Origin of the sequence: Stappia sp. BW2 (assembly GCF_008107695.1) — a bacterium.
Classification (GTDB): Bacteria; Pseudomonadota; Alphaproteobacteria; order Rhizobiales; family Stappiaceae; genus Roseibium.
The window spans coordinates 1,430,013-1,513,938 of sequence record NZ_VIRG01000066.1 but is presented as its reverse complement, the minus strand read 5'-3'; the positions used below and the strand labels follow the sequence as shown (position 1 = coordinate 1,513,938).

Below are 83,926 nucleotides of genomic sequence, written 5' to 3'. Positions count from 1 at the left end.
TCAAGAGGAGGACCATGAAACAGCGGCGCTTGCAGCACGCCAAATCCGCTGCTTAACTGAAACCCAGATGTGCCAGACCCTCCTTTAGTCAGGCCGCTTGATGTCTCAATTTACCTGACGACGGACACACAAGGACGCTTTCAGTTTTCCCTCTATACGCTGCACGCATGAAAGCGGTAAAACCATTGTTATCTTTGATTTCAAGTTTGGCATCTGCGTTCAGTAATTGGACGATCAGTTCGGGTGATGCATTCGCAGCTGCTATCATGAGGGCAGAGCCACCATGTTTATCTTGAATTTCCACATCCGCTTGCTGGGCCAACAGAGCTTTCGCAGCAGGAACATTGTCCTCAAAAGCAGCTTCCATCAACGGTGTTGCTCCATCTTCGTCACGGGCATTCACATCCGCTCCGTTGGCAATCAGCAGCATGACCATCTCCAGGCTCGCATCGCGTATGGCATGTGAGAGCAATGGTGTGTCATAGGCGCCTTGGGCCGATATATCCGCGCCCGCGCCAATCAACGCAATGACGGAACCAAGATCATTGTTCAAAACGGCCCACAAAAGTGGTGTGAAGTCGTTTTCAGTCTCTCGCGCATTGGGGTCCGCACCTGCGGCCAGCAGGTCAGGCACGATTTCTGGAACCCGATCATACGCAAGCACATCCATCAGGACTGTTTCGCCGGATTCTCGCTGTACGTTTGGATCAGCGCCGGCATTTAGAAGCAGGCGCATGATTTCCGCATTTTTCTCCTCGACGGCATACATGAGCGGGGTATAGCCTCGATAAAACCTGGTGTTGACGTTGACCCCTGCAGCAAGCAGCGCTTTCACGGCACGCAGGTCCTCATTCCCCAACGCAGTCAAAAGGGCAGTGTCCCCATTTTCGTCGGTCGCCTCCAGGTCCGATACGTTCAGCTTTTGTTGTACTTCCGAGTCGGTGGCCTTTGACCACCATTCTGGGTCGCACAACTCGGTGCATGATTGGCTCAATGCCGGGGTTGACAGAATTGCAACCCAGACGACAAGGCTGAGACAGAGCTTTGCGGGCATTTTTGCGTGAATTCCGATTGTGTTAGGCGACGTTCAATTTGCCGGTTGATTAATAGTAGCTCCAGACTATCGCAACTGTGTTGTGCGGAAAGACAAAGTCATGGGCAAGCACGATGGAGAGCCCGACAATGTGTATTCAACCGACTCGCCCGAAATCCAGACATTCAAACTCGCGAGCCTGAGGTCCGGTTTGTCCGCAGTGCCGGCATCTGGCAGCCACGCGTCTTCGCGGATGCAATGAATGGCGGCTTTGGTAGACCGCACCGCAACAACTTACCAGCGCGTAAATGTCAGCTAAACCCGATGAGAGCAAGCGGGCTGTACTACCCGTCTTGAGCTCGTTCCAGGTGGACAGAGCGGCGGAGCGGGGAACCTGGCCGACGGTCGGCAATGCGCCTGCAAGCCGGCACTCAGGGGCCTCGATACGACTTCTGCTCAACGGCGTTCAGTCCAGAATGTCCGTCGCAAGCTTGGTATCGAGAAGTTCATCTTCAGCCAGAATGTAGATTTCCTTGGGGGGCGTGTTGAGAGAATGCACCATCAGGCCTGGGTCGATACCCATCTCGATGAGGTATTTCATGGTATCCCCCTGGCCGTACTGAATCTCTTCCACCGCCAGGAAAACAGGCATGTAGCCGGGGGCATCATAGAAATGCTGATGCATGCCGATGGCTGACGTTTTGGACGCTGAACGCTTCACGCCGGCCGCAAAGATGTAAGGACACGAAGACAGGCAGACCAGACCGGGCTGCAGCGCGGTCTCCAGGTCGGCTGCGCGCAGGCTCCGGCCTATTGCCAATGCCTCACTCACATTTCCGCCGGGGCTATGGAGCGTAACCACCTTGGGGACGTCCTCCAGGCTGGCCAGGAAGCTTTCAAAGCGTTGAGCGTCTCCGGATGAGATCCGGCCATTCATGAAAATTGCGTCATCCTGTTCGCCCCCGTCGACCACCTTGAACTGGAGCCTGGGAGGCATCTCACCAGGAATTTCGATGGTCGACGGCGTAGGTGGTTGAGTAAAGTCGGGAAAGGTTCGGGTTGGTTCGTAACGTCTTACCTGATCGCCGGGAGTCGTCGGGCCGGTCGGCAGGGCATCGTTCCCGCCGAGCCGCGGCATCCATTGAGTTGGCAAATCCAGAAGAACCAGAACGACCGCCAGAAGCGCCTGTGCGATCAGGACCCATTTCAAGCTGCGCTGGATGGTTATCCGCGAGGTATCAAAGCGCTCGGAAAACACGTCGTGCTACTCCGCGGCATTCAGATTTGCAGGCTCGGACGTTTCCGCATCTGCGACACGGCGCAAGACTTCCTTGTCTGCCGCACCCATCGAAGCCTCAACATCTTTCATCGCGTTGATCGCCGCCTTCAGGTCTGCGAGCGTGAGCGTTTCCTCGATGCTCAGTCCATCTCGGCCGCTGCGGATGGCTGATTGGGTGATCGCCAGGATAAAGACCAGAACGGCCGGCAGAAGGTCAATCGCGATGGCTCCAGCCCAAGAGGGGACAAAATTGCCTGCGTATCTGATCACGGCGTCAGCGCTTGAGATCGGATTATAGGCCGTCTCCTGCGGTGGCTCCAACGCCAGCACCTCGTCAGCGGCGCGCCTCAGGGTTTGGCTACGTTGGTCGAGTGCGTTCAACACGGATGTGATGGTGCTTGATTGCGCGTCTCGCACGCTGCTGTTTCGGCCATCAAGTTCGGGAAGCACGACAGATGCCGGCAGGTCCTCGGCAGCGCGCGCGACGAGCGGCGCAACGGAGTACTGGTTCAGGCTGGCAATGACACCGGCAAGACGCACGCTTTCCTCCGAAAACGCGACCGACCTTTGCTCAACCGGGCCGGGGGCAACTGTCAGGGCTCGCATGCGTCCAAGGATCTGGTTGCCCTGGTCAAAGGCAGAGTCGATCAGTGGCTGCTGTTCCGCTATTTGTGCCTCAAGGTTCTGGAGCTCTTCTGTTTTTTGCGTCAGAACGCGAAAGACAGCACCTTCGCCTGCTGCGCCAGAGAGCTCGCCGGAGCGTTCCTGTTGGGCCAGTGCTTCGAATGTTTCCTTGGCACGTTGAACCTCGCGTCCGAGAGCCTGGCCCGAGAGGGCGATTTCATGTGCCTGTTCCAAAGCCGCCTGGTAGTCACGCACTGTCGTGTCCAGGTGTTGTTCGACAGCCGCCGATCCCGCAAGGGCGGCGGCGTTGAGCCAGCTCGACATGGCAATGATCGCCGCTGATCCCACGAGCATCGAAATCGAAAGCCCCATGAACCCCGCTGCGCTGCGCATCGCAGGCATGAGCCGAAGCATGTAACTCCAGAACACGAATATGCCGACCGACACGGCGACCGAATAGGCCACGGCCGCGAAGAAACTCATCGCCCCCGTATCCTCCAGCAAGGAAGACACTCCCAGGTAGGTGTAGATGCCCGAAGCGATGGCGAGAACTCCGAGCGCCGCAGGTGTGAAGGTTTCAAGCCATGAAAGATGAGCCTCAAGCTCCTTGGCGGTGCGAAGGCCTTTTGCTTCCGCGGCAGTCAATTTCGTCTGGCTTTCGTTCATGGCATTTCCTCACACGCTTGCAGCCAGCTTCGTTGGGCCAACGGATATAGGTCAAGTTCCAGGAGCAACCTCAATCACGAGGGCACCCTTTGTTCAGGCGTCTTGTCTTTGTCTTCCCATATAGTGCTTGAAGTGTGCCTTGCCTCCCATCCTTCAATCAACAGTCAGGCACGCGGACAAACTTCTGCGCGAGCCGGGGCTGCTGCCGCTTGCTGATCCGGCAAGGCCGGCAGCGACGGGTGGATGGTGTACCGAAAGTGTGGCGCAATTCACACGTGTGCACCTGTCTATCGCTCCCCCTCACATTTTCAACTTGATCTGCCCAAAACTGTCGCTAGGGTTGCAATGTCGGACGGTGTGCACTTTTTGCACGGGCGCCGGCCTTCGTGTTCAACAGCAATCACAACTCAAGAGATCCCTATGCGAACCCTCGGTCAAAACTAGACCGGCACGCAGACCAATTTCGGTTCCCGTGTCGGTATCAGCATTTCATCCGTACCGTCCGCGACCCGAATCTCTCACGAGCATCTCCGTCCCGGTACGATTTTTTCGAAAGTCTCTACCTTTGAACGGAGCACCTGACCGATGAACACGGTCTTCACTTACCTTGAAAACATTGTTTCCCCTTTCAAGCACCACGACGGAACCCCGCCCCCTTCCGATCTGAGCGCGTTTTACTGGCATTTCATCCGCCAGATCTGGAAACCGCTGGCATGGCTCATGGCGTTTGGTTTCGTGGTTTCCATCATCGAGGTTGCGCTCTTCGATTACCTGGGGCGGATCGTCGACTATCTGAACACGACCGGCCCCGATCGGCTGCTTTCCGAGCATGGCAGCGAACTGGTCTGGATGCTGGTGGTGGTTGTCTTCCTGCGTCCGCTGTTCGGTGCAGGCCACACCATGATCAAGTTCCAGATCATCGAGCCGGCCATGACAAACCTCGTGCGCTGGCAGACGCATAAACACGTTCTGGGACAGTCGTTGTCCTACTTCAACAACGATTTTGCCGGGCGGATTGCGAACAAGATCATTCAGACGGGACCGTCTTTGCGCGGCTCCGTCGTGTCATTGATCGATGCGATCTGGTTTGTGCTGATCTACGTCGTGTCCGCCATCTATCTGTTTGCCGGTGTCGATGCCTGGCTGATCCTGCCGCTTGCCGGCTGGCTGATCATATACGTGGGTCTGCTGAGCCACTTCGTTCCCAAGATCAAGGAGCGCTCGGCGGTCATGTCCGAAGCGCGCTCGAGCCTGACAGGGCGGATCGTCGACAGCTACACCAATATTCTGACCGTCAAACTGTTCGCCGCGGGCCGGAATGAGGAAGCCTATACCCGCGAGGCGCTGGAGGATCACACCAGGAAATTCTACGATATCCTTCGGCCGCTGACGCAGATGGTCATCCTGCTGTGGATCGTCAACGGCATCTTCATCGCGTCCCTGAGTGCGCTTGGGATCAGCCTCTGGCAGAGCGGTCTCGTCACGGTCGGGTCGCTGACGCTGGCCATCACCTTGTCGGTGCGCATCGTCAACATGTCTGCCTGGATCATGTGGATCACGACCGACATCTTCGAAAATGTCGGAACGGTTCAGGAAGGCATGTCAACGATCTCCCAGCCGCACACCCTCGTGGATCGGGAAGGTGCCAAGCCGCTGGCAGTCTCCAGGGGCGAGATCGTCTTCGATCGCATCCGCTTCCACTATGGAAAGGACGAAGGCGTCATCGAGGAACTGTCCGTGAAGATCGAACCCGGCGAGAAGGTGGGTCTGGTCGGGCGGTCCGGTGCCGGTAAATCCACGCTTGTCAACTTGCTGATGCGCTTCTACGACCTGGAAGGTGGGCGTATTCTCATCGATGGCCAGGACATCGGCGCAGTCACTCAGGACAGCTTGCGGGCACAGATCGGCATGGTCACCCAGGACACGTCGCTGCTGCATCGCTCGGTGCTGGACAACATCGTCTACGGCCGCTCCGGTGCAACCCGGGAAGAGGCAATCGTGGCAGCCGAAAAGGCCCACGCCATGTCCTTCATTCCTGACCTTCAGGATTTCAGGGGACGGCGCGGACTTGATGCGCATGTCGGCGAGCGTGGCGTCAAGCTCTCAGGCGGGCAGCGTCAGCGGATCGCGATTGCCCGGGTTCTTTTGAAGGATGCGCCGATCCTGATCCTGGACGAGGCGACATCGGCTCTGGATTCGGAAGTCGAGGCCGCAATCCAGGAGAGCCTGTTTGATCTGATGAAGGGCAAAACGGTCATCGCCATTGCCCACCGTCTGTCCACCATCGCGGCGATGGACCGGCTCATCATCATGGATCAGGGCCGGATCATTGAAGAAGGATCCCACAAGCGGCTTCTGGAAAAGGGCGGCGTTTATGCCCAGCTCTGGAACAGACAGTCCGGTGGTTTTCTGGATCCCGCCGAAGTGGCCTAGCACAATTCCCGCAATCTTCGGATTGCGGGAGCTTTCTCTAATCCTTGATTTTCCCTGCCTGCTTCCCGCGAACGTGAACCAGCTTTCCCGGGCGATAATCCGGAGCAAGGGTTCAGCGCCTTTGCTTGCGAGCACCTGAAAGCGCACGCCGCCGCGACTGCGGGATGAGGGCGCATGCGGGTGCTTGGCAGCTGCCACGCAGCCTGGTCGACAGGCGGTGAGTGTCTGGGCCACGTTGCGGCCGGGTCCATTTTGTCGCGGGAACGGACCTTGCCCCCATCCGTTTAAGGACAGACGGCTCAGCCCGTCAGCACGCATCCTTATCGGAGGGAAAGCCGCCTCATGAGGCAACTGGCAGACAATTTCTGGACGTTTCGGGGCGATTTCAAAATCGCCAAGGTCATCAACTTCGGCACCCACATGTCGCTTGTACGGCGGGCAAACGGAAAGTTTCTGCTTCTCGACAGTTATGACCTGGATGAAGACGACCGGAACGCACTTTTGTCTTTGACGGACGAGGGACGTGCCATCGAGGCGATCGTGAACGTCCATCCGTTCCACACGCTCCATTGTGCCGCCGTTCACGCGCTTCTTCCCCATGCCCGCCTCATTGGCACGCGCCGCCATCTTGAGCAGGTGCCGGATCTGCCCTGGGAGGCGGGAAGGATCGAGCAGGAAACGACCTGGCAAGAGTTCGCCGAGGACTTCCAGTTTACCGTGCCCAAGGGTGTCGACTTCGTTTCTCCCCACAAGAACGTGCACGTTGCCTCGGTCCTCGTTCGCCACCGGGAAAGCGGCATTGTCCATGTCGATGACACGCTCAATGTGCTGGCCGCGCCGGGCTTGCTTGGCAAGCTGCTGCCGCAGTCCAAACTGAGGTTCCATCCTCAGCTCGCCAAGGCGTTGCAGAAGCGTGCCGGCGCCGCCGACGACTATGAGCGGTGGGCGCGCGAGCTCGCATACGCATGGTCCGACACCCCCATCGTGTGTGCCGCTCATTCCTCCATCCGCAAACTGCCTCAGGGTGGTTGGCAGAAGGAGGTCATGGGGGCCTTGGCAGACGTCGACAAGACGTTGTCCAGACATCGCTCCGCCCACGGCTGATCGTCTTTTTTCAACGAATAATAGAACCGGAAGGAATACGCCCCATGTCCAAGTCTCTCACGACCATCAATCCCCTGACCGAACAGGAAATCACGTCCTATTCCTATATGTCCGACGCGGAAGCCATGGCTGTCGTGGAGGCCAGTCACAAGGCATTTCTCGACTGGCGTCTGAAAAGCCTTGAGGAGCGTGCCAAGGTCATCGCGGCAATTGGTGAGGAACTGCGCAAGTCGAAGGACGAGTTCGCCACGCTGATGACCGACGAAGTGGGCAAGCTGCTCAAGGACAGCCTCGGTGAGGTGAGCCTTTGCGCGGCCATCTGCGATTACACGGCCAAGGCCGGTCCGCAGGCCCTGGCTGATGAAGAGCGCGAGGTCGACAGTGGCAAGGGCTACGTCACGCATTCGCCCATCGGGGTGGTCTATGGCATTCAGCCTTGGAACTTTCCCGCCTACCAGGCTGTCCGCTATTCCATCGCCAGCCTGATGGCCGGAAACGGCGTTCTGCTGAAACATGCCGAGGCCTGCACCGGCAGCGGTCTGTTCCTGCGCGATCTTTATGAGCGGGCCGGCCTGCCCAAGGGACTGTTCGGCGTGCTGCTGATCTCGCACGACCAGTCGGACAAGATCATTGAAGACGAGCGCGTCCGCGGTGTCACGCTGACCGGCAGCGACAAGGCCGGCCGCGTGGTCGGCGCAAAGGCTGCCGAACTGGTCAAGAAGACGGTCCTCGAACTGGGGTCCAACGACGCCTATCTGGTGCTGGACGATGCCGACCTCGATGTCGCCGTCAAAACCTGCGTGCAGGGACGTCTCTACAATAACGGCCAGACTTGCGTGAACGCCAAGAGGTTCATCGTGACCGAGAAGAACTACGATGCTTTCGTCAAGGCTTATGCAGAGGCCTTCGAAGCTATCAAGCTCGGCGATCCGTCCGACGAAGACACCCAGTTGGGCCCGATGGTGACCAAAAAGCAGCGCGACGAACTGCATGATCAGGTTCAAGAGAGCATCGACAAGGGTGCGCGCCTGGTGGTCGGCGGCAAGATCCCGGACCGTACGGGCTGGTTCTATCCGGCCACGGTGCTGGCGGATGTCGCGCCGGGCCAACCTGCCTACGAGGACGAATTGTTCGGCCCGGCCGCAGCTATCATTCGTGCGAAAGACGACGAAGACGCCATGCGGATCGCCAACAGCAGCCGTTACGGTCTCGGCGGGGGCATCTTCAGCAAGGACACCGAACGTGCCCGCAAACTGGCAGCGGAGCATTTTGACACCGGCATGGTGTTTATCAATACCTTCAACGTTGCCTACCCGACGATGCCCTTTGGAGGTGTGAAGACATCCGGCTACGGCCGTGAACACGGCCCGGAAGGGCTGAAGGAGTTCGTCAACGTCAAGTCGATCCGCATCGGTTGACGGCAGAAGCAACACACGAGGAGGGGCCGGTGTGACCGGCCCCTTTTTGTGTCGGGACACAGAAAAGGATGTCGGGGTCTGCCATTTAGATTAACCCGGTGCAGATACGAGCTGACTGATGGCGCTGGCGACAAGACCAGATGCCAGGCTGGCAATAGATCGGGAAGTGCGGAGGAGAATATGGCGAAGGACCGAGGAGAAGATCCAAACCCGGAGCCAAGCGCTCAAGGTGCCGAAGGCGGCGGCGCAAGGATGGAAATGGCGGACAGAGAGGGATTCGAACCCTCGATACGGTTGCCCGTATACACGCGTTCCAGGCGTGCGCCTTCAACCACTCGGCCACCTGTCCGTCGCAAGCGTCACCCGCTTGAGTGGGGCGCAATATACCCATGGCGCGACCAAGTGCAAGCACCTGAACAAGTTTTTTTTCCGGTGCCCGGCAGATGTTGATTTTCAAGGCATTCAAGGGCGCGATGCAAGGAGGAAAAACGGCTGGAACGTGCCGGGAAAGGCGGCAGGATACGGATCGGAAAATCATGTGTGTTGCCTCGTTGGCAAGGCAGAGGCGGCGGGGTCTTGGGCATGGTTGGGTCAACCGGACTACACAGAATCAGCATTGAAACCTGTGAGGCTGGAGGAGGCTTGCAAAAAGGGCCCTTGCCAGGTTTCGGTACGGCCCTGAAGCAGGCAGAACGGACTTGCGGTCTGCCCCGCTGTCATAGGCAACCAGTCAGACCGGCCTGGATGCAAGGTGTTAAGTCAGTTTTCACGGTACAACCTTTAATTTAGACGGTTTACCATGCAAGCAAGTGAGAGGAAAAACACTTGCGAAACCAGCGAACCAAAGTCACAAGAATGTGTTGAATATCAAATCTTGTTCCTGTGCCGGGTGATATTACCCTAAAGGAATGCTCAACATCCGGCGGCTATTATTTGAAAGCCTCATTGGACCAAGGCGCTCAGTTTGTAAGTGTGTAAGGCTGAAAGCAGAACGATGATCAGTGTTTTGAAGTTTTTATTCCGCATCTTTGGATATGGGTTTGTCGCCGTCGCGATTATCGCCGGTATCTCCGATGCAAGTTCTTCCATTGCTCTTTCCGAAATCCACCTCGCACAGCTCGGCCAGGTTTGGCAGAACCTTTCACCTGCCTCGCTTGAACTGGCGGAAGCCAATATTGTGGCCTCCTTCGACCCGACAGTGTGGCAGACCCTGAAAGAGACTGTCCTGACATGGCCGGTCTGGGCCGTGTTTGCCCCCATCGGTCTGGCGTTGCTCTGGCTTGGAGCAAAGCGCCAGCGCCAGCGCGCGCTCTACGCCTGATCCGGCCAATCGCCGGAAGGTATAACGGGCCCGAAGGCGCACAACCGGACACTCTTGTGTGACAGGCCCCTTGGAAACCAGGTGCTGCTGCGCCACATTATGCTCCTGAGATCAGTCGGCCCGGTCCCGGTCAATTACGGGAAGCGTGCCGGCAAACGCGGGAGAGTGCCATGTCGTTCATGACGATGCTGACAAAGAAATTTTCGCTGCCGGCCAAGGACGAGGCTTTGCCGGGGCGTTCCGAAGCGATCCGGCCAGCAGAGCCGCATTTCGTCAACGGACGGCCGCTGACAGGCCCGTATCCGGACGGCATGAAAACCCTTGTTGTTGGAATGGGCTGCTTCTGGGGGGCCGAACGCATGTTCTGGCAGTTGCCTGGCGTCTATGTCACGGCGGTGGGCTATGCGGGCGGCTACACGCCGAACCCGACCTATCATGAGACCTGCACCGGGCGCACGGGCCACACCGAAGCCGTTCTGGTTGTCTATGACCCGGCGGAGATCTCTCTGGGCGAGCTGCTCAAGGTCTTCTGGGAAAACCACGACCCGACCCAGGGTATGCGCCAGGGCAACGACACCGGCACCCAGTATCGGTCTGCGGTCTATGTGAAGGATGGCGACGATCTTGCGCAGGCCGAGCAGTCCCGGCAGGCCTATCAGGCAGCCCTGAAGGCCGGCGGCGTGACCAGCAGCATCACGACCGAAATCCGGGAACTGGACACTTTCTATTTCGCCGAAGACTACCACCAGCAATATCTGGCCAAGAATCCGGCAGGCTATTGCGGTATCGGCGGCACCGGCGTCGCGTGCCCCGTCGGGTTGGGGCAGACCGCCTGACGGTCACACCGAATTCTGCGTTTTGTTGCAAGGGGCAGCGTCTGCGAGGGCGTTGCCCCTTTTTGCTAACTGTTCCGAGCGGGTCATTATGGAAAGGCCTGACCGCTTTCCTCAGAGGTGCAGGTCTTGCAGCAAAAACAACTTTCCAGGCTGTGTATAGCAAAACGACCGCAAGTAGAGTTTTCAGAGTTTCTTAAAGTCACGCTGCGAACATCGGTCTAACGCAGAAGCGTTGAAGGATCGATTCGGTGAGCCGTTCGGCAAAAACTTCGTGGCGGTGTATTTTCCGGCGAGCTGTCTGCTGATCCTGGTAGGGGCACTGGTATCCGTCAGTGAGGGGCCACGCGCGGTGTTCGTCGGGAACAGAAACCGGGTGACACTCACCGGGACAGGCGAAGGGCAATCCTTCGCAGGTCCTGACACCTCGGGAGCCGGATTCGTGGCGCCTTCCTTTGTTGCGCAAGCCTGCAGACGATTGAGCGGTGTCTCTCTGGAGCAGATGAAATGAACATCGAGGAAATGTCTCAACCGGATCAGCTTTCCGGCCTGGACCGGTTCCGGCAGAAGTTTGCCCGAACGGTGATCCACTTTATCTGGATCAATGTCTTCCTCGTCATGGGTACGGCCTGGTGGGGCGGCAGCGTTTCGGTTGTCACCGTCTGCGGGGCTGCGCTGCTGCTCGGTGTGGCGGCCACCGGCACCTGGGTCAAATTCGGAGCCGGTGTCGAAACGCGCCTTGCCACGGCCATATCCCTTGCCGGTCTGGTTGCCCTGTTCGTGGCCGCGCTGGCGGTGCCGGACGGGCAAGTCTCCTATCAGCTCGATGCGCAGATATATTTCTTTGCTGTGCTGGCGGTCCTGGCAAGCTGGGTCGATTGGCGGGCGCTGGTCGCCTATGCAGCCGTGTTTGCCGTGCATCACCTTGTGCTGAACTTCGCCATGCCCTGGGCCATTTTCCCCGGTGGGGCGGATTTCACTCGCGTGGTGTTTCATGCGCTCATCATGGCTGCCGAAGTCGGCGGGCTGTGGTGGATGGCCAACAATCTGGCACAGGCGTTCGCCGTTTCCGACACGGAGCGCGAAGATGCAGAGGCTGCTCGTGCCGGGTCGATGGCGTTGCAACAGCAGGCTGCCCGGGACGAAGAAGCGGAGCGTGCCAAGCAGCAGGCCGTCAACGAACGCATCAGCGCGTTTGAAGGCGATATCGCTGCCAAGCTCGATGCTGTCGGCATGAAGGTGCGCGAAATGCGCGACGCAGCTTCCGACCTGGGAACGGTGACCGAAAACACCTCTGCGCGGGCCGGATCCGTGTCGGATGCGTCCGAAACGGCCTCGTCCAACGTGCAGATGGTTGCCTCCGCCGCCGAGGAGCTGTCGTCCTCGATTGCCGAAATTTCCCGTCAGGTCGAACAGACCACCAGCATCGTCGACAAGGCGACCGAGAACGCGCAAACCAGCAACCGCAAGGTTGCGGGTCTTGCCGATGCGGCCAGCCGGATCGGCGAGGTTGTCACATTGATCCAGGCGATTGCCGAACAAACCAACCTTCTGGCCCTCAACGCCACCATCGAGGCAGCTCGTGCCGGCGAAGCGGGCAGGGGCTTTGCGGTTGTCGCCGCCGAGGTCAAGGAACTTGCCACACAGACCTCCAAGGCAACGGAAGAGATCGGTGCCCAGATCGCGGCGATCCAGGCGGAAACCAAGGACGCGGTGGACTCCATCGGCATGATTGCCACGACAATGGATGAGGTCAACAGCTACACGGCCGCGATTGCTGCCGCTGTCGGCGAGCAGGGCTCGGCGACGCAGGAGATCTCGCGCAACGTGGCGGAAGCTGCAGACGGAACCGGACGTGTTGCCAACAACATCGAGGGCGTACGGGAAACGGTCGAACACACCAGCCACTCCGTCGGGTCCATGATCGAGGCGGCAGAGACCCTCGATCTGGAAACACAGGACATGCGCCGGGCAATCACTGCCTTCCTGAAGGACGTGGCTGCCTGAAACCGCATTCTTGCCAAGATGTGATTGCCTGAAACCGGCGGCCGGTTCGCCGGTTTTTTCATGCGCCCTGCCGTTTGAGGGCCTGCCGGGTTGACCTGATGCCGCTTGAATGCCATGAGCCGTTGGTAATGGACCAGCGGGCCGGTTGGAAACGTGCCATGCTGGTGGCATTCTTCACCCTTGCGGACACTGACGCCCTTTGACACCTGCCTCTCCCTTCCAGCCCGGATCGGTCCTTCTGCTGGACCTGTTGAAACAGCGGTCGGCGCTTCTGTTTCAGGCGCCGGAAGACGTTATCTCCTGCACACGGCTCAGCGAAGTCAGGGGCTGCCTTGAACGGCTTGAGGCGGCCCAGAACCAGGGGCGCCATGCCGCGGGCTTTCTCGCCTATGAGCTGGGGTTCGCGTTTGAGGAAAAGCTGCGGCAGCGGTTTCAGGAAACCGGCGAGCCCTTGCTGTGGTTCGGGCTTTACGGTGCGCCGGAGGAACTGGACCTTGCCGAAGCAAGAGCCCTGCTGGCAGGCGCTGCGGACGGGGGAAAAGCTGCCATCGGCAAGCCCGAGTTCGACATGGACAGGGCGGCCTACGACACGTCCTTCGCGCGCGTGCGCGACCACCTGGCGAAAGGCGACATCTATCAGGTCAACCTGACCATGCGTGCAAGGTTTCGGCACCAGGGGGCACCGGAGCAGATCTTCCAGGATCTGCTGCGCCGCCAGCCGGTGGAGTTTGCCGCCTTCCTGCGCCTTGAAGACCGGACGATCCTGTCACTCTCGCCGGAACTTTTTCTGGAACGCCAGGGAACACGCCTCAGAACGAAGCCGATGAAAGGCACTGCCCCCCGGGGGCGATACGCTTCGGAGGACTCCGCAATTGCGCGCACGCTTTCCAGCGATCCCAAGCAGCGCTCCGAAAACACCATGATCGTGGATCTGATGCGCAACGACCTGTCGCGCATTGCCGAAACCGGTACGGTGAAGGTGACCCGGTTGTGCGAGGTGGAGCGCTACCAGAGCCTTCACCAGATGACCTCCACGGTCGACGCCGAAGTGCCGAGCCACATCGGCTTTGCGCGCATCACCGAACACCTGTTCCCCTGCGGTTCGATCACCGGCGCACCGAAGCTCAGCGCCATGCAGATTGCCCACGACCTGGAGACAGCCCCGCGCGGCGTCTACACCGGCTCCATCGGTTACCTTGCGCCCGGCGGTGACTTCCGCCTGAACGTTGCCATCAGGACGCTGGTGCTGCGAGATGACGGCAGCGGCGAAGCGGGAACGGGGTCCGGCGTCATCTTCGACAGCGGCGCCTCTCCCGAATACGACGAATGCACCCTGAAGCTGAAGTTCATGAGCGAAGAAACGCCCGGCTTCGACCTGATAGAGACACTGGCTTATCAGCCGGGCGACGGTTACCTGCTTCTGGAACGGCATATGCAGCGCCTGCAGGCATCGGCCGCCTATTTCGGGTTCCGGTTCCAGGAAGAAGAGATCCGCGCGGAACTGCTGCGGCAGAGCCGAAGCTTTGCCGGTTCCAGGCGTGTGCGCCTGTTGCTGTCGGCAGATGGCGGGGTATCTGTCACCTCGGTGGAGCTTCCTGCCCCCGCTCCGGAGGCTGTGTTCAATCTGATCATCGCGCGCGAGACGACGCATTCGGCTGACAGGTTCCTGTTCCACAAGACCACCAACCGCGCCTTTTACGACGAGACGCGCGAGCGGTATCAGGCGGAAACCGGTTGCCAGGAAGTGCTGTTCGTGAACGAAAACGGTTACCTCACTGAGGGAAGCTACACGACCCTTTTCGTGAAGCAGAACGGCAAGTTGCTGACACCGGCCCTGCAACACGGGCTTCTGCCCGGCACGTTCCGCGCAGGCCTTCTGGAATGCGGTCTGGCGAGCGAGGCCGATCTCACGCTGCAGGATCTGCAGGAAGCCGAGGACGTCTACGTCGGCAATTCGGTGCGCGGTCTGATCCGCGGGCGTCTTATCTCAGAACAGGCAGCCGACTTCGGGCACCTGACCGCCGCTCAGCGGAATGAGACCACGCGCAAGACCGGTTGAAAACCGGTACGCAAGACGACCGCCTCACATCTCAGGCCTGTTCCCAGGGAAAAACCGTCAGCTCCGGCCAGAGCGCTTTCATCCGCTCCGCCTTTTCCGCATAGGTTTCCGGATTTGGCTGAGTGTAATTGGGCACCAGACGCATGCCGAACAGGTTGGCGAGGCCAAAAGGCGCATGCATCACCATGCGCCCGTCCTGCGTGAGCCTTGCTGCCACGGAATGGGTGCGCGAAGCATAGGTTGTCAGCGAATCCATCGAACAGTCGAGAGGACGATAAGGCCTGCCGAAACGGCTTTCGTACCACAGGTGGACGCGGGCCTGGTTTCGCACTTCCAGAAGGCGCGCCCAGTCGGGCAGGGCTTTGTTGACCTTGCCGATGACGGCGTCTTCAGCCTCGTAGGAAAGCTCCGATCCGTCGAAATAGATGATGTCGAAATCCTTGATGCCATGCAGCATCGGGCGGTTGGTGAGGACGTTCCAGACGGTCTGGTAGATGCCGCCCGACACCAGCCAGGCGTCCGGCAGAGCAAGATCACGGATTGTGGTCAGCATCTCCATCACGTGTGGCACGGACCTGAGGATCTGTTCCAGCCTTGTCAGCCGCGCCTCTTCACAAGCCGCATAGGGATCGCCCAGCCCTGCATCGCTTTCGTCCATCGGCAAATCGGCGTTCATGTGCGGATCCTCTTTTGTCGAGGAGGCAACCTATCCGATTCTGGAAGGGGCGTGCGCCGGGCAATGTAAAGAACGTGTGCTTGAAGATGCTGTGTAAAGGCATGCAGCCCCACCGCGTGGGGCCCGCTGCCGGCTTGACATGCGCCGTGTCGACGCCATCTGTTTCAGGGGCGCTTTGAGACTTCAGGAATTGCCGATGAATACCTTGTCACGCAAACATGTTATCGCTGCACTGGCCGCTTGCGGAGCGGTGCTTGTGACGGCTCTGCCGTCCGCAGCCCAATCCGGGCGGCCGAATTCCACTGCCATGTCATGTGGCCAGGCACAGTCCCTGATCAATCAGCGCGGCGCCGTCGTGATGAGCACCGGACGCTATACGTTCGACCGCTACGTGGCCAACCGCAGCTTTTGCCAGCACGGCGAAGTTACACGCCGCGCCTATATTCCGACCAAGGACAACGCGAAATGCTACGTGCTTCGCTGCGTCAATCCCCAGCCCTGGCGCTACGATTGAGCCAGGTCAGGGTGAAGGTCATTGCCCGCTACACTGCAAACGGTAACCGTTGCCAATATCAAACAGGGCTTAGTCGCGCCGCTTCCGTTGCCGGGCGGCACAGCCTTTGTTGCGTGCCGGTTCCAGGTGTTTTCCCGTTCGGGCGCAGCGTTTCTCTTGCATGCTCCAAAACAGAATGACGAGGCGGACGTCTTAACTGCCTTGCAGTCTTTTCCTGCTATTTCACATGCAGATGGAGCAATGCCGTGTTGCAATTGATAGCCGGTCTACAGATATGAAATACGGATTGCCGACTGCCGGAAAACCCGGACATTTAATACATGACTTCGCCTGACTACTCAGGAAAGGCCTTGCGATGAACGAGCATAATAAAAGAAAACCGCTTTCAATTGCGAAGTTCGCGCTTCAGGCAGGCCTGTTCATGGGGGCGGCTCTTGTGCCTGTGCTGCAGGCAGAAGCGCAGACCCGGCGTCAGCCGGACACGACACAGCTGACGTGTGTCCAGACCCAGGGTCTGATCAAGAAATTCGGTGCCATCAACCTGAAGTCCGGCCCTTACAAGTTCGACCGCTTCGTGGTCGACCGGAACCGGTGCTTTTCGGGACAGACCGTGCGCCCGACGTTCGTGCCGACAAAGGACGATCCGAAGTGTGCCGTTCTGGTCTGCGCCGAGTTGGGACAGACCCGCCAGTAAAAAAGGCCGCGCGATGATGTTTCGCGCAGCCTTCTTGCAGTGTTTTAAAAAACCGATCAGCTTCTCAGCGTGCCGCCGGTTGCCTTTTCGACATTGGCGATGATCTTCTTCGCAACGGCGTCGATTTCCTCATCGGTCAGAGTTTTCTGGCGCGGCTGCAGCGTCACGTCGATTGCAACGGACTTCTGCCCTTCCGGCACGCCCTGTCCTTCATAGATATCGAACAGCGTGACATCGTTGATCAGGGTCTTGTCCGCACCGCGGGCAGCTTTCAGCAGCGCCTCGGCCGAAACGTCCTTGCCGATTAGGAAGGCGAAATCGCGCTGCACCGGCATCAGTCCGCTCACATCGAGCGCGCCCTTGGAACGGCCACTCTTGCTCTTGGGTTCGGGCAGGGCATCGAGGAAGATCTCGAATGCGACCAGCGGTCCTTCGATATCGAGCGTCTGCAGTGTGCGCGGATGAACTTCACCGAACACCGCCAGGACGTTTTTCGGACCCAGCTTGAGGCAGCCGGACCGGCCCGGATGGAACGTTGCCGGTGCATCTGCCGACACCATCAGCTTGTCCACCGGTGCGCCGATGGCAGCCAGAGCCGCTTCGGCATCCGCCTTGGCGTCGAACACGTCAACGGTCTGGGAAACGCCCGACCAGTGGCGGCCTGCGCCCTGCAGCTTTGCAGAACCGCGGCGCACACCGGTTGCGACCATCTTCTGGCCTTCCGGCGTGTCGTTCTCGAACACCTGACCAATCTCGAACAGGGCAGCATTGCCGTATCCCCGGTCGGCATTGCGCTGGGCCGCCACAAGGAGGCCAGGAAGCAGGCTCGGGCGCATGTCCGACATCTCGGTGGAAATCGGATTGGCCAGCGCCAGCGCGGCACTGCCGCCGCCGAAGAGTTCGGCGTGATCCTTGGCGATGAACGACCATGTGACGGCTTCGTTGAAACCGCGGGCGGCCAGGGCCCGGCGCGCCTTGTTGCGGCGGATCTGGCCGGTGGTCAGCACCTTTTGCCCGACGGTGCCGGTACGTGGCAGCGGCGTGAACGGCACGCGGTCCAGACCGATGATCCGCACCACCTCTTCCACGAGGTCGGCTTTGCCTTCGATATCCGGGCGCCAGCTTGGCGCGGCCACCTTGACCGTGTCGCCGGAGCCTGAAATCCAGAACCCGAGCGATTTCAGCGTGACATTGGCTTCCGCAGGCTGAACATCGACACCAGACAGGCGCTTGATTTCCGAATAGGGGAACTCGATGATCTTGCTGGTTTCCGGCACGGACCCGGCCTGAACCGTTTCCGACGCCTCACCGCCGCACAGGTCCAGGACCATGCGCGTGGCATATTCCAGGCCCGGCATCATGTAGTTCGGGTCGACGCCGCGCTCGAAGCGGTAACGGGCATCCGTGTTGACGCCGAGCTTGCGGCCGGTTGCGGCAATGTCGTCTTCGTCCCACAGAGCGGATTCGATCAGCACATTGACGGTGTCTTCCGTACAGCCCGAAGGCTCACCGCCCAGAATGCCGCCGATGCTTTCCACGCCGTTGTCATCGGAAATGACGCAGATCGTGTCATCAAGCTCATAGGTCTTGCCATTGAGGCCGTCTATGGTTTCGCCAGACTTGCCACGGCGCACGACCAGATTGCCGTGAACCTTGTCGGCATCGAACACATGCAGGGGCCGACCCTGGTCGAAGGTGGCGTAGTTGGTCATGTCGACAAGCGCATTGATCGGCCGCAGACCGATGGCCGTCAAGCGGTCCTGCAGCCACTTCGGAGAAGGGCCGTTCTTCACGCCCTTGACCAGGCGCAGGCCGAAGGCCTTGCACATCGGTTTGGTGTCGCCGAAGTCCAGCGTTACGCCGACCGGGCAGGGGAAGGTGCCGCGAACCTGTTCATTGCTGCGTTCCTTCAGCTTGCCGAGACCGGCAGCGGCCAGGTCGCGGGCAATGCCGTAAACGCCGGTGCAATCCGGGCGGTTCGGGGTCAGGCCAATTTCGATGACCGGCTCGTCAAGCCCGGCCCACTCGGCATAGGTCATGCCCACCGGCGCATCTGCAGGCAGGTCGATGATGCCGTCATGTTCGTTGGAAAGTTCCAGCTCACGCTCCGAGCACATCATGCCGAAGCTTTCCACGTCGCGGATCTTGCCGACCGACAGCGTCACGTCGAGCCCAGGAACATAGTCGCCCGGCTTGCCGAGCACGCCGACAAGACCGGCGCGGGCATTGGGAGCGCCGCAGACGACCTGAACCGGATCGCCTTCGCCAGTGTCGACTTTCAGGACGCGCAGACGGTCCGCATTCGGATGCTGCTCGGCTTCCAGAACCTTCGCGATGCGGAACGGCTTCAGGCGGTCGGCGCGGTTGGTAACTTCCTCGACTTCCAGACCGATCAGGGTGAGACGTTCAACGATCTCCTCCAGGCTGGCGTCGGTCTCCAGATGCTCCTTGAGCCAGGAAAGGGTGAATTTCATCTTTCGATCTCTTCAAACTTGGTGCGGCATCAGAACCGCGAAACGGGATGTGGAGGCGTCAGTTGCCGAGCCGGTCCACTTCGGGGATGATGGTCGCAGCGCCGTAATTCTCGGCAAAACGGCGGCCAATGTCGGAAAAGTCACGGGTCCAGCCGCGCACCATCTCTGGCGTGATCTGCTGATTGGTTGCAATCGCCTGGGCGGCCTCGGTCTCGATCCGGTCACGCAGGATGCCCAGCTCGATCTGGGCTGCGTATTCGGCGCGGTATTTGCCAAGCCAACCCATGGCGACAATGACCACCATCACCAGAAGAGCAGCCGTGCTGGTCAGGCCGGCCCATTTCGCGGTGCCGCGGATACGGCGGTCGCTGGCGATCAGCACGATCGAGGCGATGGTCAGGAAGGCCACGATGTAAATCGCCTGCAGGAAGCTGTGGTACTTCTCGGTCGAGCTTTCCTCGTGACCGGCACGCAGACGCGTGATCCGGTCCCGAAGATACAGCAGCGCATCGGCTTCGGTGCCCAGTTTTTCGCGGAAATAGGTATCGCAGAAACGAAGGCGGCCCCGGTTCTCGATCTTTTCGGCGCAAGCCTCCAGGAACGAGGTCGGCGTCGCAACGCGCGTGTCCTTGTCGGCCGTCTGGGCCGATGCCGGCAACAGGGCGGCAGCGGTCAGCAGGACGGCAAGGACGATGCGGATCAGCAATGACATGGTGGCGCCCCCCAATTCAGGCGGTTAACTGGACAGACCACCGAACAGCGTCGGCAGGTCGAGTGGTCGGAACCCGTAATGCTGGATCCAGCGGACGTCGGCGTCGAAGAAGGCACGCAGGTCCGGCATGCCGTATTTCAGCATCGCGATACGGTCGATCCCCATGCCCCAGGCGAAGCCCTGGTAGACATCCGGGTCGAGACCGCAGTTGCGGATGACGTTCGGATGAACCATGCCGCAGCCAAGGATTTCCAGCCAGTCTTCGCCCTGGCCGATCTTTACTTCGCCGCCGGACCGGTCGCACTGGATGTCGAGTTCCATGGACGGTTCGGTGAACGGGAAGAAGCTCGGGCGGAAGCGCATCTTGATGTCGTCGACTTCGAAGAAGGCCTTGCAGAATTCGCGCAGAATCCATTTCAGGTGTCCGAAATGGCTCTCCTTGTCGATCACGAGACCTTCCACCTGGTGGAACATCGGCGTGTGGGTCTGGTCGCTGTCACAGCGGTAGGTCCGGCCCGGCGTGATGACGCGGATCGGTGGTTCCTGGCTGCGCATGGTCCGGATCTGGACCGGTGAGGTGTGCGTGCGCAGCAGCAGCCGTTCGCCGTCTTCCTTCGGATTGAAGAAGAACGTGTCGTGCATCTCGCGCGCCGGATGGCCTTCGGGAAAGTTCAGCGCGGTGAAGTTCAGTTCATCGGTTTCGATATCCGGGCCTTCCGCAATGGAAAAGCCCATGTCGGCAAAGATCGCCGTCAGTTCGTCGATAACCTGACTGACCGGGTGAATGCGGCCGGTTTCCACGGGTGTGGGACGCAGCGGCAGGGTGATATCCACCCGCTCGCTGGCCAGACGCGCTTCCAGCGCCGCTTCCGCCAGAACGTCCTTGCGGGCGGCGATTGCGTCGGTGATCTTCGCCTTCAGGCCGTTGAGGGCAGGGCCCATCACCTGTCGCTCTTCCGGCGTCATCTTGCCCAGCGTTTTCATCTGCTCGGAGATGGAGCCCTTCTTGCCAAGGGCGGCAACGCGGATGTCTTCCAGGGCGGCTTCGGTCCCGGCGCCTTCGATGGCGGCCAGAAGATCGGTTTCAAGGGTGTCGAGGTTGGACATGCGTACTCGGTCATCGGTTCGCGCGGTGCGCGCGGAGGTGTCGAAACAGAAAGTCGGGGTCTTTTAGCGAATAATCGCAGCGATTGCCACGGCCTCGTGCGCATTATTGCGTGAGGTCCCGAAGAGGAGAAAAGCGCCGGTATTAAAGCGCGTTAGCGCGTAAATCGTCCGCAGGCGGGGCCCTGCAGCTCAATGAGGCGCGCGTCGATCCCGGAAAGAGGCTGGGAGCCACTGGTCAGGCCGGAACGGCAGATATGTGCGGTGCAATCGCTCATGGGGCGCCAATGTAGCGAAAGGCGGAGCGATGGCAAGCGGAAAAGGCGGTCTGCCGCGCACAGGGTAGGGCGAATGCCGCCTGGTGGACGTTACGGAAAGGAACTCTATCCCGGTTAAGGCGTTACTCAATGGAGTTCCCTGCTGTTGACCGACGTCCGTGGACAGCCGGGCGATCGGGTAACGAAGGGGGCATGCATGACACGTGGAAGAGAAGCCGTCAGTCCGGAAGAGATCCCGGCGGCTGGGTGGCTGGACATTGGCTTGCGGGTCTGGAATGCACTCCAGCGCGATCACATCGATCTGATCGCCGCAGGCGTGGCCTTCTACGGCCTCCTGGCGATCTTTCCCGCCATTACCGCTTTCACCGCATTGTCCGGGCTCGTCGTCAAGCCGGCCGAGGTGAGCCGTCAGCTTGAGCTGATCGAGAGCGTTCTCCCAAGTGAAGCGTCCCAGATCATTCTCACGCAGGCGGCCGGCGTTGCCGGCAGCGAAAGCGCAGGGCTCGGTTTCGCGTTCATCATCGGTCTGGGCATTGCGGTCTATTCCACGGCGCGGGGCATGGCCAGCATCATGGAGGGGCTGAACATAGCCTATGACGAGGTCGAAAAGCGCAGCTTCATCGCACTGAAAGCCCGAACTCTGGCCATGACGTTCCTTCTTGTGTTCGCTCTCGTGCTGGGGCTTGTCTCTGCGCTGCTTTTGCCTGTCGTTTTCAGTTTCCTTGCCTTGCCTGACTGGCTTGAGGGGATCCTCTCCTCGGTGCGCTGGCTGATCCTTGGTTTGCTGACGATTACCGGTCTTTCCTTTGTCTACAGGTTCGGGCCCTCCCGAAAGGACGCCAAATGGAAATGGATCACGCCCGGGGCTGTCGTCGCCTGCCTGCTGTGGCTTGCCGCGTCCTACGGTTTTTCCGTCTACGTGGCGAACTTTGCCAGCTACAACAAAACCTTCGGCAGTCTTGCGGGCGTCATCATCCTGCTCATGTGGCTCTGGATTTCGGCCTATATTGTCTTGCTCGGCGCAGAGCTGAATGGCGAGATGGAAGCGCAAACGCGCCGGGACAGCACTGTCGGTCCGGATCGGCCAATGGGGGAGCGCGGCGCGGTGAAGGCCGATGTACTGGGCAAGTCCATTGCAGGTGTGGACACATGACGGAAGGTGAGAGGGCCTACTCCGCCACCGCGTCGGCGCCCTTGGGCCTGCCAATCGAGCCTTGAAGTTCTTCGCGCAGCCAATCGCCGAAGGCTTTCTTGGCCCTGGTCTGAGGGGCGTTCTTGCCGCTGATCAGCCAGTAGGCGCTGCCGGTGGCTGGCCGCTCCGGGAAGGGGGCGATCACCTGACCGGATTTGACCGCATAAACCGCGAGCGTTTCCCAAGCCAGGAACACCCCGTGCCCTGCGATTGCCGCATCAAGGCAAAGCGAACCGTCGGAGAAGGTCGGGCCATCCTGCAGAATGCTTTCATCGAGGCCGAAGAGATCCAGCCAGGTCTTCCAGGTGTACATTTGTCCGGGGTCGCGAATGATCGGCAGCTTGCCGATGTCTTTCGGCTCCCTGATCTGTTCCGCCAATGCCGGGCTGCAGACTGGAAACACCCGCTGGTGCAACAACTGCTCTGCCCTGACGCCCGGATAGGGCCCCTTGCCGACACGGATGCAAAGGTCGACATCGCTCATGTCCGGATCGACCAGATCCACGGTTGCTTCCACCCGAACCCTGACGCCCGGGTGCGCCTTGTTGAAATTCTTGAGATGCCACACCAGCCATTTGCCGGCAAAAACCGGGGCAACTGAGATCGTCAGGGCATCTTCGCGTCCACGCTGGGTGGTGGCGATGGCGGTTGAGAGCGAGGACATGGCGCTGGTCAGATGCGGCTGCATTGCAAGCACATGCGCGGTCGGCAGCAACAGGCGATTCTGCCGCTCGAACAGTTGCACTCCAAGCTGCGCCTCTGTCTTTTGAAGTTGCTGGCTGACGGCACCAACAGTAACCCCCAGTTCCTCGGCAGCCGCCTTGACGGAACCAAGCCGGGCAACGGCTTCAACGGCACGCAGGCCGGACAGATGAATGCGGTTGAGATTTTTCATTTAGAAAAGCTAAACTGAAAATCAGAATAAGTCGATTTTTTTGGTCAGTCGAAGCATCTATAGAAAGAGCATAGCTAAATTCAAAGAAGGAATTTGGCCATGCAAAAAACAATAATAAGGAGACTGAACCTCATGATGAAACTGTTTATGCGCCGCTACATGACGGCCCGCCCGGCATCCGCTTACGACCGTGCCGACCCGCTGTCCCATCCGGCAATCGTGCGTATGTCCCAGCGCGAACTGGCCGACTTGCCGCTCAACCGGCGCTAAGGCGGAAGGCCGGCTGAAAGGCCGGTCTGTGACCCTTCCGATCGACCCTCCGCAAGGAACGGCCGGTTGGACAAGAATTCCCAACCAGAAAACGGCGCCTGGGCGGCAAGCCCGGCGCCGTTTCTGTTTTGGGCGGCAAAGACAGCCAACGGCTGCTGTTATAGGGATCGGATCAAACCGCGACCGGCTGCCTGTCGGCATATTGTGCGACGCCGTGCCCGAACGACCAGTTTTCCAGCCTGGTTTCCACTAGATTGATGAAGATGTCTTCGGACCGGATACCGGCTTCGCGGGCAAGGCCCTTGGCGATCCGGGCAAACAGCGCCTTCTTCTGGTCGGCGCTGCGCGTGTCGCTGACGGTCAGTTGAATGATGATCAGGTCGTCGGACCGGTCGATGTTCATGAAATGACGGCCGAACAGGAAATCCTCGGGCGCATGTTCTGTAATCATCATGAACTTGTCGTCCTGCGGAACGCCGAAGGTCTCGCGCATGGCCTGATAGATTTCGTCCAGGATCACGGCTTTCTGGGCGGCGGTTTTGGAACCCTTCAGCAGGGAAACGTTGGTAAGCGGCATCATGTCCTCCGTCTTTCGGTGATGCCGCCAACCTTATTGCTGTGCTTATGATAACAGAAACAAATCTTTGATATTTCAAAAATCATAAATTAGAATGATTGTATGACCGATCTCGATATGGATCTCTTGCGCGCCTTCGTGCGTGTCGCCGAAACGGGCAGCTTCACGCGGGCAGGTCAGATGACGGGGGCCAGCCAGTCTGCTGTCAGCGTCAAGATCAAGAAACTGGAAGACCGCCTCGGCGACACCCTCCTCAGCCGTTCGCCGCGCTCCGTCCGGCTGACAAGCTTCGGCGCAAGGTTTCTGAGCGACGCGCGCAGCCTGATCGATCTGCATGACAGTGTAACGGCCCGCGTTTCCGGTCCGGCTGTTCAAAAACGACTGCGTTTCGGCATCAGCGATCATGCCGCTGGGGGCCGCCTGCCGGCCATTATCGCCTCGCTCAGCAAGGCGCTGCCGCAGCACCGCCTGCACGTTTCGGTCGGTTATTCCGATACGCTCTATAACGACTTCAAGGCAGGGCTGTTCAGCGCGGTCATGGTGCGTTCCGAGGATGTCGAGGGCACCGGCCGTGTGGCCTTCGAGGAAAACCTTGTCTGGACGGCTTCCCGGGCGTTCAGCTGGAGTGCGGGGACGGCTCTCCCCCTTGTGGCTCTTTCCGAGACATGCGCCCTGCGACGCCTGGCGGAGGGCACACTGAAAGAAGCTGGGATTTCCTATGAAGACGCCTTTACCGGCACCGGTGTTGGCGCCATCCAGGCAGCGGTCAGCGCCGGCCTCGGCATCGCCTGCCTCGACAGGCGCAACATTCCCGAAGGATGCCGGGAAGTTGGAGACCTCTATCGTCTTCCCGTCTTGCCGAAGACGAAGATGACGCTCTTCTGCCGGGAAGGTCCATTGGTCGCTTCTGCTATCCTTGCGGCCTTCCGCGACGCGGCCTGATCAGGCCTTCTTCACGAATTCCGTCAGGATGACGATGCGTTGATCGTTCACACGACCTTCGATCTGGGAAGCGTTGTCCGCAACAAGCGAGATGTTGCGCACGGCGGTGCCGCGTTTGGCGGTGAAGCTGGCGCCTTTGACCTTGAGATCCTTGATCAGGGTCACCGTGTCGCCGGCGGCAAGAACAGCGCCGTGGGTATCCTTGTGGACCACGCCGTCGTCTTCGTCCGTGCTGGCGCCAAGACCGGCCTTTGCCCAGGCGAGCGTGTCCTCTTCCAGATACAGCATGTCCAGAAGATCGCGTGCCCAGCTTTCATCCGGCATTCTGGAGAGCATGCGGTAGGCAACAACCTGAACCGGCGGAACCTGGCTCCAGGCGGCTTCATTCAGGCAAAGCCAATGCTTCGCGTCGATATCCGCAGTGCCCGAAATCTGATCCGCGCAGGTGGTGCAGGCGAGAACAGCCATATCCGCTGTGCCATCGGCATCCGGACCGACATCAAGAGGCTTCAACGCTTCAGTGGCACCACAGAATTCGCAGGCGTTGCCGGCGCGGTCGGAAAGGGTCTGTTCGATACTCATGGCAAAGCCTTGCTTGGGGGCGCTGCAGGCCGGCTGGTTCAGTCGGTCTATAGCCTTTCAATCAGGAGGGACGATGATTTCCGACGTTTGTCACGCCGGTTCGCAGAAGGCAAGTCCTGGACCTGATAAACGCGGGTGTTGATAACTGTTGCCACGCCCTGGCGGGCATGGCAGCGGTGTCTCAGTCGTCCATCTTCAGGGCCTGGATGAAGGCCTCCTGCGGGATTTCGACCTTGCCGAACTGGCGCATCTTCTTCTTGCCCGCCTTCTGCTTTTCCAGCAGCTTGCGTTTACGCGTGGCGTCGCCGCCGTAACACTTGGCGGTCACGTCCTTGCGCAGGGCCGAGATGGTCTCGCGCGCGATCACGCGGCCGCCGATGGCTGCCTGGATCGGGATCTTGAACATGTGACGCGGGATCAGCTCTTTCAGCTTCTCACACATGGCGCGGCCGCGGCGTTCCGCCTGGCTGCGGTGCACGAGAACGGACAGCGCATCGACAGGCTCTTCGTTGACCAGGATCGACATCCTGACGAGATCGCCCGCCCGGTAGTCCGAAATCTGATAGTCGAAAGAGGCATAGCCCTTGGAGATCGACTTCAGACGGTCGTAGAAGTCGAACACGACTTCGTTGAGCGGCAGGTCGTAGGTCACCATCGCGCGGCTACCGACATAGGACAGATCGATCTGAAGTCCGCGCCGTTCCTGACACAGTTTCAGGATGCCGCCCAGATACTCGTCCGGTGTCATGATCGTCGCCCGGATCCAAGGCTCGCGGATTTCGGTAATCTTCACGATATCCGGCATGTCGGCAGGGTTGTGAAGTTCCACTTCCGACTCGTCCGTCAGGGACATCTGGTAGACCACCGACGGCGCGGTGGCGATCAGGTCGAGGTCGAATTCGCGGTAGAGCCGTTCCTGGATGATTTCCAGATGCAACAGGCCAAGGAAACCGCAGCGGAAGCCGAAGCCGAGCGCAGCCGAGGTTTCCATTTCGAAGGAGAACGAGGCATCGTTGAGGCGCAGCTTGCCCATGGCAGCGCGCAGGTCTTCGAAGTCGTTTGCATCAACCGGGAAGAGGCCACAGAACACGACCGGCTGAGCCGGCTTGAAGCCCGGCAGGGCTTGCGTGCAGGGTTTCTTTTCCAGGGTGATGGTATCGCCGACGCGCGTGTCGGCCACTTCCTTGATCGACCCGGTGATGACGCCGATCTCGCCGGCCTTCAACTCGTCCACCTGCAGGAATTTCGGTGTCATGACGCCGACACGGTCAACATCATAGGCAGCGCCCGTGCCCATCATCTTGATCTTGTGACCCCGCTTCAGGGAACCGTCGATCACACGGACGAGCACCATCACGCCGAGGTAGGTGTCGTACCAGCTGTCGACCAGCATCGCCTTCAGCGTGGCGTCCGGATCGCCTTCCGGCGGCGGCAGCTTGGTGACGATCGCTTCCAGCACGTCGTCGACGCCAAGACCCGTCTTGGCCGAGATCATGCAGGCTTCCGACGCATCGATGCCGATCACATCCTCGATCTGTTCCTTGATCCGGTCCGGTTCGGCCGCGGGCAGGTCGATCTTGTTGAGGACGGTGACGATCTCGTGGTCGTTGTCGATGGCCTGATAGACGTTGGCCAGCGTCTGCGCTTCCACACCCTGGGAGGCATCGACCACCAGCAGCGAGCCTTCACAGGCTGCAAGCGAGCGGGACACCTCGTAGGCAAAGTCCACGTGGCCCGGCGTGTCGATCAGGTTCAGCGTATACTGTTCGCCGTCCTTGGCATTGTAGATCAGTCGCACTGTTTGCGCCTTGATCGTGATGCCGCGCTCGCGTTCGATATCCATCGAATCGAGCACCTGCTCGGTCATTTCGCGTTCGGTCAGCGTGCCTGTCATGTGGATCAGGCGGTCGGCCAGCGTCGACTTGCCGTGATCGATATGAGCCACGATGGAAAAGTTGCGGATGTTGGAAAGCTTCTTCGTCGTCATGGCCGCCCCTTTACCACTGCAATTCGATTTCGCCTAGTAGATTGAAGCCTGCGCGCGTTGAATTCCGGTGCTTTTTTGCACCTATCGCCGAATGCGGGTTCTCCGACGGCAGCCGGGATCTGCCGCCCCCGGTAAATGACGCAGTGCATGGGAGGCATTTGTCATGGAAATTCAAACTCAAAGTTTGATGCAGAATGCATCGGCAAAGGCGATTTGAACAACCTGACAAGAGTTATCGATGTTAATCCGCAATGCAGAACCGAGGGACGTTCCGGCAATTCTGGAGCGCTATAACCAGGCCGTGCGCGAGACGACGGCAGCCTGGACCAACCAGGAAGAAACGCTGGACCAGAGACTGAGCTGGTACGAGGGGCGGGTGAAGGAGGGGCTGCCGGTTCTGGTGGCGGTCGATCACCACGATGCTGTGCTTGGTTTCGCCAGTTTCGGGCCCTTCCGCCCGCGCGAGGGCTATCGCCTGACGGCGGAACACTCCGTCTATGTCGACCCGGCGATGCAACGGCGCGGCATTGGCCGCGCGCTTCTGGAACGCCTGATGGAGATTGCCGTCGGCAAGAGCCTACACGTGCTGGTCGGCGTGATCGACGGCAGCAATACGGCCTCCATCGCCTTGCATGAGAAACTCGGCTTTGATGTCGCCGGGCGCTTGCCGGAAGCCGGCACCAAGTTCGGTCGCTGGCTGGATCTCGTCTTCGTGGCCAAGGTCTTGCAGCCGATGCAGCCGCCGGACGCTTAAGGGGACGAGGCCAACCTCAATTTGCCGTCAGCACATTCCGGCAGTCATTCGGCAAGGCGGAGAGCGCCATCGGGCGTTTCTTGACCACCTTCGGAGGCTCACCCGGCTTGGGCGGGTTTTTCGGCACCCAGGGCTCATCCGACAGCCAGTAGGTAAGTTGGGCGCCACAGCCGTCGCCGGGGGGCGGCGGGTTCTGGTTCTTGCAGCCGGCACTGCCTTTCGGGCAGGCCAGGCGCACATGGAAATGATAGTGGTGACCCCACCACGGGCGCACCTTGCGCAGCCACGAGCGGTCGCCGCCCCTCTGAAAATCGCAGAGGGCCTTCTTGATCGCCGGACTGACGAAGATACGGGCCACACGCTTGTCTGACGCAGCGAGCCGGATCAGCTTGGCGTGTGTGTCGGACCATTTCCTCGGGTCCACCCGTCGGTCGGCACCCTTGACGTCCATCGGGCCGATCAGCATCGAAGTGGCGGAGATCTCTTCCCGTTCCTGTGGGGTGAGGCGGCGGTTCGGCATCTCCGTCAACCAGATGTCGGCGTCGAGGCCGATCTGGTGGCTGGCATGGCCGGATGTCATCGGTCCGCCGCGTGGTTGAGCGATATCGCCGACAAGCAATCCGTTCCAGCCGACCTTCGGGGCGTCATTCGCCAGGTCCTCGAGATAGTCGATCAGGACCGGGTGGCCCCAATTGCGGTTTCGCGACAGGCGCATGGCCTGCCAGGTCGGTCCATCCGTCGGCAGCTCCGCGCCGCCTGCCAGGCACCCCTTGGCGTAGGACCCGATCGAGCGGGCTTTCAGATTGGCAGGGCCTGTTGCGGCCCCGAAGTAGTCACGCGCTGGCTGGTTTCCATAAAGCACCAGCTTGGGCTTCTGCGCGACATAGCCTTCCGGAACGTCGCGTTTCTTTTCCGGTATCGGCACACCGGCCACCAGCTCGACAGTGGGCGAATAGGTCTCGGAGACAGGCTCGCTCGGCTTGGCGGTTGGCACGGGTGCGGCTGACGCGACAAGGCAGGAAAACTGCAGGGCTGCCGCAAATGCCATCAGGCCGGACACCGAAAGGGTCCGGCCGCTTCTAATGCCTGTTCTGCCCGCTCTCACGTTGAAACCTCGTGCGCCCGTCTGAGTGTTCAGCCGCCGTCGACCGCCAGCCATTTCAATCCTCAGGCAGCATGCACCAAATCGGGTGTCTCCGCATCCGATTCGCTCTCATGCACATGCGCGGCGATCATGTCGGCAAGGGTATCCAGGAAAACGGTGTTGTCCCGGATCACCCGGTCCGCCGCGCCGTTGAGCGTGATGATGTTGCCTGGCCGGGCGTTGTCGATGTCCTCGGCTTCCGCAGGCAGTTCGCCATCGAGCCGGTGATAGCTCACGTTCGGCAGTTCGGCGAAGAGCTGGCGTGCCTCGTCGGAGGTTGTCTGGCTTTGGGCATCGGCCAGGATCGACATCAGCGGCGCTCCCTTGGAAGGCTGCAGCCAGCCCAGAGCACCCCAGCCGACGGCATCCTTGTAAAGGAAGGACCGGCTCGGCGCCCGGCCGGTGCCGAGCGACAGAATGACGATCTCGTCGTCACCCCAACCCAGATTACGGGCCTCCAGATAAGCTGCGATGGTCGGATCCTTCATGAAGACCGTTCCATCGATCAGCGCTTCCTCTCGCCGGCGGCTGAGGTTCTCAACACGGGCCGGCTCGAAATAGGACGGGGTTGCGGTGGTCGCGCGCACCGCCTGCCAGAAGTAATAGTCATCCGGCCGGCCGCCGCCAGCTTCGAGACCGTTGGTCAGGAACACTGCCTTGCGCTGTTCCAGATCATAGGCGGTCAGCACGAGATGGGTGAGGCCGCTGGCCATGGACGTCCAGCCGAACCGTTCTTTCAGCATCTTTTCCAGCGGGCGCGGATCGTAGGTTTCGTCGAACAGGCCGAGCGAGCTGGTAACGCTGCGCGCCAGCCGTGCCGAGATCGAGGATTTGAAGATCTCCCGCGCATCGCGCTCGAAGAAGCCGCGGAGTTCGGTGATGCTTGCAGCAGGCGCGCCGGCGGAGCCGCCAGGACGAGGCGCGGACAGACCGGCAGCAATCAGGCCGCCGGTGGAAGATCCGGCCATCAGATCGAAAATCTGGTGCAGGGGCGTGTTGACGCCTCGCTGGCTCAATCGGCTTTCGAGGGTTTCAAGCAAGCGGAGCGGAATGAGGCCGCGAATGCCGCCGCCGTCAATGGAAAGAATAAAACGTTTTTTCTGGGCCATGGGGTTCCCCGGGGGTCGTCGCAATGGAAGGCGATACATCTCTCCGGAAAGACGGGAGACGCTTTTTGCTTACCGATAGAATGTTGTCATCAAATGCGACACTGCAATGGCAAAGTGAAAAACAGGTGGACGATTTTTCGAAATTGGCGAGCAAGAAGTTAAACCGGACCGGCGCATCTGCAAAGACTCTGCGCGGATTGCCCGAAACCGGCTTCAGGAAGCATTCGCCAGGAAACCGCAGATGGTATCGACCAGCACCTCCGGACACTCCCTGTGCGGGATGTGGCCCGTATCGGGCAGCACGACCTTTTGTCCGCCGGTGCTCCTGGCGATGTGTTCCGGATGACGTGGTGAGCCGTATTCGTCAAGCGCGCCATGGATGGCAAGGGTGTTACAGCGGACACCGGCAAGCGCATCGTCGAGGGACCAATCGGCAAAGGCTGGCGAGAGCCATGATTCCGTCCAGGCATTCAGAACCCAGCGCGCTTTGGCACCGTGGTAGCGGGTCAGCCTGTCGAATGCGTCCGGATCGGCAAAGGCGGTGCGGGCTTCGCGGACCCCTTCCAGGGTGCGGTGTTCGATCAGGGCCTGGGCTGCAATCGTCACCAGGGCCGTGACCCTGTCCGGGTGCTGCGCGGCCGTATGCGCGGCCATACCACCTCCCACGCTGTGGCCGCAGGCAACGAAGCGGCTGAGCCCCAGTTGCTCGCACAGGACTGGCACCACCGTCCTGCCTTCGTCGGCGATAAAGCTGGCAGGCAGGGTATCGCTAAGTGCCGAGGATTGCCCGAAACCGGGCCTGTCATAGGCAATGACAGTGCGTCCGCTGGCAAGGGCAAGACGTTCTGGAAAATCGCGCCAGAGGGCAATACATCCGAGGGAGTCGTGAAACAGAAGCACCGGTGCCTTGCCGGGCAAATGGTCTTCAGGTGTCCAGATGCGAACATGAACGGTGCTGCTGCCGACCGGGACGGCCTGTGTTTCAACGTGGACAGTGCCGGACAAGAGAGAGGTCAACGTGAATTGCCTTTCCAAAAGAGTGTAGCGCGGTGCCTTTTTCAGGCGGCGGGACGGACCGAGGGGTCTTTTTGAGCGCACGTGCGATGTTCCACCGAGGCTTATCGCAGCCTGTAGGCCCGCAACAAGCCTCTCTTTTCGAACTATTCCGTCTTGGCTCTTTATCCCGTGCGGCCTTTCGGACTAGGATCGAGCCAATTTTCCAACCTTTACAGGAAGTTTCATGAATATCGATCTTCTTCGCCGTCTTTGCGAAACGCCGGGTGTTCCGGGTCACGAACACCGGGTCCGGGACCTGATTCAGGCCGAAATCAAGGGCTTGTTCGACGAGGTTACCGTCGACCCCATGGGCTCGCTGCTCTGCCGCCGGGACAGCCGCAAGTCCTCCAAGAAGGGCACCCCGAAAAAGGTCATGCTCCTGTGCCACATGGATGAGATCGGCTTTCTGGTCTCCCATGTCACGGACAAGGGCTTCGTCCATGTGCAGCCGGTCGGGGGCTTCGATGCCCGCAACCTGTTCTCCCGCCGCGTGCTGGTGTCTACCGACGAAGGTGACTTCAAGGGCGTGATGAACCCGGGTGGCAAGCCGATCCACATTTCTTCGCCGGAAGAGCGCAAGAAGGTGCCGGAACCCAAGGAATTCGTCATCGATATGGGCCTCGGCGAAAAGACCAAGGACATCGTCAAGGTTGGTGACATGGTCACCATGGATGAGCCGCTGATCGAGATCGGCGACAAGGTCGTCTCCAAGGCGCTCGACAACCGCATTGCCTGCTGGCTCGGCATCGAGGCGATCAAGGGCCTGGGCAAGGCCAAGCATGATTGCGAGATTCACGTCGCCTTCACCTGCCAGGAAGAAGTCGGCCTGCGCGGCGCGCGGACAGCGTCTTTCGCCATTGCTCCCGACATCGGATTTGGCATCGACACCACGCTTTCCTGCGACACCCCGGGTGTTCCCGAACAGGATCGCACCACGGTGCAGGGCGAAGGCTTCGGTCTGCACGTGAAGGATTCCAGCTTCATTGCGGACCGGGACCTGGTGAAGGAAATCGAAGCCATTGCGGTCAAGGAAAAGATCCCGTTCCAGCGCACCATGCTGGCCGCTGGCGGTCAGGATGGCGCTGCCGCCCAACAGGCCGCTGCCGGTGCCAAGGCCATCGGCATCGTTGTCGGGACCCGCTACATCCATACGGTCACGGAAATGATCGACAAGGGCGACCTTCAGGCCGCGCTCGACATCATCGTCGCCTACCTGAAAAAGGCATAAGGCACTGAGAAAGGGGAGCTTCGGCTCCCCTTTTTGTCTCTGACCGGGAGGTCGAAGTCCTTGGGTTGGAACCACGGCTGATCCTCCGTGGCGTGTCATCCCGTTTTGTCGCCTCAGGGGGGAGACCGCATTCAGTAAAGGCCTTTACGGCCGTATTTCGAGGCCAATCAGCCCCTCAAGATGCGGGAAAACGCGCGGAAGCGTGTCGCTTCAGGCCACGAGGCCCAGAAGGTTGGAAACCTGGTCGCCGGTGCCTGCGTAAAGCTCGCTGACGGCAGCGCTCTGATAGCTGAAGGAGCCGTTGTCGAAGTTGCCTTCGACAGAAGAGGCGTTCGCCGAGCGGACGGAAAGCCCGGTTTCACTGTCGTAGGACACCCGCTCGAAGGACACGAACTGCGCGGAAACGGTTTCACCGCCAATCTCGGCTTCAATCGTGGTCGTTGAAATGGTCGCGCTTTCATAGGCCACATTGGCCGACGCGCCGCTTTCCTCTTCACCAAGAGCCGCCTTCAGTTTGCCGGCGGTCTTCTGATAGTCCTCGACAGTCGCAAGTGCGCCGTCTTTATCCTCGTCGTCGTCCTTGACGTTGCCCTTGCCTTTTTCAACCGCATCCTGAAGCGCCGCGATCACGACCGCATCTTCCTCGGCCTGTTTGCTGGCAGCTTCCAGAACGCTGACGGCAGGGGATTTGTCATGCCCGTTGCGTTGGCCGATCTCGTGACCATAGGCGTTGCCCTTGGGATCGTTCTTCTGGCCTTCTGCGCCGCCATTCGAAAAGGAAGCCGAAAAAAGGCTTGTGCTTTGCGTGGTGGTTTCGATGGAAATCTGCATGGCTTCGGATCCCGGCTCGTCCGGCCCTTCCTGGTCCGGTACAGTTGCAGAAATCATCCCGCAAAACCGTTAACAGGCCATTAACCAATCCCGGGCCGTCCTTACACCGGCCTGACGGACCCAAACGCCTTTTCCAGAAACCGCCCGCCCAGCACCATGCCGCGTTCATCGATGGAATGACCGAGGCCCGACAGCAGATGCAGGCTGGAAGAAACCCCGGCATCTTCAAGTGCGTGTTGCGCCGCCTCCGCGTGATAGCTGGCAACCACATCGTCCGCCTCGCCATGCACGATCAGCACAGGGCTCTGCGTATTGATCGGATCAAGGCGTCCGGCCCCTGGCAACAAACCGGAATAGCCAATCAGCGCTGCCGGGGGAGACGGGCGGCGCAGGCCGCATTGAAAGGCCATCATGGCCCCCTGGCTGAAGCCAACCAGTGCCAGTGAACTGTCGTTGAGAGAATGACGGGCCAGTTCGTCGTCCAGAAACCGGTCGAGCACCGGCTGGGCGGCTTGCGCGCCAAGGCGGTATTCGTTGATGTCGCGTTCCTCGAGCGCAAACCATTGCCGCCCGCCGAGTGCTTCGAAGGGCAGGTGCTCCGGAGCGTTCGGTGCGACGAAGGCGGCGTCGGGAAGCTGTCCCTGCCAGGCGCGCCCAAGGTCGATGAGGTCCGGGCCATCGGCTCCGTAGCCATGCAGGATCACCACCAGTTGGCGGGCGGCATTGCCCGAAGCCGGCGCCAGACGGGGGCCATCGAGACGGGGAGGGAAAGTGGCTGGCACGATAGGGAACCCTGATTATTGAGCTGGCGTCTTCCGGTCGGCCGTCTCGGAGGGAGACGGCAGTTTTTCCTGAAGACGCATGAAGGGAAGGGCGATCAGCATGGCAACGAGGATCAGTAGACTTGCAAGGGCGAACGGTGCCCCGGGAAAGAAAACTGCCGCGTTGGGTCCTGAAAACGTGGCGAAGGCCTGTGTCATGACCAACGGGCTGACAACCATGGAAAGGCCCGCGGCACTTGCGATCAGACCCTGCAGTTCGCCTTGTGCGTTATCCGGCACGCGAACCGACATCAGACCGGTGAGGGCGGGCGTTGCCATCGCGCCGAGCGCTGCGAAGGAGATCAGCAGATAGGCCATCCAGCCCGCATCGGCGACGGCAAGGCCGGTGAAGGCTATGAGGTTGGCCACCAGGCCGATGAAGAGCGTCCGGCCAGGCCCGAGCCTGGGTTCCAGAACGCGGATCAGATATCCCTGAACGAAGGCAAAGCCGACGCCGACAGCGGCCAGTGACAGGCCGATATCGCCGGGGCTCCAGGCAAAGACTTCCTCCGCATAGTAGCTCCAGACGGAGGGATAGACGTAATGGGCGATGTCGAACAGGAAGACGGCCAGAAGCAGCGTACGCACCGAGGGATACACGGCGATCTGCTTCAACGCGCCGAACGGGTTGGCGCGTCTCCAATCGAACTGCCTCCTGTTTTCGTCCTTCAGTGTTTCGGGCAGCATGAAATAGCCGAACAGGAAGTTGACGAAGGAGAGGCCCGCAGCCGCATAAAACGGTGCGCGAGAGCCGTATTCACCCAGGAACCCGCCGATCATCGGCCCGAGCACGAAGCCGACACCAAAACCAGCGCCAACAAGCCCGAAGTTTTTCGCCCGGTCCTGCTTGGAAGACACATCGGCGATAAAGGCGGAAGCCGCGGAGAAGGTTGCTCCGGAAACACCTGCCAGCGTTCTGCCGACGAACAGAACGGCCAGATGCCAGGACAGCGCCATGATCAGATAGTCGACGGCCATGGCGAACATGGACACCAGAAGGACCGGACGGCGGCCGAAACGGTCTGCCAGATTGCCAAGCGTCGGACCGAAGGCGAATTGCATCAGGGCGTAGACGACACTGAGCGCGCCGCCCCAACGGGCAGCTTCGCTCACGGGCAGCGAAGTGAGTTCGGTCAGAAGCGAGGGCATGACCGGCATCATCAGGCCGATGCCCATGGAGTTGAGAACCAGCGTGACCAGGATGAACCCGAGCGCGCTGCGATTGGAGATACCGGACCGCAAGCCTTTTCCGCCAATTCCGTCAACTGAAGGTGGCTGTGATCTTACCCGATTATTCGGCGGCGACCAGTGACGGCTGTTCCCAGTTGCCCTTTTCGATATCGGCAATCTGCTTGTCGATCTGGCCAACGACGAACCGCGAGAACGGCCCCAGGTGCACATAAAGCGCCAGCATCATCATCACCGGTTTGATGGCCCGGAAGTTGGTGAATGTGGTCTTGATCAGCGTTTTCCAGAACGGTCCGCGGTAGGTGGTTTCCTTGAAGGTCATCGCCAGGATAAGACGGCCGAACAGCTTGATGTCATGGAAAAAACCAGCGCCGAAAATCGAGCCGTTGGCACCGCTCATGTCAAGCATGGAGGCAACCTTCTGGACGCGGCCGAAATAGGCCTCCGGCCCATAGACCTGATCGATGACCTTCTTGAAGTCTTCCAGGATCTGCGCGCGCGGGCGAACGGTGGTGAAGTTGAGACCGGCGGTACACTGGTCGCCATGCTCCGTGTCCGGATCATCGGTGGCAAAGTCGGCATGCAGGCGGCCTTCCTTGGCGAGCCGGCGGGTCAACTGGGTGTTGGGCAGGGCATAGAGCAGCCCGGTCATGGCAACCGGGATCGCGGCCTCCTCGATCAAAGCGGAGATCTCTTCTGCCACCTTGTCGCTTTCCTCATCGAAGCCGACGATGAAGCCCGCCAGCACGAAGATGCCGGCGTCGTAGATCTTGTGGACGCTCTTGGCGATGTCGCGGCGGGTGTTCTGCTTCTTGCGCGTTGCCACCAGAACTTCGGGATCGGGGCTTTCGATGCCGATGAAGACGGAGAAATATCCGGCCTGCTGCATCATCGTCAAAAGGGCTTCGTCGTCGGCAAGGTTCAGGGACGCTTCCGTCGACATTTCGAACGGATATTTGCGCTCCTTCTGCCACTTTGCCAGCTCCGGAAGAAAGCCCTTCACGGCCTTCTTGTTGCCGATCAGGTTGTCGTCAACGAAATCGACATGGCCCCGGTACCCAAGCTCGTACAGACGGTCGAGTTCGGCCAGCATCTGGTCATTGGTCTTGGTGCGCGGCACCCGGCCATAAAGCTCGATGATGTCGCAGAATTCGCAGGTGAACGGGCAGCCGCGAGAATATTGCACGCCGATCTGCACATAATCGTCGAACTTCAGCAGGTCGAACCGCGGAATAGGGCTGGAGGCGACGTCGGCCTTGAATTTCTCGGCTGAGAAGCGGCCGTTGCGCGCGCCTTCCTTCCAGGCGTCGATAAAGGTGCTGAGAATGCCCTCGGCTTCTCCAAGCACAAGGAAATCCGCCCCTTCGTAGACTTCGGGAGAGGAAGTCGCATCCGGCCCGCCGACAACAACGGGAACGTTGTTTTCCTGTGAACGCCGGATAACGCCGAGGCAATCGGCCTGCTGGGGCAGCATGCCGCCAGTCATGACCATATCGGCCCAGTCGAGATCGTCATTCGTCAGGTCGCCCGTGTTGCGGTCAATCAGACGCACATTCCAGGTGTCCGGCAGCATTGCAGCGACGGTGATCAGGCCGAGAGGAGGGGCGGGATATTTGGCTCCCACCATTTCGCAGGTTGCACCATAGTTCCAGAATGACCCGGCATTGAAGCGCGGATACACCAGTAGAACATTGCATTCCGACATTAAGGGTCCCTCCAAACGGACACTCGTTCCCAACGGCGACACCGTAACAACTTTACGCCTCGGCACAACCGCATATAACAGCTTTCGTGGCTTCCCGCCTGTACTGTTCGTCACTGCGAAGCGATGTCAGGCTTTCGCAGGCGGAAAATCAAACCGTGGACTTCGTTGCCAAGCTCCTGGCGCAGCACCACGGGTTTCTCTGTTTCGTAAATCATCCCTGCCATCTCTGCTGTTCGCTTGAGATAGGCGGGCGTGTGGGCATACCGGCCCGTCGGGTCGACCCTGTAATCGGGGCCGGACGGATCATCGAGGTGTTCAACGCTGGCAATCAGCACGCCGCCAGGCTGCAATGCGCCGGCGAGCGCGTTCATGAAGGGCTGCAGATCGCCGATGTAACACAGGGTATCGACGCAAACGCCAAGGTCGAACCGGGTCGGCAGATCGGATGTCAGAAACTCGACCAGTTCACCTTCCACCAGAAAATCGAACACATTCAGTGCAGCCGCCTTGCGCAGCATCCCTGGCGACAGATCAATACCGGTGAGCTTGACGCAATACGCACGGATCAAGGGGCCGCACAGGCCCGTGCCGCAACCAAGATCGACCACATCCTGAAACGGGGTCTGCCGTGTCGCGGCCAGCAGCGCAACTTCCGCAGCGACCAGTTCCGGCGCGCGGTAGCCGAGGTTCGTCAACACCTCGTCGAAGCTTTCGGAAAAACTGTCGAAATGGTCTTTGACATAGTCTTCTGGGGCGTGGTCCATCGTGTCGCCGCGCACAGCCGCCAGCTGATAGCTGGCAACCTTGTTGTCCGGATCGGCGGCGACGACACCCTCCAGGTGCTCGATGGCGCGGTCCTTGCGGCCAAGAGAACACAGGACGCGCGCGTGCCAGACCGGATCGGACCAGACGTCCGCCCCGAATTCCAGGCAGCGTTCCAGGGCATCGGCCGCTTCGTGCCGGCGTCCGGCCAGCATCAGCGACAGGCCGTAATTGTGCCAGGCATTCGGATTGTCCGGATCCAGCCGGACGATTTCCGTCAGGATGGGCAAGAGGTCGTCGTTCTTTGTGGTGCCCTCCAGCATCACGGTAATGTTGCTCCAGGCCTCCTCATGACGTGGTTCGATCTCCACCGCCCGGACATAAGCCTCAAGCGCTTCGTCGGACCTGCTCTCGAGCTTCAGGATGTTGCCGAGATTGTTGTACGCGGCCGCATTGCGGCTGTTGTTTTCCAGCGACTTGCGGATCAGGACGATCGCATTGTCCGCCTTGCCGGCATCGAAATGGAGAAGACCGAGGAAATGCAGCCCGTCGGCATGGTCCGGCTCGGCGGTCAGGACGTCCTTATAGGCCGCCAGCGCCGCTTCCAGATTACCGCTCCGATGAGCGCTCACCCCTTCCTGCAGCCTGGTATCAAGGTCCATGAACAACTCCGACAAAAATTTCACAATAAAAAAGGGCGGTCGAACCGCCCTTGTACCCGGTAATGACCTGTAAGTGACCTTACAGGACTTTCAGGTCTTCAGCCACCATCTGGCCGCGTCTCCACTCCAGATCGAATGCCACGAGTTGGCCTTCCGTCAGAGTGTCGATACCGGACCGGCGCAGGGCCAGAATGTCGACAAGGATGTCCTTGCCGTCCTGCGGTTCGATCGTACCGATACCTCGGCGATTATCGAACCATTTCACGTTTCCATGCAGCATGGAGTCTTCTTTCTAAATTTTGTCATCCTTGGCATACGAGGGGCAGTCATATCTGCCTTTTTCAACGCCTTGATGACAGTGTTGATGATAATACTAAAGTACTTCTCAGACCCTGGCCGGAACTGGACATCGACGCGTGCAGTCGTTCTGCGACTGCCTCGCTTCAAGAAGCCGTTCCATTTGGCTGGGGTCTGGATGCCCGGAAAAAACCCCGGGCTTTTCCATAGTGTCTATTGATATGGTAATGAAATGGTTAATTTCAAGACCTGCTCAGCGATTGAGCTTTCCCAGTATAACATATTTGAGAATATCGACGACTTGTTCGGACGTTTCGGCAACCGCTAATGCAGCTGCGTCAACTTCCTTGAGCGGATGCGTCAGCGACGGGTCGTGGACGACGATCAGCGACTTTCCGAGCGCGGCCGCATAGCCTGCATCGAACGCCGCGTTCCACTGCTTGTATTTGTCGCCAAAGCGGACGACGACGATGTCGGCCTTTTCCAGCAGTGTCCGTGTTCGGAGCGCGTTCACCTTCGCGCCCTTGTGGTCGTACCAGAACTTTTTGTCCTCACCGCCCAGAATGGCAGCGCCGCAATCGTCGCTGGCATCGTGATCGGTGACGGGAGATGAAAATTCCACCGGCAGCTTGAGCGCAGCAGCGCCATCCATGATCTTGTCTCGCCAGTCGGTATGGATTTCGCCGGACAAGTAGATGCGCCAGGTGGTCATTAGGGTCTCCCATGCAAGTTTTTGAATTATGTAGCGAAATTTCCCGCCTTATCTTGACTGGAAACTGGGGGCTGAACACCGCAACGTCAACCCCTGCGTTCATTTGCCCTTGGCCGGTTAACGCTGGAAGACTCGACAAGGCTACGCAAAAACTGAAGGGTAATCTGCCGCGAAACTGATCTTGCGGTCCGTAATTTTGAGGAGCTCATTCATGTCTGCACTATTGCTCGGAGACGAGGCACCGGATTTCGAAGCCGACAGCACGGATGGTCCGATCCGTTTTCACGAGGCGATCGAGGGATCCTGGGCGGTTCTGTTTTCCCACCCGAAGGACTTCACGCCGGTCTGTACCACCGAACTGGGGATGACCGCGAAGCTCAAGGACAAGTTCGAAGCCCGAGGCGTCAAGGTTTTCGGCGTTTCGGTCGACCCTATCGAGGATCACCGCGCCTGGGTCGGCGATATTGCCGACACGCAAGGCGTCGCGCTGAACTTTCCGTTGATCGCCGATCCGGATCGCAAGGTGGCGACCGCTTACGGCATGATCCATCCCAATGCCAATGACACACTGACCGTGCGCTCGCTGTTCGTCATCGGTCCGGACAAGAAGATCAAGCTGAAGATTGAATACCCGGCCTCCACGGGCCGGAACTTCGATGAAGTCATCCGCGTGATCGACAGTCTGCAGCTCACGTCCGCACACAAGGTCGCAACTCCGGCCAACTGGGTGTCCAGTGAGGATGTCATCATCGTTCCGGCGGTGAGCGATGAGGAGGCGAAGGAAAAATTTCCCGAAGGCTGGAAGACCCTGAAGCCTTACCTGCGGGTCGTTCCGCAGCCCAAGTAAAAGGCTAAAATAGCAGGTGGCGCGCTAAGAGCGTGCCGCCGCTTGCCTGTCTTGGAGCGCGTTGCAGCCGGCGCTCTGGGCAAACCCTGGCGAAAGGGATCACACTGTCTTCAGCAGGGCCTTCAGGGCCGTGCGGTAGTCCGGATAGCGGAACGTAAACCCAAGCTCTTCCTTGAGGCGCTTGTTGGAAACCCGTTTGTTCTCACCATAGAACGATCTGGCCATCGGCGAGAGATCCGCGGTTTCGAACGGGATTTCCGGTGGTGCTTCGACGCCCAGAAGCTGCGCGGCAAAGGCAACCACATCCTGGGGCGGGGCCGGTTCATCGTCCGTTACGTTGAAAACACGCGTCGACGGTTTTGCCATGGCTGCCTTCAGGGCACCGGCGATGTCGGCAACGTGAATGCGATTGAACACCTGTCCCGGCTTCACAAGGCGCCGAGCGGTGCCTTTCTTGAAGTTCTCGAACGCATTCCGACCCGAGCCATAGATGCCGGAGAGGCGGAAAATCTGGACCGGCAGATCGTTCTTTGCGGCAAATGCCAGCCACGCTTCTTCTGCGGCGACGCGCTGGACGGAGCGCTTGGAAACCGGGTTCAGCGGTGTCTCTTCATCGACCCACGCACCATCATGATTGCCATAAACGCCGACGGTGGACAGATAGCCGATCCAGTGTGGTTTTGCCGCTGCAATGTCGCTGGCATATTGGTTCAGAACCGGATCGCCAGCCTCGTTCGGGGCGATCGACACCAGAACGTGGGTCGCGGTTTTCAGAGCGTCGGCAATTCCTTCGCCCTGCGCTTCTCCGTCGAAGATGAACGGCTCGACCCCAAGGTCCCGCAGCGCGTCCGCCTTTTCCGGAGAACGCGTTGTGCCGCCGATCCACTCGAACTGGTCGCGCACTTCCTCCACGAAGGCCTTTGAGGAAAAACCGGTGCCAAAGATGAACAGACGCATGCGTTCTAGAGCTCCAGGTGTTTGCGACGAATTTCGTAAAGCGCGACGCCCGTGGCAACGGCGAGATTCAGACTGTCGGCCTGGCCGACCTGCGGAATGCGGATCAGCGTGCGGCAAGCCGCTGCCATATCGTCTTCCAGCCCTTTTTGCTCGTTGCCCATAACCAGCAGAACCGGCTCTGCGTAATCGGGGGTGCGATAGTCGACAGACCCTTTCAGATGGGTTGCTGCGACAGTGCCGGGCCACTTTTCAGCAAGGGCCTTGAAGTCGTCCTTGCCGAGTTTTGCCAGCGGCACGTGAAAAAGCGAGCCCATGGTGGCGCGCACCGCTTCCACGGCAAAGGGGTCGGTACAATCGCCCACGAGCATGACACCGGCACCGCCGACAGCATCCACGGTGCGGATGATGGTGCCAAGGTTGCCCGGGTCGCGAACCCGGTCGAGCGCGACCCAGAGCGTGGTGCCGGAGGGCTCGATGTCGCGGGGCCCCAGAAGCTTCTGCTCATAGACGCCGACAACCATTTGCGGATTGTCCTTGCGGGTCATGGCGGACATGACGGCGGTGGACACTTCCAGGATCAGCGCGCCGCGCGCCTTGGCGGCAGCGGCGGCTTTTTGCGCAACGGGATTGTCCCGTGCTTCCGGGCCAAGAGCCAGATAGCGAACGCTCCAGCCGGCTTCCAGCGCGTCGGTCGCCAGTTTCAGGCCTTCGGCCACGAACAGGCCGGTCTGGCTGCGGTGCTTGCGCTGCGCGACAAGCCCCTTGATTTCCTTGACGATCGGGTTGGAATGGCTGGTGATCTGTTTCACTGCGCCCTGGCGTTTTTCGATCATCTGCTGCTCCAGCGCGAAAAGAGCGATGTCGACAGGGCACGTTTGCCGTCTTCCTCGCGGATGACCAGTTCGCCGGACTCCAGCAAGCCGCCTTCGGTGTCCAGGGTTTCGGCCATCAGTTCATGAATGGACACAAAGCTGGAACGGATCGCATAGGCAGTCAGGATCATGAACAGGGCATCCTTGGCCAGAAGCTGCTTCAGATCAGCCAGCATGCCCGGCAGGCTGGTGTAGATGTCCCAGACTTCGCCCTTCGGGCCACGGCCATATTTCGGCGGGTCGAGAATGATGCCGTCATAGGTGTTGCCGCGTCGGACTTCGCGAGCAACGAATTTTGACGCGTCCTCGCAGATCCAGCGGATCGGCAGATCTTCAAGACCGGACATTTCCTGGTTCTCGCGGGCATAGCCGATGGCCTTCTTGGAGGCGTCCACATGGGTCACCTGTGCCCCCTCCGTTGCCGGCAGCAGCGAGGCAAGGCCGGTGTAGCCGAAGAGGTTGAGGATCTTCAGTGGCTTTTCCGGCGCGCGCTCGCGTTCGGCGCGGATCTTGCCGTTGACCCATTCCCAATGGGCAGCCTGTTCGGGGAAAACGCCCACATGGCGGAACGACATGAAGCGGCCGTTATACCGCACCGGGCCAAAGGACATCGGCCAGGTTTCCGGAACGCTGCCGGAGAACTTCCAGCGGCCCGGGCCTTCTTCTTCCGTATCGCCGGAAAAGACCGCATCGGCTCGGTTCCAGACGCTTTCCTTCAGCCGGCGCGACCCCATGGCCTGCGGTTCCGGACGCACGATGGTGAACCGGCCATAGCGCTCCAGCTTTTCGCCCTGTCCCATGTCCAGAAGCCGATAATCCTTCCAGCCTTTGGTTTCCAGGATCACCGGCCAGCTCTGGTGTGCAGGCTTGCCGGAAGGGGCATAGGTGGAGGCACTGGTCTGATCCGCCACGGGTCTCACTCGTTTTCTGTCTGATTTGAAGTTTGTTCCGCCATAAAACATCCTGCCTTCATTTGGAAGTAGATTAGACGTTTCGGCGGGTCGGATCCGATTGCCGCTTCGGCTTTCGAACGCATTCGTTCAAGGCGTTTCGTGGCCGCTCTCTAGCGCAGCCAAGACAGCGGTCTGTGCGGGCAGTGGTCCGGTCCAGCGCAAAAGAAAAGGGCAGGGAGCCGAAGCTCACCCGCCCTTTTGGGTCGAAATTTCTGTATCAGGCTGCGGCGACCTCGGACAGGAACTGTTCGACTTCACGCTTCAGTTCGTCGGTCTTTTCGGTCAGTTCACCGGAGGCTGACAGCACCATGTCCGCGGAAGACGACGTCTGGTCGACAGCCTGCGAAAGCTGCGACATGGAGGAAGACACGGCACTGGTCCCTTCCGCCGCACGCTGCACGTTCTGCGAAATTTCCGCAGTGGCAGAGCCCTGCTGTTCGACAGCCGAAGCGATGGCCGTGGTGTAGGAGTTCACTTCGGTCATGGTTTCCGCGATCTCGCCAATGGCGATGACGGATTCCTTGGTCGCGTTCTGGATCTCGGTGATCTGACTGGAGATCTCTTCCGTGGCCTTGGACGTCTGGGTGGCCAGTTCCTTCACCTCGGCCGCAACAACCGCGAAGCCCCTGCCGGCTTCGCCGGCGCGCGCCGCCTCGATGGTGGCGTTGAGTGCCAGCAGGTTGGTCTGTTCTGCAATTGCCTGGATGAGGGTCACGACTTCGCCGATCTTGGTGGCGGCTTCCGCCAGGCCTTCGACCTTCTCGTTGGTGATCCGCGTTCCGGTGGTGGCCCGGTCGACGATTTCGGTTGTCTGGGCAACCTGGCGGGAAATCTCGCCAATGGAAGCCGCCAGTTCTTCCGCGGCGCTTGCCACCGTCTGAACGTTGTTTGTGGTCTCGTTCGACGAACTCTGCGTCTCGCTGGCATAGCCGGCGCTGTCCCGGGCAATTTCGGTAAGCGCCTGAGCGGTCGAGTCGAGGCCGCCCGCGGTGGTTTCCACCGAGCCGAGCGCTTCTTCCGCCGTGGTCCGGAAAGACTGGATCAGGTTGTCGATACGCGCCTGGCGTTCATGCCGGGACGCTTCTTCACGTGCGTTCTGCTCCTGCAACTGAGCCCGCTCGACGGCGTTGTCGCGGAACACCTGCACTGTGCGGCTCATGTCGCCGATCTCGTCGCCCCGGTCGATACCCGCGATCACCACCTCATTGTCGCCATTTGCCAGGCGGTCCATGACGCCGGTGATCGTGCGGATCGGGCGGGTGATCGCCAGGTTCAGAACGAAGGCGAGACCGATGCCACCCAGGATGGCGAACAGGATCGTGACGGCAATCTGAACCTGCGCAGCCGTTGAGGCCGAACTGGCGGCCTCCGACTGGGCGGAGGAAATCGAAGCGATGTCGACACCGACCTTTCGGGTCAACTCGTCAAGTTCAGCGCGCTTAACTGCCAGATCAGCCTTGGTTGCCAGCATTTCGCGGAAGGACTTGTCGAGCGTGGCAACAGAGTCCGGAATACCTTTGATGGCATCGCCTGCGGCCGGCAGGATCATGGCGTATTTGACCATGTCCTTTTGGAGACCCACCAGATTAGCAATCTGTTGTTCCACGAGTGATGGGTCGCTAAAGCCGAAAGATCCGAAGAGGTAGAGCGTGTCTGCGCGAGCCGCCAAAGCCATTTCGTTCAAAGTGGTGGCTTTCTCAGCGATCGAGCGCACCGTCGCCAGACGGGTTGAAGCGGTCAACGCATCCGTCTTGGCCTGAGAAACGACCGGGATGACCTGCCCGAGAATGTCCTCGGTCAGGCTGTTCATTCCGTCGATTGCGGTGCCAACGGCCAGGCGCGCTTCATAAGCCTCGGAAAAACCGAGATCCTTGGTCAGATTTTCCAGCGCGGCATTCAGCTTGTTTGCTTGCGAGGCCAGCTTGCCGACGGTTTTGCGATCGATGCCGTCGATCTGCTTGTATTTCATCTGCTTCGTGGCAGAGATGAGGTCTCGCGCGATATCAATGGCTGCGGTGAGTTCTTCCCCGTCGATATTGCCGCTGCCCGTCAGGTAGAGCATGTGAATCTTGACGACTTCGTCCTTCAGTTCGAACGCAGCCCTTTGAAGCTGGTTGGTATCGTCCAGCCGGCTGTTTGCGGCGAAAGCTTCGGCGCTGATGCGCTTTTCCTCTTTCAGAACAGCTTCGCTGATGTTCGCTGCCAGCAATTCAAGATTGCTTGTGCTTTCCCGCAGCGTTGCAAGACGCTCTGCCTGCTGCGTCGTTTGCGCAGCGACCTGTTCGAACGTTGTCGAGAAGCGGGAGACCGCGTCAGAGGCCTCCGCCACCTGAGCTTCGGCTGCGGGGTCGCCAGCAACTTCGGCGGTCAGGGTCTCCAGCTCGCTCTGAAGCGCCTCGACGCCTTCGAGTACCGAATTGCGGAGCTCTTCTGATGGATTGTTGAGATAGTCTTCACGCGTCAGGGATGTTGCCTGCATCTCGCCGGCAATCTTGGCGGCATGATCGGCGACGACAAACCGTGAGGACAGCCCGTGAATGGCCAGGAACCCCACACCGCCAACGACTGCGGTCAACAGCAAGACTGCCAGAAAACCGCCACCGACCTTGAAGCCGAATTTCAAGTCGGTCATAAATTTCATTATTCTTTTCATCAAATCCCCCCGCAGTCTTAACAACCGCTTTGTCGTCGCGGCAGTATCGCGGAGGCCGGTGAATATTAGGTAAATCTTACGTCATACGTTGAGGTAATGTTCAGACAAAAACGTCTTCTTTTGAGGGGCCAGCCTATATCCGGCAAGTGAAAGCGCTAGTCTTGAAGACTAGCGCGAGCCTTGGTCGATCTATACATGCTGCCCGCCGTTGATGTGGATTTCTGCTCCGCTCACGTAAGAAGACTTTTCCGAGCACAGGTAGAAGATCGTTTCGGCAACTTCGTCCGGCAGACCGAGGCGGCGAAGTGGAATGTCCTCGATCATCTTTTCCGTTCCAGGCGAAAGGATGGACGTGTCGATTTCGCCCGGGGCGATGGCATTGACGCGAATGCCGTGGGGGCCGAAGTCAGCCGCCATTTCCCGGGTCAGCGCAGCAAGTGCGGCCTTGGAGGTGGAGTAGGCGGTGCCGGCGAAAGGATGCACACGCATGCCGGCGATCGATGTCACATTGACGACGGAGCCCTTGGCGTTCTTCAGCTCCTTGAAAAGGCCGCGGCCCAGAAGGATGGGCGCGAAGAAGTTGACCTGAAAGACGTTGCGCCACTCGTGCATGGGCGTTGTCAGCGAATCAAGCCGTTCCCCATCGGTCCCTTTCGGGCTGATCCCGGCGTTGTTGACCAGTGCGTTGAGGCGCGAACCGTTCGGCTCCAGCCGTTTGCGGATTTCCTGGGTGGCATAGCCCAGGTTTTCCGGATCGGACAGATCCACCTGGATATGATCCTCCGGGCCCATCGGCCACGGACACTTGTCCGAAAATGCCTGTCGGGAACAAGTGATCACCCGCCAGCCTTCTGCGGAAAACCGCTTGACGGTGGCGTGTCCGATGCCGCGGCTCGCGCCTGTCAGCACGAGTGTCGGACGCTCGTCGGAGATACCTTGGCCGGTCATGTTTTTTCCCTGCTGGCAAGCGAAAGTCGTGGAAAAAGTTGACTTCCGCAGTCGAGTTTCGTTATTGCGCTGGAATTCGTCAATGCCAATATGTTCGCATATGAGGACGCGCGCCGGATCCTACAATGATCATTTGCTCCTGTAACGTACTGTCTGACAAGCAACTTCGCGAAGCCGCGAAAGAAATGCGTGCAGACCCGAATGGCAAAGTGCCAACGCCCGGAGCGGTGTTCCGACATCTGGGGTGCCGGCCGCGCTGCGGAAGCTGCTTTCCGTCAGTCATTGACATCATTCACGAAAAAAGTTCTGAAGAGCAACCGCAGCGGGAAGAGACGCCTGCTCCGTTGAAACAGGCTGCAAACCGCTAGGACATACTGGCACTTGCCTCGGATATGGCAGGGGCCGGCACACAGATATCGATCACCTCCGGGCCGGCTCACTTGATGGGCAGCCCCAGGTAGATCTCACATGGAGAGGGTCATGAAGGGCGAAGCGCGCGTAATCGAGTATCTCAACAAGGCCCTGCGCCACGAGTTGACAGCGGTCAACCAGTACTGGGTCCATGCCCGGCTCATGGCTGACTGGGGCTTCGGCAAGCTGGCGGACAAGGAACTGGCGGAAGCTGACGAAGAGCGCCAGCATGCCCAGGATCTGATGGACCGTATCATCTTCCTGGAAGGTCTGCCCAATCTTCAGACGCTTGATCCGCTGCGGATCGGTCAGTCGGTGAAGGAATGCCTGGAAGGCGACCTTGCTGCCGAATATGTCGCTCGGGCCCTTTATCACGAAGCTCGTGAAGTCTGCCGCGAACTTGGCGACTATGTCTCCATGGCACTGTTTGAGCAGCTCCTGAGCGACGAGGAAAGCCACATCGATTTCCTCGAAACCCAGCTCGACCTGATCGAACGGATCGGCATCGACAACTACTCCCTGCTGCAGGCGAAGTCCGCGGATACCGCCGAATAAGGGCAGGGCTCGCAAGCCCGATTTTCCTCTGCCGTCGTCGGAGCCAATCCGGCAACGGCAGGGATGTTCTGTCTGCCCCCATGAGCATAGGCAATTGCATCTATGTGACCTGCTTGTCTGGCGACCACTCGCAGGGCGAGGTCCCGACGTAAGCTTCGTTTTCGCCAAAGCGTTCCACTTGCCCACGCTCACAGGGCGTGAAGAAAGAAGACTTGGCTGTATCAGATAGACCGCGCGCCAAACCTCAGGCGCAGCCTTTGCCCGGTCCGCTTTCATCGAGAACATGAACCTTGCCGCCAGCCGCAACCGCGTCCTCCTCGTCGTGCGTGACCAGAAGCACCGGCAATCTCTTTTCTCTCGCCGCATCGAAGACCTGGGTGCGGATGTCGGCACGCCGGGCCTTGTCGAGGCTTGAGAAAGGTTCATCCAGCAGCAGCGCATGCGGTTCGGCGAGAAGGGTTCGCATGAGTGCGACCCGGGTCTGCTGACCACCGGACAGTGTCGCGGGATCACGGCTGCCGAACCCGGAAAGCCCGGCATCGTCAAGCGCCTGTTGCGCCATGTCCTGCCGGAGCGATTTCTTGCGGACGGTCGCCGGGATGGCGAACATCAGGTTCTGCAAGACGGACATATGCGGGAACAACAGTGGCGACTGGAACATCAGCCCGATGTGCCGCTCCTGTGCAGGCAGGGGCGTGAGATCCCGTCCATCCAGAAGCACCTTGCCGCTTGCCTTAAAATCCGGCCGCAGGAAACCGGCAATGAAGTCGAGCAGACTGGACTTGCCACTGCCGCTTTCTCCCATGACGGTGAGCACCGTTCCGGGGTCTATCCGGCAGTCGATCTCAAGCAACAATGTGCCGCCAAGATGCAGTGCGACGGTCTGAAGAATAAGACCTGTTGTCTCTGTGTTGCTGTGCATCGGCGGCCTCACCTTTCCAGCCGCATGGCGGCGCGGTTGCGGTGAAGCAGGGCCGGCAGAAGCGCGGCCAGCACAAAACCAACAAGCGGAATGCCAAGCTGCAACAAGGCCAGCAACGCGGCGGCCTGCCGGCTGCCTCCGCTGGCAAGCGCGACGCTTTCGGTGGTGACCGTGGCAATCCGGCCGGCGCCGATCATCAGGGTTGGCAGATATTGACCGACGGAGACTGCGGCAGACACCGCAAGCACCACCAGCACAGGCCTCAGCAGCAACGGCAAACGGATCTGCCAGAAGATGCGGGCACGGGACGCGCCAATGGCGGCTGCGGCCTTGGCATAGCGTGGATCGAGGCGATCCCAGGGATCGCTCAGGGCAAGGAAGGCGTAGGGCAAGACGAATACCAGGTGGGCCAGCAAGACGGCGACAAAGGTACCGCTGAAATCAGCCGACAGGAACAAGAGCTGCAAGCCGAACAGAAAACTGATCTGCGGCAGCAGCAGAGGCAGGAACACAAGCGTCTTGAGACGGCGGGAAGAGGATGACTTGCGATGATCGCGTGCTTCCAGCAGCCACAGCGTGAGGGCCGTCGCGATAAAAGCGGAGGCGCACGCCAGACCGACGGTTGTGCCTAGAAGACCCAGGCTCATGCCGAGTGTGTCCGCCAGCCGCATGACATTCCAGGCTTGTGGCAGAACCGCAGGGAACCACCAAGAGCGGGCCGCGGACCACAGTCCGAGAAGCACGAGCGACAGCACCATGGCCGCAATGATGGTCACCATCACCAGAAGCCCGCCATATCTTGCCGTTCGCTCCTGCAGGTGGCGATGTCCGGTGACAAGACGGCGTTTTGATACGGTCGCAACCAGTCGTTCGCCTGCAAGATAGGTTCCCAGTGCTGCGGCGCTGACGGCAAGTTGCAACAGGGCTCCGGCGGAGGCCATCAGGCGGTAAGTCAGATCCGGATCGTTCATCCAGCTCACGAGGCGCGGGGCAAGCGGGGCGGGTGTCGTCGGCCCGAGGATGGCGGCGACATCGACAACGGATGTGGCATAGGCGACCACCGCCAGAACCGGCAGGCGGATCAGCGGATAGATCTGCGGCAGCACGATGGTGAAGAAGGTTGCCACACGGCCATAGCCAAGGCTGGCCCCCGCCTTGAAATACTCCTGGATCTGTGGGCGGTTGAGCGCCGCAAGTGTCATCAGGAACAGAAACGGCACTTCCTTGGCAACGAGGCCCATCGTCATGGCGATGCCGAACGGATCATTGAGGATCAGAACATCCGGCGGCCGGGTCCAGCCGCTCGCCCAGGGAGACACCAGACGAACCAGAAACCCGGAAGGCGCGATCAGAAAGGCAAGGCCAATGGCTGCCGCAGCGTGGGGCACGGAAAGCAGCGGGGACAAAAACCTGGTCAGGTGCCGGAAAGTCCTCGTTCCGGACCAGCCAGCGACGAACAGCAGTACGATCATCAGCGACAGGACGGAAGCCGCCAACCCTGTGGCAAAGCTGAGCCAAAGCGACGTCACCAGGCCCGGTTGTTGGAAAAGCTGCTGGAGCGGCGCAAGCGATAGCCCGCTGTGGCCCAGCGCCGGCAAGTACCCGAAGGCAGGCAGAACGGTTCCCAAAAGGCCGGCAAGAACCGGCCCGGCCAGAAGAACCGAAACCAGGATGACCGGTATGGCGGGACCTGCTTTCGGGCTCGTCAACACGTCTTGCGGCTCACTCGGCGCCGTAGCGGGCAGTCCAGGCTTCTTCCAGGGCGCTGACCCAGCTCGGGTGCGGTTCAGGCAGGACCGGGCCGAGCTGATCGGATGTCAGGGTTGCCGGTCCAAGGTCGAGCGTGTCGAAGAGAACCTTCTCGGTTTCCGGCAGGCCTGCCACGTTCAGCACGGTGGGGTCTCCCCAGATGTCTGGGTCCTGTTTGCGTGCCTGAGCGGTGGGCGACAGCAGGAAATTGGCGAAGACCTTGGCCCCCGCCTGGCTGGAACTGTTGAACGGGATTGCAACAAAGTGGGTGTTGCCGATGGTACCGCCGTCCAGAACGAAGGTGCGCACGCTGGGCGGCAGCTCGCCGTTCGCAATAGCGCTCGAGGCACCGGATGGATTGAAGGAAAACGCGATGTCGAGTTCCCCGTCGGCCAGGAGCTGGCGCATGTGCGCCGCATCCTTCGGGAAGGCTCGGCCCTGACGCCAGAGCGCGCCGTGCAAGTCATCCAGATAGGCAAACAGCGGAGCTGTCATTTCTGCAAAACGGGCTTCATCGACAGGCTTCGTCAGGGCAGCCTTGTCCGGAGCTGTGCTGACGAGAACCTGCTTCAGGAAGGTCGTGCCAAAAAAGTTGGGCGGCTGCGGATAGGCGAAGCGGCCGGGATGCGCCTTGGCGTAGCTCAGAAGCCCGTCAAGCGTTGCGGGCGGGGTGTCGAGGCGCGCGCTGTCATAGATGAACACCAGTTTGGCCATGCCCCACGGGCTTTCCTGGCCATCCGTTGGCACGGTGAAGTCCTCAACGACAGTCGGCTTGTTTTCCACGTCGACGTAGCGCCAGTTCGGCAACGACTGGGCCCATCCGGGAGCCGCCAGCAGACCCTGTTCCTTCATGGCCGCGAAATTCTCGCCATTGATCCAGACCAGGTCGACAGCCCCGCCGCTGTTTTTACCGACCGATTTTTCGGCAAGAACCTGCGAGACGACCGAGCCCGTGTCGCTGACCTTTACCTGCAGAACGCGAATGTCAAAATTCTTCGCCACTTCCCGGGCTGCCCAGCTGATATAGGCGTTGATACGCGGCTCACCGCCCCAGGCGTGGAAATAAACGGTCTCGCCCTTGGCATCGTCCAGAACGGCCTGCCACGCCGGATCATTGACGGTTTCCTGTGCCGGAGACGCAACCGGCGTCATGAGTGCTCCAAGAAGGCCAAGCGCTGCGGCAAGCTTGCGTTTCATTACAATATCCCCTGTTTCGGATCTCGTCCTGTCCCCGTTCCCTCGCGCAAGGCGCATTGCACGGTCAAGACAAGGCTTTGTGAACGAAGAGTGTTCGGGTCTGTGTGGTCGTAGAGGTGATCACACCGGCAGAATATGCGTGTCCTTGATCTCTTCCATGACGGCATATGTATGCGTTTCGCGCACGCCCGGCAGCGCCAGCACCACATCAGACAGAAACGCACGATAGGCTTCCATGTCCTTGACGCGGCTTTTCATGAGATAGTCGAAACCGCCCGCCACCATGTGACATTCCATGATGTCGGTTGATCGCTCGACGGCAAGCTTGAAAGCGTCGAAAATCTCCGGAGACGTGCGCTCGAGACGGATCTCGACGAAGACCAGCAAACCCCGGTCAACCTTCTTCGGATTGAGGCTGGCCGAGAAGTGTTCGATGTAGCCTTCGCGCACCAGCCGCTTCATGCGTTCGGCTGTCGCGGTCGCCGAAAGATGCACCCGATCGGCGAGCTCCGTGTTGGTAATACGGCCATCCTGCTGGAGAACCTTCAGAATCCTCCGGTCCGTAGCGTCAAGCATGGAGAATTTCCCTGTAAATCGAAAACTGATAGAGAAATACACGGAAAATAGCTCGAAAAACAGCGAAAAGCAGACTTTGATTCAAGATAATTTAGGGGATCTTGTGACCTGGCCCCGCGAGGCCTCTTTGGGAGGTTCTCATGACCGCAACCGCTGCAGCCATGAAGACAGTCAATTCGACCGAACTCGAGCCGTTTCGCCCGGCATATGCCCCCGATGACAAAACGCTTGTTGAAGCGCTTCTGAAGGAAGCCAACACCGACCCGGTGGTGGAAAAACTGATCGACCAGCGTGCCCGCGGTTATATTCAGGACATGCGTTCGGTCCAGGTCGGCCTCGGCGGCGTGGAAGATTTCATGCGCGAATTCGGCCTGACCACCCGCGAAGGCCTGGCCATGATGGTGCTGGCAGAAGCGTTGCTGCGCGTTCCGGACGCAAAGACCGCCGACAAGCTGATTGAGGACAAGCTGGCAGCGGCCCGCTTTGATGATCCCTCAGGTCCAAAATCCGACACCTGGCTGGTCTCCGCCTCTTCCTGGGCGCTGGGCGTCACTTCCCGTCTTCTGCACCCGGGCGACACGCCCCAGTCGATCCTTTCCAGCCTGGTCAAGCGCATGGGCATGCCGACCGTGCGCATGGCAACCCGCAAGGCGATGCGTCTGCTCGGTCACCAGTTCGTTCTCGGAGAAACCATCCAGAAGGCACTGGAACGCGCCAGGACACAGGAAGCCAAGTGCTACCGCTATTCCTACGACATGCTGGGCGAGGGCGCGCGCACCCAGAAAGACGCCGAGCGCTACTTCCAGTCCTATGCCAACGCGATTGCCGCCATCGGCAAGGCTGCGGGCGACAAGCAACTGCCGGACCGTCCGGGCATCTCGGTGAAGCTTTCGGCACTGCATCCCCGCTATCAGGCAGTCAATGGCGAGCGCGTACGCGACGAACTGCTGCCGAAGCTGCGCGAACTGGCGCAGATGGCCAAGGATCACAATCTTAACTTCACCGTCGATGCGGAAGAAGCAGACCGGCTGGAAATCTCGCTGGATATCATCGCCGCCATGCTGACCGATCCGGTCACCGAAGGCTGGGACGGTTTCGGCCTCGCGGTTCAGGCTTATCAGAAGCGCGGCATTCACGTCATCGACTGGCTGGTCAACGCGGCCCGCAAGACCAATCGCAAACTGATGGTCCGCCTCGTCAAGGGCGCCTATTGGGATACGGAAATCAAGCACGCCCAGGAAGGCGGGGCGGAAGGTTATCCGGTGTTCTCGCGCAAGGCGGCGACGGATCTGTCGTACCTGTGCTGTGCCAAGCGGATGCTGGCGGCGCGCGATGTGCTTTACCCGCAATTCGCCACACACAACGCACTGACTGTCGCCCAGATCATCGAACTGTCCGGCAGCAAGGTTGAAGGCTATGAGTTCCAGCGCCTGCACGGCATGGGCGAAAGCCTCTACAAGTCGGTGGTTGAGCGCGACGGCTTCCCGTGCCGGATCTATGCCCCGGTCGGTGGTCACAAGGACCTCTTGGCCTATCTTGTGCGCCGCCTGCTGGAAAACGGTGCCAACTCCTCCTTCGTCACAATCGTGGGCGATGCCTCCGTCCCGGTTGAAAAGATGCTCAAGCGGCCGAAAGAGCTGCTCGACAACGGTCACCACACGATCAACCGCTCGATCCCGCTGCCGAAGGATCTTTACGGCGACAGCCGCCGCAACTCCGATGGTGTTGAATTTGGCTGTGCGGCGGAACGCAACCTGCTGACGTCCGGCATGGCGAATACCACGGCCCCGTTCACGGATGCCGCTCCGCTGGGCGCCGGGTTGAAACCATCGGGCGATGCGAACCCGGTCTTTGCCCCGATGGACGGCACGACCAAGGTCGGCACGGTGCGTTTCGCGGACAGCGACACGGCGCGCCTGGCTGTCGAGAACGCCCAGAAGGGGTTCGAGAAATGGTCCCGCATGCCGGTTGAAGAGCGTGCGGCCGCCATCGACAAGGTTGGTGACCTGCTGGAGGAAAACCGGGATCGTCTGATGACGATCCTCTCCCTGGAAGCCGGCAAGTGCCTGACGGACGGTATCGCCGAAATCCGTGAGGCGGTCGACTTCTGCCGTTACTACGCTGCTGAAGCCAGAAATCTTTTCGGCGAAGGCAAGCTGATGCCAGGACCGACCGGCGAGGAAAACCGCTACCGCTATCGGGGTCGCGGCGTCTTCGTCTGTATTTCGCCGTGGAACTTCCCGCTGGCGATCTTCCTCGGCCAGATCAGCGCTGCCCTGATGGCGGGTAATGCCGTTGTTGCCAAGCCGGCGGAACAGACACCGCTGATCGCTTTCGAGACCGCCAGGCTGATGTATGAGGCCGGTGTCCCGGAAGATGTCTTCTACCTGCTTCCGGGCGAGGGGGATGTCGGTGCGGCGCTGACGTCCCATCCGGCCGTCGCCGGTGTCGCCTTTACAGGATCGACCGAAACCGCTTGGCTGATCAACGGCACGCTTGCTGCCAAACGTGGCCCGATCGTTCCGCTCATTGCGGAAACCGGTGGCATCAACTCGATGATTGTCGATGCCACGGCCCTGCCGGAACAGGTCTGCGACGACGTCATGATGTCCGCTTTCCGCTCCGCCGGCCAACGCTGCTCCGCACTGCGTCTGCTTTATGTGCAGACGGATGTCGCCGATCATCTATTGGAGATGCTGGAAGGCGCTGCCAGGGAACTAAGCCTGGGTGACCCCCGGCTGCCATCCACCGATATCGGCCCGGTTATCGATGAGGAAGCGCGCGACAACATTCTCTCCCATGTCGATGACATGAAGGAGAGTCAGAAACTGCGCTATGCCGGCAAGATACCGCACGGCAAGCTGGCCAACGGCTCCTGGGTGGCCCCGCACATCATCGAGTTGGACAATGCTGAGGCCCTGACGCGGGAAGTCTTCGGACCGGTGCTGCACGTGGTCCGCTACAAGGCTGGCGACCTCGACAAGGTGCTGGACCAGATCGCAGGCACCGGCTACGGCCTGACGCTCGGTGTTCACAGCCGTATCGATGCAACGGTGAAGAAGGTTGTCGACCGGTTGTCCGTCGGCAACGTCTATGTCAACCGCAACACTATCGGTGCGGTCGTCGGCACCCAGCCCTTCGGCGGCTCCGGCCTCTCCGGCACCGGCCCCAAGGCAGGCGGCCCGGCCTACCTCTACCGGTTCGCCCTGGAACAGGTGGTGTCCATCAACACCGCGGCCGCCGGTGGCAACGCAAGCCTGGTGGCTGCATCGGACGATTGATTAGCCAACTCGTGGTCTGAGAGATGGCTCCCTTACCGCCTCGCGTTTGAAGGGAGCCATTTCCGGAGATTGATATACAAGAGTTCGTTTTACTTATCGGACAATGCCGCTTCGCATTCCGCGAACTTCGTGACCAAGCGGTTCAATGACCTGTCGTGTAGGAGGCCGGGAATATCGCGTGCCAAAAAAAAGGAATATTTATCAACAAGTTGCATAAATGATCCCTGCATTGTTCGGCACGCGCCAAACGCGCGCACCTCGTTCCGGTATTCTTCCGAACGCAAGCTTAACCCAGATGTGATGGCGTATAGCCTATAAAGCTCCCAGCTATTTTCCGAGTAAAGACGCCAATAAATCTTTTCCTTGAACCTGAACCATTCGTACTGATCCCCTCTTGTTTCCGCTAGAAAGCCAGGGTCGTCCAGATCTTTCATCTCGCGGAGAGTACGCTCCATAACTCGCAGATAAGCCTGAAATACTTTCGCAGGTGTGTCGAGCTCTGCAGATGGTTCTTTGCCGAGCTGATAGCGACAGTCTTCACTTTTGCTCAAGAAATCGAAGTAGGTTTTCTGAACCCGGGTAGGGGAACGAAAACGAACTTCAGGTTGGACGACAATGTCCGAGAAAGTAACTAGGACCGCGACGGCTTTCTGACACTTCCAGAGGTCTTTCAGATGCGACCTTCTCGTAAAAGATGAGCTTTCCTGTGGTTGAGTTTCGATACTCTGCAGTGCTGTCTGATACGGAACTTGAATTTCTTCGAGTTCTTCTCTGATCCTCTCCAACTCTGGTTGACGCTCTGTTGGGTCTTGCAGTTCGAGAATCTCCATCAAGCGTTCATGAAGTTGCTCAAGTTGCAACATCATTTCGGAAGTGATTCTTTCGGCGTCTTTGTCGCTCAGTGGAGTAGAACTACTGGCGGCGCAGACATGGCTAAAAATAAAAACAAAAAAGAGAAAGATCAGTTTCATCGGATTTCTTTTAAATTTCGTGTTTAAGCCCTTCTTGGAAACGCATATGGCAGGCTCAAGTCAAGAGCTTATCTGAATTCGAATGTGATTTACGGGAGAATCAGCTCCCTCGCGGTTTTGCCCTTCTCGTCGCCTCCGCTTCGATCGGATCGTCCGGCCACGGATGCCGCGGATAGCGGCCCTTCATGTCGGCTTTCACATCCGCCCAGGAGCCTTGCCAGAAGCCGGGGAGATCCTTCGTGATCTGGATCGGCCGTTGTGCCGGGGAGAGAAGTTCCAGGATCAGCGGCAATCTGCCGTCGCAGACGCTTGGGTGCTCCTTGAGGCCGAAGAGTTCCTGCACGCGAATGGACAGCGTCGGACCTGCGGCTGCACCATAGTCGATGGGCACCTTGCTGCCTGTCGGGGCGGTGAAGTGCGAGGGGGCAAGGCTGTCCAGCCGTGCAGCCGCATCATAGGGCAGGAGCACTGCAAGCGCATTGCCGAGAAGCGCGGTGTCGATTGCCCCCAGGCTCGTGCAGCCGGCGAGATAAGGCTGCAGCCAGGTTTCCAGGGTTTCCGTCAAGGTGCCATCGGAAAGGTCCGGCAGATCCTGCGCCCCGTTCTCCCGGGCATAGGCGACACGTTTCTTCAGCCGTTCCTGTTCCTTGCTCCAGGGCAGGCGGGAGACGCCGCGCCGGCGGATTTCGGCAATCAGGGCACGTTCAACGGCTTCCGGATCGGCGGACTGGATCTGGACGGACTTCAGTTCGACCGCCTTGTAGCGGGTGACACGCCGCGCCTTCAGCGTGCCGTCACCGGTCAGTTGGACTTCATCTTGCTCGACGATGTCGGCAGCAAACAGATCCTCGATATCGGATTTGGAAACTGGCGCGCAGAGCTGGATACGCCCGCTTGCCGCCTTGCCCTGAATATCGGCAACAGTAAGGAAGGCTTCCCGGGAAAGGGCATGTTCCGCCTCCAGTTCAGCGCCCCTGCCGTTCGCAAGACGGAAGCGGCCGGTCTGTCCGCGTTGCTGGGCAACACGGTCGGGATAGGCAAGGGCGAGCAGAAGTCCGGCGCTCTCCGGGTCGATCTCCTTGCCCGACCCGCCAGCCTGCTTCAGCCAGCGTTCAGCCAACTGGCGGCCGTCTTTCACGCGCTGGCTCTTGTCGTGACGCAAGGACTGCAAACGTGCACGCAGGTCCGGGTCCCGGCCGCCAAGACCCGGTTCGGACAGCACCAGCGCGATCATCGCGGCGGTAAAGCCGAGATCTCGGGCAACGCCTTCGATCACCATATGTGCGAGGCGCGGATGCAGCGGAAGCTTCGCCAGGGCCTTGCCGTCGCTGGTCAGACGTCCGTGGCCATCCAGTGCATGAAGATCCTGAAGCAGTGTCCTGGCTTCGGTCCAGGCAGCTTTTGGTGGCGGATCGGCAAAGGCGAGAGCCTCCGGATCGAGTGTCCCCCAGGCCGCAAGGTCCAACACCAGCCCGGTCAGATCCGCTTCCAGAATTTCACGTGCCTCGGCTTGCGGCAAGGCGACGGTCTGCGCTTCATCCCAGAGCCGGTAGCAGACACCGGGCTCGGTACGTCCGGCGCGGCCGCGGCGCTGGTCGGCTGAAGCGCGTGAGACACGGACGGTTTCCAGCCGTGTCAGCCCGGTCTGCGGCTCATACTTCGGCACGCGCGCCTGACCACTGTCGATGACGACACGCACGCCTTCGATGGTCAGCGAAGTCTGGGCGATGGCACTGGCCAGCACGATCTTGCGGATGCCGGCATCAGCCGGCCGAATGGCCGCATCCTGCGCCTTGGCATCCAGCCCGCCGTAAAGCGGCGCGACCTGGCAATTGGCGGGTAGGTTGCCGTCCAGCATCCCGGCGGTGCGGCGGATTTCGCCCTGACCTGGCAGAAAGACGAGAATGGATCCGGTTTCTTCCGCGAGTGCCTGCCGGACAGCCCGTACAATCTGTGGTTCGATGCGCTCGTTCGGGGTCCGTCCCAGATATCGTGTCTCGACCGGGAAGCTCCGGCCCGTGCTTTCGATCACCGGTGCATTGCCAAGCAGGCGTGATATCCCGGCAGCATCGAGCGTTGCGGACATTGGCAACAGACGCAGGTCGTCGCGCAGAGCCGACTGCACATCCAGCGCCAGCGCCAACCCGAGATCGCCGTCCAGCGAGCGTTCGTGAAATTCGTCGAAGAGAATGGCGGCAACGCCCGTCAGCTCCGGATCGTCCAGAATGAGCCTTGTGAAAACGCCCTCAGTGATGACCTCGATCCGTGTACGGGCGCTGACCTTCGTCTCCATGCGCACCCGGTAGCCAACGGTTTCTCCGGGTTTTTCGCCAAGTTCGGCTGCCATCCGGCGTGCGGCAGCGCGGGCCGCCAACCGTCTTGGTTCCAGAACGAGGATCTTGCCGTCACCGCGCCAACTTGCATTCAATAGGGCCAGCGGCACGCGGGTCGTCTTGCCCGCGCCCGGTTCGGCAACCAGAACAGCGTTGGGCCCAGCCTCAAGCGTTGCCAGAAGCTCCGGCAGGACACCGTCGATTGGTAGCGAGGCCGCAAAGGTTGGGACGCAGGACATGGGCGCCCGTGTCAGCTCGCGCCCGGTTCGGCACCAGCGGTCCATTGCCGGCCCTGCATGTCCACCGCAAAGGCTTCCGGTGCGCGTGCGAAAGAGGCAAGGCCTTCCAGAGCCGGGTCCGGGTGGCGAACGATGAAGGTCGGGATCTTGGCCATCAGCGCTTCGTGAGGCGCCTTGGCCTCGAACGCGGCGCGGAAACCTCCGTCGGTCAGGAAACGCGTGATCCGCGATGTAACGCCGCCGGTCAGATAAACGCCGCCGCGTGCGAGAACGGTAAGGGCAAAATCGCCGGCCACACGGCCAAGCGCCCGGGCGAAGACTTCCAGTGTTTTGACCGCAACCGGATCGTTGTCTTCTGCGGCCATGGTGATGCTGGCTGCGGTTTCGAAACACCGTTCCGTCCCCATATGCGTGGCAACGCCGCGGGCAAGGCGGGGCAGGCCGGTGCCGCTCAGGATCTGTTCTGCACCCAGCCGTCCGCCGACAAGCTCGATATGCGGCCAGATGGCAAGGTCTTCCGGTGTGACCGGACCGAGTTCCACATGGCCGCCTTCTCCCGGAACGGGGATCCAGGTCTGTGCGGCATAGATCATGGCCGCAGCGCCGAGACCCGTGCCCGGGCCGAGCACGAATTTGGCGCTCTCATTCCGAATGGCACCGGAGCCGACCTGTTCTATGTCGCCGCCGCTGTAACCGGGCAGGGCCAGAGCCTGCGCTTCGAAATCGTTGAGAACGATCACTTCTTCCAGACCGAGATCGGCAATCATCTTCAGCGGTTCGATGACCCAGGCCGCATTCGTGAGCGGAATCCTGTCGCCGGTGACGGGGCCGGCGACAGCGATGATCGCGGTACGCGGTTTCGGCGTTGCGTCGGCAAGGACGACGTCGCGGATGGCCGAGGAAATGTCGGCATGATCCGCGGTCGCTGTCTTGCCGCACATGCGGGTAGGCGCCTGTGCGTCGTCAACCAGTGCGAAACGGGCGTTGGTACCGCCGATGTCGGCAACCAGAACCGGATAGGCAAAGGATTTTGCGGTCTTGGGAAAACTCATGAGGACAGGGAGCCAACTTCAGGTGTCGCGGACGTTGTCTTGAGGCCCTGCAGGCGGGCGGAGCGCAGCAGGATATCCGCAGTCGACGGATTGAGGGCCATCGGCATGTCGTAGACGACGGCAAGGCGCATGAGGGCTTTCACGTCGACATCGTGGGGCATGGGCGACAGCGGATCGATGAAGAACAACAGGCCCTGCAGCTTGCCTTCGGCAATCATCGCGCCGATTTGCTGGTCGCCGCCAAGTGGACCGCTTTTCAGCCGCGTGACCTTGAGGTTCGGACAGGCTTCCAGAATACGGCCGCCGGTTGTGCCGGTGCTCACCAGATCGAAAACGGAAAGCTTGTCCAGATGCCGTTTGGCGAATTCGACCATGGCGTCTTTTTTGGCGTCATGCGCGACAAGCGCAAGAGTGGGCGTTGCAGGCATCAAGGGTCCCCTGGGGTCTATGCAATCCGGATCGATTGAATAGCCGATAGCTGATCGAAACCAAAGTCCCGGGCGACCTCTTCGTGCACGGACGAAAACAGGCGAAGGCACCCCGGCAGAAAACGACAGCGGCGGGAAAGTGTTTAGCCGCTCAAAGCGCTTTAGGCAAAGGAAGATGAAGGAGCAGGCTCAGAAGCTGTTCCCTTTGGGAAGACGGCTGGCCGGAAAAAAAGAAAATGCCGCGTTCCGGCCGGGAACGCGGCAGCCAGTAAGGAGAATGGAGACGTGGCGGTCAGTCGAACAGATTGCAGCGGATTGGCTGGCGTCCGGCCACGTGCTGGAAGTAGGGGTCGGGTTCCGGCAGGTGCAATCCGGCGATCTCCATCACCAGCTTCATGCGGATCGCATCGGCAAAGGCTTCCTGGCTTCGCACCGGAATGGCAAAGGACCCCGGGCCGCCGATAACGCAATCCTCGTAATAATGATCGAGATTGAGCATTGCCTGCCAGGTGTTCTTGTTCGACTTCATCATCAGGGGCAGACCGTTGATGGTCACGCCCGCCGCCACCATGCGGTCGCGCATTTCCGTGACAGAACCGCCCTGGTTGTTCGGGCCGTCACCGGAAATGTCGATCACGCGGCGCAAACCCTGGTACTGGTTGTTCTGGACCAGAAAGACGGACTTTTCGAGCGCCGAGGCGATGGAGGTGCGTTGGACCTGCCGCAGTGGCGCTTCGGCGATCTTGGAAGCGAAATGAGCTGCGGAGCCTGCGTCCTGGATCACCGTCCAGTCGGCCACGATGAAGTGTTCGTCGACGCCGCCCCACTCCATATAGGTCACGGCAACGCGGCCGATTGGTCCCACCTGAATAGCGTCAAGGAATTCCCGGGAGGTGAGGGCGGCGACATAGCCGGCGCGCTGCACTTCCTGTTCCTCTGTATCCATGGATTGAGAGATATCGACGGCCAGGACAAGTTCGACGTCCACTTCATTGGCCGGATTGTAGCTGTATTGCGAAGAAGCCATCAGGGCCGAACGGTAGTCGCGGGCCGTGGCAGGGGCGGCGAAAAGGAAAGCCGCACAGATCAGTGACAGTAAAATACGAACCGTCGTTGCACAGTCTAGTCTTGTTATGTCGAGACGCATGGTTTTTCTCCTTAATACAGCCTTTCGGCTGGATGGCCACGTCTCCCCTGTTTATTTTGTTTTTGAATTCCTTATCTTTCCGTTTCTCGTGATTCTTAACAAGGCAATGGCTCAATGCCTTGAATCAACTTTGAAATGTACTTAGCAAGCTACATGCCAAACGTAACGGAATATCCGCTGGCTGGCAAAAGTAATGTGCACGCAGTGCATGTTCTATCCACAGGCTCGGGATATGTTCCGGAATTGCTAGGCAAATTTTTCATCCATGGCCCGGCGTGAGGCCTTACGTTTAAGTAAGGTTGTGATTCTTCGAGCTAATTCAATCCGGCATCGCAGTCACATTTTTGCGCAAACCTGTGAGAAACAGCGGCGAAGTTTCGTGTCTTGGGGCCAAAAAGACCGCTTGGACAGGCGCTTGACTTAGGTCGGAACCGCGCCGGTCAAGCAGCCGTTTTTCCTGCGGTCAGGGGCAGGCGTTTGGCAGGTGTGTCCGATCCATCGGCAAAATTTGCCGGGCGACTAGGCAAATTTTGCCGAGAGGATCCGGAAGATCCGCCGCTTCGGGCAGAATTTGCCGCCATCCAGAAGTGGTGAACGGGGCATTTTGCTGCCCAGAAATGCATCAATCAGCCAGAAAATTGGCAGTTTTTTTAGTTGACGGCAAAGGCAAGGCTGGTCATGATCTGAAGAAATTCTCACTTGGTGAAGAATTTTTCGGTCGGCCTTCACGGCTCCGGAAAGCAAAAAGCTCCGAAAGAGAGCAGGGCACAGTCGGACCGTCGCGGTCAACCGCGTCGCATGGCTGAACAGGCAGGTATTTCATCGAATGTGATGCAATGCCGGAATGCCGGGCGTTTTGAGAGTGGTTGAGCATCCTGTCCGCCGCAAGGCGGGTGCGGTGGCTCTGGAGGGGAAGGTTTCGACGCGGAATGCAGACTCGCGACGACGACTGGACATCATATATGGCCATCCGGGCGGCGTGGCTGTCCTTTGTGGGCGGTCGCACCCAGGGTGAGATTGCCTCGCAGCTCGGCGTGTCGCCGGCCAAGGTGCATCGCCTGATCGCCTATGCGCAAAAAGCCGGTTTCGTGAAATTCCAGGTCGATGGGCGCCCGATGGAATGCCTTCAGCTCGAAAAGGAGCTGACGGAGCATTTCGGCCTGACCAACTGCATCATCGCGCCCGACCTTGGCGGCGGTGATGTCGACAGCGCCCTCAGGGCCGTGGCGGTGTCCGCGGCGCAGTTCCTGTCCGGGCTGCTCGGCGGTTCCAATGTCACGCGGCTGGGTGTCGGCATGGGCCGCACGCTGACGGCGGCTGTCGAGGCCTTGCCGAAGGCTTCGCGAAACGATCTGGAAATCATGTCGATCTGCGGATCCCTGACGCGCACGCTCGCAGCCAATCCCTATGACATCGTCCAGAAGATGCAGGAACGCACGGGCGGGATCGGCTATTATCTGCCGGTTCCCTATTTTGCCGAGAACCAGGACGAAAAGGCGATGTTCCTGACCCAGCGCAGCGTGCAGGACCTGATGGAGCGCGCGCGCCAGTCGGATGCCTTCCTGATCGGCATCGGCTCCGTCGAGAACGAGGGGCATCTTGTCCAGCGCGGTGTGATTTCCAAAAAAGAACAGGAAGATTTGCTGTCGGGCGGCGCCGTCTGTGATTTGATGGGGCGCTTTCTGACGATCGAGGGAAAACTGGCCCCGGATCCACTCGGCGATTGCGCCGTGGGTCTGCATTTCGATGAAGTGCGCGGGCGCCGTGTGATTGCGCTGGTAGGTGGGGAGAGCAAGGTGGATGCCACGCTCGCGGCCCTGCGTACCGGTGTCATTACCGACCTTGTGTCAGACGAGACCCTTGCGAGGGCTCTGACGGCACGGGCCGGATTGCAGTTGGCACAGTCCGCATGATGCGGCTGGGTCACGTGGGGAAACGGGCCGGCCACGAGGCAGGCCCCCGCATGTCGGAGGACATATAAGTGAAAAAGTTTCTTACCATCGGCACCGCGCTTGCCGGCCTGGCCTTCACCGCCGTGGGCGCACTGGCAGCCGATATCAAGCCGGCAGTGCTTTATGATCTGGGCGGCCGTTTCGACAAGTCGTTCAACGAAGGTGCCTACAACGGTGCTGAAAAGTTCAAGGAAGACACCGGTGTCGAATACCGGGACTTCGAAATCCAGAACGACAGCCAGCGGGAACAGGCCCTGCGCAACTTCGCCAAGCGCGGCATGAACCCGATCGTCGCCATCGGCTTCTCCCAGGCCAACGCCGTGGAAAAGGTTGCCAAGGAATTCCCGGACACACAGTTCGCGATCGTCGACATGGTCGTCGACCTGCCGAACGTGCGTTCCATTCTGTTTAAAGAGCAGGAAGGCTCCTACATCGTCGGCATGCTGGCCGCTATGGCGTCCGAAACCGGCAAGGTCGGCTTCGTCGGCGGCATGGACATTCCGCTGATCCGCAAGTTCTCCTGCGGCTACAAGCAGGGCGTGATGGCTTCAAACCCGGACGCGGAAGTGTTCGAGAACATGACCGGCACCACCGGCGCGGCCTGGAACGACCCGGTCAAGGGTGGCGAACTGGCCAAGTCCCAGTTCGACCGTGGCGCTGACGTTGTCTATCACGCTGCCGGCGGCACCGGCATCGGTGTTCTGCAGGCAGCCGCTGACGCGGGCAAGCTCGGCATCGGCGTGGACAGCAACCAGAATGGCCTGCATCCGGGCTCGGTTCTCACCTCCATGCTGAAGCGCGTTGACATCGCCGTCTACCAGGCCTTCGAAGACGCTGCCAACGACAACTGGTCCTCCGGCTTTGAAGTCCTCGGTCTCAAGGAAGGCGGCGTCGACTGGGCGCTGGACGACAACAATGCCGAACTCATCAACGACGAGATGAAAGCCCAGGTCGAGGACGCGACCCAGAAGATCATCTCCGGCGAGATCGAAGTTCACGACTACATGTCTGACCAGTCCTGCCCGATGTAAGGCAGTTTTTCGGACCTCCGCGCGGTTAACGTGCGGAGGTCCTCCTGTATTTCTACCGTGACCAACCCGTTTTCGGAGGCCAGGATGCTCCGTTTCACATCAGGCGTCATTGCCGCAGTCTGTGCTGTCTTCGTGGCAACAACAGCAAGCGTGGCCGAACCGGCTATTGTTTATTCCGTTGGCGGCAAGTTCGACGGCTCATTCAACGAAAGCGCCTTCGCCGGCGTCAAACGGTTTCGGGATCAGGGCGGCGCTGTCAGGGAATTCGAGTTGGACCGCGATTCGCAGAGCCTGCAGGCCCTGCGGAACTTTGCCAGCCGGGGCGCATCGCCCGTGATCGCAATTGGCTTCAATCAGGCCAATGCGCTTGGCCAGGTGGCACCCAAGTTCCCCGAGACGGATTTTGCCATCGTCGACATGGTGGTCGATCAGCCGAACGTGCGCTCCTATGTGTTCAAGGAACAGGAGGGGGCTTATATCGGCGGTCTTCTGGCAGGTATGGCCTCCAAAAGCGGCACCATCGGATTTGTCGGCGGAATGGATATTCCGATCATTCATCGGTTTCTGTGCGGCTACAAGCAGGGTGCGCAAGCTGCCAGGGCTGACATCAGGGTGCTGTCCAACATGACGGGCGATACGCCGGCCGCCTTCGCTGATCCCGTGCGAGGCGGCGAACTGGCCATTGGCCAGATCAACCAGGGTGCCGATGTGATCATTCAGGCCGCAGGCGGAACCGGCATCGGCGTTCTTCAGGCGGCCGCCGACAAGGGCGTGCTCGGCATGGGCACCGACAGCAATCAGAACGGTCTGCACCCGGGCAAGGTCCTGACGTCGATCCGCAAGCGCGTGGACAACGCTGTTTACGACAGCTTGCAGGCAGCGAAGGACGGTACCTTCGAGCCCGGCATCAAGGTGCTTGGCGTCGCGGACGGCGGTATGGACTGGGTGCTGGACGAAAACAACAAGGACCTGATCACGCCGGAGATGAAGGCAGCTGCGAATGCCGCTGTTGCGGCCATCTCGGACGGCTCCGTCAAGGTTCACGATGTCGTCACGGATGGAGCGTGTCCTTTCTGATCGGGACATCACGAGGCAGCGGCGAGGGGCAACAACAATGACAAAGAAAAACAGTCACGCCTGGGGGCACGCATGAGCGATACGCCGGCAATCGAACTGCGCAAGATCAACAAGCGCTTTGGCCCTGTTCACGCCAACAAGGACATCGACCTTGTGGTCAAGAAGGGATCCATCCACGGCATCATCGGCGAGAACGGGGCTGGCAAATCGACGCTCATGTCCATTCTCTACGGCTTCTATCAGGCCGATGACGGCGACATCATTGTGGATGGCAAGAAGGTCACCATTTCGGACTCCAAGGCCGCGATCAGTATGGGCATCGGCATGGTCCATCAGCACTTCATGCTGGTCGACAATTTTTCGGTGCTCGAAAACGTGGTGCTGGGTGCCGAGGACAGTGCGCTCCTGTCCGGTGGCATCAACCGCGCCCGGTCGGAACTCAAGCGGCTGGAAGAAGAATACGAACTGCGTGTCGATCCGGAAGCCCTCATCCAGGATCTGCCGGTCGGTCTGCAGCAGCGCGTGGAAATCCTGAAAGCGCTCTATCGCAGCGCGGAGGTTCTGATCCTCGACGAACCGACGGGCGTTCTGACCCCGCCGGAAGCGGACCACCTTTTCAAGATCCTCGAAGTCCTGAAGAACGAGGGCAAGACGGTTCTTCTCATCACGCACAAGCTGCGCGAGATCATGGCGGCGACGGACACCGTTTCCGTCATGCGCCGCGGCGAAATGGTGGCGACGCGCGAAACCGCAAGCACCTCAATGGAAGAGCTTGCCGAACTGATGGTCGGCCGCAGCGTTCTGTTGCGGGTCGACAAGAAACCGGCGCAACCCAAGGCACCGGTGATGGAGGTCGAGAACCTGACGGTCACCGACAGCCGCGGTGTTCAGGTGGTCAAGGACGTTTCCTTCAACGTGCGTGCGGGAGAGGTCGTCGGTATTGCTGGGGTCTCCGGCAACGGCCAGTCGGAACTTCTGGAAACGCTCGCAGGCATTCGCCGCGCGACCAGGGGCACACTGAAGATCAACGGCGAGACCATCGATCTTGGCACGAGCACGCTCGACGCTGCCGACATGCGGGCCAAAAGCATGGGCCACGTGCCGGAAGACCGGCACCGGATGGGCCTCATCAATTCCTTCTCCGAATACGAGAATTCCATCCTCGGCTATCACCGCGACCCGGCCTATTCCAAGGGGGTTCTGATGGACCTTGCCGCCATCAAGAAGAACGCGGTGGCCGAGATCGAGAAATACGATATCCGTCCGCCCAACCCGATGCTGAAGACCGCCAATTTCTCAGGCGGGAACCAGCAGAAGATCGTGCTGGCGCGCGAGATCGAGCGCGACCCGGAAGTGCTTCTGGTCGGGCAGCCGACCCGCGGCGTCGACATCGGCGCCATCGAATTCATCCACCGCCGGATCGTGGAAATGCGCGATGCCGGCAAGGGCATTTTGCTGGTGTCGGTGGAACTTGACGAAATCCGGGCGCTGTCCGACCGCGTGCTGGTGATGTTCGACGGCAAGATCGTCGGCGAACGCGGCGCTGATGCGGATGAAGGCGAACTTGGTCTGCTGATGGCCGGTGTGGAAGATAACAACAAGATGGCTGTTGAAGGAGGCGCCCTATGAGTGCCGGTCAGCTCCCGCGCTGGGTCGATTACGGCCTGATCCCGTTCCTGAACCTGGCCGCCGCCTTTCTGGTGTCGGGCCTCGTCGTCGTCCTGATCGGTGAAAACCCGCTGGATGCGGTGGAGCTCCTGGTCTGGGGCTCCGTAGGCTATGGCGAAGGCATCGGCTTCACGCTGTTCTATGCCACCAACTTCATCTTCACCGGCCTTGCCGTGGCCGTTGCCTTTCATGCCGGGTTGTTCAACATCGGCGGCGAGGGGCAGGCCTATATTGGCGGGCTCGGGGTTGCCTTTGCCTGTCTGGCGCTGGACCACATCGTGCCGTGGTACGTCACCCTGCCATTTGCCATCATCGGCTCCGCGCTGATGGGGGCCGCCTGGGCGTTCATTCCGGCCTGGCTGCAGGCGACACGCGGCAGCCACGTGGTGATCACCACCATCATGTTCAACTTCATCGCCTCGTCGCTGATGGTCTATCTGCTCAACAACGCGCTGAAGAAGCCGGGGTCGATGCAGCCGGAAACGCGGACTTTCGAAGTCGGCGGCCGCCTGCCGTTCCTGAACGACATCTTCCCCTCCTTCGGCTTCGGCTACGCACCGGTCAACCTGTCGCTCTTCGTGGCGCTGGCAGCCTGTGTGCTGGTCTGGGTCCTGATCTGGCGCACGAAACTGGGCTTCGAGATCCGGTCCTTCGGCGCCAATGCCACGGCAGCGGTCTATGCCGGTATCTCGCCGGTGCGCACCATCGTCATCACCATGCTCATCTCCGGCGGTCTGGCAGGCATGATGGCGATCAACGAAATCATGGGCTCGCAGCATCGGTTGCTGATCGACTTCGTGACCGGCTACGGCTTCGTCGGCATTGCCGTCGCCCTCATGGGTCGGGCGCATCCGGTCGGCATCGTTCTGGCATCGATCCTGTTCGGCATGCTCTATCAGGGCGGCGCGGAGCTTTCGTTCGAAATGCCCAACATCACGCGGGACATGATCATCGTGATCCAGGGTCTCGTGATCCTGTTCGCCGGTGCGCTTGAGCACATGTTCCGCCCGGCCATCGTCAAGCTGTTCACGCCCTCCCGGGCCCTTGCCGCGAAGGAGGCGTGATCATGTTCGAGATCGTGATCCTGACACTTGATTCCACCGTCCGCCTGTCGACCCCGTTGCTTCTGGCCTGTTTGGCGGGGCTCTATTCGGAACGCTCCGGCGTGGTCGATATCGGCCTGGAAGGCAAGATGCTTGGTGCGGCCTTCGGAGCGGGTGCGGTGGCGTACCTGACCGGAAATGCCTGGATCGGCCTCCTGGCCGGCATGGCCGTCTCCATTGGCCTGGCCCTCATCCACGGCTTTGCCTCCATCACCAATCGCGGCAACCAGATCGTGTCCGGTGTCGCCATCAACTTCCTGGCCGCAGGCCTGACCGCGCTGCTTGGCCAGACCTGGTTCCGCCAGGGCGGCCGCACGCCGTCGCTGCCGGAGGGTGGACGTTTCCGGGACATCATCCTGCCATACGCAGAAGAGCTGCGTGACGTTCCGGTCATCGGCGGCATCTACAGCGAGCTCCTGTCCGGCCACAACATTCTGGTCTACGCCGCATTCGTGGCCGTGCCGCTGACGTGGTGGGTGCTGTTCCGCACCCGCTTCGGCCTGCGTCTGCGTGCGGTGGGCGAAAACCCGGCGGCTGTCGATACGGCCGGTATTTCGGTCACCTGGCTTCGCTATCGGGCGGTGATTGCCTGTGGCGCCCTGTGCGGTGTCGCCGGAGCTTATCTTTCCATTGCCCAGTCGTCCGGTTTCATCAAGGACATGACAGCGGGCAAGGGCTTCATTGCGCTGGCGGCGCTGATTTTCGCCAAGTGGAAACCGGCCAACGCCATGTTCGCCTGCCTGTTGTTCGGCTTCCTCGACGCCGTCGCCATCCGGATGCAGGGCCAGAAAATACCCGGTATCGGCGAAATTCCGGTGCAGTTCTTCCAGGCACTGCCCTATATTCTGACCGTGATCCTGCTTGCAGGCTTCATCGGCAAGGCAATTCCGCCCAAGGCGGCAGGCATTCCGTATCTCAAGGAGCGTTCATGAGCGATCTGGACGCGTTGTTCGAGGCCGCAAAAGCGGTTCGTGAAAACGCATACGCACCCTATTCAAACTTCCTGGTCGGCGCGGCCCTGCGTGCGCCGGATGGCACTGTTTTCACCGGCTGCAACGTCGAGAATGCGTCCTACCCGGTCAGCGTCTGTGCGGAAGGCGGGGCGGTCAGCGCCATGATCGCGGCCGGTTACCGCGAAATCGCGGAGGCCGTCGTCATTGGCGATGCGGCCTTGTGCACACCGTGCGGCATGTGCCGCCAGCGTCTGAAAGAATTCGGCACGGACGAGCTGGTTGTCCATGTCGCGGATCTCGGCGGCATTCGGCGCAGCTTCACGATGGATGAGCTGCTGCCTGCCGCTTTCGAACTTGAATACACGTCAAAATAAGAAGGACTGACCCACAATGAGTGGTTTCGGCCGTGAATGCGCGGAGATCGTCCGCGCCGCCCGTGAGGGCTCCTACAAGATTGGCATGATCCTTGGCTCCGGACTTGGTGCGCTCGCCGAGGAAGTCGAGGACGCTGTCCGTATTCCCTATTCGCACCTGACCGAATTTCCGGTCTCTACCGTCACGTCCCATTCCAGCGAACTGGTTGCCGGTACAATGTCTGGAGTGCCGGTGGTGATCCTGTCGGGCCGCGCCCATTATTACGAGGGCGGCGATCCGACGGTCATGCGCACGCCGGTGGAAACGTTGAAGGAGCTCGGCTGCGAGATCCTTCTGGCGACCAATGCCGCGGGGTCGTTGCGCCAGGAAGTTGCTCCCGGCTCGCCCATGCTCATCTCCGATCACATCAACTGGTCGGGCATGAACCCGTTGATCGGCGAAGAGAGCGAAAAGCGCTTCCTCGACATGAGCACCGCCTATGATGCGGACCTGCGCGCGGCCATGAAGAAGGTGGCCGAGGAAACCGGCGATCCGCTTGCCGAGGGCGTTTACATGTGGTTCTCCGGCCCGTCCTTCGAGACGCCAGCCGAAATCCGCATGGCCAAGACACTGGGCGCGGATGCGGTCGGCATGTCCACGGTGCCGGAAGTCATCATGGCGCGGTTCCTGGGGCTGCGTGTTGCGGCCATGTCGATCATCACCAATTACGGTGCAGGCATGCAGACGCATGCGTTGTCTCACGACGAAACCAAATCCGTCGCCTTGCAGGGCATGGAACGCATGAAACAGCTGGTGCGGGCATTCGTGAAGGAGATCGGCCAATGAGCGACATGATCGAAAACGCCAAACGGGCCCTCGGGCTCGTCGACCTGACCAACCTCAACGACGACTGCACGGCCGCCGACATCTCGAAGCTGACCGGGCGAACCGTGACGGATCACGGGGCTGTCGCCGCTGTCTGCGTCTGGCCGCGTTTTGTTGCGCAGGCTGCAAAGGAGCTGACAGGCACGGGCGTGAAGGTGGCGACCGTGGTCAACTTTCCCGAAGGCGGGGAAGATACGCAAGCCGTTGTTGCCGAGACGAAGCAGGCTCTGGCCGATGGTGCCGACGAGATCGATCTGGTGATGCCCTACAAGGCTTTCTGCGACGGTCGCAAGGGCTTTGCGGAAGAGCAGATTATCCGCGTAAAGGCAGCCATTGCGGAACCGGCGTTGCTCAAGGTCATTCTGGAAACGGGCGAGATCAAGGACCCGTTGCTGATCCACGCAGCCTCCAACATCGCCATTGGAGCCGGTGCCGATTTCATCAAGACCTCGACCGGCAAGGTGGCTGTCAACGCAACGCTGGAAGCGGCCGAAATCATGCTCACGGCGATTGAGGAAGCCCGGCGGGACAATGCCGAGCGTGTGATTGGCTTCAAGCCGGCCGGTGGCATCAAGACCGCCGAGGACGCAGCCGCCTATCTGGCGCTTGCCGACAAGATCATGGGCCAGAACTGGGTCTCGGCAAACACGTTCCGCTTTGGAGCCAGCGGTCTTCTGGATGCCCTGATCTCCACGATCGAGGGTCAGGAAATCGTGGATCATTCCCACCACGGCTATTGAGACGGCTTCAAGAAGGACAACAAATGCTGCCGCAGGAACTCATCAGAAAGAAACGCGACGGCGGGACGCTGGACGCGGCGGAGATCCAGTTCTTCGTCAAGGGTCTGGCAGACGGCTCGGTCACGGAAGGCCAGGTGGCAGCGCTTGCCATGGCCGTCTTCTTCAAGGGGCTGACCGTTGACGAGCGTGTGGCGCTGACGCTTGCCATGCGCGACAGCGGCGATGTCATGGACTGGTCGGGCATCGACGCACCGATCCTCGACAAGCATTCCACCGGCGGTGTTGGCGACAACGTCTCGCTGATGCTTGCGCCGGCGCTGGCCGCCTGCGGCGCCGCCGTTCCGATGATTTCCGGTCGCGGCCTGGGTCATACCGGCGGTACGCTGGACAAGTTCGACAGCATCCCGGGCTATCAGACACAGCCGGACAATCAGCTGTTCAAGAAGGTGGTCAAGGAGATCGGTTGCGCCGTCATCGGCCAGACCGGCAATCTGGCCCCGGCCGACAAGCGCTTTTACGCCATCCGGGATGTGACCGGCACGGTGGAGAGCATCGATCTGATTACCGCATCGATCTTGTCCAAGAAGCTGGCCGCCGGTCTGCAAGGCCTGGTGCTGGACGTGAAGTGGGGCACCGGCGCGTTCATGGCAACGCTGGAAGATGCACGTGCGCTCGCCGAAAGTCTGGTGCTGGTCGCAAATGGCGCGGGTCTGAAGACAACGGCGCTCCTGACCGACATGAACGAGCCGCTGGCGTCTGCCGCGGGCAACGCTGTCGAAATGCAGAATGCCGTCGACTTCCTGAAAGGCACCGCCATCGACAACCGTCTTTGGGATGTCACCGTGGCACAGGGCGGTGAACTGCTTGCTTCCGGCGGCATTGCCGCTGATGCACAGGCCGGGTCCGACATGATGCGTGACGCTTTCCAGAGCGGCAAGGCAGCAGAGAAATTCGGCCAGATGGTTCACGCGCTCGGCGGCCCGGTCGACTTCATGGACAAGGCGGAACTCTATCTCGCCAAGGCTCCGGTGGAAGCGCCGGTCTATGCCGAACACGAGGGTGTGGTCACGGGGGTTGATGCCCGGGCGGTCGGTGTTGCGGTGGTCGCGCTTGGCGGCGGACGCCGGGCGGCTGCCGACGTGATCGATCCGTCCGTCGGCCTGACCAGCCTTGCCGGTGTCGGCAACACCGTGGATGCGGACGCCCCGCTGGCCATCGTCCATGCCCGAACCGAGGCGGAAGCCGAAAAGGCAGCCGTGGCGGTGCGCAAGGCCTACACCATTGGCTCCGCAGCCGACGTCGAGGACAGGCCGAGCGTCGTCGAGCGCATCGCGCCCTGACCGGAAATACGCGTTTCGGGCGAATGGTCGCCCGGAACCTCTCCGGTCGAACCGGCCGGCAATGATAAATTGAGGAGACGTCCATGCCTCGTGCAATTTTGTGCGTTCTGGACAGTTTTGGTATCGGCGGCGCCGCGGATGCGGAAGCCTTCGGCGATGCCGGGGCCGACACTTTGGGTCATATTGCGGCACGGTGCGCCGCCGGTGAAGGCGACAAGGACGGTCTGCGCTCTGGCCCCTTGAGTGTTCCGAACATGGACCGGCTCGGCCTGGGCGCGGCAGGACGTCTGTCCACCGGCAAGGACGTGCCGGGCCTTGAGTTCGACGGCGAGCCGGAAGGCCTGTGGGGCTATGCCGCCGAAGTTTCCAATGGCAAGGACACGCCGTCCGGCCATTGGGAAATTGCCGGTGTACCGGTGCGCTTCGACTGGGGCTATTTCCCGGAGAGGATCCCGACCTTTCCGGAAGAGCTGATTGCAAACATCAGCGAAAAGGCGGGCCTCAACGGCATTCTGGGCAACAAGCACGCCTCCGGAACGGAGATCATTGCCGAACTCGGCGAAGAGCACATCCGCACGGGCAAGCCGATCTTCTATACATCGGCGGACTCCGTTATCCAGATTGCCGCCCATGAAGAGCACTACGGACTGGAGAAGCTGTACGAGCTTTGTGAGATCGCGCGTGAATTTGCCGATCCCTACAACATCGGCCGGGTGATTGCGCGGCCCTTCACCGGTGACAGCTCCGCCACCTTCCAGCGCACGGCCAATCGGCGCGATTATTCTGTGCTGCCGCCCGAACCGACCTTGCTCGACCGGCTGACGGCGGCCGGGCGCACGGTCTATGGCGTTGGCAAGATTTCCGACATCTTCGCGCATCAGGGCGTTGCCAGGGTGCTGAAGGGAGCGGGCAACGATCAGCTCTTCGACAAGACGCTGCAAGCCATGGATGAGGCTGCCGACGGCGACATGATCTTTGCCAATTTCATCGATTTCGACTCCCTCTACGGTCACCGCCGGGACGTACCCGGCTATGCCGCTGCGCTGGAGCATTTCGACCGCCGCCTGCCGGAAATGATTGCCAGGATGAAGGACGGTGATCTTCTGATCCTGACCGCCGATCACGGCTGCGACCCGACCTGGCGCGGCACGGACCATACCCGTGAACATGTTCCGGTGATCGCAACCGGGCCGGGCCTTGAAGGCAGAAGCGTGGGCGGCCGCAAGACCTATGCCGATATCGGCGAAAGTATCGCTGATCATCTGGGCATTCAGGTCGGGCCAAACGGCACGAGTTTTCTCTAACCGCATCCGCATTCCGGCAAGCCGGTGAATCGGGCACAATAGGCGCGAGCCTCTCCTCCAACCTTCTTTGAGGAAATCGGAGGACCGGCCGGCAACACACTCGAACGAGGGTCCGCGGGACATGAGCGACGCCATCACGGTGCCAAAGGCGGAATTGCACTGTCATATCGAAGGCGCTGCGCCGCCGACCCTGGTCAAGCGCCTTGCCGAAAAGCACGGCACGGATGTTTCCAGCGTCCTCAATGGCAGCGGCAAATACATCTGGTCCGACTTTACGACTTTCCTGAAGGCCTATGACACGGCCAGTTCGGTGTTCAAGACACCGGCCGATTATGCCCTTCTGGCGGAAACCTATTTCCGCATGCTGGCGGCCGAAGGAGCGATCTATGGTGAGATCTTCATCTCGCCAGACCATGCCAAGGCTGCCGGCCTGTCCTACCGCTCCTATGTCGAGGGACTGGCCGCCGGGATGGAACGCGCCAAGACGGACACCGCGATCGAAGGCCGCATGATCGCAATCGGCGTGCGCCATTTCGGCTCGGCGTCCGTCGAACGCATCGTCAAGGAAGTGATTGGCAATCCCCATCCCCTGGTGACGGGCTTCGGCCTTGCGGGCGACGAACGCTCAGGCCATCCGGCCAACTTCGCAAAAGCGTTTCGTATGGCGGCGGAAGCTGGTCTCGGAACGACTGCCCATGCGGGCGAGTTCGGCGGTCCCGACAGTGTGACAGCGGCGCTCGAGTTCCTGCGCGTAAAACGTCTCGGTCACGGTGTGCGGGCCATCGAGGACAAGGAGTTGCTCAAGCGCCTCGTCGACGAGGAGATCGTTCTGGAAGTTTGCCCGGGCTCGAATATCGCCCTCGGTGTCTACACCCACCTGCGCTTCCACCCGGTCAACATGCTGCGCAAGGAAGGCGTGAAGATCACGCTCAACTCCGATGATCCGCCCTTTTTCGGCACCACGCTCGGCAAGGAATATTCATCGGTCACTGAAACCTTCGGCTGGAGTTTCGATGATCAGATGGACGTCACCCGCACGGCCATCGAAGCTGCCTTCTGCGACGAACCCACGCGCAACAGGCTCCTGGTGCGACTGGAAAGCGCAAAGCAGGTGCCGATGGCCTGAGGCAGGTTTCCCGCTCCCTGCCGGAGGCGCGCGCCAGACTTGTTTCAGGAGAGTTCGCTTCGCTCACGCTGATATCTGGTTTCCGGATCGGCGCACAGCTTTGCCGTGCTTGTCCGGAATGACGTCGGCTAAGCGCGGGTGCTTGGCATCGGCTTGATTCAGCAAGAACTTTAGTGCGCCTCACGCGTCTCGCCACTAGCGTCTTGCCCTCTCACCCCCAAAACCTCATCCTGAGGAGGACCGACAGGTCCGTCTCGAAGGATGGGCAGCATACTCCGGAACAAGCGGCCTCCGGAACAAGCGGCCCATCCTTCGAGACGCCGCTGAAGCGGCTCCTCAGGATGAGGGGGGGGGGGGAGAGAGACGAATACTGAAGGTAAGGGTGGCGTCGGGTCCCCTCAGATGTCCCCGCCGGTCTCGTCCACTTCCGTACGCGGATCGAGGCTGACGGTTTCCGGCGTTGTGATCTGCGCGGTCGAGACGGCCATGACGAAGTCGGACTTGTCTTCCTGAGGAAGCGAAGCACGCTGGCTTATGCGCCAGAGAGCAAACAGCATCATCGAAAGATGCGCCGCTGCCGTTACCTGGAAGAGGGCTCCTGGATAGGTGAACGTCATCAAGCCGGAGGCGAGCAGCGGTCCGACCATGGTGCCGGCCCCGAAGATGAGCAGCAGTCCGCCGCTGATGCTGAGGAAATCTCCTGGTTCCGCATGGTCGCTCGCGTGGGCGACGATCACCGGATACATGGAATAGACGACACCGCCGAAACCGGCGATCAGGAGCACCGTCATGGTTGGATCGACACCGCCGAAAAATGACAGGCTGGAGCCAAAGGTCATTGCAGTTACGGCGAGGCCGACCAGCACCAGGCGACGGTCAAGCCTATCGGACAGCATGCCGACCGGGATCTGCAACACTGCGCCGGCCAGAAGGGCCAAACTCATCATGATGGCGATTTCCGGAACTTCCAGGCCGATCCGCAGGCCGTAGACCGCTCCCAGCGTGCCGAACGATCCGTTTGAAATACCGACCATGAAAACCGCAACAACTGCGATCGGCGAGTTTCGCCAGAGCTTTTTGGGGTTGAGCCGCGCCTGGGTCAGCGGTTGCGGGGACGCGGCAGTGGAAAGTGCCGTGGGCAGCAGAGACAACGAGTAGATGATCGAGCCGAGCACAAAGAAGAAAAAGCCGCTCGGGTCGCCAAGCGTCAGAAGCATTTGCCCCGCCGTTGTCGCTCCCAGGTTGATCATGGTGTAGATGCCAAAGATCCGGCCGCGCGTTTCGCTGGTCGAGCGCTCGTTCAGCCAGCTTTCCACGATCATTGCCGCGCCGGAAAAGCAGAAACCGGTGAGTGCCCGCAGCACGATCCAGACAGCCGCATCCATGAACAGAAGGTTCAGAAGAACGGAGATCCCCGCCAGCGAGGCAAGGGCGCCAAAGGTCCGCACATGTCCGACCCGCTTGACGATGACCGGCACGGCCAGACAACCGCTGACATAACCGGCGGCCCAGCCGGTGCCGAGCAGACCCAGCGAGGCATCGGAAAACCCGTTGGCGAGACCTGCCAGTGGCAACAGGAGGCCGTGAAGGCCTCCAGCAAGCAAAAGCAGTCCGGACCCGATGAGGAGGGCGGCAATTGAAACAACGGCAGACATGAAACTTCCGGTTTGGGACGGTTGAAACGCTTGGGTTCAAATCGCGAAGATCATGACCAATGACGAACCGGTTTGACAAGGTTATGGTGTGCAGATAGGCGAGGGCAGCGTCTTTTCACACAATCCTTTCCAGTTCCGGCGATCTTCGATGAATGACACTCAACCAGCCTTGTCCCTGTTCCGGCCTCAGCACGTGCGGGAAAAAGCCTATGAGCTTCTGAAGCTCGCTTCGGATGGCAGACTCAAACATGTCGAAGCGGTTCCGGACCATCTTGAAACGGCTCTTGCCAGGGTGCTCGAAACGACTCGGGAAAACTATCCGGATTTTCACATCCCACCATTCGGCATCTGGCGGAATTTCGAAGCGGGCGGCATCGACCGCTGGGGCGCGCTGGCAAATGCGCGCGGGTTTGAAACGGCCGAGGAGATGCTGGCTGCCGCGGCCGACCTCGCCATTCTCGCCACCTATATGAAAACCCGTCACCCTGAAGGCTGGGTCTTCGAAGACCAGATGACCGGGAGCGAGGCAACCGGGCAGGAGGCCTCCGCACTTGCGGCCTTCCACATGTTCGCCGCCGGTTCCTTTTCCGGCGAAATGACGGACCCATACCGGGTAGACGCGCAAACGCTTGTGCAGATGGACCGGATGGAACTTGCCGAGGGTCTGCAATGGGATGCAAAGGGCGACGAAGACCTGCTTGAAGCGATGCAGCGTCACCTGAAGCGCTTCGGTGAGGCGCTCGCCCTGCGGCCGGATCTTTTCGGTGACGGCGACGTGACCCGGCCCGGCCTTCTTGCCGTGCAGATGGCGAAGGATAGCGATGGCGCGGTTTCGGCGCGAGATCTGCTCGACCGGCTGCTGGAATCGTTTTGCCCCCTCTGGGAGGGCGGTGCTGGCGACGGCGACATGGTCTATGGCGACAGTTTCGAGCATTCGGTGCAAGGGGGAATGCCCGGTGCGTTCATTGTGCCGTTTCACCAGGCTGCGCAGGAAATGGTCTATTCTCTGATTGAACCTTTGGCCTGGGCCGGATTCGAGGTCTCCGGACTGGAGGCCCTGACGCCACCCGCCGATCTTGCTCACGCGGCTCTGTTTCTGGATGCAGGGGTGCTCAAGGTTCTCGAACCGGACCCCGCGCTGTCACCTGAAGCGGCCCGCGACCGGATGATTGAAATCCGGGCGGTCGCGCTTGCCCTTACAGACAGACTGGCCGATTTGCTGCGGCACGAACTCAAGGTCCATCAGGATCAGTTGCCGCTCACCTGTATTCTGGAAGGCGGGACCAGCCGTGCCGGCGGTCTTTGTTTGCAAATCCATCCGCAGGAAGCGAAAAAACTCGGGCACTTCATGAACCCGGGGTCTGTATTTTGGTTGCCGTTCGGGGCATAGGTCCAGAACATGGAAAATTATGAGACCGGGCCGCTGTTAAGGCCCCATTGAAAAGAGAGGCAGATATGTCCGGAGCCACTGTCATCAGCCACCCGCTGGTTCAGCACAAACTGAGCATCATGCGCGACAAGGGAACGTCCACCCAGGGGTTCCGGCGGCTCCTGCGCGAAATTTCGACGCTGCTCTGCTACGAGGTCACCCGCGACCTGCCGCTTGTCTATCAGACCATCGAGACGCCTCTTGCCGAAATGCAGGCACCGACGCTGGCAGGCAAGAAGCTGGTGTTTGCATCGGTTCTGCGCGCCGGCAACGGTCTTCTGGAAGGCATGCTGGATCTGGTTCCTTCCGCGCGCGTTGCGCACGTCGGCCTTTACCGTGATCCGCAGACGCTGCAGCCGGTTGAATATTACTTCAAGTCTCCGGAAGACCTGAACGAACGTCTGGTGATTGTGGTTGATCCCATGTTGGCCACCGCCAACTCGGCGATTGCCGCAGTTCAGAAATTGAAGGAGCGCGGTGCCAACAACATCCGCTTCCTCTGCCTGCTCGCAGCTCCGGAAGGTGTCAAGAATTTCACCGAGAACCACCCGGACGTTCCGGTCTACACCGCCTCCATCGACGAGAAGCTGAATGAAAAAGGCTATATCGTTCCGGGGCTGGGCGATGCGGGTGACCGCATGTACGGAACAAAGTAACCGGTCGACAAACAAACGGAAGAAAGCGCGGGGGCCGTTTCCTCCGTGCTTTTTTGTTGCGCTCGGGCCTGCTGTGTCTAACCTTTCAGGCCAATAGGAGAGGCGGCATGATTACAGTCTTTGGTTCCATCAATCTGGATCTGGTCGTCGCCGTTCCCCGCCTGCCAACCGCCGGTGAAACGGTGAGTGGCCGCGATCATCAGACATTTCCGGGTGGAAAGGGAGCGAACCAGGCACTTGCTGCCAGGCGGGCAGGGGCCGAGGTGAGGCTCATCGGGGCGGTCGGTCAGGACAGTTTCGCGGAACCGGCGCTGTTGAATCTGCGCCAGGCCGGCATCGACCTGACCGGACTTCGCACCATGGTCGGCTCGACCGGCCTTGCCCTGATCGGCATCGACCCGGCAGGGGAAAACCAGATCATCGTCGCCAGCGGCACCAACGCCCGTGTCGAGGCTTCCTGGCTGGAGGGGCGTTTCGAGCCTGGCAGTACGCTTCTCGTTCAAGGCGAGGTGCCGCTGACAGAAGTTGCCGAAGGGGCCCGCCATGCCCGCGATGCCGGAGCTTCCGTCATCTGGAACCCGGCGCCTGTCCCGGAAGGGGATCTGAGGGGGTGCCTGGATGTTGCCGGAACGGTGGTGGTCAACCTCAGCGAAGCGGCTGAGATCGGGGATCGTCTCGGCATTGCCGGAGACCCGGAAACTTTTGCACAAACGCTTGCGACGGCCGGCCGGTCTGTCGTCGTCACCCTTGGGGCTGACGGTGTGCTGGCCCGCACGGCAACGGCGCGCCATCGCTTTGGCTCGCCTGTCGTGAAGGCTGTCGATTCCACCGGCGCCGGAGATGCCTTTTGCGGCGCTCTGGCGGCTGCGCTTGATCGCAAGGCCCCTTTTGAGCGCGCCTTGAAGGAGGGCGCTGCTGCAGGCGCGCTCGCCTGCACGGTGACAGGCGCCCAGTCCAGCGCGCCGCATCTGCAGGACATCGCCCGGCTGGCGGACACAATTGACTGATCCGGTTTTACAGGCCGCTAAGGAAACCGTGATATTGGAGGGGTTCACGCAACGTCGGGACCCGGTATGTCGCGGTTTGTCATCATCTTCCTTGCCTGTATCGCAATCGCGCCGCTTGCGGCCTATCTGCTTGAGAACAGGTTTCTGGTGATGTTGGGCAGCGGCGATGTTGCCGATTATCAGGCAGGCGACGAAGACGGCGGCCCGGCAGGCGAACGGAGCCATCGGATTTCTGCCGACAGGCAAGGGCACTTCGTGGCCGACGCCTATTTGAACGGCCGCGCCGTGGATATGCTGGTCGACACGGGCGCAACCCTCACCGTTCTGCCGGAGTCGCTTGCCGAAGACATCGGTATTTTCCTGGATTCATCCGACTACAAATACGCGATCCAGACAGCAAACGGTACGGTGTACGGCGCGCGAGGGACCATTGACAATTTGCGCATTGGAAAGATCCGGTTACGCAATGTCGACACACTCGTGTTGCAAGATCAAAGGCTTGGGAAGCCTCTGCTTGGCATGTCCGCTCTCAACCAACTCAAGCGGTTTGACATCTCCGGCGGTACGCTTGTGCTGGTGCAGTGAATTGACATACCGTTCGTTGGGATTTCCCTCTACTGTTCATTTCCCTTGCTCCGAGAGGCATTGATGTTTCCGAAACCGCGTCCGAAATTGACACCCAACACTTTTGAATATGAGTCTTTTCCAATGGTGAAGCCCACGGGCTTCCGCGAATATGATGCCCGCTGGCTTTTCGAAAAGGAAATCAACCTGATGGGCATGCAGGCGCTCGGTATGGGCATCGGCACGCTCATTCACGAACGCGGCGTGCGCCCGGATATCGTGGTCGGCCATGACTTCCGTGGCTATTCCTCTTCCATCAAGATGGCGGTGATCAACGGTTTGCTGGCAGCCGGCATCAACGTGCACGACATTGGTCTTGCACTGTCACCGATGGCCTATTTCGCGCAGTTCGCGCTCGATGTTCCGGCGGTGGCCATGATCACGGCGTCGCACAACGACAACGGCTGGACAGGCGTCAAGATGGGCATCGACCGCCCGCTGACCTTCGGTCCGGACGAAATGGGCCGGCTGAAGGAGATCGTTCTGGAAGCTGCCTTCGATCTGAAGGGCGGCGGCAGCTATCGCTTTGTCGACGGTTTCCCGGATGTCTATTTCAAGGATCTCACCGACAGGGCCAAGCTGAAGCGACCGATCAAGGTGGTCGCGGCTTGCGGCAACGGCACTGCGGGTGCCTTCGCACCGAAGATCCTGGAAGCGCTTGGCGCCGAAGTCATCCCGCTCGACGCCGAGCTGGATTACACCTTCCCGCGCTACAATCCGAACCCGGAAGACATGAAGATGCTTCATGCGCTTCGTGACAAGGTACTGGAAGTCGGCGCGGAAGTCGGCCTCGGTTTCGATGGCGATGGCGACCGCTGCGGTGTCGTCGACAATGAAGGCGAGGAGATCTTCGCCGACAAGGTCGGTGTGATGCTCGCACGAGATATCTCCGCGCTTCATCCTGGCGCCCAGTTCGTGGTCGATGTGAAATCCACCGGGCTCTTCCACACAGACCCCGTGCTGAAGGCCAACGGTGCCAAGACCGACTATTACAAGACCGGCCACTCCTACATCAAGCGCCGGGTCACCGAGCTCAATGCCATGGTCGGGTTTGAAAAATCAGGCCACTATTTCTTCAACAAGCCTATTGGCCGCGGTTATGACGACGGGCTCGTTTCAGCCATTGCCATTCTCGACATGCTCGACCGCAACCCGGACAAGACCATGGCCGACCTGCGCCGGGACCTCCCCAAGACCTGGGGATCGCCGACCATGGCCCCCAAATGCGACGACGAAATCAAATATGACGTCGTCGACCGGGTCGTCGCACGGTTCCAGGACATGAAAGCCAAGGGCGAAACGGTTGCCGGACAGGCAATCACCGACCTGATCACCGTCAACGGAGTTCGTGTCGTCAGCGAAGACGGAACCTGGGGCCTTGTGCGTGCCTCGTCCAACAAGCCGGAACTGGTGGTCGTGGTGGAAAGCCCGGTTTCCGAAGAACGCCTCCACGCCATGTTCAAGGCGGTCGACGGTGTCCTGCGCGAAAATTCGGAAGTGGGCGACTACAACCAGACGCTCTGAATCACTTGACCGACTGACGGAAGGCGGCGGATAGTTCCGCCGCCTTTTGTGCATCCTGCCGCCCTCTCGCCGGAGACTTTCATGATCAAGGAATTTGGGGTTCTGCCCGACGGGACACCCGTCCAGGAAATTACGCTGGCAAAAGGACCTCTGGCGGCCTCCATCCTCACCCTCGGCGCCATCATCCGTGACATCAAGGTCGACGGCGAGCCGGTGGTGCTCGGCTTTGAGGATTTGCAGAGCTACCTCGATCATTCCCCCTATTTCGGCGTGATCGCCGGGCGCTGCGCCAACCGCATCGCCGGAGGCAGGATGACGATCGAGGGCGTCGACTATCAGCTCGACCAGAACGAAGCTGGAAAGAACCATCTGCACGGCGGCTCAGTCGGCTTCTCCCGCCGCGTCTGGCAGGTGGAACAGCACGACAAGGCCAGTGTTCTGTTGAAGCTTGTCTCCGAAGACGGCGAGATGGGGTATCCAGGGCGGGTGGAAGTGCTCGCCCGTTACACATTGACCGGCGCCGGTGCGCTGCGCCTCAAGATCACGGCAACCACCGACAAGACCACACCGGTCAACCTGACCCAGCATGCCTATTTCAATCTGGATGGCAGCAGCACGATACTCGATCACTCCCTTGAAATCGCGGCCGAGACCTATCTGCCCGTGGATGATGAACTGATTCCGACAGGTGAGATCCGCAATGTGGCCTGGACGCCTTACGATTTCCGGGATGGACGCAAGTTGCGGCGCAAGGCCGGTGAGGAAAACGTGCTCTATGATCACAATTTCTGCCTGGCAGATGCCCCGCGTGAGAGCGTCGAATTCGCTGCCGCTCTGGAAGACAGTTCCGGTGACCGGCGTATGGAAGTCTGGACCAGCGAGCCGGGGCTGCAGCTCTACGATGCGCAGAACATGACAGTGCCGGTTCCAGGCCTGGGGGGCAGGTCCTATGGGGCTCATGCCGGGCTATGTCTGGAAGCGCAGCGCTGGCCGGATAGTGTCAATCACGACGGGTTCACAAGCGCTTTGTTACAGCCCTCAGAGACTTATACGCACGTTACGGAATTCCGTTTTTCCTGAAATGGGTTACAGTAGCTCAGCGGTGTGAGACAACAGGGGACTTGGGGGCGACTCGTGAAGACGGTTTTTTCAGACACCCAGCTTGCGCATGCACCGGCGCAGGAAATTTCCGATGGCGAACTGAAGCCCGCTGTCGAAATACCGAGCCGTGCCGAAATCGTGCTCAAGACTGTGCAGCAGCGCAATGTCGGCGAGATCGTTGCGCCGGAAGAATTCCCCGTCCGCCCGTTGCACCGGGTGCACTCACCCGACTACGTTTCGTTTCTGGAAAGCTTCTGGGAGAAATGGACGGCTGCGGGACGGATACGAGAAGCCTTTCCCTTCGTCTGGCCCATCCGCAGCCTGCGCCACGATGTTCAGGTCGAACATATCGACGGTCTGCTT

Annotated in this window: 73 protein-coding genes and 1 tRNA gene (1 of these 74 running past the window's edge); 37 read left to right on the top strand and 37 right to left on the bottom strand. The window is 60.2% G+C overall.

Annotation, left to right across the window (positions count from 1 at the left end; genetic code table 11):
* Positions 1-88: 88 nt before the first annotated feature.
* The 3 genes from FMN63_RS18425 to FMN63_RS18415 all read right to left on the bottom strand — a co-directional run bounded on the left by FMN63_RS18425 (position 89) and on the right by FMN63_RS18415 (position 3,602).
* A complete protein-coding gene (locus FMN63_RS18425) occupies positions 89-1,054 on the bottom strand; it encodes an ankyrin repeat domain-containing protein (RefSeq protein ID WP_148585539.1) in 966 nt (321 codons plus the stop codon).
* A gap of 445 nt (positions 1,055-1,499) precedes the next feature.
* The gene (locus FMN63_RS18420) at positions 1,500-2,291 is read right to left on the bottom strand and encodes a COG3904 family protein (protein WP_148585538.1); all 792 of its coding nucleotides are present in this window, start codon (positions 2,289-2,291) and stop codon (positions 1,500-1,502) included.
* A 6-nt stretch (positions 2,292-2,297) separates the two neighbouring features.
* Positions 2,298-3,602, bottom strand: a complete 1,305-nt coding sequence (locus FMN63_RS18415; RefSeq protein WP_148585537.1) for a hypothetical protein — start codon at positions 3,600-3,602, stop codon at positions 2,298-2,300.
* Between the two features lie 585 nt (positions 3,603-4,187).
* Here FMN63_RS18415 and FMN63_RS18410 point away from each other — a divergent pair.
* From FMN63_RS18410 to FMN63_RS18400, 3 genes are all read left to right on the top strand, one after another.
* Positions 4,188-6,035 carry an ABC transporter ATP-binding protein gene (locus tag FMN63_RS18410; RefSeq protein ID WP_148585536.1) on the top strand — a complete coding sequence of 616 codons (1,848 nt, stop codon included), beginning with the start codon at positions 4,188-4,190 and terminating at the stop codon, positions 6,033-6,035.
* A gap of 342 nt (positions 6,036-6,377) precedes the next feature.
* Positions 6,378-7,139, top strand: a complete 762-nt coding sequence (locus tag FMN63_RS18405) for a hypothetical protein (protein WP_162855050.1) — start codon at positions 6,378-6,380, stop codon at positions 7,137-7,139.
* A 44-nt stretch (positions 7,140-7,183) separates the two neighbouring features.
* The gene (locus FMN63_RS18400; protein WP_148585535.1) at positions 7,184-8,557 is read left to right on the top strand and encodes an NAD-dependent succinate-semialdehyde dehydrogenase; all 1,374 of its coding nucleotides are present in this window, start codon (positions 7,184-7,186) and stop codon (positions 8,555-8,557) included.
* A gap of 259 nt (positions 8,558-8,816) precedes the next feature.
* On the opposite strand, the gene FMN63_RS18395 is transcribed toward FMN63_RS18400, so the two are convergent.
* A tRNA-Ser gene (locus FMN63_RS18395) sits at positions 8,817-8,906 on the bottom strand.
* A gap of 657 nt (positions 8,907-9,563) precedes the next feature.
* Between FMN63_RS18395 and FMN63_RS18390 the strand changes: the two genes are divergently transcribed.
* From FMN63_RS18390 to pabB, 4 genes are all read left to right on the top strand, one after another.
* Positions 9,564-9,878, top strand: a complete 315-nt coding sequence (locus tag FMN63_RS18390) for a hypothetical protein (protein ID WP_209001173.1) — start codon at positions 9,564-9,566, stop codon at positions 9,876-9,878.
* Positions 9,879-10,048: 170 nt separating this feature from the next.
* Positions 10,049-10,714 carry a peptide-methionine (S)-S-oxide reductase MsrA gene (msrA, locus tag FMN63_RS18385; protein ID WP_162530067.1) on the top strand — a complete coding sequence of 222 codons (666 nt, stop codon included), beginning with the start codon at positions 10,049-10,051 and terminating at the stop codon, positions 10,712-10,714.
* Between the two features lie 504 nt (positions 10,715-11,218).
* Positions 11,219-12,718, top strand: a complete 1,500-nt coding sequence (locus FMN63_RS18375) for a methyl-accepting chemotaxis protein (RefSeq protein WP_148585534.1) — start codon at positions 11,219-11,221, stop codon at positions 12,716-12,718.
* 199 nt (positions 12,719-12,917) lie between these two features.
* On the top strand, positions 12,918-14,777 hold the full coding sequence (gene pabB / locus FMN63_RS18370) for an aminodeoxychorismate synthase component I (protein ID WP_148585533.1): 1,860 nt from the start codon (positions 12,918-12,920) through the stop codon (positions 14,775-14,777).
* Between the two features lie 31 nt (positions 14,778-14,808).
* Here the strand turns inward: pabB and FMN63_RS18365 are convergent, their stop codons facing one another.
* Complete coding sequence (locus tag FMN63_RS18365) at positions 14,809-15,453, bottom strand: nucleotidyltransferase family protein (protein ID WP_148585532.1); 645 nt, start codon at positions 15,451-15,453, stop codon at positions 14,809-14,811.
* 196 nt (positions 15,454-15,649) lie between these two features.
* Here FMN63_RS18365 and FMN63_RS18360 point away from each other — a divergent pair, with 196 nt between their 5' ends.
* Both FMN63_RS18360 and FMN63_RS18355 read left to right on the top strand, forming a co-directional pair.
* The gene (locus FMN63_RS18360) at positions 15,650-15,967 is read left to right on the top strand and encodes a hypothetical protein (protein WP_148585531.1); all 318 of its coding nucleotides are present in this window, start codon (positions 15,650-15,652) and stop codon (positions 15,965-15,967) included.
* Positions 15,968-16,322: 355 nt separating this feature from the next.
* Complete coding sequence (locus FMN63_RS18355; RefSeq protein ID WP_148585530.1) at positions 16,323-16,661, top strand: hypothetical protein; 339 nt, start codon at positions 16,323-16,325, stop codon at positions 16,659-16,661.
* A gap of 56 nt (positions 16,662-16,717) precedes the next feature.
* Here FMN63_RS18355 and pheT read toward each other — a convergent pair whose 3' ends face one another.
* From pheT to pheS, 3 genes are read right to left on the bottom strand one after another with little or no spacing between them, the layout of a single operon-like run.
* The gene (gene pheT, locus FMN63_RS18350) at positions 16,718-19,135 is read right to left on the bottom strand and encodes a phenylalanine--tRNA ligase subunit beta (RefSeq protein ID WP_148585529.1); all 2,418 of its coding nucleotides are present in this window, start codon (positions 19,133-19,135) and stop codon (positions 16,718-16,720) included.
* Between the two features lie 58 nt (positions 19,136-19,193).
* Positions 19,194-19,847, bottom strand: a complete 654-nt coding sequence (locus tag FMN63_RS18345; protein ID WP_148585528.1) for a phenylalanyl-tRNA synthetase subunit alpha — start codon at positions 19,845-19,847, stop codon at positions 19,194-19,196.
* Positions 19,848-19,871: 24 nt separating this feature from the next.
* Positions 19,872-20,954 (bottom strand): phenylalanine--tRNA ligase subunit alpha, encoded by a 1,083-nt coding sequence (pheS, locus tag FMN63_RS18340; protein ID WP_148585527.1) that lies wholly within the window; start codon positions 20,952-20,954, stop codon positions 19,872-19,874.
* Between the two features lie 471 nt (positions 20,955-21,425).
* On the opposite strand from pheS, the gene FMN63_RS18335 reads away from it, so the two are divergent.
* Complete coding sequence (locus FMN63_RS18335) at positions 21,426-22,382, top strand: YihY/virulence factor BrkB family protein (protein ID WP_148585526.1); 957 nt, start codon at positions 21,426-21,428, stop codon at positions 22,380-22,382.
* A 16-nt stretch (positions 22,383-22,398) separates the two neighbouring features.
* Here the strand turns inward: FMN63_RS18335 and FMN63_RS18330 are convergent, their stop codons facing one another.
* Positions 22,399-23,316: a LysR substrate-binding domain-containing protein gene (locus FMN63_RS18330; protein WP_148585525.1), complete on the bottom strand. Its 918-nt coding sequence runs from the start codon at positions 23,314-23,316 to the stop codon at positions 22,399-22,401.
* Positions 23,317-23,448: 132 nt separating this feature from the next.
* Between FMN63_RS18330 and FMN63_RS29580 the strand changes: the two genes are divergently transcribed.
* A complete protein-coding gene (locus FMN63_RS29580; protein WP_162855049.1) occupies positions 23,449-23,586 on the top strand; it encodes a hypothetical protein in 138 nt (45 codons plus the stop codon).
* Positions 23,587-23,758: 172 nt separating this feature from the next.
* Here FMN63_RS29580 and FMN63_RS18325 read toward each other — a convergent pair whose 3' ends face one another.
* Positions 23,759-24,163: a tautomerase family protein gene (locus FMN63_RS18325; protein WP_148585524.1), complete on the bottom strand. Its 405-nt coding sequence runs from the start codon at positions 24,161-24,163 to the stop codon at positions 23,759-23,761.
* Between the two features lie 102 nt (positions 24,164-24,265).
* Here FMN63_RS18325 and FMN63_RS18320 point away from each other — a divergent pair, with 102 nt between their 5' ends.
* Positions 24,266-25,105 carry a LysR family transcriptional regulator gene (locus tag FMN63_RS18320; protein WP_148585523.1) on the top strand — a complete coding sequence of 280 codons (840 nt, stop codon included), beginning with the start codon at positions 24,266-24,268 and terminating at the stop codon, positions 25,103-25,105.
* On the opposite strand, the gene FMN63_RS29880 is transcribed toward FMN63_RS18320, so the two are convergent.
* Together FMN63_RS29880 and lepA are read right to left on the bottom strand one after the other, a co-directional pair.
* Positions 25,106-25,687 (bottom strand): PhnA domain-containing protein, encoded by a 582-nt coding sequence (locus tag FMN63_RS29880; RefSeq protein WP_148585522.1) that lies wholly within the window; start codon positions 25,685-25,687, stop codon positions 25,106-25,108. It lies immediately after the preceding gene.
* A 181-nt stretch (positions 25,688-25,868) separates the two neighbouring features.
* Entirely contained in the window at positions 25,869-27,674 is a 1,806-nt protein-coding gene (gene lepA / locus FMN63_RS18310) for a translation elongation factor 4 (protein WP_148585521.1), read from the bottom strand.
* Between the two features lie 238 nt (positions 27,675-27,912).
* Between lepA and FMN63_RS18305 the strand changes: the two genes are divergently transcribed.
* A complete protein-coding gene (locus FMN63_RS18305) occupies positions 27,913-28,428 on the top strand; it encodes a GNAT family N-acetyltransferase (RefSeq protein ID WP_148585520.1) in 516 nt (171 codons plus the stop codon).
* A 16-nt stretch (positions 28,429-28,444) separates the two neighbouring features.
* Here the strand turns inward: FMN63_RS18305 and mepA are convergent, their stop codons facing one another.
* The 3 genes from mepA to FMN63_RS18290 all read right to left on the bottom strand — a co-directional run bounded on the left by mepA (position 28,445) and on the right by FMN63_RS18290 (position 31,698).
* Positions 28,445-29,476 carry a penicillin-insensitive murein endopeptidase gene (gene mepA, locus FMN63_RS18300; protein ID WP_209001172.1) on the bottom strand — a complete coding sequence of 344 codons (1,032 nt, stop codon included), beginning with the start codon at positions 29,474-29,476 and terminating at the stop codon, positions 28,445-28,447.
* Positions 29,477-29,595: 119 nt separating this feature from the next.
* Positions 29,596-30,681 carry a patatin-like phospholipase family protein gene (locus tag FMN63_RS18295; protein ID WP_148585518.1) on the bottom strand — a complete coding sequence of 362 codons (1,086 nt, stop codon included), beginning with the start codon at positions 30,679-30,681 and terminating at the stop codon, positions 29,596-29,598.
* Between the two features lie 213 nt (positions 30,682-30,894).
* Positions 30,895-31,698 carry an alpha/beta fold hydrolase gene (locus FMN63_RS18290; RefSeq protein WP_148585517.1) on the bottom strand — a complete coding sequence of 268 codons (804 nt, stop codon included), beginning with the start codon at positions 31,696-31,698 and terminating at the stop codon, positions 30,895-30,897.
* A gap of 223 nt (positions 31,699-31,921) precedes the next feature.
* Here FMN63_RS18290 and FMN63_RS18285 point away from each other — a divergent pair, with 223 nt between their 5' ends.
* A complete protein-coding gene (locus tag FMN63_RS18285) occupies positions 31,922-32,965 on the top strand; it encodes a M42 family metallopeptidase (protein WP_148585516.1) in 1,044 nt (347 codons plus the stop codon).
* Between the two features lie 210 nt (positions 32,966-33,175).
* On the opposite strand, the gene FMN63_RS18280 is transcribed toward FMN63_RS18285, so the two are convergent.
* The 7 genes from FMN63_RS18280 to FMN63_RS18250 all read right to left on the bottom strand — a co-directional run bounded on the left by FMN63_RS18280 (position 33,176) and on the right by FMN63_RS18250 (position 39,943).
* The gene (locus FMN63_RS18280) at positions 33,176-33,853 is read right to left on the bottom strand and encodes a hypothetical protein (protein ID WP_148585515.1); all 678 of its coding nucleotides are present in this window, start codon (positions 33,851-33,853) and stop codon (positions 33,176-33,178) included.
* Between the two features lie 44 nt (positions 33,854-33,897).
* Positions 33,898-34,578 (bottom strand): alpha/beta hydrolase, encoded by a 681-nt coding sequence (locus FMN63_RS18275; protein WP_148585514.1) that lies wholly within the window; start codon positions 34,576-34,578, stop codon positions 33,898-33,900.
* A 15-nt stretch (positions 34,579-34,593) separates the two neighbouring features.
* Positions 34,594-35,859: a TCR/Tet family MFS transporter gene (locus FMN63_RS18270; protein ID WP_148585513.1), complete on the bottom strand. Its 1,266-nt coding sequence runs from the start codon at positions 35,857-35,859 to the stop codon at positions 34,594-34,596.
* A gap of 49 nt (positions 35,860-35,908) precedes the next feature.
* Positions 35,909-37,510 carry a B12-binding domain-containing radical SAM protein gene (locus tag FMN63_RS18265; RefSeq protein ID WP_148585512.1) on the bottom strand — a complete coding sequence of 534 codons (1,602 nt, stop codon included), beginning with the start codon at positions 37,508-37,510 and terminating at the stop codon, positions 35,909-35,911.
* A 110-nt stretch (positions 37,511-37,620) separates the two neighbouring features.
* Positions 37,621-38,934: a tetratricopeptide repeat protein gene (locus FMN63_RS18260; protein WP_148585511.1), complete on the bottom strand. Its 1,314-nt coding sequence runs from the start codon at positions 38,932-38,934 to the stop codon at positions 37,621-37,623.
* A gap of 79 nt (positions 38,935-39,013) precedes the next feature.
* Complete coding sequence (locus tag FMN63_RS18255) at positions 39,014-39,214, bottom strand: cold-shock protein (protein WP_148585510.1); 201 nt, start codon at positions 39,212-39,214, stop codon at positions 39,014-39,016.
* A 270-nt stretch (positions 39,215-39,484) separates the two neighbouring features.
* Entirely contained in the window at positions 39,485-39,943 is a 459-nt protein-coding gene (locus FMN63_RS18250) for a YtoQ family protein (RefSeq protein ID WP_148585509.1), read from the bottom strand.
* 211 nt (positions 39,944-40,154) lie between these two features.
* On the opposite strand from FMN63_RS18250, the gene FMN63_RS18245 reads away from it, so the two are divergent.
* A complete protein-coding gene (locus tag FMN63_RS18245) occupies positions 40,155-40,790 on the top strand; it encodes a peroxiredoxin (protein WP_148585508.1) in 636 nt (211 codons plus the stop codon).
* Between the two features lie 99 nt (positions 40,791-40,889).
* Here the strand turns inward: FMN63_RS18245 and FMN63_RS18240 are convergent, their stop codons facing one another.
* The 5 genes from FMN63_RS18240 to FMN63_RS18220 form a co-directional block, all read right to left on the bottom strand.
* Entirely contained in the window at positions 40,890-41,747 is an 858-nt protein-coding gene (locus FMN63_RS18240) for an SDR family NAD(P)-dependent oxidoreductase (RefSeq protein WP_148585507.1), read from the bottom strand.
* 5 nt (positions 41,748-41,752) lie between these two features.
* A complete protein-coding gene (locus FMN63_RS18235; RefSeq protein WP_148585506.1) occupies positions 41,753-42,580 on the bottom strand; it encodes a TrmH family RNA methyltransferase in 828 nt (275 codons plus the stop codon).
* Complete coding sequence (locus FMN63_RS18230) at positions 42,577-43,530, bottom strand: class I SAM-dependent rRNA methyltransferase (protein ID WP_148585505.1); 954 nt, start codon at positions 43,528-43,530, stop codon at positions 42,577-42,579. The genes FMN63_RS18235 and FMN63_RS18230 overlap by 4 nt, the downstream gene beginning before the upstream one ends.
* Before the next feature lie 259 nt (positions 43,531-43,789).
* On the bottom strand, positions 43,790-46,213 hold the full coding sequence (locus FMN63_RS18225; protein ID WP_209001169.1) for a methyl-accepting chemotaxis protein: 2,424 nt from the start codon (positions 46,211-46,213) through the stop codon (positions 43,790-43,792).
* 201 nt (positions 46,214-46,414) lie between these two features.
* Positions 46,415-47,173: an SDR family NAD(P)-dependent oxidoreductase gene (locus FMN63_RS18220; protein ID WP_148585503.1), complete on the bottom strand. Its 759-nt coding sequence runs from the start codon at positions 47,171-47,173 to the stop codon at positions 46,415-46,417.
* Positions 47,174-47,298: 125 nt separating this feature from the next.
* Here FMN63_RS18220 and FMN63_RS18215 point away from each other — a divergent pair, with 125 nt between their 5' ends.
* Both FMN63_RS18215 and bfr read left to right on the top strand, forming a co-directional pair.
* Positions 47,299-47,541, top strand: a complete 243-nt coding sequence (locus tag FMN63_RS18215; RefSeq protein ID WP_148585502.1) for a (2Fe-2S)-binding protein — start codon at positions 47,299-47,301, stop codon at positions 47,539-47,541.
* A 112-nt stretch (positions 47,542-47,653) separates the two neighbouring features.
* Positions 47,654-48,139, top strand: a complete 486-nt coding sequence (bfr, locus tag FMN63_RS18210) for a bacterioferritin (RefSeq protein WP_148585501.1) — start codon at positions 47,654-47,656, stop codon at positions 48,137-48,139.
* A gap of 244 nt (positions 48,140-48,383) precedes the next feature.
* On the opposite strand, the gene FMN63_RS18205 is transcribed toward bfr, so the two are convergent.
* The 4 genes from FMN63_RS18205 to FMN63_RS18190 form a co-directional block, all read right to left on the bottom strand.
* Positions 48,384-49,061: an ATP-binding cassette domain-containing protein gene (locus tag FMN63_RS18205; RefSeq protein ID WP_148585500.1), complete on the bottom strand. Its 678-nt coding sequence runs from the start codon at positions 49,059-49,061 to the stop codon at positions 48,384-48,386.
* An 8-nt stretch (positions 49,062-49,069) separates the two neighbouring features.
* Complete coding sequence (locus tag FMN63_RS18200) at positions 49,070-50,773, bottom strand: ABC transporter permease (RefSeq protein ID WP_148585499.1); 1,704 nt, start codon at positions 50,771-50,773, stop codon at positions 49,070-49,072.
* Positions 50,774-50,783: 10 nt separating this feature from the next.
* Positions 50,784-52,007 (bottom strand): ABC transporter substrate-binding protein, encoded by a 1,224-nt coding sequence (locus FMN63_RS18195; RefSeq protein WP_148585498.1) that lies wholly within the window; start codon positions 52,005-52,007, stop codon positions 50,784-50,786.
* A 120-nt stretch (positions 52,008-52,127) separates the two neighbouring features.
* Positions 52,128-52,583: an Lrp/AsnC ligand binding domain-containing protein gene (locus tag FMN63_RS18190; RefSeq protein WP_148585497.1), complete on the bottom strand. Its 456-nt coding sequence runs from the start codon at positions 52,581-52,583 to the stop codon at positions 52,128-52,130.
* Positions 52,584-52,723: 140 nt separating this feature from the next.
* On the opposite strand from FMN63_RS18190, the gene putA reads away from it, so the two are divergent.
* The gene (gene putA / locus FMN63_RS18185) at positions 52,724-55,864 is read left to right on the top strand and encodes a bifunctional proline dehydrogenase/L-glutamate gamma-semialdehyde dehydrogenase PutA (protein ID WP_148585496.1); all 3,141 of its coding nucleotides are present in this window, start codon (positions 52,724-52,726) and stop codon (positions 55,862-55,864) included.
* An 89-nt stretch (positions 55,865-55,953) separates the two neighbouring features.
* Here the strand turns inward: putA and FMN63_RS18180 are convergent, their stop codons facing one another.
* The 5 genes from FMN63_RS18180 to FMN63_RS18160 form a co-directional block, all read right to left on the bottom strand.
* Complete coding sequence (locus tag FMN63_RS18180) at positions 55,954-56,835, bottom strand: hypothetical protein (RefSeq protein ID WP_148585495.1); 882 nt, start codon at positions 56,833-56,835, stop codon at positions 55,954-55,956.
* Positions 56,836-56,935: 100 nt separating this feature from the next.
* Entirely contained in the window at positions 56,936-59,407 is a 2,472-nt protein-coding gene (hrpB, locus tag FMN63_RS18175) for an ATP-dependent helicase HrpB (protein ID WP_148585646.1), read from the bottom strand.
* An 11-nt stretch (positions 59,408-59,418) separates the two neighbouring features.
* The gene (locus FMN63_RS18170) at positions 59,419-60,459 is read right to left on the bottom strand and encodes an ROK family protein (protein ID WP_148585494.1); all 1,041 of its coding nucleotides are present in this window, start codon (positions 60,457-60,459) and stop codon (positions 59,419-59,421) included.
* Complete coding sequence (locus tag FMN63_RS18165) at positions 60,456-60,887, bottom strand: methylglyoxal synthase (protein ID WP_148585493.1); 432 nt, start codon at positions 60,885-60,887, stop codon at positions 60,456-60,458. The genes FMN63_RS18170 and FMN63_RS18165 overlap by 4 nt, the downstream gene beginning before the upstream one ends.
* A gap of 292 nt (positions 60,888-61,179) precedes the next feature.
* Entirely contained in the window at positions 61,180-62,034 is an 855-nt protein-coding gene (locus FMN63_RS18160; RefSeq protein WP_209001167.1) for a DUF1194 domain-containing protein, read from the bottom strand.
* Positions 62,035-62,963: 929 nt separating this feature from the next.
* Here FMN63_RS18160 and FMN63_RS18155 point away from each other — a divergent pair.
* The 12 genes from FMN63_RS18155 to FMN63_RS18100 all read left to right on the top strand — a co-directional run bounded on the left by FMN63_RS18155 (position 62,964) and on the right by FMN63_RS18100 (position 75,567).
* Positions 62,964-63,947 (top strand): sugar-binding transcriptional regulator, encoded by a 984-nt coding sequence (locus FMN63_RS18155; protein ID WP_209001166.1) that lies wholly within the window; start codon positions 62,964-62,966, stop codon positions 63,945-63,947.
* A 68-nt stretch (positions 63,948-64,015) separates the two neighbouring features.
* The gene (locus FMN63_RS18150; protein WP_148585492.1) at positions 64,016-65,017 is read left to right on the top strand and encodes a BMP family lipoprotein; all 1,002 of its coding nucleotides are present in this window, start codon (positions 64,016-64,018) and stop codon (positions 65,015-65,017) included.
* 84 nt (positions 65,018-65,101) lie between these two features.
* A complete protein-coding gene (locus tag FMN63_RS18145) occupies positions 65,102-66,094 on the top strand; it encodes a BMP family lipoprotein (protein WP_148585491.1) in 993 nt (330 codons plus the stop codon).
* Between the two features lie 72 nt (positions 66,095-66,166).
* Positions 66,167-67,723: an ABC transporter ATP-binding protein gene (locus FMN63_RS18140; RefSeq protein ID WP_148585490.1), complete on the top strand. Its 1,557-nt coding sequence runs from the start codon at positions 66,167-66,169 to the stop codon at positions 67,721-67,723.
* A complete protein-coding gene (locus FMN63_RS18135) occupies positions 67,720-68,826 on the top strand; it encodes an ABC transporter permease (protein ID WP_148585489.1) in 1,107 nt (368 codons plus the stop codon). The genes FMN63_RS18140 and FMN63_RS18135 overlap by 4 nt, the downstream gene beginning before the upstream one ends.
* Before the next feature lie 2 nt (positions 68,827-68,828).
* The gene (locus FMN63_RS18130; protein WP_148585488.1) at positions 68,829-69,797 is read left to right on the top strand and encodes an ABC transporter permease; all 969 of its coding nucleotides are present in this window, start codon (positions 68,829-68,831) and stop codon (positions 69,795-69,797) included.
* Entirely contained in the window at positions 69,794-70,192 is a 399-nt protein-coding gene (locus FMN63_RS18125) for a cytidine deaminase (RefSeq protein WP_148585487.1), read from the top strand. The genes FMN63_RS18130 and FMN63_RS18125 overlap by 4 nt, the downstream gene beginning before the upstream one ends.
* Before the next feature lie 16 nt (positions 70,193-70,208).
* Positions 70,209-71,018, top strand: a complete 810-nt coding sequence (locus FMN63_RS18120) for a purine-nucleoside phosphorylase (protein ID WP_148585486.1) — start codon at positions 70,209-70,211, stop codon at positions 71,016-71,018.
* Positions 71,015-71,797, top strand: coding sequence for a deoxyribose-phosphate aldolase (gene deoC, locus FMN63_RS18115; RefSeq protein ID WP_148585485.1), 783 nt, complete (start codon positions 71,015-71,017; stop codon positions 71,795-71,797). Before FMN63_RS18120 ends, deoC begins: the two co-directional genes overlap by 4 nt.
* A gap of 23 nt (positions 71,798-71,820) precedes the next feature.
* A complete protein-coding gene (gene deoA / locus FMN63_RS18110) occupies positions 71,821-73,137 on the top strand; it encodes a thymidine phosphorylase (RefSeq protein ID WP_148585484.1) in 1,317 nt (438 codons plus the stop codon).
* An 83-nt stretch (positions 73,138-73,220) separates the two neighbouring features.
* Positions 73,221-74,441 (top strand): phosphopentomutase, encoded by a 1,221-nt coding sequence (locus FMN63_RS18105; RefSeq protein WP_148585483.1) that lies wholly within the window; start codon positions 73,221-73,223, stop codon positions 74,439-74,441.
* Positions 74,442-74,562: 121 nt separating this feature from the next.
* Entirely contained in the window at positions 74,563-75,567 is a 1,005-nt protein-coding gene (locus FMN63_RS18100; RefSeq protein WP_148585482.1) for an adenosine deaminase, read from the top strand.
* Positions 75,568-75,965: 398 nt separating this feature from the next.
* Here the strand turns inward: FMN63_RS18100 and FMN63_RS18095 are convergent, their stop codons facing one another.
* Positions 75,966-77,222 (bottom strand): MFS transporter, encoded by a 1,257-nt coding sequence (locus FMN63_RS18095; protein ID WP_148585481.1) that lies wholly within the window; start codon positions 77,220-77,222, stop codon positions 75,966-75,968.
* Between the two features lie 148 nt (positions 77,223-77,370).
* Here FMN63_RS18095 and FMN63_RS18090 point away from each other — a divergent pair, with 148 nt between their 5' ends.
* From FMN63_RS18090 to FMN63_RS18060, 7 genes are all read left to right on the top strand, one after another.
* Positions 77,371-78,612 carry a DUF1688 family protein gene (locus FMN63_RS18090; RefSeq protein WP_148585480.1) on the top strand — a complete coding sequence of 414 codons (1,242 nt, stop codon included), beginning with the start codon at positions 77,371-77,373 and terminating at the stop codon, positions 78,610-78,612.
* A gap of 65 nt (positions 78,613-78,677) precedes the next feature.
* Complete coding sequence (gene upp / locus FMN63_RS18085; RefSeq protein WP_148585479.1) at positions 78,678-79,307, top strand: uracil phosphoribosyltransferase; 630 nt, start codon at positions 78,678-78,680, stop codon at positions 79,305-79,307.
* Positions 79,308-79,414: 107 nt separating this feature from the next.
* Positions 79,415-80,314: a ribokinase gene (locus tag FMN63_RS18080; RefSeq protein WP_148585478.1), complete on the top strand. Its 900-nt coding sequence runs from the start codon at positions 79,415-79,417 to the stop codon at positions 80,312-80,314.
* 66 nt (positions 80,315-80,380) lie between these two features.
* On the top strand, positions 80,381-80,899 hold the full coding sequence (locus FMN63_RS18075; protein WP_148585477.1) for a retropepsin-like aspartic protease family protein: 519 nt from the start codon (positions 80,381-80,383) through the stop codon (positions 80,897-80,899).
* A gap of 63 nt (positions 80,900-80,962) precedes the next feature.
* On the top strand, positions 80,963-82,462 hold the full coding sequence (locus FMN63_RS18070) for a phosphomannomutase/phosphoglucomutase (RefSeq protein WP_148585476.1): 1,500 nt from the start codon (positions 80,963-80,965) through the stop codon (positions 82,460-82,462).
* Positions 82,463-82,543: 81 nt separating this feature from the next.
* Entirely contained in the window at positions 82,544-83,542 is a 999-nt protein-coding gene (locus FMN63_RS18065; RefSeq protein WP_148585475.1) for an aldose epimerase family protein, read from the top strand.
* A 54-nt stretch (positions 83,543-83,596) separates the two neighbouring features.
* Positions 83,597-83,926, top strand: the 5' portion of a protein-coding gene (locus FMN63_RS18060) for a histone deacetylase family protein (RefSeq protein WP_148585474.1). The gene runs 699 nt beyond the window's last position; 330 of the gene's 1,029 nt are visible here — the first part of the coding sequence; it begins with the start codon at positions 83,597-83,599; the stop codon falls past the right edge of the window.

What these genes read in the sequence shown, in the direction of transcription:
- FMN63_RS18405 (WP_162855050.1), top strand. Translation starts at nt 6,378, where the DNA reads ATGAGGCAACTGGCAGACAATTTCTGGACGTTTCGGGGCGATTTCAAA.
- FMN63_RS18160 (WP_209001167.1), bottom strand. Translation starts at nt 62,034, where the DNA reads ATGCGTCTCGACATAACAAGACTAGACTGTGCAACGACGGTTCGTATT.
- FMN63_RS18425 (WP_148585539.1), bottom strand. Translation starts at nt 1,054, where the DNA reads ATGCCCGCAAAGCTCTGTCTCAGCCTTGTCGTCTGGGTTGCAATTCTG.
- FMN63_RS18255 (WP_148585510.1), bottom strand. Translation starts at nt 39,214, where the DNA reads ATGCTGCATGGAAACGTGAAATGGTTCGATAATCGCCGAGGTATCGGT.
- FMN63_RS18355 (WP_148585530.1), top strand. Translation starts at nt 16,323, where the DNA reads ATGAACGAGCATAATAAAAGAAAACCGCTTTCAATTGCGAAGTTCGCG.
- FMN63_RS18325 (WP_148585524.1), bottom strand. Translation starts at nt 24,163, where the DNA reads ATGCCGCTTACCAACGTTTCCCTGCTGAAGGGTTCCAAAACCGCCGCC.
- FMN63_RS18205 (WP_148585500.1), bottom strand. Translation starts at nt 49,061, where the DNA reads ATGCACAGCAACACAGAGACAACAGGTCTTATTCTTCAGACCGTCGCA.
- FMN63_RS18080 (WP_148585478.1), top strand. Translation starts at nt 79,415, where the DNA reads ATGATTACAGTCTTTGGTTCCATCAATCTGGATCTGGTCGTCGCCGTT.
- mepA (WP_209001172.1), bottom strand. Translation starts at nt 29,476, where the DNA reads ATGGCATTTGCGGCAGCCCTGCAGTTTTCCTGCCTTGTCGCGTCAGCC.
- FMN63_RS18125 (WP_148585487.1), top strand. Translation starts at nt 69,794, where the DNA reads ATGAGCGATCTGGACGCGTTGTTCGAGGCCGCAAAAGCGGTTCGTGAA.
- FMN63_RS18215 (WP_148585502.1), top strand. Translation starts at nt 47,299, where the DNA reads ATGATCATTTGCTCCTGTAACGTACTGTCTGACAAGCAACTTCGCGAA.
- FMN63_RS18130 (WP_148585488.1), top strand. Translation starts at nt 68,829, where the DNA reads ATGTTCGAGATCGTGATCCTGACACTTGATTCCACCGTCCGCCTGTCG.
- bfr (WP_148585501.1), top strand. Translation starts at nt 47,654, where the DNA reads ATGAAGGGCGAAGCGCGCGTAATCGAGTATCTCAACAAGGCCCTGCGC.
- upp (WP_148585479.1), top strand. Translation starts at nt 78,678, where the DNA reads ATGTCCGGAGCCACTGTCATCAGCCACCCGCTGGTTCAGCACAAACTG.
- pheS (WP_148585527.1), bottom strand. Translation starts at nt 20,954, where the DNA reads ATGTCCAACCTCGACACCCTTGAAACCGATCTTCTGGCCGCCATCGAA.
- FMN63_RS18295 (WP_148585518.1), bottom strand. Translation starts at nt 30,681, where the DNA reads ATGGCCCAGAAAAAACGTTTTATTCTTTCCATTGACGGCGGCGGCATT.
- FMN63_RS18265 (WP_148585512.1), bottom strand. Translation starts at nt 37,510, where the DNA reads ATGTCGGAATGCAATGTTCTACTGGTGTATCCGCGCTTCAATGCCGGG.
- putA (WP_148585496.1), top strand. Translation starts at nt 52,724, where the DNA reads ATGACCGCAACCGCTGCAGCCATGAAGACAGTCAATTCGACCGAACTC.
- FMN63_RS18250 (WP_148585509.1), bottom strand. Translation starts at nt 39,943, where the DNA reads ATGACCACCTGGCGCATCTACTTGTCCGGCGAAATCCATACCGACTGG.
- FMN63_RS18225 (WP_209001169.1), bottom strand. Translation starts at nt 46,213, where the DNA reads ATGAAATTTATGACCGACTTGAAATTCGGCTTCAAGGTCGGTGGCGGT.
- FMN63_RS18070 (WP_148585476.1), top strand. Translation starts at nt 80,963, where the DNA reads ATGTTTCCGAAACCGCGTCCGAAATTGACACCCAACACTTTTGAATAT.
- deoA (WP_148585484.1), top strand. Translation starts at nt 71,821, where the DNA reads ATGCTGCCGCAGGAACTCATCAGAAAGAAACGCGACGGCGGGACGCTG.
- FMN63_RS18075 (WP_148585477.1), top strand. Translation starts at nt 80,381, where the DNA reads ATGTCGCGGTTTGTCATCATCTTCCTTGCCTGTATCGCAATCGCGCCG.
- FMN63_RS18235 (WP_148585506.1), bottom strand. Translation starts at nt 42,580, where the DNA reads ATGATCGAAAAACGCCAGGGCGCAGTGAAACAGATCACCAGCCATTCC.
- FMN63_RS18195 (WP_148585498.1), bottom strand. Translation starts at nt 52,007, where the DNA reads ATGAAACGCAAGCTTGCCGCAGCGCTTGGCCTTCTTGGAGCACTCATG.
- FMN63_RS18345 (WP_148585528.1), bottom strand. Translation starts at nt 19,847, where the DNA reads ATGTCATTGCTGATCCGCATCGTCCTTGCCGTCCTGCTGACCGCTGCC.
- FMN63_RS18320 (WP_148585523.1), top strand. Translation starts at nt 24,266, where the DNA reads ATGACCGATCTCGATATGGATCTCTTGCGCGCCTTCGTGCGTGTCGCC.
- FMN63_RS18410 (WP_148585536.1), top strand. Translation starts at nt 4,188, where the DNA reads ATGAACACGGTCTTCACTTACCTTGAAAACATTGTTTCCCCTTTCAAG.
- FMN63_RS18305 (WP_148585520.1), top strand. Translation starts at nt 27,913, where the DNA reads ATGTTAATCCGCAATGCAGAACCGAGGGACGTTCCGGCAATTCTGGAG.
- FMN63_RS18145 (WP_148585491.1), top strand. Translation starts at nt 65,102, where the DNA reads ATGCTCCGTTTCACATCAGGCGTCATTGCCGCAGTCTGTGCTGTCTTC.
- FMN63_RS18095 (WP_148585481.1), bottom strand. Translation starts at nt 77,222, where the DNA reads ATGTCTGCCGTTGTTTCAATTGCCGCCCTCCTCATCGGGTCCGGACTG.
- FMN63_RS18280 (WP_148585515.1), bottom strand. Translation starts at nt 33,853, where the DNA reads ATGATTTCTGCAACTGTACCGGACCAGGAAGGGCCGGACGAGCCGGGA.
- FMN63_RS18135 (WP_148585489.1), top strand. Translation starts at nt 67,720, where the DNA reads ATGAGTGCCGGTCAGCTCCCGCGCTGGGTCGATTACGGCCTGATCCCG.
- msrA (WP_162530067.1), top strand. Translation starts at nt 10,049, where the DNA reads ATGTCGTTCATGACGATGCTGACAAAGAAATTTTCGCTGCCGGCCAAG.
- FMN63_RS18090 (WP_148585480.1), top strand. Translation starts at nt 77,371, where the DNA reads ATGAATGACACTCAACCAGCCTTGTCCCTGTTCCGGCCTCAGCACGTG.
- FMN63_RS18260 (WP_148585511.1), bottom strand. Translation starts at nt 38,934, where the DNA reads ATGGACCTTGATACCAGGCTGCAGGAAGGGGTGAGCGCTCATCGGAGC.
- FMN63_RS18285 (WP_148585516.1), top strand. Translation starts at nt 31,922, where the DNA reads ATGAATATCGATCTTCTTCGCCGTCTTTGCGAAACGCCGGGTGTTCCG.
- FMN63_RS18065 (WP_148585475.1), top strand. Translation starts at nt 82,544, where the DNA reads ATGATCAAGGAATTTGGGGTTCTGCCCGACGGGACACCCGTCCAGGAA.
- pheT (WP_148585529.1), bottom strand. Translation starts at nt 19,135, where the DNA reads ATGAAATTCACCCTTTCCTGGCTCAAGGAGCATCTGGAGACCGACGCC.
- FMN63_RS18100 (WP_148585482.1), top strand. Translation starts at nt 74,563, where the DNA reads ATGAGCGACGCCATCACGGTGCCAAAGGCGGAATTGCACTGTCATATC.
- FMN63_RS29580 (WP_162855049.1), top strand. Translation starts at nt 23,449, where the DNA reads ATGATGAAACTGTTTATGCGCCGCTACATGACGGCCCGCCCGGCATCC.
- FMN63_RS18330 (WP_148585525.1), bottom strand. Translation starts at nt 23,316, where the DNA reads ATGAAAAATCTCAACCGCATTCATCTGTCCGGCCTGCGTGCCGTTGAA.
- FMN63_RS29880 (WP_148585522.1), bottom strand. Translation starts at nt 25,687, where the DNA reads ATGAGTATCGAACAGACCCTTTCCGACCGCGCCGGCAACGCCTGCGAA.
- FMN63_RS18120 (WP_148585486.1), top strand. Translation starts at nt 70,209, where the DNA reads ATGAGTGGTTTCGGCCGTGAATGCGCGGAGATCGTCCGCGCCGCCCGT.
- FMN63_RS18415 (WP_148585537.1), bottom strand. Translation starts at nt 3,602, where the DNA reads ATGAACGAAAGCCAGACGAAATTGACTGCCGCGGAAGCAAAAGGCCTT.
- FMN63_RS18365 (WP_148585532.1), bottom strand. Translation starts at nt 15,453, where the DNA reads ATGAACGCCGATTTGCCGATGGACGAAAGCGATGCAGGGCTGGGCGAT.
- deoC (WP_148585485.1), top strand. Translation starts at nt 71,015, where the DNA reads ATGAGCGACATGATCGAAAACGCCAAACGGGCCCTCGGGCTCGTCGAC.
- FMN63_RS18180 (WP_148585495.1), bottom strand. Translation starts at nt 56,835, where the DNA reads ATGAAACTGATCTTTCTCTTTTTTGTTTTTATTTTTAGCCATGTCTGC.
- FMN63_RS18245 (WP_148585508.1), top strand. Translation starts at nt 40,155, where the DNA reads ATGTCTGCACTATTGCTCGGAGACGAGGCACCGGATTTCGAAGCCGAC.
- FMN63_RS18400 (WP_148585535.1), top strand. Translation starts at nt 7,184, where the DNA reads ATGTCCAAGTCTCTCACGACCATCAATCCCCTGACCGAACAGGAAATC.
- hrpB (WP_148585646.1), bottom strand. Translation starts at nt 59,407, where the DNA reads ATGTCCTGCGTCCCAACCTTTGCGGCCTCGCTACCAATCGACGGTGTC.
- FMN63_RS18140 (WP_148585490.1), top strand. Translation starts at nt 66,167, where the DNA reads ATGAGCGATACGCCGGCAATCGAACTGCGCAAGATCAACAAGCGCTTT.
- FMN63_RS18155 (WP_209001166.1), top strand. Translation starts at nt 62,964, where the DNA reads ATGCAGACTCGCGACGACGACTGGACATCATATATGGCCATCCGGGCG.
- FMN63_RS18360 (WP_148585531.1), top strand. Translation starts at nt 15,650, where the DNA reads ATGAATACCTTGTCACGCAAACATGTTATCGCTGCACTGGCCGCTTGC.
- FMN63_RS18165 (WP_148585493.1), bottom strand. Translation starts at nt 60,887, where the DNA reads ATGCCTGCAACGCCCACTCTTGCGCTTGTCGCGCATGACGCCAAAAAA.
- FMN63_RS18220 (WP_148585503.1), bottom strand. Translation starts at nt 47,173, where the DNA reads ATGACCGGCCAAGGTATCTCCGACGAGCGTCCGACACTCGTGCTGACA.
- FMN63_RS18105 (WP_148585483.1), top strand. Translation starts at nt 73,221, where the DNA reads ATGCCTCGTGCAATTTTGTGCGTTCTGGACAGTTTTGGTATCGGCGGC.
- lepA (WP_148585521.1), bottom strand. Translation starts at nt 27,674, where the DNA reads ATGACGACGAAGAAGCTTTCCAACATCCGCAACTTTTCCATCGTGGCT.
- FMN63_RS18375 (WP_148585534.1), top strand. Translation starts at nt 11,219, where the DNA reads ATGAACATCGAGGAAATGTCTCAACCGGATCAGCTTTCCGGCCTGGAC.
- FMN63_RS18190 (WP_148585497.1), bottom strand. Translation starts at nt 52,583, where the DNA reads ATGCTTGACGCTACGGACCGGAGGATTCTGAAGGTTCTCCAGCAGGAT.
- FMN63_RS18170 (WP_148585494.1), bottom strand. Translation starts at nt 60,459, where the DNA reads ATGAGTTTTCCCAAGACCGCAAAATCCTTTGCCTATCCGGTTCTGGTT.
- FMN63_RS18335 (WP_148585526.1), top strand. Translation starts at nt 21,426, where the DNA reads ATGACACGTGGAAGAGAAGCCGTCAGTCCGGAAGAGATCCCGGCGGCT.
- FMN63_RS18240 (WP_148585507.1), bottom strand. Translation starts at nt 41,747, where the DNA reads ATGCGTCTGTTCATCTTTGGCACCGGTTTTTCCTCAAAGGCCTTCGTG.